Annotated in this window: 109 protein-coding genes, 2 tRNA genes, 1 other RNA gene, 1 pseudogene and 1 CRISPR repeat array (1 of these 114 cut by a window edge); of the genes and pseudogenes, 53 read left to right on the forward strand and 60 right to left on the reverse strand. The window is 62.0% G+C overall.

Translation table 11 applies throughout. The features are described from left to right. From EDC35_RS11940 to EDC35_RS11975, 8 genes are all read left to right on the forward strand, one after another. On the forward strand, positions 1-184 hold a 184-nt coding region (locus EDC35_RS11940; protein WP_132977492.1), incomplete at its 5' end, for a hypothetical protein. A gap of 21 nt (positions 185-205) precedes the next feature. Continuing rightward, positions 206-751, forward strand: coding sequence for a chemotaxis protein CheW (locus EDC35_RS11945; RefSeq protein WP_132977493.1), 546 nt, complete (start codon positions 206-208; stop codon positions 749-751). Positions 752-1,101: 350 nt separating this feature from the next. Then, positions 1,102-3,297, forward strand: a complete 2,196-nt coding sequence (locus tag EDC35_RS11950) for a HAMP domain-containing methyl-accepting chemotaxis protein (RefSeq protein WP_132977494.1) — start codon at positions 1,102-1,104, stop codon at positions 3,295-3,297. A 12-nt stretch (positions 3,298-3,309) separates the two neighbouring features. After that, positions 3,310-3,879 (forward strand): chemotaxis protein CheW, encoded by a 570-nt coding sequence (locus EDC35_RS11955; protein WP_132977495.1) that lies wholly within the window; start codon positions 3,310-3,312, stop codon positions 3,877-3,879. 41 nt (positions 3,880-3,920) lie between these two features. After that, positions 3,921-4,721, forward strand: a complete 801-nt coding sequence (locus tag EDC35_RS11960; RefSeq protein WP_132977496.1) for a CheR family methyltransferase — start codon at positions 3,921-3,923, stop codon at positions 4,719-4,721. Between the two features lie 13 nt (positions 4,722-4,734). Continuing rightward, entirely contained in the window at positions 4,735-5,244 is a 510-nt protein-coding gene (locus EDC35_RS11965) for a chemotaxis protein CheD (RefSeq protein WP_132977497.1), read from the forward strand. After that, entirely contained in the window at positions 5,241-6,314 is a 1,074-nt protein-coding gene (locus tag EDC35_RS11970; RefSeq protein WP_132977498.1) for a protein-glutamate methylesterase/protein-glutamine glutaminase, read from the forward strand. Before EDC35_RS11965 ends, EDC35_RS11970 begins: the two co-directional genes overlap by 4 nt. Positions 6,315-6,414: 100 nt before the next feature. Beyond that, positions 6,415-8,154 carry a putative bifunctional diguanylate cyclase/phosphodiesterase gene (locus EDC35_RS11975; RefSeq protein ID WP_132977499.1) on the forward strand — a complete coding sequence of 580 codons (1,740 nt, stop codon included), beginning with the start codon at positions 6,415-6,417 and terminating at the stop codon, positions 8,152-8,154. On the opposite strand, the gene EDC35_RS11980 is transcribed toward EDC35_RS11975, so the two are convergent. After that, complete coding sequence (locus EDC35_RS11980) at positions 8,130-9,206, reverse strand: glycosyltransferase (RefSeq protein WP_132977710.1); 1,077 nt, start codon at positions 9,204-9,206, stop codon at positions 8,130-8,132. The genes EDC35_RS11975 and EDC35_RS11980 overlap by 25 nt on opposite strands. Before the next feature lie 327 nt (positions 9,207-9,533). On the opposite strand from EDC35_RS11980, the gene EDC35_RS11985 reads away from it, so the two are divergent. After that, a complete protein-coding gene (locus EDC35_RS11985) occupies positions 9,534-10,919 on the forward strand; it encodes an AMP-binding protein (RefSeq protein ID WP_132977500.1) in 1,386 nt (461 codons plus the stop codon). A 315-nt stretch (positions 10,920-11,234) separates the two neighbouring features. Here EDC35_RS11985 and EDC35_RS11990 read toward each other — a convergent pair whose 3' ends face one another. The 8 genes from EDC35_RS11990 to EDC35_RS12025 all read right to left on the reverse strand — a co-directional run bounded on the left by EDC35_RS11990 (position 11,235) and on the right by EDC35_RS12025 (position 20,225). Continuing rightward, the gene (locus EDC35_RS11990; protein WP_132977501.1) at positions 11,235-12,104 is read right to left on the reverse strand and encodes a DUF4412 domain-containing protein; all 870 of its coding nucleotides are present in this window, start codon (positions 12,102-12,104) and stop codon (positions 11,235-11,237) included. 40 nt (positions 12,105-12,144) lie between these two features. After that, positions 12,145-13,446, reverse strand: a complete 1,302-nt coding sequence (locus EDC35_RS11995; RefSeq protein ID WP_132977502.1) for a phenylacetate--CoA ligase family protein — start codon at positions 13,444-13,446, stop codon at positions 12,145-12,147. Positions 13,447-13,489: 43 nt separating this feature from the next. Further along, positions 13,490-13,927, reverse strand: coding sequence for an ACT domain-containing protein (locus EDC35_RS12000; protein WP_132977503.1), 438 nt, complete (start codon positions 13,925-13,927; stop codon positions 13,490-13,492). A gap of 115 nt (positions 13,928-14,042) precedes the next feature. Then, positions 14,043-15,380, reverse strand: coding sequence for a phenylacetate--CoA ligase family protein (locus EDC35_RS12005; RefSeq protein ID WP_132977504.1), 1,338 nt, complete (start codon positions 15,378-15,380; stop codon positions 14,043-14,045). Positions 15,381-15,447: 67 nt separating this feature from the next. Then, on the reverse strand, positions 15,448-16,338 hold the full coding sequence (locus EDC35_RS12010) for a DUF4351 domain-containing protein (RefSeq protein WP_132977505.1): 891 nt from the start codon (positions 16,336-16,338) through the stop codon (positions 15,448-15,450). Between the two features lie 21 nt (positions 16,339-16,359). Beyond that, complete coding sequence (locus tag EDC35_RS12015) at positions 16,360-16,842, reverse strand: indolepyruvate oxidoreductase subunit beta (RefSeq protein ID WP_132977506.1); 483 nt, start codon at positions 16,840-16,842, stop codon at positions 16,360-16,362. A gap of 167 nt (positions 16,843-17,009) precedes the next feature. Further along, positions 17,010-18,635 (reverse strand): thiamine pyrophosphate-dependent enzyme, encoded by a 1,626-nt coding sequence (locus tag EDC35_RS12020; RefSeq protein ID WP_132977507.1) that lies wholly within the window; start codon positions 18,633-18,635, stop codon positions 17,010-17,012. A 102-nt stretch (positions 18,636-18,737) separates the two neighbouring features. Next, on the reverse strand, positions 18,738-20,225 hold the full coding sequence (locus EDC35_RS12025) for a phosphomannomutase (protein ID WP_132977711.1): 1,488 nt from the start codon (positions 20,223-20,225) through the stop codon (positions 18,738-18,740). A 249-nt stretch (positions 20,226-20,474) separates the two neighbouring features. Between EDC35_RS12025 and EDC35_RS12030 the strand changes: the two genes are divergently transcribed. After that, the gene (locus EDC35_RS12030) at positions 20,475-21,194 is read left to right on the forward strand and encodes a hypothetical protein (protein ID WP_132977508.1); all 720 of its coding nucleotides are present in this window, start codon (positions 20,475-20,477) and stop codon (positions 21,192-21,194) included. A gap of 61 nt (positions 21,195-21,255) precedes the next feature. On the opposite strand, the gene yihA is transcribed toward EDC35_RS12030, so the two are convergent. The 3 genes from yihA to ppa form a co-directional block, all read right to left on the reverse strand. Continuing rightward, positions 21,256-21,921: a ribosome biogenesis GTP-binding protein YihA/YsxC gene (yihA, locus tag EDC35_RS12035; protein WP_132977509.1), complete on the reverse strand. Its 666-nt coding sequence runs from the start codon at positions 21,919-21,921 to the stop codon at positions 21,256-21,258. A 121-nt stretch (positions 21,922-22,042) separates the two neighbouring features. Further along, the gene (gene moaC, locus EDC35_RS12040; RefSeq protein ID WP_424565295.1) at positions 22,043-22,528 is read right to left on the reverse strand and encodes a cyclic pyranopterin monophosphate synthase MoaC; all 486 of its coding nucleotides are present in this window, start codon (positions 22,526-22,528) and stop codon (positions 22,043-22,045) included. After that, positions 22,528-23,076, reverse strand: coding sequence for an inorganic diphosphatase (ppa, locus tag EDC35_RS12045; protein WP_132977510.1), 549 nt, complete (start codon positions 23,074-23,076; stop codon positions 22,528-22,530). The genes moaC and ppa overlap by 1 nt, the downstream gene beginning before the upstream one ends. Positions 23,077-23,387: 311 nt before the next feature. Here ppa and EDC35_RS12050 point away from each other — a divergent pair, with 311 nt between their 5' ends. Together EDC35_RS12050 and EDC35_RS12055 are read left to right on the forward strand one after the other, a co-directional pair. Beyond that, positions 23,388-23,630 (forward strand): hypothetical protein, encoded by a 243-nt coding sequence (locus EDC35_RS12050; RefSeq protein ID WP_132977511.1) that lies wholly within the window; start codon positions 23,388-23,390, stop codon positions 23,628-23,630. Between the two features lie 169 nt (positions 23,631-23,799). After that, positions 23,800-24,447 (forward strand): MlaA family lipoprotein, encoded by a 648-nt coding sequence (locus tag EDC35_RS12055; protein WP_165903421.1) that lies wholly within the window; start codon positions 23,800-23,802, stop codon positions 24,445-24,447. 25 nt (positions 24,448-24,472) lie between these two features. Here the strand turns inward: EDC35_RS12055 and EDC35_RS19045 are convergent. From EDC35_RS19045 to EDC35_RS12100, 9 genes and pseudogenes are all read right to left on the reverse strand, one after another. Further along, positions 24,473-24,544 (reverse strand): annotated as a pseudogene (locus tag EDC35_RS19045) (inorganic diphosphatase); the annotation flags it as partial. A gap of 69 nt (positions 24,545-24,613) precedes the next feature. After that, a complete protein-coding gene (locus EDC35_RS12065; protein ID WP_132977513.1) occupies positions 24,614-25,372 on the reverse strand; it encodes a hypothetical protein in 759 nt (252 codons plus the stop codon). A gap of 27 nt (positions 25,373-25,399) precedes the next feature. After that, positions 25,400-26,653, reverse strand: a complete 1,254-nt coding sequence (locus tag EDC35_RS12070; RefSeq protein ID WP_132977514.1) for a 6-phosphofructokinase — start codon at positions 26,651-26,653, stop codon at positions 25,400-25,402. A 295-nt stretch (positions 26,654-26,948) separates the two neighbouring features. Then, positions 26,949-28,166, reverse strand: a complete 1,218-nt coding sequence (locus EDC35_RS12075) for a UbiH/UbiF/VisC/COQ6 family ubiquinone biosynthesis hydroxylase (protein ID WP_132977515.1) — start codon at positions 28,164-28,166, stop codon at positions 26,949-26,951. Then, the gene (gene ubiH / locus EDC35_RS12080) at positions 28,163-29,383 is read right to left on the reverse strand and encodes a 2-octaprenyl-6-methoxyphenyl hydroxylase (protein WP_132977516.1); all 1,221 of its coding nucleotides are present in this window, start codon (positions 29,381-29,383) and stop codon (positions 28,163-28,165) included. The genes EDC35_RS12075 and ubiH overlap by 4 nt, the downstream gene beginning before the upstream one ends. Positions 29,384-29,539: 156 nt before the next feature. Beyond that, entirely contained in the window at positions 29,540-29,941 is a 402-nt protein-coding gene (locus EDC35_RS12085) for a PIN domain-containing protein (RefSeq protein ID WP_132977517.1), read from the reverse strand. Next, positions 29,941-30,192 (reverse strand): hypothetical protein, encoded by a 252-nt coding sequence (locus EDC35_RS12090; protein ID WP_132977518.1) that lies wholly within the window; start codon positions 30,190-30,192, stop codon positions 29,941-29,943. Before EDC35_RS12090 ends, EDC35_RS12085 begins: the two co-directional genes overlap by 1 nt. A gap of 109 nt (positions 30,193-30,301) precedes the next feature. Further along, on the reverse strand, positions 30,302-31,606 hold the full coding sequence (gene pepP / locus EDC35_RS12095) for a Xaa-Pro aminopeptidase (RefSeq protein ID WP_132977519.1): 1,305 nt from the start codon (positions 31,604-31,606) through the stop codon (positions 30,302-30,304). After that, on the reverse strand, positions 31,603-32,151 hold the full coding sequence (locus tag EDC35_RS12100; protein WP_243651631.1) for a UPF0149 family protein: 549 nt from the start codon (positions 32,149-32,151) through the stop codon (positions 31,603-31,605). Before EDC35_RS12100 ends, pepP begins: the two co-directional genes overlap by 4 nt. A gap of 130 nt (positions 32,152-32,281) precedes the next feature. Between EDC35_RS12100 and EDC35_RS12105 the strand changes: the two genes are divergently transcribed. The 5 genes from EDC35_RS12105 to rpiA all read left to right on the forward strand — a co-directional run bounded on the left by EDC35_RS12105 (position 32,282) and on the right by rpiA (position 34,513). Then, on the forward strand, positions 32,282-32,491 hold the full coding sequence (locus EDC35_RS12105) for a TIGR02449 family protein (RefSeq protein WP_243651632.1): 210 nt from the start codon (positions 32,282-32,284) through the stop codon (positions 32,489-32,491). Then, positions 32,488-32,829, forward strand: coding sequence for a cell division protein ZapA (locus EDC35_RS12110; RefSeq protein ID WP_132977520.1), 342 nt, complete (start codon positions 32,488-32,490; stop codon positions 32,827-32,829). The genes EDC35_RS12105 and EDC35_RS12110 overlap by 4 nt, the downstream gene beginning before the upstream one ends. A gap of 14 nt (positions 32,830-32,843) precedes the next feature. Next, positions 32,844-33,027, forward strand: a non-coding RNA gene (ssrS, locus tag EDC35_RS12115) — 6S RNA. 17 nt (positions 33,028-33,044) lie between these two features. Next, positions 33,045-33,704, forward strand: a complete 660-nt coding sequence (locus tag EDC35_RS12120) for a 5-formyltetrahydrofolate cyclo-ligase (RefSeq protein ID WP_132977715.1) — start codon at positions 33,045-33,047, stop codon at positions 33,702-33,704. Between the two features lie 152 nt (positions 33,705-33,856). Beyond that, on the forward strand, positions 33,857-34,513 hold the full coding sequence (gene rpiA / locus EDC35_RS12125; RefSeq protein ID WP_132977521.1) for a ribose-5-phosphate isomerase RpiA: 657 nt from the start codon (positions 33,857-33,859) through the stop codon (positions 34,511-34,513). 253 nt (positions 34,514-34,766) lie between these two features. Here rpiA and EDC35_RS12130 read toward each other — a convergent pair whose 3' ends face one another. The 7 genes from EDC35_RS12130 to EDC35_RS18575 form a co-directional block, all read right to left on the reverse strand. Beyond that, positions 34,767-36,134 carry a porin gene (locus EDC35_RS12130; RefSeq protein ID WP_132977522.1) on the reverse strand — a complete coding sequence of 456 codons (1,368 nt, stop codon included), beginning with the start codon at positions 36,132-36,134 and terminating at the stop codon, positions 34,767-34,769. A 280-nt stretch (positions 36,135-36,414) separates the two neighbouring features. Further along, positions 36,415-37,275 (reverse strand): nitrogen fixation protein NifM, encoded by an 861-nt coding sequence (gene nifM, locus EDC35_RS12135; RefSeq protein WP_132977523.1) that lies wholly within the window; start codon positions 37,273-37,275, stop codon positions 36,415-36,417. A 34-nt stretch (positions 37,276-37,309) separates the two neighbouring features. After that, the gene (locus tag EDC35_RS12140; protein WP_132977524.1) at positions 37,310-37,759 is read right to left on the reverse strand and encodes a nitrogen fixation protein NifZ; all 450 of its coding nucleotides are present in this window, start codon (positions 37,757-37,759) and stop codon (positions 37,310-37,312) included. Next, positions 37,743-38,087: a nitrogenase-stabilizing/protective protein NifW gene (nifW, locus tag EDC35_RS12145; protein WP_132977525.1), complete on the reverse strand. Its 345-nt coding sequence runs from the start codon at positions 38,085-38,087 to the stop codon at positions 37,743-37,745. The genes EDC35_RS12140 and nifW overlap by 17 nt, the downstream gene beginning before the upstream one ends. A 128-nt stretch (positions 38,088-38,215) precedes the next feature. Then, positions 38,216-38,758, reverse strand: a complete 543-nt coding sequence (locus EDC35_RS12150; protein WP_132977526.1) for a hypothetical protein — start codon at positions 38,756-38,758, stop codon at positions 38,216-38,218. A 9-nt stretch (positions 38,759-38,767) separates the two neighbouring features. Continuing rightward, complete coding sequence (gene nifV / locus EDC35_RS12155; RefSeq protein WP_132977527.1) at positions 38,768-39,922, reverse strand: homocitrate synthase; 1,155 nt, start codon at positions 39,920-39,922, stop codon at positions 38,768-38,770. A gap of 182 nt (positions 39,923-40,104) precedes the next feature. Further along, positions 40,105-40,314 (reverse strand): hypothetical protein, encoded by a 210-nt coding sequence (locus EDC35_RS18575; protein WP_165903422.1) that lies wholly within the window; start codon positions 40,312-40,314, stop codon positions 40,105-40,107. A gap of 37 nt (positions 40,315-40,351) precedes the next feature. On the opposite strand from EDC35_RS18575, the gene EDC35_RS12160 reads away from it, so the two are divergent. After that, a complete protein-coding gene (locus EDC35_RS12160) occupies positions 40,352-41,590 on the forward strand; it encodes a DUF1015 domain-containing protein (RefSeq protein ID WP_132977528.1) in 1,239 nt (412 codons plus the stop codon). Between the two features lie 224 nt (positions 41,591-41,814). Beyond that, a complete protein-coding gene (locus tag EDC35_RS12165; protein WP_132977529.1) occupies positions 41,815-44,028 on the forward strand; it encodes a RelA/SpoT family protein in 2,214 nt (737 codons plus the stop codon). Between the two features lie 153 nt (positions 44,029-44,181). On the opposite strand, the gene sthA is transcribed toward EDC35_RS12165, so the two are convergent. Together sthA and nth are read right to left on the reverse strand one after the other, a co-directional pair. Beyond that, positions 44,182-45,579 (reverse strand): Si-specific NAD(P)(+) transhydrogenase, encoded by a 1,398-nt coding sequence (gene sthA, locus EDC35_RS12170; RefSeq protein ID WP_132977530.1) that lies wholly within the window; start codon positions 45,577-45,579, stop codon positions 44,182-44,184. 274 nt (positions 45,580-45,853) lie between these two features. Then, the gene (gene nth, locus EDC35_RS12175) at positions 45,854-46,489 is read right to left on the reverse strand and encodes an endonuclease III (RefSeq protein WP_132977531.1); all 636 of its coding nucleotides are present in this window, start codon (positions 46,487-46,489) and stop codon (positions 45,854-45,856) included. A 173-nt stretch (positions 46,490-46,662) separates the two neighbouring features. On the opposite strand from nth, the gene EDC35_RS12180 reads away from it, so the two are divergent. The 5 genes from EDC35_RS12180 (at position 46,663) to EDC35_RS12200 (ending at position 49,227) form a co-directional block, all read left to right on the forward strand. Then, positions 46,663-47,409, forward strand: a complete 747-nt coding sequence (locus EDC35_RS12180) for a lytic transglycosylase domain-containing protein (protein WP_243651633.1) — start codon at positions 46,663-46,665, stop codon at positions 47,407-47,409. A gap of 19 nt (positions 47,410-47,428) precedes the next feature. Further along, the gene (locus tag EDC35_RS12185; protein ID WP_132977533.1) at positions 47,429-47,875 is read left to right on the forward strand and encodes a hypothetical protein; all 447 of its coding nucleotides are present in this window, start codon (positions 47,429-47,431) and stop codon (positions 47,873-47,875) included. Positions 47,876-47,887: 12 nt separating this feature from the next. Further along, positions 47,888-48,568 carry a hypothetical protein gene (locus tag EDC35_RS12190; RefSeq protein ID WP_132977534.1) on the forward strand — a complete coding sequence of 227 codons (681 nt, stop codon included), beginning with the start codon at positions 47,888-47,890 and terminating at the stop codon, positions 48,566-48,568. Between the two features lie 111 nt (positions 48,569-48,679). Then, the gene (locus EDC35_RS12195; RefSeq protein ID WP_132977535.1) at positions 48,680-48,904 is read left to right on the forward strand and encodes an antitoxin MazE family protein; all 225 of its coding nucleotides are present in this window, start codon (positions 48,680-48,682) and stop codon (positions 48,902-48,904) included. Continuing rightward, positions 48,904-49,227, forward strand: coding sequence for a type II toxin-antitoxin system PemK/MazF family toxin (locus tag EDC35_RS12200; protein ID WP_132977716.1), 324 nt, complete (start codon positions 48,904-48,906; stop codon positions 49,225-49,227). Before EDC35_RS12195 ends, EDC35_RS12200 begins: the two co-directional genes overlap by 1 nt. A gap of 15 nt (positions 49,228-49,242) precedes the next feature. Here EDC35_RS12200 and mnmE read toward each other — a convergent pair whose 3' ends face one another. The 7 genes from mnmE to EDC35_RS12235 all read right to left on the reverse strand — a co-directional run bounded on the left by mnmE (position 49,243) and on the right by EDC35_RS12235 (position 53,579). After that, positions 49,243-50,580, reverse strand: coding sequence for a tRNA uridine-5-carboxymethylaminomethyl(34) synthesis GTPase MnmE (mnmE, locus tag EDC35_RS12205; protein WP_132977536.1), 1,338 nt, complete (start codon positions 50,578-50,580; stop codon positions 49,243-49,245). Between the two features lie 214 nt (positions 50,581-50,794). After that, on the reverse strand, positions 50,795-52,465 hold the full coding sequence (yidC, locus tag EDC35_RS12210; RefSeq protein ID WP_132977537.1) for a membrane protein insertase YidC: 1,671 nt from the start codon (positions 52,463-52,465) through the stop codon (positions 50,795-50,797). Further along, positions 52,458-52,694, reverse strand: a complete 237-nt coding sequence (gene yidD / locus EDC35_RS12215) for a membrane protein insertion efficiency factor YidD (protein ID WP_132977538.1) — start codon at positions 52,692-52,694, stop codon at positions 52,458-52,460. The genes yidC and yidD overlap by 8 nt, the downstream gene beginning before the upstream one ends. Continuing rightward, the gene (gene rnpA / locus EDC35_RS12220) at positions 52,679-53,107 is read right to left on the reverse strand and encodes a ribonuclease P protein component (RefSeq protein ID WP_279387997.1); all 429 of its coding nucleotides are present in this window, start codon (positions 53,105-53,107) and stop codon (positions 52,679-52,681) included. Before rnpA ends, yidD begins: the two co-directional genes overlap by 16 nt. Further along, positions 53,062-53,196 carry a 50S ribosomal protein L34 gene (rpmH, locus tag EDC35_RS12225; protein ID WP_132977539.1) on the reverse strand — a complete coding sequence of 45 codons (135 nt, stop codon included), beginning with the start codon at positions 53,194-53,196 and terminating at the stop codon, positions 53,062-53,064. Before rpmH ends, rnpA begins: the two co-directional genes overlap by 46 nt. A gap of 176 nt (positions 53,197-53,372) precedes the next feature. Beyond that, positions 53,373-53,448 (reverse strand) — tRNA-Glu (locus tag EDC35_RS12230). A 55-nt stretch (positions 53,449-53,503) separates the two neighbouring features. Then, positions 53,504-53,579: transfer RNA gene (locus tag EDC35_RS12235), tRNA-Ala, on the reverse strand. Positions 53,580-53,782: 203 nt separating this feature from the next. Here EDC35_RS12235 and htpX point away from each other — a divergent pair. After that, a complete protein-coding gene (htpX, locus tag EDC35_RS12240; protein WP_132977540.1) occupies positions 53,783-54,670 on the forward strand; it encodes a protease HtpX in 888 nt (295 codons plus the stop codon). A gap of 92 nt (positions 54,671-54,762) precedes the next feature. Here the strand turns inward: htpX and EDC35_RS12245 are convergent, their stop codons facing one another. After that, positions 54,763-55,191, reverse strand: coding sequence for a phasin family protein (locus EDC35_RS12245; protein ID WP_132977541.1), 429 nt, complete (start codon positions 55,189-55,191; stop codon positions 54,763-54,765). Between the two features lie 244 nt (positions 55,192-55,435). On the opposite strand from EDC35_RS12245, the gene bktB reads away from it, so the two are divergent. After that, positions 55,436-56,620 carry a beta-ketothiolase BktB gene (bktB, locus tag EDC35_RS12250; RefSeq protein WP_132977542.1) on the forward strand — a complete coding sequence of 395 codons (1,185 nt, stop codon included), beginning with the start codon at positions 55,436-55,438 and terminating at the stop codon, positions 56,618-56,620. A 199-nt stretch (positions 56,621-56,819) separates the two neighbouring features. On the opposite strand, the gene alaC is transcribed toward bktB, so the two are convergent. Beyond that, the gene (gene alaC, locus EDC35_RS12255) at positions 56,820-58,022 is read right to left on the reverse strand and encodes an alanine transaminase (protein ID WP_132977543.1); all 1,203 of its coding nucleotides are present in this window, start codon (positions 58,020-58,022) and stop codon (positions 56,820-56,822) included. A gap of 174 nt (positions 58,023-58,196) precedes the next feature. Here alaC and EDC35_RS12260 point away from each other — a divergent pair, with 174 nt between their 5' ends. Continuing rightward, a complete protein-coding gene (locus EDC35_RS12260; protein WP_132977544.1) occupies positions 58,197-58,514 on the forward strand; it encodes a DUF4342 domain-containing protein in 318 nt (105 codons plus the stop codon). Between the two features lie 41 nt (positions 58,515-58,555). Further along, positions 58,556-58,753: a hypothetical protein gene (locus tag EDC35_RS12265; protein ID WP_132977545.1), complete on the forward strand. Its 198-nt coding sequence runs from the start codon at positions 58,556-58,558 to the stop codon at positions 58,751-58,753. Between the two features lie 142 nt (positions 58,754-58,895). Here the strand turns inward: EDC35_RS12265 and gorA are convergent, their stop codons facing one another. The 4 genes from gorA to EDC35_RS12285 form a co-directional block, all read right to left on the reverse strand. Next, the gene (gene gorA, locus EDC35_RS12270) at positions 58,896-60,272 is read right to left on the reverse strand and encodes a glutathione-disulfide reductase (RefSeq protein WP_132977546.1); all 1,377 of its coding nucleotides are present in this window, start codon (positions 60,270-60,272) and stop codon (positions 58,896-58,898) included. A 94-nt stretch (positions 60,273-60,366) separates the two neighbouring features. After that, positions 60,367-60,846 (reverse strand): GNAT family N-acetyltransferase, encoded by a 480-nt coding sequence (locus EDC35_RS12275; protein WP_132977547.1) that lies wholly within the window; start codon positions 60,844-60,846, stop codon positions 60,367-60,369. A gap of 74 nt (positions 60,847-60,920) precedes the next feature. Beyond that, complete coding sequence (locus EDC35_RS12280) at positions 60,921-61,658, reverse strand: glutathione peroxidase (RefSeq protein ID WP_132977548.1); 738 nt, start codon at positions 61,656-61,658, stop codon at positions 60,921-60,923. Between the two features lie 223 nt (positions 61,659-61,881). After that, positions 61,882-62,238 carry a hydrogenase maturation nickel metallochaperone HypA/HybF gene (locus tag EDC35_RS12285; RefSeq protein ID WP_132977549.1) on the reverse strand — a complete coding sequence of 119 codons (357 nt, stop codon included), beginning with the start codon at positions 62,236-62,238 and terminating at the stop codon, positions 61,882-61,884. Between the two features lie 137 nt (positions 62,239-62,375). On the opposite strand from EDC35_RS12285, the gene EDC35_RS12290 reads away from it, so the two are divergent. The 5 genes from EDC35_RS12290 to EDC35_RS12310 all read left to right on the forward strand — a co-directional run bounded on the left by EDC35_RS12290 (position 62,376) and on the right by EDC35_RS12310 (position 67,558). Continuing rightward, a complete protein-coding gene (locus EDC35_RS12290) occupies positions 62,376-63,149 on the forward strand; it encodes a M15 family metallopeptidase (protein WP_207896202.1) in 774 nt (257 codons plus the stop codon). Positions 63,150-63,189: 40 nt separating this feature from the next. Further along, positions 63,190-64,149, forward strand: coding sequence for a hydrolase (locus tag EDC35_RS12295; protein ID WP_132977550.1), 960 nt, complete (start codon positions 63,190-63,192; stop codon positions 64,147-64,149). Between the two features lie 192 nt (positions 64,150-64,341). Further along, positions 64,342-65,286, forward strand: coding sequence for a cobyrinic acid a,c-diamide synthase (locus tag EDC35_RS12300; RefSeq protein WP_132977551.1), 945 nt, complete (start codon positions 64,342-64,344; stop codon positions 65,284-65,286). A 308-nt stretch (positions 65,287-65,594) separates the two neighbouring features. After that, positions 65,595-66,797 (forward strand): toxic anion resistance protein, encoded by a 1,203-nt coding sequence (locus EDC35_RS12305; RefSeq protein WP_132977552.1) that lies wholly within the window; start codon positions 65,595-65,597, stop codon positions 66,795-66,797. A 101-nt stretch (positions 66,798-66,898) separates the two neighbouring features. After that, positions 66,899-67,558, forward strand: coding sequence for a class I SAM-dependent methyltransferase (locus tag EDC35_RS12310; protein WP_132977553.1), 660 nt, complete (start codon positions 66,899-66,901; stop codon positions 67,556-67,558). Here EDC35_RS12310 and EDC35_RS12315 read toward each other — a convergent pair. Continuing rightward, positions 67,528-68,373 carry a GNAT family N-acetyltransferase gene (locus EDC35_RS12315; RefSeq protein WP_243651635.1) on the reverse strand — a complete coding sequence of 282 codons (846 nt, stop codon included), beginning with the start codon at positions 68,371-68,373 and terminating at the stop codon, positions 67,528-67,530. The genes EDC35_RS12310 and EDC35_RS12315 overlap by 31 nt on opposite strands. A 126-nt stretch (positions 68,374-68,499) precedes the next feature. On the opposite strand from EDC35_RS12315, the gene EDC35_RS12320 reads away from it, so the two are divergent. From EDC35_RS12320 to EDC35_RS12330, 3 genes are all read left to right on the forward strand, one after another. After that, entirely contained in the window at positions 68,500-68,808 is a 309-nt protein-coding gene (locus EDC35_RS12320) for a YebG family protein (RefSeq protein ID WP_132977720.1), read from the forward strand. A gap of 34 nt (positions 68,809-68,842) precedes the next feature. Next, the gene (locus EDC35_RS12325) at positions 68,843-70,402 is read left to right on the forward strand and encodes a long-chain-fatty-acid--CoA ligase (RefSeq protein WP_132977554.1); all 1,560 of its coding nucleotides are present in this window, start codon (positions 68,843-68,845) and stop codon (positions 70,400-70,402) included. Positions 70,403-70,609: 207 nt separating this feature from the next. Next, positions 70,610-71,458, forward strand: a complete 849-nt coding sequence (locus EDC35_RS12330; protein WP_132977555.1) for a nucleotidyltransferase domain-containing protein — start codon at positions 70,610-70,612, stop codon at positions 71,456-71,458. Between the two features lie 13 nt (positions 71,459-71,471). Here the strand turns inward: EDC35_RS12330 and EDC35_RS12335 are convergent, their stop codons facing one another. Genes EDC35_RS12335 through EDC35_RS12350 form a run of 4 tightly spaced genes read right to left on the reverse strand, consistent with a single transcriptional unit; the run spans position 71,472 to position 73,637 of the window. Further along, the gene (locus EDC35_RS12335; protein ID WP_132977556.1) at positions 71,472-71,921 is read right to left on the reverse strand and encodes a hypothetical protein; all 450 of its coding nucleotides are present in this window, start codon (positions 71,919-71,921) and stop codon (positions 71,472-71,474) included. Between the two features lie 11 nt (positions 71,922-71,932). Next, complete coding sequence (locus tag EDC35_RS12340; RefSeq protein WP_132977557.1) at positions 71,933-72,493, reverse strand: DUF2939 domain-containing protein; 561 nt, start codon at positions 72,491-72,493, stop codon at positions 71,933-71,935. A 16-nt stretch (positions 72,494-72,509) separates the two neighbouring features. Then, positions 72,510-72,992: an aminoacyl-tRNA deacylase gene (locus EDC35_RS12345; RefSeq protein ID WP_132977558.1), complete on the reverse strand. Its 483-nt coding sequence runs from the start codon at positions 72,990-72,992 to the stop codon at positions 72,510-72,512. 9 nt (positions 72,993-73,001) lie between these two features. Continuing rightward, positions 73,002-73,637: a 3'-5' exonuclease gene (locus tag EDC35_RS12350; protein WP_132977559.1), complete on the reverse strand. Its 636-nt coding sequence runs from the start codon at positions 73,635-73,637 to the stop codon at positions 73,002-73,004. Positions 73,638-73,712: 75 nt separating this feature from the next. Here EDC35_RS12350 and cas1f point away from each other — a divergent pair, with 75 nt between their 5' ends. The 8 genes from cas1f to cas6f all read left to right on the forward strand — a co-directional run bounded on the left by cas1f (position 73,713) and on the right by cas6f (position 82,915). Next, positions 73,713-74,690, forward strand: a complete 978-nt coding sequence (cas1f, locus tag EDC35_RS12355) for a type I-F CRISPR-associated endonuclease Cas1f (protein ID WP_132977560.1) — start codon at positions 73,713-73,715, stop codon at positions 74,688-74,690. Further along, a complete protein-coding gene (cas3f, locus tag EDC35_RS12360) occupies positions 74,687-78,070 on the forward strand; it encodes a type I-F CRISPR-associated helicase Cas3f (protein ID WP_132977561.1) in 3,384 nt (1,127 codons plus the stop codon). Before cas1f ends, cas3f begins: the two co-directional genes overlap by 4 nt. A 116-nt stretch (positions 78,071-78,186) precedes the next feature. Continuing rightward, positions 78,187-78,396, forward strand: coding sequence for a hypothetical protein (locus EDC35_RS12365; protein WP_132977562.1), 210 nt, complete (start codon positions 78,187-78,189; stop codon positions 78,394-78,396). Beyond that, complete coding sequence (locus tag EDC35_RS12370; protein WP_165903423.1) at positions 78,386-78,808, forward strand: PIN domain-containing protein; 423 nt, start codon at positions 78,386-78,388, stop codon at positions 78,806-78,808. The genes EDC35_RS12365 and EDC35_RS12370 overlap by 11 nt, the downstream gene beginning before the upstream one ends. A gap of 113 nt (positions 78,809-78,921) precedes the next feature. Beyond that, positions 78,922-80,238, forward strand: a complete 1,317-nt coding sequence (csy1, locus tag EDC35_RS12375; RefSeq protein WP_165903424.1) for a type I-F CRISPR-associated protein Csy1 — start codon at positions 78,922-78,924, stop codon at positions 80,236-80,238. After that, complete coding sequence (gene csy2 / locus EDC35_RS12380) at positions 80,228-81,286, forward strand: type I-F CRISPR-associated protein Csy2 (RefSeq protein WP_207896203.1); 1,059 nt, start codon at positions 80,228-80,230, stop codon at positions 81,284-81,286. Before csy1 ends, csy2 begins: the two co-directional genes overlap by 11 nt. Positions 81,287-81,304: 18 nt before the next feature. Continuing rightward, complete coding sequence (gene csy3 / locus EDC35_RS12385) at positions 81,305-82,345, forward strand: type I-F CRISPR-associated protein Csy3 (protein ID WP_132977565.1); 1,041 nt, start codon at positions 81,305-81,307, stop codon at positions 82,343-82,345. A gap of 3 nt (positions 82,346-82,348) precedes the next feature. Then, complete coding sequence (gene cas6f / locus EDC35_RS12390) at positions 82,349-82,915, forward strand: type I-F CRISPR-associated endoribonuclease Cas6/Csy4 (RefSeq protein ID WP_132977566.1); 567 nt, start codon at positions 82,349-82,351, stop codon at positions 82,913-82,915. 167 nt (positions 82,916-83,082) lie between these two features. Then, a CRISPR array of direct repeats spans positions 83,083-88,572; the repeat unit is 28 nt; unit sequence GTTCACTGCCGAATAGGCAGCTCAGAAA. A gap of 117 nt (positions 88,573-88,689) precedes the next feature. Here the strand turns inward: cas6f and EDC35_RS12395 are convergent. After that, positions 88,690-89,256 (reverse strand): tetratricopeptide repeat protein, encoded by a 567-nt coding sequence (locus EDC35_RS12395; RefSeq protein ID WP_132977567.1) that lies wholly within the window; start codon positions 89,254-89,256, stop codon positions 88,690-88,692. Between the two features lie 131 nt (positions 89,257-89,387). Between EDC35_RS12395 and EDC35_RS12400 the strand changes: the two genes are divergently transcribed. From EDC35_RS12400 to speE, 3 genes are all read left to right on the forward strand, one after another. Further along, positions 89,388-91,463: a methyl-accepting chemotaxis protein gene (locus EDC35_RS12400; RefSeq protein WP_207896204.1), complete on the forward strand. Its 2,076-nt coding sequence runs from the start codon at positions 89,388-89,390 to the stop codon at positions 91,461-91,463. A gap of 60 nt (positions 91,464-91,523) precedes the next feature. Next, positions 91,524-91,988 carry a peroxiredoxin gene (locus EDC35_RS12405; RefSeq protein WP_132977568.1) on the forward strand — a complete coding sequence of 155 codons (465 nt, stop codon included), beginning with the start codon at positions 91,524-91,526 and terminating at the stop codon, positions 91,986-91,988. A gap of 120 nt (positions 91,989-92,108) precedes the next feature. Then, positions 92,109-92,969: a polyamine aminopropyltransferase gene (gene speE, locus EDC35_RS12410; protein WP_132977569.1), complete on the forward strand. Its 861-nt coding sequence runs from the start codon at positions 92,109-92,111 to the stop codon at positions 92,967-92,969. 116 nt (positions 92,970-93,085) lie between these two features. Here the strand turns inward: speE and EDC35_RS12415 are convergent, their stop codons facing one another. The 3 genes from EDC35_RS12415 to EDC35_RS12425 are packed head-to-tail and all read right to left on the reverse strand — an operon-like array spanning position 93,086 to position 95,635. Then, positions 93,086-94,423, reverse strand: a complete 1,338-nt coding sequence (locus EDC35_RS12415) for an ammonium transporter (protein WP_207896206.1) — start codon at positions 94,421-94,423, stop codon at positions 93,086-93,088. 21 nt (positions 94,424-94,444) lie between these two features. After that, positions 94,445-94,783, reverse strand: coding sequence for a P-II family nitrogen regulator (locus EDC35_RS12420; protein ID WP_132977570.1), 339 nt, complete (start codon positions 94,781-94,783; stop codon positions 94,445-94,447). Between the two features lie 48 nt (positions 94,784-94,831). Beyond that, positions 94,832-95,635: a TorF family putative porin gene (locus EDC35_RS12425; protein WP_132977571.1), complete on the reverse strand. Its 804-nt coding sequence runs from the start codon at positions 95,633-95,635 to the stop codon at positions 94,832-94,834. A gap of 439 nt (positions 95,636-96,074) precedes the next feature. Here EDC35_RS12425 and ubiK point away from each other — a divergent pair, with 439 nt between their 5' ends. From ubiK to EDC35_RS12455, 6 genes are all read left to right on the forward strand, one after another. Beyond that, positions 96,075-96,341 (forward strand): ubiquinone biosynthesis accessory factor UbiK, encoded by a 267-nt coding sequence (ubiK, locus tag EDC35_RS12430; RefSeq protein ID WP_132977572.1) that lies wholly within the window; start codon positions 96,075-96,077, stop codon positions 96,339-96,341. 16 nt (positions 96,342-96,357) lie between these two features. Continuing rightward, a complete protein-coding gene (locus EDC35_RS12435; protein ID WP_132977573.1) occupies positions 96,358-97,881 on the forward strand; it encodes a YifB family Mg chelatase-like AAA ATPase in 1,524 nt (507 codons plus the stop codon). A 301-nt stretch (positions 97,882-98,182) separates the two neighbouring features. Next, complete coding sequence (locus tag EDC35_RS12440; RefSeq protein WP_132977574.1) at positions 98,183-100,081, forward strand: ATP-binding cassette domain-containing protein; 1,899 nt, start codon at positions 98,183-98,185, stop codon at positions 100,079-100,081. A gap of 13 nt (positions 100,082-100,094) precedes the next feature. After that, positions 100,095-100,631: a DUF2939 domain-containing protein gene (locus tag EDC35_RS12445; protein WP_132977575.1), complete on the forward strand. Its 537-nt coding sequence runs from the start codon at positions 100,095-100,097 to the stop codon at positions 100,629-100,631. A 37-nt stretch (positions 100,632-100,668) separates the two neighbouring features. After that, the gene (locus tag EDC35_RS12450; protein WP_132977576.1) at positions 100,669-100,962 is read left to right on the forward strand and encodes a hypothetical protein; all 294 of its coding nucleotides are present in this window, start codon (positions 100,669-100,671) and stop codon (positions 100,960-100,962) included. Between the two features lie 104 nt (positions 100,963-101,066). After that, complete coding sequence (locus EDC35_RS12455) at positions 101,067-103,571, forward strand: glycogen/starch/alpha-glucan phosphorylase (protein WP_132977577.1); 2,505 nt, start codon at positions 101,067-101,069, stop codon at positions 103,569-103,571. Positions 103,572-103,640: 69 nt separating this feature from the next. On the opposite strand, the gene gspE is transcribed toward EDC35_RS12455, so the two are convergent. The 8 genes from gspE to EDC35_RS12495 all read right to left on the reverse strand — a co-directional run. Beyond that, complete coding sequence (gspE, locus tag EDC35_RS12460; protein ID WP_207896208.1) at positions 103,641-105,536, reverse strand: type II secretion system ATPase GspE; 1,896 nt, start codon at positions 105,534-105,536, stop codon at positions 103,641-103,643. A gap of 53 nt (positions 105,537-105,589) precedes the next feature. After that, on the reverse strand, positions 105,590-106,000 hold the full coding sequence (locus EDC35_RS12465) for a PIN domain-containing protein (RefSeq protein WP_132977578.1): 411 nt from the start codon (positions 105,998-106,000) through the stop codon (positions 105,590-105,592). Next, positions 105,987-106,220, reverse strand: a complete 234-nt coding sequence (locus EDC35_RS12470) for an AbrB/MazE/SpoVT family DNA-binding domain-containing protein (protein ID WP_132977579.1) — start codon at positions 106,218-106,220, stop codon at positions 105,987-105,989. Before EDC35_RS12470 ends, EDC35_RS12465 begins: the two co-directional genes overlap by 14 nt. A gap of 247 nt (positions 106,221-106,467) precedes the next feature. Then, positions 106,468-108,348 (reverse strand): polysaccharide biosynthesis protein, encoded by a 1,881-nt coding sequence (locus tag EDC35_RS12475; protein ID WP_132977580.1) that lies wholly within the window; start codon positions 108,346-108,348, stop codon positions 106,468-106,470. After that, positions 108,345-109,415, reverse strand: a complete 1,071-nt coding sequence (locus EDC35_RS12480; RefSeq protein WP_132977581.1) for an MraY family glycosyltransferase — start codon at positions 109,413-109,415, stop codon at positions 108,345-108,347. Before EDC35_RS12480 ends, EDC35_RS12475 begins: the two co-directional genes overlap by 4 nt. A 155-nt stretch (positions 109,416-109,570) precedes the next feature. After that, positions 109,571-110,125: a DJ-1 family glyoxalase III gene (locus EDC35_RS12485; protein ID WP_132977582.1), complete on the reverse strand. Its 555-nt coding sequence runs from the start codon at positions 110,123-110,125 to the stop codon at positions 109,571-109,573. A 101-nt stretch (positions 110,126-110,226) separates the two neighbouring features. Then, the gene (locus EDC35_RS12490; RefSeq protein ID WP_132977583.1) at positions 110,227-111,567 is read right to left on the reverse strand and encodes a S41 family peptidase; all 1,341 of its coding nucleotides are present in this window, start codon (positions 111,565-111,567) and stop codon (positions 110,227-110,229) included. Positions 111,568-111,824: 257 nt separating this feature from the next. Next, positions 111,825-112,873, reverse strand: the 3' portion of a protein-coding gene (locus EDC35_RS12495; RefSeq protein ID WP_132977584.1) for a murein hydrolase activator EnvC family protein. 205 nt of this gene lie beyond the right edge of the window; only the last 1,049 of its 1,254 coding nucleotides appear in the window; its start codon lies off the right edge, out of view — the gene reads right to left on this strand; the stop codon is at positions 111,825-111,827.

The raw sequence follows: 112,873 nt of genomic DNA on the forward strand, positions 1-112,873 counted from the left end.
GGCCGCCACGGCTGAGGAAATGAGCGGTCAGGCCGGGCAGCTTCAGCAGATGATGAGTTTCTTCAAGACCGGTGGCGAATCGGCCCGGCGGCAGGCACGCCCCGACAGCAAGACCATCTCCACATCCGGCGTCAAGGCATTGACCGCCAGTCCGTCGCTGACGCCTGAATTCATCCGTTTCTGAGGTTTCTGTCGAGAGGCGATCATGGCAACCAACCCATCCGACACAACGCCCTCTGCCGTGACCACAACGGTCGATGAGGGAACGAGCCAGTATCTGACCTTCAGCGTGGCAGGTCAGGTGTTCGGGATCGGCATCCTGGCGATCAAGGAGATCATTCAGCACGGCGCCGTCTCCCATGTCCCCATGATGCCCGACTTCATTCGCGGCGTGATCAACCTGCGCGGGGCCGTGGTGCCGGTCGTCGATCTCGCGGCCCGCTTCCATGGCCGTCAGGCTGAGGCTGGCCGCCGCAGTTGCATCGTCATCGTTGAAATGTGCGAGGACGGCAGCATTCAGGACGTGGGCATCCTGGTCGACAGCGTGTCCGCCGTGCTGGAAATCACGCCAGAGGAGATTGAGCCGCCGCCGGCCTTCGGCGCCGGGATCAAGAGCGATTTCATCCGTGGCATGGGTAAGGTGAACGGACGTTTCGTGATTCTGCTTGATGTCGTGCGCGTCCTCGGCACCGAGGGGCTCATCGATCTGGCGACACCGCTTGCCGCCAGTCCGGCCAGGGCGACGACATGATTTCAGGCGATTTCCAGGAAATCGCCTTGACGGTCCATTTGCAACAGTGCGTGGACAATGGATCAATGAGGGTGGGCCAGTCGTGAACAGGAGGTCTTTTCGACGGTAGCGGGCATATCAGACCTGGATTCGCCGAGTATCCGCACGAAAGCGTGTCCAGAGTAAGAGGCTGTGTTGAGAGTGCATTCGGCGTTTGGTTCATTCATGACCCCTGGCGGGGACGCGGTTTAAATATTTATATTTTCAAAACCTTAAACCGCGCCCGCTCCGATGATCGTCGATGCCGCCAGGATCAATCCAATCTAAAAATATCGCATACCGTGTTGGGCGCGGTTTAACAGGAGATTCCGATGAAAGTCACCCTTTCCAGCAAAATGACCGTCGCCCGCAAAATGGGCCTCCTCGTCGGTGCCGCACTGCTCGGTATCGGTCTGCTCGCCTTCTTCAACCACCAGCAGATGGGCAAGGTCTTCGAGGCCGCCAACTACAGTACCGTCAATTCAGTGCCCAGTCTGGTTGCGCTCGATGATCTGCGCGCGCATTTCTCGACGCTGCGGATCCGCGTCCTGCGTCACATCATCAATACCGACCCGGCCAAAATGGAAGCGGTCGAACAGACCATCGCCGAGAGCCGGGCCAAGACCGAGGAGGCGATACGGGCCTACGAGGCCATGATCTCGGACGAGGCCGACGGCGCTCTGCTTCGCCAGGATCAGGAGCTGTTCGCCAAATATCTCGCTTCACTTGAACCCCTGTTGGTCCAGTCGCGCGCCAACAACACCGAGAGGGCGCTCGAACTGATGGAGGAAAACAGCCGTATTGCCAGAGATCTCGGCGCTAAACTCGACGAGCATTTCGCCTACAACGTCGATCTGGCCAATAAGGCCGCCGATCTGGCGCTCAAGACCCGCCGCGACGCCGCCAACCTGGCGCTGATCATTCTCGCCCTGACCCTGGTCACAGTTACCTTCATCGGCGTCGCCATCACCCGCAACCTGCTCCAACAACTGGGCGGTGAGCCCGATTTTGCCGCCGAGGTCGCCAACAAGATCGCGGTTGGCGATCTCAGTTCGCGGATCGACCTCAAGTCCGGCGACAGCAGCAGTCTGATGGCGGCGATGAAGACGATGTCGGCGACCATCCAGCAGATCATCAAGGAGATGAGCCACATGTCCGCCGAGCACGACAGAGGCGACATCGACGTGCGGATCAACGAAGAACGATTCAAAGGCGACTTCCAGGTCATGGCGGCGGGCGTCAACGGCATGGTCTTCGGCCATATCGCGGTGAAGAAAAAGGCCATGGCCTGCATCAAGGAATTCGGCGAGGGCAATATGGATGCCGAGCTGGAACCGTTCCCCGGCAAGAAAGCCTTCATCAACGAGACCATCGAACAGGTGCGCGGCAACATCAAGGCGCTCATCGCCGATACCCGGACCCTGTCCGATGGCGCGCTCAAGGGTCAGCTCGATATCCGCGCCGACGCCAGCCGGCATCGGGGCGATTTCCGGCTGATCATCGAGGGGATCAACGGCATGCTGGACGCCGTGGTCAGCCCGCTCAACGAGGTGATACGAATTCTGACGCTGATGGAAGACGGACAGTTGTCGGAGACGATCAAGACGAGCTATCAGGGACAACTGGAGGAACTGCGCAACACACTCAACAACACGGTCGAGAAGCTGGCGCAGACCATGCGCGATGTGCGCGCCACCGCCAACGACCTGACCTCAGCCGCCGATCAGGTCAGCATGACCGCTCAGACGCTCTCGCAGGGGGCGACCGAGCAGGCCGCCAGCGTGGAAGAAACCTCCGCCTCCATGGAACAGATGTCCGCCTCGGTCGCGCAGAACACCGAGAATGCCTCCGTCACCGACGGCATGGCAGCCAAGGCCGCCAAAGAGGCCGCCGAGGGCGGCGTGGCGGTGCGCGAGACGGTCACGGCGATGAAACAGATCGCGCAGAAGATCGGCATCATCGACGACATCGCCTATCAGACCAACCTGCTGGCGCTCAACGCCGCCATCGAGGCCGCCCGCGCCGGTGAACACGGCAAGGGCTTCGCGGTGGTCGCCGCCGAGGTCCGCAAGCTGGCCGAGCGCAGTCAGGTCGCGGCACAGGAGATCGGCGAGGTCGCCGGTTCCAGCGTCGAACTGGCTGAGAAGGCGGGGCGTCTGCTCGACGCCATCGTGCCCGCCATCGCCAAAACCTCCGATCTGGTGCAGGAGATCGCCGCCGCCTCCAGCGAGCAGTCGACCGGCGTGAACCAGATCAACAGCGCCATGGATCAGCTCAACCAGACCACTCAGCAGAATGCGTCCGCATCGGAAGAGCTGGCCGCCACGGCTGAGGAAATGAGCGGTCAGGCCGAGCAGCTCCAGCAGATGATGAGTTTCTTCAAGATTGGAGGCGCATCGGCCCCGGCACGTCTCGCCGCCTCACCGGCCCGTCCACCCATTGGCAACGCCAGGATCCTGGTCAGCCCGACCGGCAGGAAGCCGTCCGTTGGCCGGCCGCTTCCCGATTCCGAATTCGTGAGCTTTTGAGAGGAAACGGCCATGGGACAGATCCGACAATCCGATGCCGGCGCCGCCGGATTCGGACAGGGGAAGGATGCCGACGCCAATCAGTACCTGACCTTCACCGTGTCCGGCCAGATGTACGGAATCGGCATCCTGGCGATCAAGGAGATCATCCAGTACGGCGCGGTATCCGGCGTACCGATGATGCCCGACTTCATCCGTGGGGTGATCAATCTGCGCGGCGCAGTGGTGCCGGTCGTCGATCTCGCGGCCCGCTTCCATGGCCGGCTGGCCGAGGTGGGCCGGCGCAGTTGCATCATCATCGTTGAGATCGGCGAACAGGCCGCCATCCAGGACGTGGGCATCCTGGTTGACAGCGTGTCCGCCGTGCTGGAGATCGACGCCGACGAGATCGAGCCCGCGCCGGCCTTCGGTGCCGGGGTCAGGACCGATTTCATCCGTGGCATGGGCAAGGTCAACGGCGGCTTCGTGATTCTGATCGATGTCGCGCGCGTCCTCGGCACCGACGGACTCATGCTTCTGGCCGACCCAGCCGAGACACTGGCAAAGGCGGTGGCGCTGTCTGCACCGGATCCTTCTGAATAGAGAAGATGGCAGGGCGCGTCCCTGCCAGGAGTCAAGAGGCGATGCGAGAGACGACCTTGAGCGATCAGGAATTCGCTCATTTCCAGCGATTCATCCACGGCATCGCGGGAATCAATCTGGCGCCGATCAAGAAGTCCCTGGTGGCCGGGCGGCTGGCGAAACGCCTCAGGCACCACGGGCTCTCCAGCTTCGGCGATTATTATCGCCTGCTCTCCAGTGAGCAGGAGGAACGCCAGATCGCCGTGGATCTGCTGACCACGAATGAAACCCACTTTTTTCGCGAACCGCGACATTTCGAGCTGTTGCGCAACCACATCCTGCCCTTCCACCCCCGGAGTCGCCCGTTCAGGGTCTGGAGCGCCGCCTGTTCCAGCGGCGAAGAGGTCTATACCCTGGCCATGGTGCTGGCGGACACCCTGAGGGAGGCGCCCTGGGAGGTGCAGGGTTCAGACATCAGCACCCGCATGCTGGCGCAGGCCGAGTCTGCCCTCTACCCCATGGAGCGGGCGGCGGAGCTGTCCGAAGACCTGTTGCGGCGTTTCTGTCTGAAGGGCATCGGCAGTCAGGAGGGACGTTTTCTCATCTCGCCCCAGCTCCGCGCCAGGGTCCAGTTCGCCTACATCAACCTCACCGCACCCCTGCCATCGACCGGGATATTCGACGCCATCTTTCTGCGCAATGTCATGATCTATTTCCAGCCCGAGACCAAGCGTCAGGTGGTGGAGCGGCTGCTCAGCCGACTGCGTCCCGGCGGCTGGCTGTTCGTCGGCCATTCGGAGAGTCTCAATGGGCTGGCGGACGGCGTCGAAGGCGTTGCCCCTGCCGTCTACAAAAAAATCTGACCGGACACTGACCATGCAAGATATCTATGTACATCCCTGCGAGATCTGGTTCGGCGGCGGCCCGACCCGTCTGCGCACCACCCTCGGCTCCTGTGTCGCCATCACCCTCTGGCACCCGACCCTGAAAATCGGCGGTCTGTGTCACTTCATGATCTCCCGCTCGCCGGTTGCCAGACGTGCGGGTCGCGAAGGCTGTTACGCGGACTCGGCCATGGTCCTGCTGCAACAGAAGATCGCGGCGACCGGCCATCGGCCCGAGGAATTCGAGGCCAAACTCTTCGGTGGCGGAATGATGTTCGCCTGTCCGGACACGCCCAAGCAGTGTCTTTCGCATCGGGTCCAGATATTCAACATCGCCGCTGGCCGCGCATTGGCACAGCAGTACGGACATCCGCTGGTCGCAGAGCACCTGGGCGGACGGGGTCATCGGCAGCTCATCTTCGACATCGAGAGCGGGCTGGCCTGGCTCAAACATACACCTACCAGTTGCGACGGTTGCGCTCTGAAGGAGCAAGCCGCATGACCGAGCGGGTGAAGGTCATGATCGTGGACGATTCCGCCACCGTCCGGCAGGTACTTTCCACCCTGCTGTCGGCGGAACCGGATCTGGAGGTCATCGGCACCGCTGCCGACCCGCTGTTTGCCCTGGAGAAAATGAATCGCAACTGGCCGGATGTCATCGTGCTGGACGTGGAGATGCCGCGCATGGATGGCATCACCTTCATGAAAAAGCTGATGGCCGAGCACCCGACGCCAGTGGTGATCTGCTCCTCACTGACCGAAAAGGGCGCCCAGACCACGATCCAGGCGCTGGCGGCCGGTGCCATGGACGTGATCACCAAACCGCATGTGGGACTGAGAGACTTTCTGACGACCGCCGCCAAGGAGGTGGCAGGTGCGGTGCGGGCGGCCGCCAAGGCCAAGATGAAACGGCTGACGCCGATGCCGGTCGTGCAACCCAAATATTCCGCCGATGCCGTGCTCTCCGCCGTCCCGGATCAGGCCATGCACCAGACGACGGAGAAGATCGTCGCCATCGGCACCTCGACCGGCGGCACGCAGGCGCTGGAAATTCTGCTGACCTGCCTCCCGCGCACCGCACCCGGTCTGGTCGTGGTCCAGCACATGCCCGAGCGGTTCACCACGGCCTTTGCCCAACGTCTCGACGGTCTCTGCGAGATCGAGGTGCGCGAGGCGGCGCAGGGTGATCGGGTGATCCAGGGACGCGCACTGATTGCCCCAGGCGGACATCATCTGGCGCTCAGACGCAATGGCGCTCAATATCAGGTCAATGTGCTGGACGGCCCCCCGGTGAGCCGTCACCGTCCATCGGTCGATGTCCTCTTTCGCTCCGCCGCACGGAGCGCCGGACGCAACGCCATGGGGATCATCATGACCGGCATGGGCGACGATGGCGCACGCGGACTCAAGGAGATGCACGATGCGGGGGCCGCATCGATCGCTCAGGACGAGGCCACCTGCGTGGTCTACGGCATGCCCAAGGAGGCGGTGAAGCTCGGTGCCGTGGAACGGTCATTGCCATTGCATGAAATCGCCGGAGCCATCCTGGCATTCGGGAACGGTCGGCACTAAACCGCTTCTCTACTGAGGTTGGTGACATCCCCAGAGTTAAACACAGGCTGAAATAACGTATATTGCACTGGACGCGGTTTAGTGATCGAGACGATCTGTTATGTATCAGAGCACGCGGAGCCTCAATCCATTCCTCTTATCCAACGGAGCGGATCTGCCGTCGGATCTGATCGAGCAGGCTCCAGAGGGCGTTCTCGTCATGGATCCGGCAGGATCCATCCTCTACGCCAACCGACACTTCAGCCTCATGACGGGCTATCCGGGCGAGACGCTGGTTTCGCACCGGCTCGGCGACCTGATCCCGGATGAGCCGTCCCGAGAGAGTTTGAGCCGCCTGTTCGCCTCCCTCGTCGATGATGTCTGTGCGGAAACGCATCAGGTTTTGTTGAGTGCTCTAGAGTGTCGCGATGGCGCGGAGATTACGGTCGAGATCAAACTGAGCCGGCTTGGCGCCGGCAAGCCGCCTTTCGTCATGGCCTTCGTTCAGGACGTGACCGAGCAGAAACGACAGCAATACCTGCTGTACGTCCTGGCGAGGCACGACGATCTGACCGGATTGCCCAACCGCATGCAGTTGTCCGAACTCCTGGCGACCCGATTCCCGGTATCCGCTCAGGGCGCTTTGCTGCTGCTTGATCTGGACCATTTCAGGCAGGTCAATGAAAGTCTGGGACACGAATTCGGCGATCTGCTCCTGGTTGCCGTCTGTGCCCGTCTGGTCGAATGCCTTCCGGCCGATAGCGTGCTGGTGCGCTTCAGCGGCGATGTGCTGGTCGTTCTGCTCGGAGACGCAGATCGGACGCGCGTCATCGACGTTGCGGAAAGCGTCCTTGCGGCCATGAAGAAACCGATCCTCATCAACGACTGGAAATATCGCCAGAGTCTGAGTCTGGGCATTGCCCTGATACCCGCCGATGGCCAGGATGTGAGTCAGTTGGTCAAAAAAGCCGATCTGGCTCTGGGATGGGCGAAGGCGGCTGGCGGTGCCACCTATTCCTTCTACGATGGCCCCGTGGCGCAGCGCGTGCAGCGCCGGCACAGACTGAATGTTCTGCTGCGTCAGGCACTGGAAAGAGGAGAATTCCATCTTCATTATCAGCCGCGCCTGGACATCAGGACGGGCCATGTGACCGGCTGGGAGGCGCTGCTGCGCTGGAATCAGCCGACGGAAGGGAACATCAGCCCGGCAGAGTTCATTCCCGTTGCGGAAGAGTCCGGTCTCATCCTGGAGATCGGCGACTGGGTGCTGCGGCAGGCCGTGGCCCAGCAGGCAAGCTGGATCGGTCAGGGATTATGCCCCGGCACCATGGCGGTCAATCTGTCTCCACGTCAATTCCGCATGCCGAATCTATCCCGGCAGATCGCGGAAATCCTGGCGCTGCATGCCGTCGAGCCCGAGTCGCTCGAACTTGAGATCACCGAAACGGCCTTGATGGAGGACGTGTCGTCAGCGCGCGAGATTTTGTCTGAAATCAGTCGCATGGGTGTGAAACTGGCAATCGACGATTTCGGAACCGGCCATTCATCGCTGAATTATCTGCGCGATTTTCCCTTTGACCGCCTGAAAATCGACCGCTCATTCGTCATCTGTCTGGGGCATGACAGCCAGCAGGAGGCCATTGCGCAGGCCATCATCGTCCTGGCGCATGCGCTCAATCTGTCGGTCGTCGCCGAAGGTGTCGAAACCGAGTCACAGCTCCAATATCTCGGCGCGAATCAATGCGATGAGATCCAGGGCTTTCTGTTCAGCCGCCCGCTGCCGCCCGCCGAGTGCGAGCGTCTTCTGCGCGACAGACAGGATATCGCGACCATGCCTCACACCCGGGCAAGCTGCCGATAGAGTTCGAGATACTGGTCCATGATCGTCGTCGCGCTGAAATCCTGCGCGACTCTCTCGGCGCCCCGTGCGACCAGGGCCTTCATCAAGGACTCATCGCTCAACAGGTGAGCGATCCCCTGCGCCAGCGCCCTGTCATCTTCACAGGGCACGCACCAGGCATCCTCGCCGTGACGGGCGATCTCGCGTGCGCCGCGAAAGCGGGTCGTGACCAGCGGTCTGCCCCAGGACCAGGCTTCGAGGATGACGTTGCCGAGGGTCTCGGCGTCCAGTGAAGGAAAGACAACCAGATCGGCCATCTGAAAATAGGGAGCCGGATCGATCTGCCAGCCGGCCCAGACGATACGTCGCTCCTGATCGCTCTGCCGCGCCTGTTGTCGCAGCCTCTCGGCCAATGGACCATCGCCGGCCATGACGAGACGCAATGGGCGACCGGCGATGGTCTCGGGCAACCGGCTCAGGGCATCGATCAGGTGGGAGAGACCTTTCACCGGCACAAACCGCCCGAGCGTCATGAGAACCCAGGCATCGTCCGGGATACCATGCAAGGCGCGCCGCGCGGCGACTGCCTCAGACGCAACCGGACGCGCCGGCTCGGCGAAGTTGTAGATATGATGGACACGCTCCGCCGACAGCCCTTGCCGGATCATCCAGTCGCACAGTCCTTTGGTATTGCCGATCCAGCCGTGGGCATGACGGTAAGGGCCAGGTTCGTAATAACCGCCGAGCCGGGCCAGATGGATCGCGCCGCTGCGTTCAGGCAGATGCGTCAGACGGGTGGCGCGCCCCATATAGGTCTGGACGATGGCCGGACGCAGGCGCCGGATCAGACGTGCGACGGCCAGCCGCGAAAAGGGATCCCAGGTGGTGCGAAACGGCAGACGATGGACCGGCAGCGAGCCGAGATCCAGTCCATCGAGCCCGCTGGCGCGCCGGATCGCCAGCTCGGCGGGCGCTCCCTGCGCGGCCAGCGCCCGGCTGAAGCGGATGAACCAGCGTTCGGCGCCGCCCAGCTCGCGGCTGGCGATGATCTGGAGGCTGAGTGGGTTACGGATCACAACCCAGTCATCAAGTTGAGCCGACTCAGCGGACGGCAGCGACAGTCATTGCTCCTGTTGGTATCAGGTTCCGTGAGAGTGGTGCGGACGTTGTGGTGCACGCTCAGATTCATGGTCAGGCATCCCGTCAGGTCGGTGAAGGCATCGTCGGCGGTGGGCTGGCGCGTCGTCAGTTCAGCGCGCCGCGTTCACCGTGTCTCACGGGCCAAGAATAGCGCATGGATGCGGCCTATTACACAAGCACACGGGCCTTGACAGGGGCGGGCATCCCCCTGATTGTGGCATTACCAATGTTGAATCCTGTCTGTTTCACGTTTTGGCGGCATGTCGTCTCCTGTTCCTGATTTTACCGATGCGCCCTGGCGCGATGGCCCGGATCCGGCGCTGATTCAGGGCGCGCACGTCTGGAGCAATGCCGAACTTCGCGACCGTGTCATCGAACGGGTCGCGCGGCTGTGCGCTCAGTCTGTCAGACCGGGTCAAGTGGTCATGGCCCCGGATGTGCCTGGATCGGACCTGATTCTGATGGTGCATGCGCTCGCGAGGATCGGTGCTGCGCTGCTTCCTTATCGGGCGGGACTGGCGTCTGACGAGCGGCAGGCCTTGGCTGCGATGACGGGGAGTGAATGGCAGTGGCATCCCGAGTCAGGCCAACTGGCGCCAACCGGGTTCGGCGCTGACAAACCCGACCGCTCAGACCCACCCATCGCGCTCCTGATCAAGACCAGCGGCAGCAGCGGCGCACCAAAGGTGGTGATGCTGACATCGACCAATCTCCTGGCCTCTGCGACCAGCGCCAATGAACGGCTTGGCCTGAAGACCGGAGACATCTGGCTGGCCTGTCTGCGTTTGAGCCATGTCGGCGGCGTCTCCATCGCCTATCGCTGCGCCCTGGCCGGTGCAACCCTGCTGCTTCACGATGGATTCGACGCGCTGGCGGTGAGTCATGATCTGCGTCACCGGCCAGTCACCCATCTCTCGCTGGTGCCGCCCATGCTGGCGCGGCTCCTGGATCTGGATGCGACACCGCCGCCCCGACTGCGGGTGCTGCTGGTGGGCGGGCAGGCGCTCAGTCGCCCGCTGGCCCAGCGTGCACTGGATGCCGGCTGGCCGCTGCACCTGACCTATGGCATGACCGAAACGGCTTCGCATCTCGCCACCACGTCGCGTCTGGCTGGCATGGCGCCGGAGCCCGGCCGCGTCGGTCGTCCGCTTGCCGGCATGGAATTCGATTGTGCCGGCAGCGAGTCGGCTCCCGCGCGACTGCGGTTCCGTGGCCCGGTGGTGATGGCGGGCTACGCGAATCCGCAGCGGATTCCGGGGCAGGGGCTCGATGACGGCTGGTTCGAGGCCGCCGATCTCGGCTGTCTGACGGATGAGGGTGAATTGAAGCTGCTGGGGCGTGCCGATGACATCCTGGTGATCGGCGGCAATAATGTCTCGCGTGTTCGCGTCGAAGCAATCCTGCAACAGGCGGCGGGGGTCACGGATCTCGTCGTCGTTGGTCTGCCGGATCCGGTCTGGGGGCAGCGTCTGCTGGCTGTTTATTGCGGGGAGATCGATGAAGCCGGCCTTGAGGACTGGTGTCAAACGCGGCTGACCGGCCCCGAACGCCCGCGCGGCTGGCTGCGTCTGCCACGACTGCCGCTGCTCGACTCCGGCAAATATGATCGCGCTCAGATCGCCGCGCTTGCCAATAGACAGGATTAAACCGCGCCCGGTGCGGTATGTGTATAGTTGAGGATTGAGTCGGCTTTGGCAGAATCGACGACCGTTAGAGTGGGCACGGTTTAAGGTATTAAAAATATGAAGTTTTAAAGCGTGTCTCCACTGATGTCGATGACATCTCCAAAGCTAAACAGACTGAAAATTACGCCTATCGCGCTGGACGCGGTTTAAAACGATTTTCCAGGATGAGCAGGATGGAACTGGTGACGAAGCTCCGGCCTCGTCACCCGCGAGACGAAGGTTTTTGACTCCTTCGCGTTCTTTGTGTCCTTTGCGGTTCAAGCGCGCTTTTGGGATTTATTTGTCCTTGTTGGCAGGCGCTGGCTCAGGAGTCGTCTCGCTCATCCCGGCCGGGGCGCCCACTTCTTTCGCCGGCTCAGGAGCCGCTTCGTTCATCCCGGCTGGGGCGGTTGGAGCGGCCATCTCTTTCTGCTGATAGCCCTCGGGGATCTCGAACAGACTCAACGGCATGGCTTCCTGGCGGATGACCTTGACCTCGCTCTCGCTCTCCATCGTGGTTCCCATCATCTGCATCCGGGTTTTGGTGAGGATGGGATAGCCCTTGATCTTGGCCATCTCGGCGCGCTGCGCCGCAGCGGCGGGTGAATCGCCAAGCAGACCGTCAGGCCCGGACAGGCTCATCATTTCAGTGAAGCGATTGACGTCCACCGCCACATCCTCCGTGGCGCAGATCTCCTGATCGATACCCATCATGCCCGTTTTGGTGACCTTGTACTCGTGACAGGTCCAGTCGCCGATCTTTTTGGTCTGTCCGGTTTCCGTGACACTGATCCGGGTCTCTTCCATCATGGCGCGCATCTGTTCCATGCCCGGCTGAGACATGCCGGCCATCATGTCCTTGACATTGATCTGGTAATACTCCTTGGCGCCATGGTTCAGGAAGGTCATGGTCCCATTGGCCGGATCCAGGATCATGTCGGTCCCCTGCGGATCGGAACCCACCACTTTCATCCGGTCGTGCGCCAGATAGGTTTTGCTCAATTCTTCGGTCGGCGCTTCGCCGGTCAGACCGGCAGTGCGATTGAGGGTCTCGATATAAGTGCCCTCGTCGCCAGCCATGACGGCTGGCAGATTCAGGGCCGAGGTCAGCAGGACTGCCAGGGTCAGTCGCAACCCCTGAGTGAACGGATGTGAGCGGTGTGTCATCTTGGTTTCTCGTGATTGGTGGGGGATCTGATAGACAGGATTAACAATCGGTCAGGCCGCGTTTGTCGAGCACCCGTTTGGCCTTGCCGACGAAGCGCTCGATGCTGCGCGGCTCGACCAGATCGACATGGGCGCGGATGCCGGCGACGGTGTGGATCTCACGCCCGATACGGTCGCACAGTGCCTGCATGCGGTCCATGCGGTCGGAGAAGATTTCCGGGTGGATCTCGACCTTGACGTGGACCTCGTCGAGCGTACCCGGACGGCTGACCTCGATCAAATAATGCGGCGTGGTGCCTTCGACCCGCAGCAGCGCCTCTTCGATCTGCGAGGGGAAGACGTTGACGCCACGGATGATGAGCATGTCGTCGGTGCGTCCGGCGATGCGGCTCATGCGCATGGTCGTGCGCCCGCAGGTGCAGGGGCTGCGGTCGAGCCGGGCGATGTCGCGGGTGCGATAGCGGATCATGGGCATCGCCTCGCGGGTCAGCGCCGTGATCACCAGCTCGCCCGGCTCGCCCTCGGGAACCGGCTCCAGCGTCTCCGGATCCAGACACTCGACCAGAAAATGATCCTCCTGGATATGCATCCCGCTGCGCGCCGGGCATTCGCCGCTGACGCCCGGCCCGATGACCTCGGACAATCCGTAGTTGTTGAAGGCCTGGATGTCGAGCTGATCCTCGATCTCACGGCGCATGTCCTCGGTCCAGGGCTCGCCGCCGAAGTGACCGAAACGGATCGGCAGGGCGTGGGGATCCATGCCCATCTCGCGCGCGGTGTCGGCGATGGTCAGGGCATAGCTCGGGGTGCAGATCAATACTTCGGGGTCGAGATCGCGCATGATCTCGATCTGACGTCGGGTGTTGCCGGCAGCGACCGGGATCACGGCGGCGCCGACCTTTTCGATCCCGTAATGCAGACCGAAACCGCCGGTAAAGAGCCCGTAGCCGAAGGCGACCTGGGCTGTGTGCTCGGGACGCAGCCCGCCCGCGACCAGGAAACGCGCGCAGAGATCCGACCAGGTGGCAAGATCCTGCGCGGTATAGCCGACGAAGGTTGGTTTGCCGGTCGTGCCAGACGAGCCGTGGATGCGGGCCAGTTCACGACGCGGCACGGCCAGCAGACCGAAGGGGTGCTGGCGGCGCATGTCGTCCTTGGTCGTAAAGGGCAGGCGCCGGATGTCGGCCAGCGAGCGGATGCTGTGGGGACCGATCCCACGGTGGGTGAAGAGGTCGCGATAGAAGGGCACGCGGGCGGCGCGCGCCACCTGTGCGCGCAGCCGTTCCAGTTGCAGTGCTTCGCGCTCGGCGCGCGGCTGGGTCTCGGCGGCCCGGTCCCACATCGGACAGGACGAAGCCGGGTCTGTGTCATTCGATGGCATCATGTCAGGAAACGAACGTCATCAACTCGTCGCCATCGACGACATGGAGTCCCTGGTCGAGCAGCACCTGGATCGCCCGATCCGGATCCTCGAAGCGGAAGATGAGGATGGCCTTGTCATCGCGGCGCAGCGAGAAAGCGTACATGTATTCGACATTGAGATTGGCGTCTTCGAGAATCCGCAGCGCCCCCGCCAGCCCGCCGGGCCGATCCAGCACATCGACCGCGACCACTTCGGTCAGATTCACCACCCAGCCGGCCTGCTCCAGGATGCGCTTGGCCTTCTCCCAATCGCGCACGATCAGACGCAGGATGCCGAACTGGGCCGTATCGGCCAGCGACAGCGTCAGGATATTGATGCCCTCGGCAGCGATGGCCGCCAGCGGCGCCTCCAGCCGTCCGGGACGGTTTTCGAGAAAGAGCGAGAGTTGTTGGAGTTTCATGACGTTAAGCTCTCTTGAGAATTTTTTGAACCGCAAAGGCGCGAAGAACACAAAGATCAATCGTTGAAATCCTTCGTGTCCTTCGCGTCTTTGCGGTTCAAATATTTGTTTGGGTTCAACCTTCGTTGCGCCGGTCAATCACCCGCTTCGCCTTGCCCTCGCTGCGTGCGATGGTGCGCGGTTCGACCAGACGCAGATCGACGCGGATGCCAAGGATGCGTTCAATGGACTGCGCCAGACGGGCGCGGATATCCTCCAGTCCGCGGATCTTGTCGCTGAAGACCTCCGGCGTGACCTCGACTTCGACCGCGATGCGGTCCAGTCCGCCCGCGCGGGTGAGGATGATCTGATAGTGCGGCAGCGTCCCTTCGACCGCCATCAGCGCCGCTTCCACCTGGGATGGGAAGACGTTGACGCCACGGATGATGAACATGTCGTCCGAGCGGCGACCGACGCGGCGCATGCGGCGGATGGTGCGCCCGCAGGAACAGGGCTCGGTGATGAGCCGGGTGATGTCGCGGGTGCGGTAGCGGATCATCGGCATCGCCTTCTTGCTCAGGGTGGTGAGCACCAGCTCGCCCTCCTCGCCGTCCGGGAGCGCCTCGCCGGTGTCGGGGTCGATGATCTCGGGATAAAAGTGATCCTCGAAGACATGCAGACCATCCTGCGCCGAACATTCGCTGGCGACGCCGGGGCCGATGATCTCGGACAGACCATAGATGTCATACGCCTTGATCCCGGCCTCGGCCTCAATGTGGTGGCGCATGCCGTCGGTCCAGGGTTCGGCGCCGAAGATGCCGATGCGCAGTGACAGGTCGCGCAGGTCGATGCCCAGTTCGCGCGCGCGCTCGATCATGTGGGTGAAGTAGCTCGGGGTGCAGCAGAGCGCGGTGACGTTGAAATCACGGATCAGCATGATCTGGCGGTCGGTGTTGCCGCCCGAAATCGGAATCACGGTCGCGCCCAGCGTCTCACCGCCATAGTGCGCGCCCAGACCGCCGGTGAAGAGACCGTAACCGAAGGCGTTCTGCAGGATGTCGCCCCGGTGCAGGCCGCAGGAGGCGAAGGTGCGCGCCATGACCTCGGACCAGACCTCGACATCCTCGCGGGTATAGGCGACCACGATCGGCTTGCCGGTGGTGCCGGAGGAGGCGTGGAGCCGTACCACATCGCTCATGGGGCTGGCAAAGAGCCCGAAGGGATAGGTGTCGCGCAGGTCGGTCTTGACGGTGAACGGCAGATGCTGGATGTCCTGGAGCGACTGGATCGACGCGGGCGTCAGGCCGCGTTCATCCATTCTGGAACGAAAGAGTTCGACATTCTGGTAGGCCCGCGCCACCACCGCGCGCAGCCGTCGTAACTGGACCTCTTGCAGCGCCGTCCGGGGCAGGAAATCCGGTGCGCTGGCGGGGTGGAAACCACCCTCGGCGTCGTTCCAAAGCTCTGTCAGCATGCGGGCCTCTGTAAATCGTTTTCAGTTGTCAGGGGACAGGGGTCATTCCATGAGGACAACGGGATTCTCAATGGATGACTTCGTCGAGCGTGCGGGCCGTCAGGATGCGGTCGGACCATTGCAGCAGGGTTTCGGCATCGGCGGTTTCGATGACCTGTCGCGTGTTATCCGGTATGGCGCCGAAGCGCTGCGCAATCTGCCTCAACAAGATACGCGCCTCGCCCTGCTGAACGCCTTGTTGAATGCCCTGCTGAACGCCTTGTTGAATGAACCGCTCCGCGAATGCGCTCATGGTCTTGGCCTCCTCGGCATAGTCGCGTTGATAGATCAATCGCTCGTTTTCATCGAGCTGGGCATAGATGTCGATAAAGTCGATATATTTCAGTCGGCGCTCTGTGTCTGGCTCCAGGGTGAGCAGACCGCGCACGGCCTGGGCATAGGTTTCGACTCTGTCGGCTGGCGCATGGGCCATGTTGGGCAGGTTGAGCCGCGCGACCAGATTGGGACTGTCGTAATGATCCCTTGCATTGGCTTGAAACAGTGGGTAAGCCAGATAACGAAAGTCCAGATAGCTCTGGGTATCGCCACCCAACCGCAGCTCAGTCGCAAATCGCCCCTGACGCAGAAAGATCACTATCGGAACGACCCGCACGGTGGCGAGCAATTCAGACAGATCCAGACAATAATGCGCGAGCCGATGGATCGAGAAACGGTGCGGGTCCGTTTCCTCCTCCAGCACGAACAGCAGAGCTGCGCGCCGCCCGTCGGGCCATTCGACGAGCAATGGCACATCCAGTTCGCGAAAACGTTCGCCGAGTCGTTCCTGCAACTGTTCCTGACGCACCGGCAGGATACGGACGGCGTCATCCAGCGCGGACGCCTCGGCTGCGGCGAAGAAGGCGATGGCCTCGCGCGGGTAGTCGAGGATCAGATTTTTGAAGTTCTGATCGTGACTCATGCGGCGGGCATTGCCATGCAATTACGACCGCGCGCGCGCTGCATCACGTCCGATCTCGAATGCCTGCTCGTTGAGCGCGTGGAGCTTTTCGGCCAGATTGGCATGCATGGCAGCCATCCAGTGTTCGTCCGGGATGTCCAGCACCGTGGAGATCGCGCCGAGCAACGCGACATTGAGGCTCTTTTTGTTCTTGAGCGCATCGGGCGCAATCGCATCGGGACCGATCAGGATGCCATCCGCGCGCAGCGTCGGACGGTTGATCTCGACCTGGGTCGGTTCCAGCACCACCAGCACATCCGCCTCGCCCGGCGGGACCATGGGGCTCAAAACGCACTCGCCATAGCGCACGTCGCTGCTCACCGAGCCGCCGCGCTGGCTCATGCCATGCAGTTCGCTCTTCTTGACATCGAACCCGGCGCGAAAGGCCGCATCGGCGAGAATGTCGGACGCCTTGAGCACGCCCTGACCGCCGAGACCGGCGATGACGATATTTTTGACCTTCATCACTCTCCAACCGTACTCAATCATGAATGAATGTTGAACCGCAAAGGCGCGAAGATCGCGAAGGGCTTTCATGAGACTGTGCGATGTCAAACAGCGTGTGACGCCGCCAATCGATGATGCCCTTCGTGTCCTTTGCGCCTTTGCGGTGCGAAAGATTTTCGCGGCGATCAGTCCACGACATCCGCCGCGCAGGTCTCGGTTGCCCGTTGCTCGGCGTTGGCCTTCTCGTAGAAGCGGATCTTGGGCGCCGCCAGCACGCAGGGCTGACGGGTGACGACCAGCGAGGTCTCGTTGCGCGCCAGGAGGTCGATGACCAGCTCGCGCAGTGTCTCAATCTTCTGCGAATCGACCACATGGACGTTCTGTACGCCCATCGACTCGGCCAGCGCCTCGAAGCTGATCTTGCCGGTCGGGGAATGATCGAGCAGACGCCCGGTGCCCGGATGCTCCTGCTGGCCGGTCATGGCGGTGGTGCCATTGTCGAGAATGAGCACGACATGGCCGGTCGGCGGCGGGTTGTAGACCATCTCGGCAAGACCGGTGATGCCGGAATGCACGAAGGTCGAATCACCGATGACGCTGACCACGCGCCGTGCCTGCTCCTCCGGCAGCACATGCCGCATGCCCAGCCCGACACCGATGCTGGCTCCCATGCAGACGCAGGTGTCCATCGCCGAGAAAGGCGGCAGCACGCCGAGGGTGTAGCAGCCGATATCGCCGGAGACGATGCAGTTGAGGTCGCGCAGGGTCTCGAAGACGCCGCGATGCGAGCAGCCCTGGCAGAGTTCGGGCGGCTTGCCCTTGGGCGGAACCGCCTCGGGGCTGGTGTCGCTGGCGAGGATACGGCGCACCCGTGCGACGTTGAGTTCACCGAAGCGATACATCTCTGGCTTGCCTTCAGCCGGGATGCCAGCGGCGCGCAGCGACTCGACCAGCACCGGGTCGCCTTCCTCGATGACCACCAGACGCTCGACGCCTTCAGCAAAGGCACGGATGCGCTCCAGCGGCAGCGGATAGGTCAGACCGACGGTCAGTTGACTGGCCTCGGGCGCGGCCTCGCGGGCGTGCACGGCAGCGATGCCGGTGGCGACGATGCCGAGCCTGGCATCGCCCGCCGTCAACTGATGCGGTCCTTCGGTTTCGTTCCAGGCGGTGATCTCGGCCAGCTTCTGGCGCAGCCGGAGATGCGCGGGCTTGGCATAGGCCGGAATCATGACGCGCGCCGGCACGTCGCGCCTGAAACCCGGTTCGGGCGGGGTCTGGAGCGCCGGGCGCGGACGCACCACGGTCTTGGCGTGACAGACGCGCGTGGTCAGACGCAGAATGACCGGAATCTTCCAACGCTCGGAGATCTCGAAGCCGAGCCAGGTGAAATCGTAGGCCTGTTGCGAATCGGTCGGTTCGAGCATGGGCAGTGCCGCCGCTCGCGCGTAATGGCGGTTGTCCTGCTCGTTCTGGCTGGAGGCCATGCCGGGGTCATCCGCCGAGACCACGATCAGACCGCCCACGAGGTCGGTGTAAGCGGCGGTGAACAGCGGGTCGGCGGCGACGTTGAGCCCGACGTGCTTCATGGTGACGATGGTGCGCGCACCGGCGAAGGCAGATCCCAGTCCGACCTCCAGCGCGACCTTTTCGTTCGGCGACCACTGGGCGTGACCGCCAAGCTGGTCGAAGGTTTCGAGGATTTCAGTGGAGGGCGTGCCCGGATAGCCGGTGCCCAATCGCACTCCCGCATGGAGTGCCGCCAGTGCGACCGCATCGTCGCCGCTCAGTAAAAGCCGTTCGCCAGTCATCGTGTTGGATTGCTCGCTCTCTGGATGTCGCGGGGCGCATTATCAGCCCCTTCGCCGAGCGGCGGCAACCGGAGAAGGGGCCGCTGCCGGATGACGATTCGTTCATTTTCGCCATGCACTCAGAATCGCCATGCAGATCCGGTTCATCGTTTCTGCACGCTCGGGGGTGTCGGCCTCGGTATAGGCGCGCAATTCAGGGGCATTGCCCGATGGCCGCAGATGGGCGATCTCGCCGCTGGCAAAGGTGATCCGCAGACCGTCGGTGACATCGAGCGCGGCGACCGTGCCGAACACCTCGCCGAAGATCGCCTCAATGGCGGCCTGGTCCCGCACGAAATCGCCGCTGTGGAGCGCGGCGATGCGGGTCTGACTGATGTGGGTCGGAAAATTCTTGAGACGGTCGCTGTGGGTCGAGCGGCGCGGCAGATCGCCCGCCAGGGTCGAGACGGGTTTCCTCTGTTCGGCTGCGGCCTGGAGGATGGTCAGCGCCACCAGGATGGCGTCGCGTGTCGGCAGTGCGGGAAGGAGGCGTCCGTCGTATTCGATGTCGGTGCCGAGCAGAAAACCGCCATTGGCTTCGTAGCCGACGACTGGGTTCAGACCTTCATCGATCAGTTGCTGCATGCCCTCGATGACGAAGGGCGAGCCGATCCGGGTGCGTCTGACGGCGGAGAAGGCGCCGCAGCGTTCAACTGCCGTGTTGCTGCTCACCGGCGTGACCACGCCACGGGCGCCGAGCTGGCGCGCGCAGAGGATCCCGGCGATGTCGCCGCGCAGCCAGTTTCCCTGCTCATCGCCGATCAGCGGACGATCACCATCGCCATCCGCCGAGACCAGCGCATCGAACTGGCCGCTCGCCGCCCAGTCGCGGGCCAGGACCACGTCCTCGGGGCGGATCGCCTCAGTATCGACCGGCATGAAACGGGCCGAATAGCCCAGGCGTGTCACGTCGGCGCCCAGCCCGGCCAGCACCTCGGCGTAAGCCTCGCGCGCCACGCTCGAATGTTCATAGACGCCGACGCGCAGACCGGCCAGACAGCCAGCGGGAAAGAAGCGCAGATAACGCTCGACATAATCACGATAAGCGGCGGGATCAGGCGCGGGCAGGGCATCGGTCTGGTCTGCGATAAACTGGCCGGCGTCATCGAAGAGACCGGCGGGACGTTCGACCGCCTGGACACGGATGCCGTCCTCGTCGCGTTTGAGGATCTCGCCGGTTGGCAGATTGAACTTGATCCCGTTGCGATCATCCGGAATATGGCTGCCGGTGACCATGAGTGTTGGGATGCGCCTCGCGATGCCACAGGCGGCAAGCGCCGGGCTCGGGATGAAGCCGGCATTGTGGGGTGAATAGCCCAGATCAAGCACGGCGCGCGCGCAGGCCGCCATGATGCGCGGCGAGCTGGGACGCAGATCGCCAGCGATGCCAACGGTTTGCCCCGGCTTGATCAGACCGGCTGACTGGAGATAGCGCAGAAAGCCGAGGGTATAGGCGTAACAGACCCAGTCGGTCATGTCAGCGGCCAGACCACGGGCGCCGCTGGTGCCGAATTGGACGCCGCTTTCAGTCATCAGATCGCCAATACGCATCATGTTCCTCGCTATGAGTGGTGGCTAACAGACAGGCGATGGACAGATGCACATTCTAAACGCAGGAAACCGGAGGACCGTCGAGTGATCATTTGAACCTTGTGAAACATCAGGGTCGTTCGTATCTGAACGACACGGCGCAGGACGTGCCGGTGCGATGCAGACTCTGGAGTGGGCGGACCGAAACCACTCACATCATGCTGAACGCGATCTTTCCGCAACGATTTTCAATCTGACCGAGGAGCACACATGCCTGACATGCGATCCATTCCTTTTGCTTCGGTTGCTGTTCTGACGCTGGTTCTGGGTCAGGCGGCGCTCATGAACGCCGCCCTTGCGACCGAGCCCCAGGCGGCTGGCGCTGCCGCCGCGCCAACTGCGGCGGTTACAGCGCAACCGCCAGCCGCTGCCACGCCGGATAGGGCAGGGGAGAGCCAGGCGTCCGCGCTGGCGGAGCGTCGGCAGCGTTACGATGCATTGCGCGCCAGCGCCGCTGAAATCGGCGTTGCCTTGCCGGAAAACCCACCGTGGGAGACGGGACGCTTCGGTAGGCCCGATCCGTCGGAGCGGATGCGCGGCATGTCGCCTGAAGAACGTCAGGCCATGCGCGAGACGCGCTGGCAGCAGATGCGTGCGGAGGCGGCTGAACGTGGCATCGAGATGCCGGAGACGCCACCCTGGGTAGAGGCCGAAAAGCGCCGCCAGGAGATGCAGGAGCGTTTCACGCAGTATCGCAAGACCATTGAACAGATGAGCGATGAGCAGCGCGAAGCGGCGCGTGCATTCTTTGGTGCGCCGTCAGAAATGCCCTATACGTATCCGCCATTTCCACCATCCGACGCTTATCCGTCCTGGCATCCGCCCTGTCACCACGAACCGCGTGGCATGGCCTATCCGCCGATGATGCCCGGTTATCCTGCGCCAAACGGGGGTCAGTATCCGCTTGCGCCCTCTGAGTCGCACCCTTGACATGCAAAAGGGTGATCAGCATCCAGTCTTTTGCAGTGGCTTGATGCTGATTGCTCGTTGATCATCCTGAGAATCCTGCCGATTCTTCGGTCACCTGTGGCGGCAGCGGCGATGGGCTGTCTGTGTCTCGATGTACCTCAAGCCAGCGATCCAGCCATCCCTGCACGGCTTCGACGCCCTGTCGTTCCGGTGCGGAGAACAACTGCACCGTAACGCGATCCGCATGGCTCGACACCGCCCGTTCCACCGCCAGTCGCGCCGCCTGCGCCGGACCCTTTTTCAGCTTGTCCGCCTTGGTCAGCAGCAGGAGCAGTGACATGTCACCCTTGAGTCCCCAGGCCAGCATCTGCCGGTCGTAATCCGTCAGCGGATGACGGATGTCCATGACGATCACCAGTCCCATCAGCGAGCGGCGGGCTTCCAGATAATGCGCCAGATGCTGCTGCCATTGCAGTTTGACCGCTTCCGACACCTTGGCATAGCCATAGCCCGGCAGATCGACCAGACGACGCTCGGCGTCCAGCTCGAAGAAGATGAGCTGCTGGGTGCGTCCCGGCGTCTTGCTGGTGCGCGCCAGCGCCTTCTGATGGCAGATGGCGTTGATGGCGCTCGACTTGCCCGCATTCGAACGACCGGCAAAAGCGACCTCGCGACCGCTATCGGCGGGAGCCTGATGGAGCTGGGTCGCGGCGGTGAGAAAATGGGCGCGCTGGTAGAAAGAGTTCATGGGTCGCCGTCTGAATGGACAGGATTAACAGGATTCTGACGATTAACAGGATCCTGTGAAATCCTGTTAATCCTGTCTATTTTCGCTTGTTCAACATGATGAGCCGCAGGCTGAATGCGGTTTAGGAGGTGGCCGGATCACGCCGCCAGTGCCCGGACTGTCCACCGGACTTTTCCAGCAGACGCACGCGCTCAATCGTCATCCCGCGATCAACCGCCTTGCACATGTCGTAAATGGTCAGCAGGCTGACCTGCACCGCGCAGAGCGCCTCCATCTCGACCCCGGTCTGGCCTCGGGTTTCGACTGTCGCGCAACAGCGAACCGCCGCATCCTGGGTCTGGACACTGAGATCGATAGCCACGCGGGTCAGGCTCAGGGGATGGCACAGCGGCACCAGATCGGCGGTGCGCTTGGCTCCCATGATGCCAGCGATGCGCGCGATGCCGAGCACATCACCTTTGCGATGACCGCCCTGCGCGATGAGCGCGAGGGTCTCCGGCTCCATCCGGATCCAGCCCTCGGCCACCGCGCGACGCCGTGTCACCGCCTTGTCACCCACATCCACCATGTGGGCCTCGCCGGCCTCGGTGAAGTGGGTCAGCGACATCAGAACGCCGGCTTCTCGGGGGCGTCCTCGAACATCTTGACGCTCGACATGATCTCCGCGCAGGCCTCCTCGCGTCCGCCCCAGCCACCAACGCGCGCCCATTTGCCTTCGTCGAGATCCTTGTAGTGCTGGAAGAAGTGCGCGATCTGGTCCAGCAGATGCTGCGGCATGTCGCGGAAGCTCTCGACGTTGCGATAGCCCTTGAACAGCTTGTCGATCGGGATCGCCAGCACCTTGGCGTCGTCGCCGGATTCATCGGTCATGGTGAGGACGCCGATGGGGCGGCACTTGATGACCGAGCCGGGAATCAGCGGATAGGGTGTGACCACGATCACGTCCACCGGGTCGCCGTCCGAAGACAGCGTATGCGGCACATAGCCGTAATTGCAGGGATAGTGCATGGCGGTGGACATGAAGCGATCGACGAACATGGCGCCGGTCTCCTTGTCCATCTCGTACTTCACCGGATCCGAATGGGACGGGATTTCGATGATGACGTTGATGACATGGGGGATGTTATCGCCGCGTGAAACCTTACTGAGATCCATGAATCAGCCTCTGTCTATTGCATGAAGGAGGGTCGCCCCGTCAAGCCGTCCGGCTCAACGAAAAAAGGCCCTGACGGGCCTTGCGCGACGTTTGGCGCCTAATTGTAATCCATGACGTGCGCGAAAATCCCGATCCCTGGAATTTTCGCGTACTGTGTCGATGGTGGACGGGGCCGGTCATGATGCCGGTGAGTTGATCATTCGCTGACAAAGTCATCCAGGGTTCCGTCAGCCGTCGCCGGTTAAGCTGTGCCTCAGTCGCGATGACACGCGGCGACAGATTAACCACATTGCCACGGGGGCACAGAACCATGTTGACACATTCATCCCGCACGCGGCTGGGCACGAAACCGGGCCGCTTTCCGGCAGCCTTCCGACGCCAGGCCGGTTTCGTCCGGTTCCCATTCAGCGCGCCCAGCCGGTTTGTGTGGCGTCGGTCCGTTTGCAATGAAAGCGACCTGCACGCCATCATCGAACCGGTTGTCGATATTGAGGAGGCCATTCGCTCCTTCGCCGATTCACAGCCCGCCCAGCTCTACCGTGGCGGTGCCTGAGCGAACGACATCGGTCGCGACACATCACAGGGCATGACGGGCCAGACAGATCGGCACGGCGGATTTTTGATCAGAGCACGAGGAATCAGGCATGCTGAAGCGCGCGTTTGTGGGGCTGATCCTGTTGATGGTGCAGTGTAGCTTGACGATGGCGGAAATATCCCCTGTCTTGCCCGACACCGCCGCATCCCCGGTCATGTCGGTGGTTGCTGACGATCCCTACGAGACCTTCAACCGTCAGGTGTTCAACTTCAACGCCTGGCTGGTGCGCGAGGTGGTGAATCCGACCGCCGATTGGCTGGGATGGCTCCTGCCGCTGCCGATTCAGCAGGCCGGTTATAACGTCTACAACAACCTGACCGAGCCGGAATTCATCGTCACCAATCTGTTCGACGGCAATTCAGAGGGGGCCATTCGTTCCGGACAGCGTTTTGCGATCAATTCGACGCTTGGCATTGCGGGGATCTGGGATGCCGCATCCTGGATGGGATACGAACGCCGCGAAGTGGAATTCATCGAATCGCTCTGTGCGGCGGGATGGGATCCGGGTGCCTTCATCGTGCTCCCGGCCATCGGCCCGGCCAGCGTCTACCCGGCGGTGATGGTCACCGGCTTCTTTGCGGTCGAATGGTATGCACTGTCCTTGATCTCATCGACCCTGGCCACGGCCGATCTGGTGGTGGATCTCAGCGCCTCAGCTGCCAGTCTGCGCCATGCGCGGGAGGTGCCGGATGAGCAGAATTCGGATCCTTATGTGGTCCAGCGCGAGGAATTCAGGCGCTATCTGGAGACCCGCTGTCTGCATCGCTCGCTTTGAACAGGCGTAGAATTTCAATGGAGCGGACGAGCATGGCGCCGGTGTCCTTGTTCATTTCGTGCTTCACCGGGTCCGAATGGGACGGGATCTCAATGATGACATTGAGTTGAAGTTACCCCACGCCAAGATTGGACCCCATGCAACGAAGCTCAGCTTGCAGTACGAACTAACGCGCCGTCCGCACACATACGCCCAGGCTCTGTAAGTAGTCGTTGGTATCGTCATTTTTTTCCATGTAACGGATGGTCATAACGTCGCCATTGAGGCTGATCCAGCCTTCGCTGGTAGCGGCGGCATCGCCAAGAAATTTGACATAGCCTTGAGCTGAAACCGAATAGTTGACTGTGCCATCGTCTTTCCAGGTTTCAACGTCCTCTTGGGTGCCGAGAAAGTTGAATTGCCCCGACTTGTTCCAATCGACCCACCATGACCGCCCGGTATCTGTTGCCGATCCCTTAAACTGTACGCTCCCAGCACCGTTGGCCTTGACGACCGTGACTTTGCTCGTGTGGTTTATGTACGCAAACGATTTTCCGGGTGTGTTGTTTCCGCCGTTTTCTGTCGACTGCTCAATGCATTGGTAAGTCCCCTTGAATGTAGCTTTACTATAAGAACCGCCCTCCAACGCTGCAAGACGCGATTCCAGCCTGCTCAACTGGGTGCGTAGAGCCGCATTGAGATCAGCAGCACTCACCGAACCATTTTTAATTTTGCTGCCGGTCACGGAATTCGTCGCAAGATCCGATGCTTGGACGCACTCGGTGCAGACCAGATCGGTTGCCGGTGCTGCATCAGCGGCACCGACGGACACAAAAGCGAGTGCGTAAAAAATGGCAGGGCTGAAGGGAACGTGTGCAGTTTTTGGCCGCCTTAGCAACATCATTGCAATCCTCAGATTTGTTGGTGTGACCGAAAGACCGATCACACCGTGTATCTTATGATCGGTGTTGTGTCAAATTGTGAAAGGCTTGAGTTTGCATTCTACCGCAACATTTTTGAGCGTCACATACTTGGGCAGTCCGTGCTCGAAGGGCGGGTAATCCTCGCCCTGAATCAGCGGGATCAGATACTCCTTGCAGATCGGGGTGATGCCGAAGCCGTCCTCGGTGATGAAGTCGCGCGGCATGAATTTCTCGACGTTCGCGACTTCGGACAGGGGTGCCTCACCCACTTCCCAGGCATAGGGATTACTGCTCAGACGTTTGACGGTTGGCATCACGGCATTGTGTCCGGCCAGCGCGAATTCGACCCCGGCGCGGCCCATCGCATAGGCCTGCTCGACATCGGTTTTGGAGGCCAGATGACGCGCGGCGCGCTGGAGATAATCGGCGACCGCCCAATGGAATTTGTAGCCCGTGGCGTCCTTGACCATGTTGGCGACGACCGGCGCGGCTCCGCCAAGCTGGGCGTGACCGAAGGCGTCGCGGGTACCCTGCTCGGCCAGGAAACGGCCATCGGGATATTTGGCTCCTTCCGAGACGATGACGGTGCAGAAATCGAAACGCTCGACCTTTTCCTTGACGGTGGCGAGAAAGCGCGCCTGATCGAAGTCGATTTCAGGAAAGAGGATCATGACCGGGATGTCGTGGTCCTCGATCAGACCGCCCGCTGCGGCGATCCAGCCGGCATGACGCCCCATGACCTCCAGCACGAAGACCTTGGTTGAGGTCTTGGACATGGAGCGCACGTCGAACGATGCCTCCAGCGCGGAGGTGGCGATGTATTTGGCGACCGAGCCGAAACCGGGGCAGTTGTCGGTGATGGGCAGATCGTTATCGACCGTCTTGGGGACATGGATCGCCTGCACCGGATAGCCCAGCGCCTCGGAGAGTTGCGAGACCTTGTAACAGGTGTCGGCCGAATCGCCGCCGCCGTTGTAGAAAAAATAACCGATGTCGTGGGCCTTGAAGACCTCGATCAGACGTTCGTACTCGCGCCGGTTGGCCTCCAGGCTCTTGAGCTTGTAGCGGCAGGAGCCGAAGGCGCCGGAGGGCGTATAGCGCAGCGCGGCGATATCCGCATCCGATTCCTGGCTGGTATCGATCAGATCCTCGGTGAGTGCGCCGATGATGCCGTTGCGCCCGGCATAAACATTGGCGATCTGGTCTTTGTGACGGCGCGCGGTCTCGATCACCCCGCAGGCCGAGGCGTTGATGACGGCGGTCACACCGCCGGACTGGGCATAGAAGGCATTTTTGGCAGACATGTTTTTTACTCTTGTGTGGATGTCAGTCGGAGTGTCTATAAGTCGATTTTCTGAAGGTCTGATACAGCGCTGTGTATTTTGACAGGATTAACAGGATTAACAGGATTAAGGTGATTTCCGGAAAGGACGTACCACCTGTAGGGACGATTTAAATCGCCCTACAAGACTTGCAGCCAGACGAAGTCGGGATGCTCAGACCGGAAATCGACTAAAAACAGAATATTAAAAAATCCTGTCAATCCTGTTAATCCCGTCGAAAAACTCGGTCATGGGTACGAGCTTTCCTGAAAATCAGCTAAGGCCGCGCTAAGGGTGGCAGATCCTGGCTCAGACCCAGCGCGCGGTCCATGAAAAGACGCTTGAGCGGCGGCAGTCGGTCGGTTGCCGACAGCCCCAGGCTGCGCAGGCTGGCCAGGGGTTGCTGGTCGTTGCTGAACAGCCGCTTCAAGGCATCCATGGCGCCGAGCATCAACTGATTGTCGCCGCGCCGCGCGCGCTCGTAATGACGCAGGGTCCAGAGTCCGCCGATCTCGCGGCGATGCGCCAGGGCCAGATCCAGCGCCGCTGCGAGTTCGGCGGCATCGAGGAAACCGAGATTGACCCCCTGACCGGCCAGCGGATGGATGGCGTGCGCGGCGTCGCCGATCAGCGCCAGTCCGGGTTGCACATAGTGTTTGGCGTGCTGCAAACGTAGCGGGACAGCGGCGCGCGGGCCATCGAGCGTCAGCCGACCAAGACAGGACTCGCTGGCCTGCGTCAACTCCTCGGAAAAGGCCAGATCGTCCATCGCCAGCAGTTGTGCCGCGCGTTCGTCGGTGGCGGACCAGACGATGGAGCAGCGCCCGTCGGCCAGCGGCAGCAGCGCCAGCGGGCCGGTGGGCAGAAAACGCTGCCAGGCAGTCTCCTGATGCCAGTCGGTCGGGTGGATTGTCGCGACGATGGCGCGCTGGCCATAGTCCCGGCCTTCGGTCTCGATACCGGCCAGCTCGCGGATCAGCGAATCGCGCCCGTCCGCGCCGACCAGCAGGCGGGCATCGAGCCGTCGACCATCGGTGAAAAGCAGGTTGGTGCCCTGCGTGTGACGCTCCATGTCCACAATGCCTGCCGGACAGATCAGGCTGACATCCGGGGCCGACTCCAGCCGTTCCCACAATGCCAACTGGACGACACGATTCTCGACGATATGACCCAGATCCGGTTCGCCCAGATCTGCGCTGTCGAAATGAATCCGCCCGCCACCGACTGCGTCCCAGACGCGCATCTGGCGATAAGGGCTGGCGCCGAGTTCGGCGATGCGCTCCCAGGCGCCTAAACGGGTCAGGAGACGCTGACTCGCCCGGCTCAGGGCGGACACCCGCAGATCCACCTCGCCTGCCGGCCAGTCGCGCACCGGCTCGCGCGCCTCGATCAGGGCGATTGAAAGACCCTTGCCGGATGCCGCGCACGCAAAGGCAGCGCCGACCATGCCGCCGCCCGCCACCACGACATCAAAAGATTGCCCGCTGTCCGTCATCGCGAAACCTCCAGTGGCAGTCCACGGGCCAGACGCGGCAGACGTCCGCCCAATCCCATGAAACGTCTCGCCAGCAGATGGCGCGCGCCCGGCAGCAGATCAAGACCCAGCAGACCGGCCCCGCGCGCCAGTTTCAAGGGTGTCCAGGCCGGTACGAAGAGCCGCGCCAGGGCATCGGTCAGATTGGCGGTGTCGAGCTGATCACGACCGCGCCAGCGCTGGTAAGCGGCCAGCGTCGTCGCCGTGCCGGGATCGCTGCCTGCCTGCGCCACGACCTCGGCCAGGGCGGCGACATCGCGTAGCCCCAGATTGAAGCCCTGACCCGCGACTGGATGCAGGGTATGCGCCGCATTGCCGATCAGCACCAGACGCTCGCGGATCGGATCGCGGGTCAGCAGGAGCTTGAGCGGATAGGCGCGGCGGGGCGCGGTCTGGGTCAGGCGACCGAGCCGATAGCCGAAGCGTTCCTGCAAACGGTCCAGAAACTCATCATCCGTGCACGCGAGCAGCTCGGCGGTTGCGTGGCGACGGCTGGTCCAGACCACCGAATAACGCCCGCCGGTCATGGGCAGCAGCGCCAGCGGGCCGGTGTCGGTGAATCGCTCGAAGGCGACTCCGGTCTGAGGCCGGTCGGCTGTGACGGTCGTGATGATGGCGTCATGCGCATAGTCATGCTCACGGATCTGGAAATCGAGCCGCTGACGGATAGCCGAGTCGCCGCCATCGGCGGCCACCAGCAGCCGGGCGCGCAGAAACCGGCTCTCGCCATTCGTCCGCGTCTCCAGCTCCATCCAGTCGCCCATCACACGCTGCGCGACGAGCTGCGCCGGACAGAAGAAATCGATGTTGGCGGCATCCTTCAGTCTGGCGCGGATGGCCAGACCCATGGCTCGCGCTGGCGTCACATAACCAAGCGCCTCGACACCTTCCTCGGTCTGATCGAGTCGGGTGAAACAGCCCCGTCCGCGCTCCGAGACATGGACCCTGCGGATGGGTTCGGCCTCGGGCGCGATGTCCGGCCAGAGTCCGATGGCGCCGAAGATCTGCCGACTGCCCAGCGACAGGGCAATGACCCGCTCGTCATAGCTCGGCTGACGCGCGGCGATAACCGGCACCGCCTCGATCACCGCGACCCTGAGCCGCGTGCCGGCCAGGGCGCAGGCCAGACTGCCGCCCACCAGACCGCCGCCGATAATCACCAGGTCGTAGTCGTTCATTGATTACCTTTATCTTCAAGTTGGCAGTTCTTCGGGGCGAATTCATTCGCCCAGCAGCAGTTGGCAGAAAATTGTGTGGCGCCGTTTAACGCTCGACTCTGACGACTGACGACTCTCGCCGGACTGGGTTATGTGGCCTCGCCCTGCCTGCGTCCCTCACGCCAGGCTCCAATCTTCGAGGTCCAACCCGAGTCCATCGAAGTGGGCGGTATTGTTCGTGACCAGCATCGCACGCTGTCTCAGCGCCGTTACCGCGATCAGCAAATCGGCATCCGCGATGGGCTTGCCGCCCCGGTGACGTTCAGCCCAAAGGCGAATGGCGTGTTCCCAATGCGCATCATCAAAGACGGGGGTCAGCCACTTCAGCGTGAGAGACTGGTACTGAGCCAGATTGCGGGTCGCACCCTTGAGGAGCAGATAGCGGCGGATCTCATAGTCAACGACAGGACTCAGGACGAACGCATCGTCCGCGGATCGCCTGACCCTCTCGAAGCGTGCGCGTACCCCTGGATGACCCCGCATCAGGTAACTGAGGATATTGGTGTCGAGCAGATACATCAGGGGGTGATGTCCAGTGTATTTAGGATGACCGGATGCCGGGTGCGAAAGGCTGGTAGTTCCTCCCAGATCTTCTGTTCATCGTCGTTCAAGGACCAGGTGAGTGGATCCGCTTCAGGTTTTACCTGATCGGAAGCCTGAAGATCGTCGAGCAAGGTCACCAGCACGGCGATTGGCCGGGTGATCTGCAGCTCTTCGTCGAAGATGATCTGACCGGATGGAGAGAGCGTTGCTTTCAAAGTATGCAGCATCGGTGTGTCCTCGCAGGATATGTCATTCCTTCAGCGTCCTGAAGCCGGCAGTTGGCATTTTGAAAATCATGCGCCTAACTGACGACTGACGGTGCGAATGAATTCGCACCTACGATCCCATAACTGCTTCGATCTCATCGGGCTCTTTGGGTGCCGCCGCTGACAGGATCTCGTTGCCGTCTTCAGTGATCAGCACATCGTCTTCGATGCGGATGCCGATGCCGCGATAAGGTTCCGGCACGGTGTCGGTCGCGGGCAGATACAGCCCCGGTTCGACCGTCAGCACCATGCCCGACTCAAGCAAACGCCACTCGCCGTCACGCTTGTAGGCGCCGACATCATGCACGTCCATGCCGAGCCAGTGGCCGGTGCGGTGCATGTAATGGGGCTTGTACGCCTCATCCTTGATGAGTTTGCCGACCTTGCCTGTGAGGATACCGAGCTGGATCAAACCCTTGGTCAGCACCCGCACGGCGGCCTCATGCGGCTCATTCCAGTGGCAGCCGGGGCGCGCGCTGGCGATGGCGGCCTGCTGGGCGGCCAGCACCAGATCATAGACCTCGCGCTGGGCGGGACTGAAACGGCCATTGACCGGGAAGGTGCGGGTGATGTCGGAGGCATAGCCGTCCAGTTCGCAGCCGGCATCGATCAGCACCAGATCGCCGTCGCGCAACGGGGCGTCATTCGCAGTGTAATGCAGGGTGCAGGCGTTGGTCCCGCCGCCGACGATGGACGGATAGGCCAGAAAACGGGCGCCGGCTGTAGCGCAGGCGTGTTGAAATTCGGCCTCCAGATCCCGCTCATTGAGTCCGGGCCTGCACGCCTGCATCAGCCGGCGATGGGCCTTGGCGGAGATGCGGGCGGCGTGGCGCATCAGCGTCAGTTCGGACTGATGCTTGATGAGTCGCTGCTCATGCAGGACCGATTCAATGTTTACGAAGGTATCCGGCGCGACCGCGCCGGTGCGCGTCTTGGCCCGTACCTGCCGCACCCAGCCCATGATCCGCGCATCAAGTGCGTCCTCGGTGCCGATCGGGTAGTAAAGGCTGGTTCGCCCCTCGATCAGGGTTGGCAGAATGGCGTCCAGTTCGTCCAGCGGATGAGCCTCGGCGGCGCCAAAACGGGCGATGGCGCCCTCGACGCCGATCCGCGTTCCGTCCCACTGTTCGCGTTCGGGGTCGCGCGGGCGACAGAAGAGGATGAATTCGCCTTCCTTGCGCTTCGGCGCGAAGACGGCGAAGGCGTCGGGCTCGGGAAAGCCGGTGAGATAGCTGAAGTCGCTGCTCTGGCGGAAGGGGTAATGCACGTCGCGGTTACGGATCGTTTCACGTGCCGCTGGCAGAATCGCCAGTCCATTGGGGCTCATGGATTTGAGCAGTGCGCGCCGTCGGCGTTTGAATTCGGCGCCGGTCATGACTGACTGGACTCGTCGCGTGCGCCGGCCCGCTCGGCATGGACCAGCAGCGCCGCCGCCCACACGAATTCGGTCACGTCGGTCAGGGCCGACTCGTTTTCTTCGCTGTCTTCCAGGTCGTCGAGATCCATGCGTGTCAGATCGGTAAAATCGCGTAACACTTCCTGGGTTTGCGCAGAGAAATCGCGTTCCGAGACCCCGAGCAGGCCCAGGGCATAGAGAAAACCGCGCACCCAGTCATAGAGCGCGGTCGCGCGTTCAGCCAGCGGGCGGGACTCGTCCGGTAGCAACAGACTGAAACCCAGATCAGGTGAGACGATGTCGGCTTGTGTCTGCGTGACGAGGGAGCGCAGTCTGTCGCGGGCGGCATCCAGCGGTGGAGCGTTTGCATCCGTTTTGGGCAGGAGCTGATCGATCCAGGTCTGTTCCGGGGTCGCGTCACCGCCGCAGATGACGCCGCACAGCATGCCATGCGCTTCGCTCGGGGTCGGAGACAGGGCGCTGGCTTCCAGCAAGCGGCTCATCTCTTCGCAGTCGATATCCATGGCAACCTCCATGACGCCGGCCAGGCGCCAAATACTGAATCGGCTCCGGATCATAGCATGCCCGCCTGCCCGATTGACCGCTCACCATACCCCTTCTATAGTGCACAGAATTTCAATGGAGTCGCGGACTTTGGCACACTTCGACCTCGATCAACTGGAGCAGCAGGTGAGCGCTTTGATTCACCTCAATCAACAGCTCCGAGACGACAATGCGTCGCTGCGCACCCATCAGGAGGCGCTGCTTGCGGAGCGCGGCGAATTGATTGAAAAAACCGAACAGGCGCGCAGCCGTGTCGAGGCCATGCTGTCCCGATTGCGCGCCATGGAGGAAAATTTGTGAGCGATGAGCCGTTGCAGGTCAGTATCAGGATTCTGGACAAGGATTATCGCATCGCCTGCTCCCCGCAGGAGCAGGAGGATCTGCGCGCATCAGCCCGCCTCCTTGATGAGCGCATGCGCGAGATTCGTCAAACCGGGCGCGTGATTGGCTCGGATCGGATCGCCGTGATGGCGGCGCTGAACATCGCGCACGAACTCATCCAGCTTCAGCGGATACGGCCTGTGACGAAAGACGAGACGGATCGACGTCTGAGTCAGATCCAGGAACGGATCTCGACCGCGCTGGCTGCCGAGCCGCCCGTTGAACCGCCGCTGGACGCATCGGCTGAAAAGGTATAGCCTTCATCCCAAGACATCCCCTGTAGTGTTCGAGAGTGGCCGGGTATTTTCTTGAGCCTAATCGCTGCCCTGGGGGCATGACCACAAAGCTGTTGCGCAAGTCCGTCACCGAGCGGAAAGCCTGAAGCGGCGTCGATTGTCCCCACTTGAACCTTCCGGTTCAAGAACAAAGGTCGCAACGGCACCAATGGGGGATGTCCCTTCTTTTACCCGGCATGCATCCGCGAAAAGCCCTCCGTCGTGAGCTCCGTGCCGCACGTCGATCCCTCACTCTTCAGCAACAACGCCGACATGCCGCCAGTGTGGCGAAAAGACTTGCCCGTGCGCGCGTTTTTCTGCGCGCCCGCCGGATTGCCTTTTACTGGCCCGCCGATGGCGAACTCGATCCCCGTCCATTGCTGGAGCAGGCACACCGGCGCGGCAAGACCGGCTATCTCCCGGTCCTGAGACCACGTCTCAACGGGCGGCGCGGTGACAGGCTCTGGTTTGCGCCCTATGTCCCTGGCGCGCCGCTGTGCCCCAATCGTTTCGGCATTCCGGAACCACGGTCACGCCGGGGGCTCAGGCTTGCCTGGAATCTGGATCTGCTCATGATGCCGCTGGTGGGCTTCGATGCCGATTGCAACCGTCTTGGCATGGGCGGCGGCTTCTATGACCGCACTCTGGCCTATCTCCGTCGGCATCGGGCCTGGAATCGTCCGCGACTGATCGGCCTCGCCCACGCCTGCCAGCAGGTTGCACGCATTGAACCGCAGCCCTGGGATATTCCGTTGGAAGCCGTCGTCACCGAATGTGTAATCCAAGTTCGGTCATTTGCACCGCAAAGGCGCAAAGGACGCGAAGAAAACGGGACGCTTGCCAGGTATGACGCCTGACGCATTGGCTGCGGCTCACGGTCTGGGCTCCCCCGAAATCCTTTGTGCTCTTTGCGTCTTTGCGGTTTAAAAGCAATTTTTCGCTCAAGCTCGGGCGCCGACGGCTCTGCTATGATCGCCCGCCTCACATAACCAAATCAGGAGGACGATGCATGAATGCCGATGCGATGAAAAAACAGGCCGCCGAGGCGGCGCTGGGCTATGTCGAAGGCGGTGTGATCGGTGTTGGCACAGGCTCGACCGTCAATCATTTCATCGACGCGCTGGCAACGATCAGGGGTCGCATTGAGGGGGCGGTATCGAGTTCGGAAGCCTCGACCGCACGGCTCAAACAGCACGGTATCCCAGTGCTGGATCTGAATGGTGTGGGCGAGCTGTCGCTCTATGTGGACGGCGCGGATGAATCCAACGACCGGCTGCAACTCATCAAGGGCGGCGGCGGGGCGCTGACCCGCGAGAAGATCGTCGCAGCGGCAAGCCGTCAATTCGTCTGCATCGCCGACGAGAGCAAGCTGGTGGAGGTGCTCGGGCGTTTTCCGCTGCCGGTGGAGGTCATTCCGATGGCTCGCAGCTATGTGGCGCGCGAACTGGTTCAGTTGGGCGGCACCCCGGTCTGGCGCGATGGCTTTGTCACCGACAATGGCAATCTGATTCTGGATGTGCAGCATCTGGAGATCACCGACCCGCGGCAACTGGAGCAGCAGATCAACATGATCGCGGGCGTGGTCACGGTTGGTCTCTTCGCGCACCGGCCTGCCGATGTCCTGATTCTGGGGACGCCGCATGGAGTCAGAACGCTCGGTCGTTAAACCGCGTCCAGAGTGAAACGCTGAGTTTCGAGTGAGCCGGACGTTTGGCGCATCGACGGCCTTTGGTGGGGATGCGGTTTAATATTTTATATTTTTCAGCTTCTTAAGCCGCGCCAGCTCCGGCGCCAGTCGATGCTGCCAAAGCCCGTCCAAACCGAAGGCATCGACATATCTCACTGGGCGCTGTTTAAGAAGGCACAAAGAAACGGGGCCAGATGGCCCCGTTTTTCATCTCGCAAATCCTAAGTTGAACTTAGAAGTTGTGGATCATGCCCAGCGAGAAGCCGCTCCACTCGGAGCCGGCAGTCCAGTCGGCACGGTCGTCAGACACGTCGGTGTAAAGCGCGTAAGCCTTGGTGCGCTTGCTGAAGTTCTGCTCGAAGCCGATGCCCCAAGTGTCACGATTGCCTTCGTACACATCGTTCAGACGCTGTGCAGCCAGGGGCGACAGACCAAGCTGGGGCACCAGATCGTCAGAGCTGAACTCAGCCTGACCGTACATGGCCTTGATCATGCTGTTGCCGAACGAATAAGCGGCCTGAACCTGCCACAGATCGGCCTTCTGAGGGCCGCCCGGCAGATACCAGGTCACACCGTCGTACGAGCCAGAGGTGTAGGCATCGGAACCGGCGATATTGTCGTGATTCTCGTAGATACCAGTCAGGCTGAAGCCGTTCCAATTCAGCAGACCGAGACCGACGCGCCACTTGGTCCAGTCGGTGTCGGAGGTCGTGCAACTGGCGGCATTGACGGCGCAGCCGAAGTTGTTGGCATTGGTGTTGAACAGTTCGTAGCCCAGGCTTTCGTAGGCCAGCGATCCGTAGAAGGGACCGTTGCTGTAGACGGCGGCAAGCGACCAGCCAGCATTGATGCTGTCGGCTTCAGTGTTCTGGCTGCCCAGGACGTTCGAGCCGCCAGCCGGAACCACGGCGGCAGAGAAATTGAAGCCGCTGAAGCTCGGCGAGATGTAGGCGACGACATTGTCGGCACGGATGTCGTTGAAGCCGACGGTGGTGTTGTTATCAGCCAGGCTGTCCGCGAAGAGGTCGAGCTTGCCGGTGGACATCTTCAGCGGGGTGTCATGACGACCGACCAGGAAGGAACCCCAGTCGCCGCCCAGGCCGACGAAGGTGTTACGCATGGTGATGGCGTCGGCGTTGTTGTCCAGATCGTTGTTGGAGTCGGTCGGGTTGATGCCGAACTCGATCTGATAGATCGCCTTGAGACCGTTGCCCAAGTCTTCGTTGCCCTTCACGCCCAGACGGCTGGCGCGACCGCCACCGGCGCCGGTGACAGGGGCGTTACGCGGGATGTAGCCGTTGGTCATGCCCCAGCCGGTGAAGTCCGAGCCGCCACCGACCTGCTGCGGCGCGACAGCCACAGCGCCGACAGGACCAGCCACGCCGGGAACGACGACGCCAAGATTCTCGCCGTTGCGTGCCCAGTAGGACGGGTTGCCCTGGTTGGCAGGCAGGTAGTTGGCAACCGGCGCGATGGCGTTGGTCACGTCAACATAATCGATGGAAACATGCAGCCGGCCATACATGATGGCTTCAGCCGATGCGATAGCGGGCGTGGCGAGTGCGGCGGCGACCGCCAGGGTAAGAAGTTTCTTGTTCATGCTGTTCTCCGCTGTTGTGAATTTGTCAGGTAGACTGCTGAAACCGAATGCAATCATGCTTTGCGCTGTGGACTATAGATGACGGCAGGACGTTTTGCAACAGATTAGGCAAAAAAAGACACACTGCAACGGCGTGTCGCTTTTTTGCATCGCCCGGAACCGTTGGTTTACGTCAGGGATGGACAGCTAACCGCAAGAGGCTATGGACCAGCGTCTTGGTCATGCAAACTGTTGCGAATAAAACACAAAAATAAACCGGATTTCGCTCGGATGCAACTGTTCAGGGCTGGCGGAGACTGGCGATCCAGGCTTTCTGATCATCCCGCTGACGCCTGGTCTCAATGATTGTGCGGATTTTCGTCCTGGCCTGATCAAAGGTGATGGATGTGGCGGCTTCGATGCGTTCGCACAGCAACAGATGAAATCCCAGATCGGATTCCAGGACGCCGCTGACGCGGCCCTCGTCCAGTGCGAAGAGCGCCGCATCCAGTTCGGGGAAAAGCTGGCCGCGCGGGACGGTGCCGAGACGCCCCTCATCCATCGCAGTCGGGCATTCGGAATGGGCGCGGGCGAGCTGGCCGAAGCGTTCGGCCCGTCCGTTCAGTTGCGTCGCAATCCGCTCGATGCGCGCTCGCGCCACGTCGCGCCGGTTGTCGGCGAACTCATCGTTGATGGTGATGAGCAGATGGCGCGCGGTGCGCCGCTCCGGGGTCGTGAAGCGATCACGATGGAGTTCATAAAAGAGTTGTTCATCGACCTCGGTGACCGGCGCGGCGCGTGCGCCGACTCGTTGCATGACGGCATCGAAGATGAGTTCGCGTTGCAGCGCCTGACGCAGCGTCGATTCATCGAGACCGCTTTGCGCCAGATCGGCCAGAAAGGTTTCTTCATCCGGGTAACGCTGGCGGATGAGGTTCACGGATTCGTCGAGACGCGCGTCAGGAATCATGGTGTCGCGCGCCTCGGGCGAGGCGAGCACCAGCGTCTCCAACGCGAAGGTCTGGCTGGCCTGACGCTCGGCCTGGGCCAACTGTTCCACATTCAAGGCGCCGGGAGCGGTCTGGAACCGCTCGCTGGCGGCGCGCAGCAGATGGTAGCGGTACTCGGGGCGCGCTGGATCGGATGATGCGGGGATGTTCATAGCGTTCTGGAAAATCCTGTCAATCCTGTCTATTTCAGGCGTCGTGCTCGGCCTCGATCAATGCCGTCTCAGGCACCAGCAGGGTGTTGCGGTCGTTGAAATGGACATGATAGGCGACCCCGCCCGGCTGATCGCGCACCACACGGATCACCTCGCCGATCTCGCCTGCCTGCACCAGCACCCGGCCCTGGATCGCCAGCGGCAGACGGCTTGCGACCCGGTCACGGAACTCGAAGCGGCTCGGAATCCAGGGCGCGTCTGCCGGTTGCAGTTCTTCCTCGCGACAGCCCACCACCCGGTCGCTGTCGAGAAAATGCACCGTATAGATGATCTGATCCTGCAGAAAGGTGCCGACATCGCGCACGAAGCCGGTGCTGCCGCGACGGATCAGGAGGGCCCCGGTGGCCTCGCCCGGATAGGTGCCGTCGTTGCGCACATTGCGCAGGACACGCACCTCGTCACCGAATTCATAGGCGGGGCGCATGGGACACCTGCTCCATCAGATCGCTGAGGGGCACCGCGACGGTGCGGGGTTCGTGCATCCGAAAGACCCGGAAGACCTTTTCGGTGGCGGCGTCCGAGGTCAGGAAATCCTGATAGGCCGTCTTCAGCCGATCAGCGTAGAGCGCCCAGCGCGCCTGGGTCGAATCGGGCATCTCATCGACCTGCTCCAGATAATCATGAAAGCGTTGCAGGATGTGCAGACGATTGACCTGCACCACGGACGGCACAAAGGCGATGCCGAAATAGTCGAGAAAATCCTCGGCGCTGGAGAGTTCGCTCAGGTCAAGCTCGAATTCGTCGTCGGTCATGGTGGGCTCCAGATTCAGTTGGATTTTTAATTTAGACAGGATTAACAGGATTTAAAACAGTGGTTTAAGAGATCCTGTCAATCCTGTCAAAAAATGTTGTCAGAGGGACGGGCTTTCCTGGAAATCATCTATGTTTTCAGGTAATGCACCTTGTCACCAGCCTGTGCAGCGGCGGCTTCTGCCACGGCGGCGCGGGCCATCGTCAGTAATTCGTTGATGCCGAGCCGGTCACTGGTATCGACCTCGGCGACCTTCTCAAAGCGTGCCAGCGCCGCTTCAGGTTCGTTCAACCGCATCAGCAGATAAGCCGATCCCTTGAGCGCCAGCAGCAGGAAGCGGGTCAGGGTCATGGAGTGCTGGGTCGCCGCGCTCAGATTGGACTCCGACAGATCCTCCCAGCGTGGCGGTAATTCAAGCCGCTCGGCGACGATGGCAATCGCCCGCTCCGCCGTGATCAGCGCCTCGCGATAACGCTGGCGGTAATAGAAATAGCGATAGAGCGCGACCAGCACCGTCAGATGCTGAGGTTCGAGGAAATAGGCCCGCATCAGGCTCAATTCAGCCGATTCTTCGCCGTAGCGTTGGGAGGCGTCGGTCAGCAGCGCCTCAACGTCCGGCGCAAGCGGCTCGTTGAAGTACATCTCTTCGCCAGTGAAGTCGAGGAAATCCATGATCGTGACCTACTGGAGCCGCGCCGCCTGCGGATGCCCTATTTCGGCCAGAAAGCCGCGCAGCTCAAGGGTTTCCGGGGATCGCTTGGTCTGGGTGACGAAACGGCGCACCAGCGGCAGCACGCGCTCGGCCTGATCCGGATCGAGATCGAAGCGCAGCAGATCGGCATAGACCTGCTGCACCGCGCGCTTGCCCGAATGCTTGCCGAGCACCATACGATGACGGCGGCCCAGCTCGGCGGGATCGATGCCCTGATAATTGAGCGGATCCTTGAGCAGTCCATCGACATGGATGCCCGCCTCATGGGTGAAGGCGCCGGCGCCGACCAGGCTCTTGTGCCAGGCGACCGGTTTGCCGGACGCCTTGGCGACCAGCCGTGAGAGTCCTTCGAAATGCGGCAGATCGACCCCGCAGTCGATGCCGTGGACATGCTTCAGCCCCATGACCACCTCTTCGAGTGCGGCGTTACCGGCGCGCTCGCCGAGTCCGTGGACCGTGGTGTTGACATGCGTGGCACCGCCGCGCACCGCTGCCAGGGTGTTGGCGGTCGCCAACCCCAGGTCGTCGTGCGCGTGCATCTCGATCTCCAGATCAACACTGGCGCGTAGCGCGCGGATGCGCTCGAAGACGCCGAATGGATCCAGCAGACCGACCGTATCGGCGAAGCGGAAGCGTCGCGCGCCAGCCTGCTGCGCCGTCTCGGCGGCCAGCCGCAGGAAATCGGGATCGGCGCGCGAGGCGTCCTCGGCGCCGACGCAGACCTCCAGCCCCATCTCCAGCGCCACGCGCACCTGACGCCGGATCTGGTCGAGTGCCCAGTCACGGTCGCGCCCCAGCTTGCGGGCGATCTGCTGATCGGAGACCGGGATCGAGAGATCGATCAGATCGACGCCCAGATCCGCGCACTGTGCGATGTCGTCCGGGAGCATCCGCGTCCAGACCATGAGCCGGGCGGAGAGACCCAGCGCAGCGACGGCGCGGATCGACTCGCGCTCTTCCTCGCCCATCGCCGGGATGCCGATTTCCAGCTCCGGCACCCCGAGCGCATCCAGCCCGCGCGCGATGGCCAGCTTTTCGTCCAGCGAAAAAGCGACCCCGGCGGACTGCTCGCCGTCGCGCAGGGTGGTGTCGTTGATCGTGACCGGAATCGGCGTCTCTGTCATGGCTTGCTCCTGAATCGTTACAGATGGGCCAAGCAAAGGGTGTGCCGATAAAAATAATGCTTTGTTTCAATGCTCTAGTGATTCGAAAACTCGTCTGTTGGCGGGTTTGCGACAAAGCGGGGCCAGTCGTCAGATCAGGTTAGCGCCCTGATTCATCGGATGGAAAGATTTTTTAGACAGGATTAAAAAACCAATGTGTTAAAAATCCTGTTAATCCTGTCAAAAAGACTGTTCTTCGGTGGTGCACCAGCATTGAGTTTGACAGGGTGAAATGGATGCACACCATATTTTACTGCCAACTGCCAACTGCCAACTGCCAACTGCCAACTGCCAACTGCCAACTGCCAACTGCCAACTGCCGTTTCCCCGCGCGGCGAGCTTGCTGCTACCATCCTGTCAATCCTGTCGAAAGCGATAAGCGAGACCCCCATGTCACTGATCAAACCCGTCGCCGGTCTGCGTCCGGCTCCCGGTCGCGCCGCCGAGGTGGCTGCCCCGCCCTATGACGTGATGAATGCCGCCGAGGCGCGACGGATGGTCGTCGGGCGTCCCTGGAGCTTTCTGCACATCTCGCGCCCCGAGGTGGATCTGCCCGAGGGTATCGATCCCTATGACCCGACGGTCTATGCCAGGGCCCGCGAAAATCTGGACCGGATGCTCGCCGAGGGCGTGCTGATCCGCGACCCGTCACCCGGTTATCAGGCATACCGTCTGACCATGGGTGCCCATACCCAGATCGGGCTGGTCGCCAGCGCATCGGTGGCGGCTTATGACGCCGGGCGCATCAAAAAGCATGAGTTCACCCGTCCGGTGAAAGAGGATGACCGGGTGCGCCAGATCGAGGCGCTGAACGCCCAGACCGGCCCGGTGTTTCTGGTCTATCGCGCCACGCCGGCCATTGATGCCGTGCTCGCCGCCGTCAGCGCCGCGCCGGCTGAGGTTGACATCACCGCCGCCGATGGCGTGCGTCATGAAATCTGGACCATCGCCGAGCCGGATCTCATCGCCTGCCTGACGACCGCATTCGATGCGCTCGACGCGCTCTATGTCGCCGACGGGCACCATCGCTCTGCGGCGGCCTCACGGGTCGCCGCCGCGCGTCGCGCCGCCAATCCGCAGCACAGCGGGGACGAGCCCTGCAACGGCTTTCTCGCCGTCATTTTTCCGCACGACCAGATGCAGATCCTCGATTACAACCGGGTGGTCAGAGACCTGAATGGTCATGACGCCGCGTCTTTTCTGCATCGTCTGCACGACGCCTTTCGAGTCGAGCCGAGCACGACGCCGGTCAAGCCGGCACAACCGGCTGAATTCGGACTCTATCTGGAGGGTCGCTGGTATCGGCTGACGCTGGATCCGGCACTGATCCCGGATGATCCGGTCGAACGGCTCGACGTGAGCCTGCTGCAGAACCACCTGATCGGCCCCATTCTGGGTATCCAAGACCCCCGGCGCGACGAGCGGATTGATTTCGTCGGCGGCATTCGCGGGCTGGATGGACTGGTCAAGCGGGTGGATTCAGGCGAGATGGCGGTCGCTTTCGCACTCTATCCGACCCAGATGCAGGATCTCATGGCGGTCGCCGACGCCGGTGAGGTGATGCCGCCCAAATCCACCTGGTTTGAGCCCAAGCTGGCGGATGGGTTGGTCAGCCACGTTCTGGATTAACCCCTCGTCGCAACCGCAAGCGGGTAGTGCCCCAATTCGCAGGATGGAAGGACTTGAATTCAGACAGGATTTACAGGATTAGCATGATTTAAAAAAGTTTATTAGGAATCCTGTTAATCCTGTCGAAAAACATGCGCAACAGGGGACTGCCCGCAAGTGATCCGTCGCCCCGCCCCGTGATGCCTTGCTGGTCCCTGGAGGCTGGCTGCTGGAGGCTTTTCTGCATGTCCAAACCACTCTACAACCTCCCCGAGCAGGACAGTGACGACGAGAGCGCGATCCGTCACTGGCTCGACAGTCTCGCCACCCATTACCCGGAGGAGGAACTCAGGCAGATTGCCGGCGCCTGCGTCGCCCTGACCCGTTACCGTGGCGACCGCCGCATCGAGACCGGCGAGACCCATGTGCGTCATGTGCTCTCCACGGCAGATATCCTGGCGCGTCTGCGGATGGACTCCGAGACCCTGATCGCGGCCCTGCTCAATGGCTGTCTGGAGCAGAATGAACTCACCGACGCTGAACTGACTGCGCGCTTCGGTCCCGGTATCGCGCGCATGGTCGGCGATCTGGCGCGCATCGGTCAGATCGCCAACGTCAATGCCATCATCGCCGCCAAGGATCAGCCCGAGCACGAGGAAAATCTGCGCCGGCTGCTGCTCGGTATCGCCGAGGATGTGCGGGTGGTGCTGGTGGTGCTCGCCGAGCGGGTGCATCTGATGCGCAGCATCAGGGATCTCGACCCCGAGCGCCGCACCAAGATCGCCCGCGACACCCAGCGTGTCTATGCCCCGCTCGCCAACCGGCTCGGCATCTGGCAGGTCAAGTGGGAACTGGAAGACCTGAGTCTGCGCTATCTGCAACCCGAGGATTACCAGCGTCTCGCCAGACTGCTGGCCGAGCGGCGCGGCGAACGCGAGCAGTACATCGCCGATGTCATTGCCACCCTGCACGACCTCTTCGACGAGGCGGGCATCGAGGCCGAGATCAGCGGGCGTCCCAAGCACCTCTACAGCATCTGGAAAAAGATGCAGCGCAAGAGCGTGGACATCACCGAGATCTTCGACCTGCGCGCGGTGCGCATCCTGGTGCAGACGGTCGCGGACTGCTATGCCGCGTTGGGTCTGGTTCACGGGCGCTGGAAGCATATCCCCAAGGAGTTCGACGACTATATCGCCACCCCCAAGGGCAATTTCTATCAGTCGCTGCACACGGCGGTCGTGGGACCGGGCGACAAATCGCTGGAGGTGCAGATCCGCACCCACGACATGCACCGTCATGCCGAATTCGGCGTTGCGGCGCATTGGGCCTATAAAGAGGCCAAGGGTCATGACGCCGCCTTTCAGCGGCGCGTGGTCTGGATGCGCAACTGGCTGGAGTCCAAGAGCGACGGTGAGGACAGCGGCGATGCCGTGTCGCGCTTCAAGAGCGAATTCGAGCCGACGCACATCTATGTGCTGACGCCGCAATCCAAGGTCATCGAGTTGCCCAAGGGCGCCACGCCGCTGGATTTCGCCTATGCCATCCATTCCGAGATCGGCAACCGCTGCCGGGGCGCGCGGGTCAATGGACGCATCGTGCCGCTGACCCAGCCGCTCCACAGCGGTGACAGCGTCGAGATCCTGACCCAGAAAAACGCCGCGCCCAGCCGCGACTGGCTGAGTCCGCATCACGGCTATCTCATCACCGCGCGGGCGCGCAACCGGGTGCGTCAGTGGTTCAAGCAGCAGGATTTCGATCAGCATCTGCACGAAGGCCGCACGCTCCTCGATCGCGAGCTGTCGCGCCTGGGCATCATCGACAAGGCCCATCTGGATGAGATCGCGCTCAAGTTCAATTACCGGCGCGGCGAAGATCTGCTGGCGGCCATCGGTCGCGGCGATCTCGCGGTCGGGCAGGTCGCCCGTCAGGTCGGCGAGCCCAGGGTCGAGGAGCCGCGCGAGACCGAGCCCCGTCCCCGCCCGAGCCACCGGCACAAACCGACGGGGGCGGGCGATGTGATCGTCGAAGGCGTCGATGATCTCATGACCCAGATGGCTCAATGCTGCAAGCCGGTGCCCTCTGACGACATCGTCGGCTTCGTCACGCGCGGACGCGGCATCACCATCCACCGCAAGAGCTGCGGCAATGTGCGCCATCTCCCGCCCGCCGAGGCCGCGCGTCTGATCCGCGTGCGCTGGGCCGATCAGCCCGCCCAGTCCGTCTATCCGGTCGATATCCTGGTGATCGCCGCCGACCGCAAAGGTCTGCTGCGGGATGTTTCATCGATCTTTTCCGATGAGGATGTCGATGTGCTGGGGGTCAACAGCCATTCCGAAAAGAGCACCGACACCGCGTCCATGCGCTTCACCGCCGAGGTCAAGGATATGGATCAGTTGGAGCGTCTGATCAGCAAGATCCAGCAGATTCCCGATGTGCTGGAGGTGCGGCGGTCTTATTGACACGACATCGACATGGTTCTATCCGTCGTCCCTGTCGGCGGGTGAGGACTGTTGTGCGGATTCTGTCTGCCTAAACCGCGTCCAGCGCGATATGCGTAGTTTTCAGTTTGTGTTTGATTTTGGAGATGTCATCTCCACCAGTGGAGACGCGGTTTAAAACAGCCGGTTCAGCCCATTGAGCGCAGCGACGCGGTAGGCTTCGGCCATCGTCGGATAATTAAAGGTGGTCTCGGTGAAATAGCGGATGCTGTTGGCCGCGCCGCGCTGGGCCATGATCGCCTGACCGATATGCACGATCTCGGCGGCCTGTTCGCCGAAACAGTGGATACCGAGGATCTCCAGGGTCTCGCGGTGAAACAGCATCTTGAGCATGCCGACGGTGTGTCCGGTGATCTGGGCGCGGGCGATGCTCTTGAAGTCGGCCTGGGCGACCTCGTAGGGGATCTGGCTGGCGGTCAGTTCGCGTTCGGTGCGGCCGATCGAACTGATCTCCGGCACGGTGTAGATGCCGGTCGGAAATTCCTCGATCAGCGACCAGTCGCAGGCGCCATCGGCGATATGGCCACCGACGAAACGACCCTGATCGTAGCTGGCGCTGGCCAGTGCGGGTGAGCCAACGACATCGCCCACGGCATAGATGTGGGGGAGGGCGGTCTGATAGCTGCTGTTGACATCCAACTGGCCCCGTTGATTGGGCGTCAGACCGATGTCTTCGAGTCCCATGTCGTGCGTGTTGCCGGTGCGGCCATTGGCCCAGAGCAGGATGTCGGTCTTGAATTTCTTCCCTGACTGACAGTGCAGCACGACGCCGTCCGCGCCGGCCTCGACGCGCTCATAGGCTTCATTGTGACGGATCAGGACACCCTGCTGACGCAGGTGATAGCCGAGCGCGTCGGTGATCTCGTCGTCGAGAAACGACAGCAGCCGATCGCGGGTATCGACCAGATTCACCTTGACATCGAGCGCGCTCATGATCGAGGCATATTCGCAGCCGATGACGCCGGCCCCATAGATGGTGATGGAGCGCGGGGTGTGCTGGAGCGCCAGCACCGAGTCGCTGTCACGGATGCGCGGGTGGTTGAAATCGATGTCGGGCGGATGATAGGGACGCGAACCGGTGGCGATGACGATATGCCGGGCGCGCAGCTTGACGGTCAGGCCGCCGGGTCGCTGCACCTCCACCAGATCCGGTTCCAGAAAGCGCGCACGCCCGAAAACGATCTCGACCCGGTTGCGCTGATAATAGCGATAGCGGGTGCGGACCTGATCGTGGATGACACCGTCCGCCGCCCGCAGCAGATCCGGAAACTCGATTTCGAGCTGATATTTCGTGTGCTGAAAGAGCGGATTGCGCCGGTAGTCCGCCAGCATCTGAATCGAATGGCGGAGCGCCTTGCTGGGGATCGTGCCCCAATGGGTGCAGCCGCCGCCGACCGCATCGTGGGCCTCAATGGCGGCAATCCGCTGGCCGGACTTGGCGAGCTTCATCGCCGCGCCTTCGCCGGCTGGACCGGTACCGATGACAAGGGTGTCGAATTCGCGTGTGGTCATCCGTCCGGGCTCCCTTAGCCGGTTTGAGTGATGGCTTAAATCGCGCCCAGTGCAGTATGCGATGTTTTTGGATGGGTCAAGCCTTGGCGGCATCGACGACTGCTGGAGTTGGCGCGATTTAAGATATTAAAAAATATAAAATTTTAAACCGCGTCCTCACCAGGATCCGTGAATGCGCCAAACGTCGAACTGATCCGAAACTGAGCCTCTCGCTCTGGACGCGGTTTAGGTTAGCACAGCAAGTGTCTTGACCAGCGGTTCGGGCGTCATCCGGTCAGGCTGGCGCCTTGTCCGGAAATTCGCACAGATCGGCGATCTGGCATTGCGGACAGCGTGGCTTGCGGGCGATACAGATATAGCGTCCGTGGAGGATCAGCCAGTGATGGGCGTGCTGCCGGAATGCCTTGGGAACATGCCGCAGCAATCGTTGTTCAACGGCCAGCGGAGTTTTTCCCGGCGCGATCCCGGTGCGGTTGGCGACCCGGAAGATATGCGTATCCACCGCGATGGTAGGCTCGCCAAAGGCCGTGTTCAGGATCACATTCGCGGTCTTGCGCCCGACGCCCGGCAGGGCTTCCAGCGACGCGCGGTCGCGCGGCACCTCGCCGCCGTGCTCGGCGAGCAGGATGGTGCAGGTCTTGATCAGATTGCGCGCCTTGCTGTTGAAAAGTCCGATGGTGCGGATGTGCGCCTTGAGCCCCTCTTCGCCGAGCGCCAGCATGGTGGCCGGCGTATTGGCGACCGGGAACAGGGTCGCGGTAGCCCGGTTGACGCTGATGTCGGTGGCCTGGGCCGAGAGGACGACCGCGACCAGCAGCTCGAAGGGGGTGCGGTAGACCAGTTCGGTGGTCGGTGCAGGGTTGGCGTCGCGCAGGCGTGTGAAGATCAGGTGCCGTTTTTCGCTGTTCATGACTTGAATTGTTGTGCAGAGTATCGTGAGATGAGGATCACATTCCTTGTTCATCGTGTTCCGGTCGGGATCCGCACCCTTATTCAGCAGAGAGGTTCGTCGAACGGATGATCAAATCGCCTGTGCTTCGTCCATTGCGGTCCTGGTGGTTACTCCTTTTGCTGTGTCTGCCGGTGGCAGGCTGGAGTGCGTCGGACGAGTCCGCTGCCGCCAGGGCGGAGACAGCGGCTGTTGAAGACGCCACCCCTGCCACATCCGCACCAGTCAGACCCGCCCAGGCTGCTCCACCAAGCCAGCCGCGTCCGAGCCGCGCCCAGGTCAAGGCCATGATTCCGGACGTCGCCAGGCGCTATGGTGTCGAAGAATCGCTGGTGCATGCCGTAGTGGCGGCTGAATCCAACTATAACGCCCACGCGGTTTCCCATGCTGGTGCTGTTGGTCTGATGCAGGTGATGCCTGCGACCGCTGCGGATTACGGCGTTTCGTCGGCGGATGCGCTCTTTGATCCCGAAACCAATCTGCGCACGGGCACCCGACACCTCAAGCGTCTTCTGAATAAATACAAAAACGATTACGGGCGGGTCATCATGGCGTACAACGCCGGTGAGGGGGTCGTGGATCGTACCAACAGTCAGGTGACTTATCTGGAAACGCTCAACTACACCGAGGCGGTGATCAATAACTATCGCCGTCAGGGAGGCACGGCTCCCACCCAGACCGCACTCAAGCAGGTCCGGGCACTGCGCGGCGTGCGCAATCCTGGTCAGGCGCGGCGGTTGATGAAAAAATATCTGGATCCGTCGTTACTGTCGCTCAAGGTCAAGCCCACGCTTGATGTTCGCCTGCTGAATCCGGCGCTGCATGACGTAGGACCGGAAAGCCGGCCCATGTTTGAATTGGATGCGCGGGCCAGCCGTTGAGAAGGTTTCCAGAGAATCAATGAATCAAACGCTGAAAAAATTACGCGAACTGGCTCAGGAAAGCGTTCTGAGTACAGAGGACTCCGTCTTCCAGGAACGGCAGTTACATGCCACGCGCGCCCAACTGGCGGCCCCGCTGATCCGCGCCTTCAGGGATGTGGAGAACGAATTCGTGCGTATTGCCATGATGCAGCAGATCTGGCCGCACGATTATGACCGCCGGGATGACCGCGTCGCCGGGCTGTTGATCACCTGCTTCGGGCCAGAGCAGGCGCCTTATGGCTTGAAGCTGGCTGTGCCCAACGGTTCGCTGAGCTTTGAGGTCTCCTTCAGGTCCGATGGCTCGCCGGTGTTCACCTGTATTCGGGATACCGACGGACAACGCCCGCTGCCGATGGATTTTCCCAACGGCAACGACTGGCTGACCTATTTCTACAAGATCATCGCGGACATGATCGAGCTCTGAACGCGCCCACCCATGCTTGAGTTTCCACTCAGTCTGGCGCTTTACAATGTCGTTCCGGTCATCCTGACTGGTGTCGCACTCTGGTTTCTCATCCGCTTCGTGCGCGATCAGCATGCGCCTCATCATGGTCTCGCGCTGCCTGGTGGCGCGCTCATCCTGGCGGGCGGGACAGCGAAAGTAACCTGGAAGCTGATCGCCGCAACGACCGGGGCAGACATTGAGTGGCTGGCCAATGCGCTCTTTCCGCTGATGGCCCCCGGCTTTGCCCTGCTGGCGGTCGCCATCTGGGGCGCGACGCGCCGGTTGCGCGGTCAGCAACCGCTCGTCGGCTGGCGTGTCGTCCTGCTGGCCGTGCTGCTCGCCTTTGCCATTGCCGCCGTCCGTCAGTGGATCCTGGAGATGCCGCGCGGCTGGTTCCTGCCGCTCCTGGCGCTCGCCAGTCTCGGCAATCTGGGCGCGAGCATCCTGCTGATTCGCGCCGCCCTGGGTTTACACCGCTGGCGGATCGCGCTGCTGTTTGCGATCAACCTCGCCATGATTTTCGCCTTGCAACCCATTGCGATGGCCTCTCCCAAGACCCTCGCGCTGCACTGGATTGAGCAGTCGCTGACGGTGTTCGGAACCGGCTGTTTCGCGCTCGCGGCTTATCTGCTGTGGCGAGCGGCCAATGCTGAGGGTACCTGCGGCAGATAGATTTCAGTGTTGACGAACGCCTCACGTCGGGGAACCTGAGTGACGGCATGTGTTGCATGCAACATGGTTGTGGCCTATTGTGTTGCATGCAACAAGATAAAGGAGATTCGCATGGCAACCACGCACGTTAATGCACGTGTTCAAAAGCACCGCGACGCGCTGCGCAGGTCAGGTCTTCGCCCGGTGCAGATTTGGGTGCCCGATACGCGACGGCCAGACTTTGCGGAAGAATGCCGCCGCCAGTCTCGCCTTGTCGCTCAAGCGGACATGGCCGACACGGATATGCAGCAGTTCATGGATGATGCCTTGGCTGACCTGGACGGCTGGACCGAATGATGCGCGGTGACTTGGTGACTGTCGCCATGCAAGGCGATTTCGGCAAGCCGCGACCCGCTTTAGTGATCCAGGCTGACCCGTTCAACGAGCACGCCACTGTGACCGTACTGCCACTGACCGGCACGCTGGTTGCCGCACCGCTGTTGCGCATCACCCTTCAGCCCGGTGCAGAAAATGGCTTGCAAAAGCCATCGCAGGTGATGGTGGACAAGACCATGACGGTGAAACGCGACAAGGTCGGCCCGGTCTTTGGGCGCATTGATGCCAATGCGATGGTGGAGGTTGAGCGTTGCCTGGCGGTGTTCTTGGGAATCGCAAAATGAGCGAATGAAGGCTCGCTATTTGCCGATGCAAAAACTCGAAAAAATCCGTCCCAGCAGGTCATCAGGTGTGAACTGGCCGGTAATCTCGCCAAAGACATTCTGCGCCTGAAAGAGTTCGTCGGCGACGAGTTCGGCGCCAGCGCCATGCGCCAGATTGTGTTGGGCGGCTTGCAGATGCCGCCAGCCACGGTTTAGTGCGTCGAGATGACGGCGGCGGGCGATGAAGGCGCCCTCAGGGGTTGCACCCAGTCCGGCGCGGGTCTTCAGATGGGCCCGCAGCAGATCCAGGCCCGCGCCGGTGGCGGCGGACAGGGCGATTTCGGTTCCCGCATCGGTTTCGCTGCACTGCGGCGTCAGTCCCAGCAGATCGATTTTGTTCCGCACGCGAATGATGGGGCAATCGGCTGGCAGATCGTTGCGGATCGATTCGTCTGGCCCTTCGGCGGTTTCATCGATCCAGAGCACCAGATCGGCCTCGACCAACTGCGCACGCGCGCGGCGGACGCCTTCCTGTTCGACCGGATCCTCGCTGTGACGGATGCCGGCGGTATCGATGATGCGGATCGGCAGTCCGTCGATCTGGATGTCGAGCTTCAAAAGGTCGCGAGTGGTGCCGGGAATCGGCGTGACGATGGCGGCATCGGTGCCGGACAGTGCATTGAGCAGGGTTGATTTGCCCGCATTGGGCGGACCCGCGATGACGACCGCAAGCCCTTCGCGAATGACCTGTCCCTGATGTGCCTCAGCCATGATCTGGCGCGTCATCTCGATGATCTGGCGCAGATCCTCAGTCACGGCGGATGCCGAAGCGTCATCGATATCCTCGTCCGGGAAATCGAGCGTGGCCTCGATATACATCCGTAATTGGATCAGATGCTCGATCAGGGTCTCGATCCGGCGCGAAAAGACGCCCTGCAGGCTGCGTCCGGCGAGACGCACGGCCAGCGCGGTCGAGCTTTCGATGAGATCGGCGACGGCCTCAGCCTGCGCCAGATCGAGCTTGCCGTTGAGATAGGCGCGCTCGGTGAATTCGCCGGGACGTGCCGGGCGTGCCCCGAGTTCGAGACAGCGGCGCAGCAGCAGATCCATGACGACCGGGCCGCCATGACCCTGGAGTTCGAGCACGTCCTCGCCAGTGAAGGATCTGGGTGCCGGGAAAAGGAGCGCGATGCCTTCGTCGATGAAATCGCCATCGGCCTCGCGAAAGACACCAAAGCTGGCCTGACGCGGGGCGATGGATCGACCCAGGATGGCGAGTCCGATCTGTGGCACAAGCGGGCCGCTGACCCGCACGATGCCCACTCCGCCCACGCCGGGCGGGGTGGCGACGGCAACGATGGTATCGGCGGTCATATAGTTTTTGACAGGATTAACAGGATTTCCCAGGATGGACAGGATTTTTCAGGCCATTGTTTAAATCTTTTTAATCCTGAATCATCCTGTTAATCCTGTCTAAATCGAAACGTCCGATCCCGCCAGAAGGTTCTCGGATGCGGCTCCTTCTCCCCAACCCCTCTCCCGCAAGGGGGGAGGGGCTCAGATGGACCGGTTGTGATTGAGCGGTGACTCAGCGTTTTTGTCTGGCAGCCGCCTTTTCGATGTTGCGGGTGATATGCCATTGCTGGGCAATCGACAGGAGGTTGTTGACCGTCCAGTAGAGCACCAGTCCCGAGGGGAAGAAGGCGAAGAACACCGTGAACACGAAGGGCAGGCTCATCATGATCTTGGCCTGCATCGGATCCGGCGGTGCCGGATTCAGCTTCTGCTGCACATACATGGAGACGCCCATGATCAGCGGCAGCACGAAATAGGGATCCGGTGCGGACAGATTGTTCAGCCAGAAGATAAAGGGCGCGTGACGCATCTCGACGCTTCCGAGCAGCACCCAGTAGAGCGCGATGAAGACCGGGATCTGGATCAGGATCGGCAGACAGCCGCCGAGCGGATTGATCTTTTCGGTCTTGTACAGCTCCATCATGGCCTGATTCAGACGCTGCTTGTCGTCGCCATAACGATCCTTGATCGCCTGGAGCCGTGGCGTCAACTGGCGCATGTTCGCCATGGAGACGTAGCTGGTCTCGGAGAGCTTGTAAAAGGCGAGTTTGATGAGAATGGTCAGGATGATGATCGACCAGCCCCAGTTGCCGACGACGGCATGGATCCAACTGAGCAGCCAGTGAATCGGCTGGGCGATGACGGTCAGCCAGCCGTAATCGACCGCCAGTTCCAGGCCGGGCGCGGTGTCGGCAAGGCTGTTCTGGAGCTTGGGACCGATGAACAGACGATTTTCAAAGGTGTGGCTGGCGCCCGGTGCAATACTGACGGCTGGTGAATACTTGCCGATGATATAGCGCGTGTTTTCAAGCACCTTGGTATAGAAGGTTTCCTGAACGCCAGACGGTGGAATCCAGGCCGCCAGGAAGTAATGCTGCATCATCGCGATCCAGCCATCGCTGACGTTCTGTTCCAGCTTGCTCTTGGTCATGTCCTCGAAGGAGACCTTCTTGTATTTCTCCTCGGGGCTGTAGAGGGCGCCGCCGGCGTAGTTGCTGACGAATCTGGATTCGTTGGGATCCTTGAACTCGGAGCGCTGGAGCTGGTTGTAATCGCGGGCGATGAGCGGCGCACCGGTGCCGTTGGTCACGACCTGCCGGGTGTTCACGACATAACTGCCGCGCGTGAAGGTGTAGATCTTTTTGACCTCCACGCCCTGATCGCTGCGCCAGATCAGCTCCACATCCAGTCGATCCTGATCGGGTTCGAGCCGATAGCTCGGTTGGGCACTCTGAAACAGCGCCTCATGGGTCGGCAGCAGCGATGACTGCTCGCCGAGCAGTCCCGACTGGGCGATGAACATGTTGGGCGGGGCGGGCTTCAGGAGCTGGAACTTGTCCTCCGGGCGCTCCGGCATCACGGCATAGTCAAGCAGCCAGGCGCTGCTGACTGACCCGCCCTGCGGCGAGATTTCGATCTTGAACAGATCGGTCTCGACCTGAATCGGAGCCACGCCCGCCGTCATTGCCGCTTCCGTGGCAGCGCCCGGGCTGACGGCATCCGGTGTCGTCGCGACAGCCGGGATGTCTGCCGGTGTCGAGGCGGAAACGGTGGGGGTCGTCTGGCTCTGCTGTTGCACGACCTGCGGCTGGGCGGCACGGCCATAGTCCTGCATCCATGACTCGTAGATCAGGAACAGCACTGCTGCCAGTGCGAAAAACAGGATCAATCGCTGGTTATCCATGAATCTTAGTCTGCCTTTCGTGAGGAACTGGATCGAGGCCGCCCGCATGCCAGGGATGACAGCGGGACAGGCGGCGTATGGCCAGATAACTGCCATACGCGATGCCGTGGCGCTCGATGGCCTCCACGGCATACTGCGAACAGGAGGGATAAAACCGGCAATGGGGTCCGAGAAGCGGACTGATCAGATATTGATAGACCTTGATCGGGCCAGTCAGGATTCGACGCATGGTTCATGTCCGATGGTGGCCCAGGCGCGCGCTAACTGGTCGAAGAGACGCTGATTGGAAAGTGCCGGTGCCCCGCGCGCGCAGAGCACAACGACATCGACTCCCGGCAGTAAATGGACGTGCGCCCGAAAACTCTCGCGAACGAGGCGTTTGAGCCGATTGCGGTCAACTGCGCGGCGCGCGCACTTTTTCGCAATAGCGAGACCAAGTCTTGCGTCGCTGAGGCCGTTCGATCGATAGAGCACGATGAAGCCGGTCTTTCCTGTCCGCACTGGCTCGGCAAAGACGCGCCGAAACTGAGGAGCGCCGGTCAGTCGCCGTGCGCGCGGGAAACCCCGGTCGATGCGACCGGTCAGTTCATCGGGGTTCAGGGGATGAGGCGTGCGCGGCCTTTGGCGCGGCGGGCGCTCAATACCTTGCGCCCATTGCGCGTGGCGCTGCGGGCACGAAAGCCGTGAGTACGAGCCCGCTTCAGGCGGCTGGGTTGAAAAGTGCGCTTCATGAACGGTACTCCAAAATGTGGTATCCGGGATCCAATGGAATCCCGCCCGGAAAAGGGCCGGAAATGTAAGCAATTTTCAGCGTGAAGTCAATGCCGCGAAGGGCGGCGGAGATCGTCGCGATATTCCGCAGGCAAAGAAAAAGGGCTTACGTTTTTGCGTAAGCCCTTGTTCTAATTGGCGTCCCCACGGGGGTTCGAACCCCGGTTACCGCCGTGAAAGGGCGATGTCCTAGGCCACTAGACGATGGGGACTAAACTTTTTCAATCTATTCGACGTGTGGCCAACCCGTCGAACTGTACTTGAAATTGGTGGAGCCAGGCGGGATCGAACCGCCGACCTCAACACTGCCAGTGTTGCGCTCTCCCAGCTGAGCTATGGCCCCGGTGAAACATCATCCTGAAGTTCCGAGACGCGAAATACTAATGGCGATTGGCGGGTTTGTCCAGCCCTGATTCCATTATTTTTTGCGGTGGTGCTGTTCCGGCCAGGCGGGACGTTCATGGCGACCATCAAAATGGGCTTGTGTCCCAACCGCGCCAGGTGCATGGTAACGCCTTTTCATCCGCCTTTCAGGGGTTTTGTTCCATGATGCGTATCATCCTGTTTCTCATGACCAATCTTGCGGTTCTGTTCGTCATCAGCATCGTCTTCCGGGTGCTTGGCCTGGATGCTGCCATGCAGGCGGACGGCGGAATGGACATGGGCGCGCTGCTGCTGATGGCAGCCATCATCGGTTTCAGCGGCTCGCTGATCTCGCTGTTTATGTCGAAGACGATGGCCAAACGCGGGATGGGGGTGCAGATCATCACGCAGCCCGCGACTCCGTTCGAGCACTGGCTGATGCAGACCGTCGCCCGTCAGTCCGAACAGGCCGGCATCCAGATGCCGGAAGTCGGTATCTTCAACTCGCCCGACCCCAACGCCTTTGCGACCGGCTGGAATCGCAATGCGGCGCTGGTGGCGGTCAGTACCGGGCTGCTTCAGCAGATGACTCAGGATGAAGTGGAAGCGGTGGTGGGCCACGAGATCAGTCATGTCGCCAATGGCGACATGGTCACGCTGGCCCTGATTCAGGGCGTGGTCAATACCTTCGTGGTGTTTCTGTCGCGCATTATCGGCCGGGTGGTGGATCAGGTCATTTTCAAGAATGATCGCGGTCCCGGCGTCGGCTATTTCGTGGTCTCGATGATCGCCCAGATCCTGCTGTCGGTGCTGGCGACCATGATCGTGATGTGGTTCTCGCGTTATCGCGAATATCATGCGGATGCGGGTGGGGCGAGCCTGACCAGCCGGACGCAGATGGCAAGCGCGCTGCGGGCCTTGCAACGCACCCATGAGCCGCAGGATCTGCCGGCACGGGAGTTTGCGGCTTTCGGGATCTCGGGCCGGATTGGCGACGGTTTCAAGGGGCTCTTCCGCAGCCATCCGCCGCTGGAAAAACGCATCGCCGCACTGGAGCAGCGTCTGTTCTGAGGCGTCCATTCGCGTTTTGCGAAGGCGCATGGAATCGGAGAAGGCTTCCTCAAACGGGTCAGGCGGGCGTGCCCGGCCTGACCCCTGCGGACTCAGTTTTTGATGGTTTTGTTCATCATGTCCTGAAGCTCGGTCAGGCCCGTGTTCATTCGCGCCTGGATGATCTTGAGCGAGTCGGCGTTGGATTTGGTCATCATTTCAGCCAGTTCTTTCATGTTGGCTGAAGCCTTCTCGAATGCCTGCCGGGCGATTTCGGCCTGCCGGTCAGTGAGTTCCTTGGAGTCTTTGGCGGAGGACAGTTCGGCGGTCGCGACGCGCATCTGCTCCAGTGAGTCCTTGATGATTTCGGCCTGACGCCGGATCAATGCCTGCATTCCCTCATTGACCGCCTGCGTTGCGGCGGCCACGGCCTCCACATTCTTGCGATAGGCCGCCATCATGGCGTCCATGTCCAGACCGGGAATCTGCATCTGCTTGAACAGCGAATCGAAATCGGCGAAGGGGGTTTTGTTGTCGCTCATCGTTATGATGCTCCTTGAAAATGATTGTTTGACGCGCCGCAAACCATCTCGACGCTCGCGGACTGTATGTGAACGACGGGATCAGGGTCAAATCGCAACCGATAAGCTGGCGGCGAGGGAGCGGCGTCAGGAGGCTTGGCGATTGAGGCTCATGGCCTTAGGATCGCGGGTGGGCGGACCAGAATGGCCGGCTCTGACTTGAGTTTCAGCATAACAAGAATCATCAGACGAGGAGTTACGCATCATGAATCAACCTGAAATCGTTCTGCTCTCCGGCGTGCGTACTGCCATCGGCGACTACGGCGGCGCACTCAAGGACGTGCCGCCGACCCGGCTCGCCGCACTTGTGGTGCGTGAGTCCATCGCCCGTGCCGGACTGCCTGCCGCCGACATCGGCGCCTGCGTCTTCGGCAACGTGATTCACACCGAGGCGCGCGATATGTATCTGTCGCGGGTGGCGGCGGTGGAGGGCGGGCTGTCCCATTCCAGTCAGGCCTTCACCCTCAACCGGCTGTGCGGTTCCGGTCTTCAGGCGATCATCTGCGCGGCGCAGCAGATCCTGCTCGGGGATGTGCAGGCAGCCGTGGCCGGCGGTGCGGAGAATATGTCGCGTGGACTCTATGCCCTGCCCGCCGCGCGCTGGGGGCAGCGTATGGGCGATGGGGCCATGATGGATATGATGGTCGGGGCGCTGACCGATCCCTTCGACAGCATCCACATGGGTGTCACCGCCGAGAACGTCGCGGCGGAATATGGCGTCTCCCGCGCCGATCAGGATGCGCTCGCCGTGGAATCGCACCGCCGTGCCGCCGCTGCCCAGGCTGCCGGGCGCTTTGCTGACCAGATCGTGCCGGTGGAGCTGAAGGGTCGCAAGGGTGTCACCCTGTTCGATACTGATGAGCATGTGCGGGCGGAAACCAGCCTGGAGAGCCTGGCGAAATTACGCACGGTCTTCAGGGAGGACGGCAGTGTGACGGCGGGCAATGCCTCCGGCATCAATGACGCGGCGGCTGCCGTGGTGCTGATGGACGGCGCCGCTGCAAGGGCGCGCGGTCTGACGCCGATGGCGCGTCTGGTGGGCTATGCCCTGGCCGGGGTCGATCCCAAACAGATGGGGATCGGTCCGGTGCCGGCCGTCAGACAGGTCATGCAGCGGACCGGATTATCCGTTACCGACATGGACGTGATCGAGCTGAACGAGGCCTTTGCCGCACAGGCGCTGGCCTGCGTCCGCGAGCTGGAACTCGATCCGGATCGCGTCAATCCCAATGGTTCCGGCATCTCGCTCGGTCACCCCATCGGTGCGACCGGCGCCATTCTCGTCGTCAAGGCGATGTACGAACTCCAGCGCAGCGGGGGACGTTATGCGCTGATTTCGATGTGCATCGGCGGCGGGCAGGGCATCGCCGCCATCATTGAGCGTTGCTAAACCGCGTTAAACCGCGCCCTGTGCGGTATGCGATGTTTTAGGATTGGATCAACCTTGGCAGAATCAACGAATGCTGGAGTCGGCGCGGTTTAAAGTCTTAAATAATAAGAAATTTAAACCGCGCCACACTGAAGTCGTTGACATCCGCAGAGCTAAACACAAGTCGAAAAGCATGCATGTCGCGCTGAACGCGGTTTAATCAGGATCCGGCGCGCGAGTCGCGCCGGAACATTTCCTTGATGCCGCGCACGGCCTGACGGGTGCGGTGCTCGTTCTCGATCAGACCGAAACGCACATGCCCGTCGCCATATTCGCCGAAGCCGATTCCCGGTGAGACCGCGACCTTGGCCTCGCGCAGCAGTTTTTTGGAGAACTCCAGCGAACCCAGGTGGCGGTAGGGTTCGGGAATCGGCGCCCAGGCGAACATGGTGGCCTTGGGCGGCTCGATGGTCCAGCCGGCGGCATCGAGTCCGCCACAGAGCACATCGCGCCGGCTCTGGTACATGTCGCTGATCTCGCGCACGCACTCCTGCGGACCTTCCAGCGCGGCAATGGCCGCAATCTGGATCGGGGTGAAGGTGCCATAGTCCAGATACGACTTGATGCGAGCCAGCGCCGAAACCAGGGTCTTGTTGCCGCACATGAAACCGACGCGCCAGCCGGGCATGTTGTAGCTCTTGGACATGGAGAAGAACTCCACCGCGATGTCCTTGGCGCCAGGGATCTGAAGGATCGAGGGAGCCTTGTAGCCGTCGAAAACGATGTCGGCATAGGCGATGTCATGCACCACCCAGATGCCATGCTCGCGGGCAATGTCGATCACCTTCTGGAAGAAATCCAGCTCGACGCACTGCGTGGTCGGATTGCCGGGGAAGTTCAGCACCAGCATCTTGGGCTTGGGCCAGGATTCCTGGATTGCCTTCTGCAATTCCTCGAAAAAATCCACGTCCGGAGTCAGGCGCACATGCCGCACGTCGGCACCGGCGATGATGAAACCGTAGGGATGGATCGGATAGGCCGGATTGGGCACCAGCACGGTGTCGCCCGCGCTCATGGTGGCCAGCGCCAGATGCGCCAGACCTTCCTTGGAGCCGATGGTGACGATGGCTTCGGTCTCGGGATCCAGATGCACGTCGAAGCGATCACGATACCAGTGACAGATGGCGCGGCGCAGACGGGGAATGCCGCGCGAGACCGAGTAGCGATGCGTATCGCGGCGGGCCGACGCCTCGACCAGCTTATCGACGATATGCTGGGGCGTGCCCTGATCCGGGTTGCCCATGCCGAAGTCGATGATGTCCTCGCCCCGGGCTCGCGCCTCGGCCTTCAACTCATTGACGATATTGAAGACATAGGGCGGCAACCGCTTGATGCGGTGGAATTCTGACTCGGGGGCGACCACGGGGAACCTCTTGCGATTGGAGTGGGGAAAACATGAGAGTCTACCGCCGCTCCGGCGAGATTCAAATACATGCGTCCGTCGAACATCACGTCATGAGTGACGGGCCGACGCAAAACCAGTTAAAGTTCGCGACCGAGTCCGGTCAGGCCGGTCTGGTCGCCATGAGAGGTTGAAATGAGACAAGACAATGGACGCCACCTGATTGAAGAGATCACGGTCACGGGCGGCGCGCTGCTGGACAAGGTCAAGGATCTGATCCAGCAGGGCAACGTCCGGCGCCTCATCGTGCGGCGCCCAAGCGGCAAGGTGCTGGCGGATATTCCGCTGACGGCGGGCGTCGGCATCGCTGGCGTGCTGACCCTGCTGGCCCCGGTGTTGACCGCGATGGCGGCGATTGGTGCCCTGTTCGCTCAGGTTCGCATTGAAATCCAGCGCGATCCCGATCTGTTTATCAAGCGGGCGGATGCAGACCGTGACGACTATCGCCGTTAATGGCGCCAACCCCAAACCTTAAACCACAGAACGAGAGTGACATGCAGCAGATCAAGAAGACCGCCGAATACACCATTCTTCAGAAAAAATCGGGACGTTATGCGGTCAAAAACCGTAAGACCAGGAAGCTGGTGAACGGCGAAGAAAAGCAGGCGATCCTGGTCGCCGAGGCGCTTGTCACGCTGCCCACACCGAAAGCCGCGCCCGCCGAGCCGGAAGCTGAAGCCGCAGCGGAATAAGGCCGTATCCTGCAAAGATGCGGGAATGACTGAGACAGGATTAACAGGATGACTCAGGATTAACAGGATTTGAAACAATGGTTTGAAAAATCCTGTCCATCCTGTTAATCCTGTTAATCCTGTCTCAATGCATTGAAAGCGTCTAACCGCCCTGCCCCGGACGGCGTACCGGTATCTTGAGCGTGACCAGTTCTTCCGCGCTACAGGGATGGATGGCGACCGTCGCGTCCAGATCCGCCTTGGTGGCGCCCATCTTCACCGCTACCGCAAACCCCTGCAACATTTCATCGACGCCATCGCCGATCAGATGGATGCCGACAACCCGCTCTTCCGGGCCGGCGCAGATCAGCTTCATCGCCGTTTTGGGACCGTGCGCGTTGAGCGAGTAGCGCATCGGCGTAAAGCTGGTCTCATAGATGGTCAGGGTATCGCCGAAGCGTTCGCGTGCCTCGGGCTCGGTCAGGCCGACCTTGCCGAGCGGCGGGTGGGTAAAGACCACGGTCGGGACGTTCTCGTAATCCAGCTTGAGATCGGGTTTGTCGTTGAACAGCCGCTCGGCCAGACGACGCCCGGCGGCGACGGCAACCGGCGTCAGCGGCTCGCGTCCGGCCACGTCGCCGATGGCATGGATGCCGGGCACATTGGTGTTCTGGAAGGCGTCGGTCGGAATGATGCCGTTGGGCTGAACCGTCACGCCCGCCGCCTCCAGGCTGAGTTCGCGCGTGTTCGGGGTGCGTCCGACGGCCCAGATGATCTGGTCGAAGCCGGTCAGACGCTCGCCGTTGCGAGCCGCCAGAACCAGCCCATCCGCATCACGCTCCAGTGCGGCGACCTCGAATTCAAGCCGGGTCTGGATGCCGTGTGCCTCCATGTTCTCGCGCAGGGTCGCGCTGATGAGCGGATCGAAGAGCCACAGCAACCGGTCTTCGAGAGCCACGACCGTCACCTCGGTGCCGAAGGCAGTTAGAACACCTGCCAGCTCGACCCCGACATAGCCGCCGCCAACGATGGCGACGCGCTTCGGCTGCGTCTCCAGCCTGAAAAAACCGTCCGAATCGATCCCCAGCTCGGCGCCCGGCATGCGCGGCACGATGGGGCGACCGCCGGTGGCGATGACGAGATGATCGGCACTGTAATGTTGATCACCGACCGCGATGGTGCGGGCATCGACGAAGCGGGCCTGTCCCGTGATGCGGGTGATGCCGGTGCGCTCGGCATAGCCATCCCAATAATCGTTGATATTGGCGACATAGCGATTACGTCCCGCGACCAGCTTCTGCCAATCGAGACCGTCCGACTGGGCGCGTACTCCGAAGTCAGGCGCATCCGATACCGCCTCGGCGAGCTGGGCCGCATACCACATCACTTTTTTGGGCACGCAACCCTGATTGACACAGGTTCCGCCCAGCCTCCCCGTCTCGACCAGGGCGACGCGCCGTCCCAGTTGGGCGGCCTTTTCCGCGACCGCCAGACCGCCGCTACCGCCGCCGATGGCGATCAGGTCGAAATGCTGACTCATGCCGATCTCCTTCCATCTGTTTAAATAAACGACCTGCACGGCGTTTCGCAAAGGCCTTGTGGGTCAACTTGTGGGTCAATAAGTGGGTCGCCGTTCACAGGGAGACCTTGAGTTTGCGTCCACCACTCACGGCAAAGCCCTCGCGCTCATAAAACGCAAGGGTTCTATCGAACTGCGGCAGCGGAGGCGTCGTCACTTCCAAACGTGTCCAGCCACGCGATGCACCGAAAGACCTTGCCTGAGAGACGAGACGCAGACCCAGACCTTCTGCACGAAAATCCGGGCGCACGTACAGTTCGGCGATGGTGCCGAAAGCGCCCTCGGCGTAAAGGGCATAGCTTTCATAAAGGGTAATAAACCCGACTGCGTCGCCATGCCTGCCGCGCGCGACAAAGACATCGTATTTATCGCGATTGAGGAAGTCTTTTAGCCTGGATGTCGTTGCGGCAAGATCAAAATTGAACGCCTGAGTACCAATGGCATTCATGATTTCAGTCAGCAACTCACCGACCATCACGGCGACCTCTTGCGCGTTGTCAGCAGCCGCTTTGTGAAGCGTGAACTCTGCGGTCATGTCATCAGGCTCAACCATTCATTGGATGCAGTGCAAGCCGCCAGTCGCGCTGGCGGCTTGGTCGCAGCGAGGAGTTAGGACTGCGTTTTCAGCCAGGCGATGGTGTCATCCGAGCCGCCGATCAGCTTGCCGTTGACGAACACCTGGGGCACCGTCTTGGCACCGGCGACCGCACGCAGGGTCTGCTCGGTGTAATCCCGGTTCAGGACCAGTTCCTCGAAGGCGATGCCAGCATTGCGCAGCGCCTCTTTGGCCTTGACGCAGAAGGGGCATCCATCGCGACTGAAGACCGTCACGTCATGCGGTTTGGGCGCGTTCGGCGCGAGGTAAGCCAGCATGGTATCGGCGTCCGAGACCTCGTAGGGGTCGCCTTCGACCTCCGGCTCGATGAACATCTTTTCAATCACGCCATCGCGCACCAGCATGGAATAACGCCAGGAACGCTTGCCGAAGCCCAGGCCGTCCTTATCGACCAGCAGGCCCATGCCCTCGGTGAATTCGCCGTTGCCATCAGGCAGGAAGGTCAGGCTCTCGGCATGCTGCGACTTCTGCCATTCGTTCATGACAAAGGTGTCATTGACCGAGAGGCAGACCACGGTATCCACGCCATGCTCTTTGAAGGCCGGAACCAACTGGTTGTAACGCGGCACATGGGACGAGGAGCAGGTCGGGGTGAAGGCGCCGGGCAGCGAGAACACCACCACCGTCTTGCCGGCAAAGATGTCGTCGGTCGTCACATCGACCCATTCGTGGCCATGACGGGTATGAAAGGTGACGCTGGGGACACGGCTTCCGGTACGATCTTGGAACATGGTCGATTCTCCGTTAGGTGTTGATTGGTCTGTCGCGTGGGTTACAGTCTTGCTGGCTGGCTGATAAGCCGCTGACGGGTCAAACAATAATCCAAACAGGTTTATTCGGGAAATCGATTGTAAAAATCGCCGCGATTGGTTGAGGCGATCGGGTTGGCTTCGGCACGATCCTGCGGTGTTCATTTGCCGCGTCCCTGATGATAAACCTTACGGCTGATCGGGTTCAGTCCGGGTCGGGAATCGTCAGCTCCAGATTGGCCAGCAGCAGTTCATCGCCGCTGATGAGCCGGGTGTGGAAGCCGCCGCACGCGCCACACAGCAGCCGGTTGGGCGTGGCGTCGGTGTCGGCGTCGCACTGGTTGCAGTGAACCCGCACCGCTGCGGGTTCGATCACCAGCTCGGCGTGTTCGGCAAGCGTGCCAATGGCGACCAGCGGATAGGCATGCTTGAGCAACGACCCCTCGACACCGGAGAGCGGGCCGACCTTCAGCAGGATCCGATCAACCCGGCTGGCGCCGTGCTCGCGGGCGATCTGCTCGACCTGATCAAGCAGCGCCTGACAGAGTGAGAGTTCATGCATCCATCGCGCTCCGCTCAGGTGCCGAGACAGGCCGGCCGTACAGCCCCGCCTTGTTGATGCCGGAAACGGCGCAGAGGTTGGTGCAGCCTTGGATGGCGTGGTCCATGAGAGTTTATATCCTGACCAGGAGTTTCCCAATGTCGTTTGCTGTTGTGCGTGCTGTGTGGCTGGCGACCCTGATGGCCGTCCCTTCTGTTGCCGCTGTGGCCGAGCCGTTGCCGGATGGCTTTGTCCATCTGCATGCGCTTGCCCCGGAGATCGTGCAGGATATGCGCTATCACGGTTCCTACAACTTCATCGGGCGCCCCATTGATGGCTATCTGGCCCCGTCGTGCATCCTGACCCGTCCGGCGGCGGAGGCGCTCAAGGCCGTGCAGACGGAGGTGGGGCAGGCGGGGCTGCGGGTCAAGGTCTTCGACTGCTATCGTCCGACCCGTGCGGTCGCGCACTTCGTGCGCTGGAGCCAGGATGTCGCCGACCAGAAAATGAAGACCGCCTTCTACCCGCGCATCGACAAGGCGGACTTCTTCCGGCTGGGCTATGTGGCGGAACGCTCGGGTCATTCGCGCGGGAGCACGGTGGATCTGGTGCTGGAGCCGATCCAGGCCGAAACCGACTCATCCGTGGCGGTTGACGCGCACACCCTGGTCGATTGCGCGGCCCCGCACGCCGAACGCCACCCGGACAGTCCGCTTGACTTCGGAACCGGCTTCGACTGCATGGATCCGCTCTCGCATCCCGACAGCACGGCGGTTCCCGCTGCGGCCCAGGCCAACCGCGCCCGGCTCGCCGAGGCGATGGTCCGCCATGGCTTCCGTCCCCTGCCCGAGGAGTGGTGGCATTTCACGCTTGAGGCGGAGCCCTTCCCCGACACCTATTTCGACTTTCCGGTGACGGCGCCCGGCGGGTGAGGCGATGTCGCTATCAAAGATATTGGAGACACATTCAATCATGCACGGTCGAATCACGACAAGCCGCTTTCGCCCCGCCTGGTGGCTGCCCGGCCCCCATCTCCAGACGCTCTGGCCCAGCCTGACGCGACCTCGTCCACGTCTGGATCTGGAGCGACGACGCATCGAACTCGCCGATGGCGATTTCATCGATCTTGCGCAGGCGCCCGTGTCCGGCCCGCGAGTGCTGGTGATCCACGGCCTCGAAGGGAATCTGGAGTCGCACTACGCCGGCAACCTCATGCTGGCTCTGGCGCGCGGAGGCTTCCGACCGGTTTTCATGTCCCTGCGCGGCTGCTCCGGGGAACCGAACCGGCTCGACCGCGCCTACCATTCGGGTGCGAGCGACGATCTGGTGGCGGTGCTGGAGACGCTGAGCGAGGATCCGGAGGGACCGCCCCTGGCGGCGGTCGGCTTCTCGCTGGGGGCCAATCTGCTGCTCAGGTATCTGGGCGAGACCCCGTCCCCGCTTCTGGACAGGGCGGTGGCGGTATCCGTCCCCTTCGTTCTGCGCGATGCCATGCTCCGGCTGGATCTCGGGGTGTCGCGCCTCTACCGGCGCCATCTCCTGGATAAACTCAAGGCCAGCATCCGGCGCAAATTCGCTGATCGACCCTTCCCGCTCCAGGTGGATCTGGACCGGATCCACGACTTCAACCAGTTCGATGAGCGGATCACCGCCCCGCTCAACGGCTTCGCGGGCGTGTTCGATTATTACGAACGCGCCAGTTGTCGCGCCGTCCTGTCCCAGATCCGCACCCCCACACTCATCATCCAGGCCGCCGACGACCCCTTTATGTTCCCCACCACCTGCCCCTGGGAGCACGAACTTGGATCCGGTGTGACGCTTGAACTCGCCGCCGGGGGCGGGCATGTCGGATTCATCGCTGGCAACCGGCCCTGGCGACCCCATTACTGGCTGGAAACCCGCGTCCTGGAATACCTGGAAAACGGCGCCTGAATCTCGCCGCAGACCGCAGATGACCCCTTGACCGCGTTGGTCTGGCCTTGAGTCAAATGTGATACCTTCGATCTGGACGGGATCTCGTGGACATGTTTCTGATGCATGACAGTCGTGAAGAGGTGTGCAGCGTCTGATGAGGCGCCTGACCGCTTCTCAAAACCTTAAACCTGCCAGCGATGTACTGAATCCATGTTTGGCTTCCTCCAGGGTCTGGCCTACGGGCTTTTTGTCTCCTGCCTGCCGTGGTTGATCATCGGCCTGATCAATCCACGCATGGCCCTGCCAGGCGAACCCTTCACGCGGCTGCGGGTGCTGATTCGCTATTGGCTCATCGTGCCCTTCATCGCCCTGCTCATCTGGCTTACCTCGCTGTGGGGCGGCTTCGGCCCGACCCTGGGCGGATGGCTGACCGGTCTGGCGGCGATTGCGGTGGCGATCCCGGCGGAGCGGGCGTGGCGCCGCTGGCGTCTGACCCTGGCCGAGCGTCAGCGCGCGGCCCAGCAGGTGGCGCTGGCGATGCAGGCGCGGGCCGCGCTGGAGCGGGAGGCCCGTGAGCAGGGGATCGCCGTGCTGGATCCGGCCCGCCCGCCGGTGGAGAGCGATGCGGTGATCCTCGCGCTCTGGGAGGCCAAAAAGCGTCTGCTGGCGGCGGAGCGTCCCGATCTGGCCATCCAGTCTGATCGGCTCTATACCCGCTATGCCCATGTGGACGGGATGCTCCGTAGCAAATTCGACCCAAGCGAACTGACCCTCGAACGCTCCCGGGGGCTGGTGGGCGAGGTCGCCCGGACGGCGGTGGATAACCTGAACACCATGGCCTCGATCGCCCATGGCGTGGCCGAGGTGGACGCGGACTATGTGCGCCGCCGTCTGTCTCAGGAGCCGGCCCGGATGCCGGACGCAGAGCGGCTGGCCCTGACCCGGCGACTCGATCTGGTCGCGGAGACCGAGCAGCGTCTGCGTGAGCTGAGCGCGCGGAACGAGGCCGCCATCACCGCCCTGGACGACGCGGCGGTAGCCGTGGCGGCGGTGGAGACCGACCGACCCCAGGCATCGGTGGCGGCGGATCAGGCCCTGGCCGATCTGCGCCGCTTCGCGGAGAAGGCGCATCACTACGGGCGCGATGCTTGGTAGTGCCTCGATTCGCAGGATGAACAGATCTAAATTCAGACAGGATTAACAGGATTAAAAAAAATGATTTAAAAATCCTGTTAAACCGCGTTCAGTGCGATATGCGTAATTTTCAATTTGTGTCTAGCTCTGGGGAAGTCAACGACATCAGTGGAGACGCGGTTTAAAATTTTATATTTTTTAATATCTTAAACCGCGCCAGCTCCGATAATCCTTGAGTCTGCCAGGGCCGATTTGATCCACAAAGATCGCATACCGTGCTGGGCGCGGTTTAATCCTGTCAAAAACATGCGCATCGTAGGAACCCCATCATGAGCACACCCAAGACCCTGCAAACGACCGACGATTCCCGCTTCAATCTGTCGCTGCCCCCGGCGGCGGAGATCGAGGCGCGGGTGAAACAGGAGACCGACCCCGAGACCACGCTGGACGATCCCGCGCTGCTCGCCATGGCCGATGCCTTCGTCGCCGAGGTGCTCAAGACGACGGACCAGGATGGGATCGACCGCCGTCAGCGTCAGGCGGTGGACGAGATGGGCCTGGAGGTGCAGCGTCAGGCGGCCCATCGCAGCCAGATGCTCCAGGCGCCGATCCGCAAACTGGCCCACCAGGGCGACGAGGGCGGACCGGTGGCGCGCTCACTGGTGGATCTGCGTATCCGTATGCAGGAGCTGGATCCCCAGCGTTACGACCTGAGCCGGGCGGGTCTGACGCGGTTTCTGGCCCTGATCCCCGGCATCGGCACGCCGCTGCAACGCTATTTCCAGAAGTTCGAGACTGCGCAGGAGGCGCTCGACGGCATCATCAAGGATCTGGAGTCCGGCAAGCAGATGCTGCATCGGGACAATCTGACCCTGAGCGACGATCAGCAGTCACTGCGCGACAGCCTGGATCAGTTGCGCCGCCAGATCGGACTGGGCCGGATCATCGACCGGCGTCTGGAAGAAAAGGCGCTGGAGCTGCCCCCGGACGATCCCAAGCGGCGCTTCCTGGACGAGGAGCTGCTGCTTCCGCTGCGCCAGCGCATCCTGGATCTGCAACAGCAGTTGGCGGTCAGTCAGCAGGGCATCATGGCCCTCGAAGTGGTGATCAGGAACAACCGGGAGCTGATGCGCGGCGTGGATCGGGCCATCAATGTGACGGTCTCGGCCCTGAATGTCGCGGTCACCGTGGCGCTCGCTCTCGCCAATCAGCGTCTGGTGCTGGATCGGGTGGAAGCCCTGAACACCACTACCTCGAACCTGATCGCCGGCACCGCCAAGGCGCTGCGCACCCAGGGTGTCGAGATCCAGAATCGCGCCGCGTCCACGGTGCTCGACATGAAACAGTTGGAACAGGCCTTCACGGATGTGATCGGCGCGATTGATGAGGTCTCGCGTTACCGGCGCGAGGCCCTGCCCCGGCTCGATGCCCAGATCGACCGTCTTGAGGTGCTGGCGAACCAGGGGGATGCCGCCATCCAGCGCATGGACAAGGGCGATGCCGCCCAGTTGGAGCAGGTGATTGCGCAGTAGAGCCTGGCCGATGTCGCGCCGGGTGAACGCGCCGAGTCAGGATGACCCCGGACTGATCGCGCCCTGGCAGATGATGGTTTGAGACGAATGGAGGCTTTCTGATGCAGGACAGTCGTGAAGACGTGTGCCGCGCCTACGAGGCGTTCGCGGTGACCTATGATCGTCAGCGCGGGCAATTTGACCTTGACGCGCTGCTGAACGAATTTCTTGCCCTGTTACCGGGGCGGGGCGCGCTGCTCGATCTCGGCTGCGGTGCGGGTGAGCCGGTCGCGCGGACCTTCATTGAGCGCGGCTGGACCGTGACCGGCGTGGACTTCAGCGGCGCCATGCTGGAGCTGGCGGCGCAGACCTGTCCCGCGATGCAGCGGATCCAGGCCGACATGCGGGCGGTCGAATTCCCGCCCGGTCACTTCGATGCCATCAGCCTCGTTTACAGCCTCTTCCATCTGCCCTGGCGCGAACATCCCGCACTCTTCGCCCGTTTGCGTCACTGGCTCAAGCCATCGGGACGGCTGCTCTTCACCTATGCCACCGCCGACTACACCGGACAGGAGCAGTTCGAGGGCGACAAGCTGTTCATGGGCCAGCGTCTCTTCTACAGCCACACCACCGAAGCGGAACTCACGGCGCAGCTTGCAGCGGCGGGACTGGTCATCGAGCAGGCCGACCGGCGCGAGATCGGCGGCGAACGCTTCCTCTGGGTGATGGCACGGCGCGCCGAGGCGGTCATTCACCCCAACTCGAAACTGGTCACGCCATAGATCCGGGTCAGCTCCAGAGCCGGCGCCGGACCCGCATACATGCGTGCGGTCTCGAACATCGGCTGCCAGCCGAGGCGTGCGACGAGTGCAACCGCCGCCGGGTTGCAGGCCGGCAGGTCGAGAAACAGGGGGTCCGTCGCTAAAACGTCGGCACCGAGCGCGGCGAGAAGCCGCTCGGCCCCGGCGGGCGTCTCGGCCAGGAGCGGGCCGATCTTGAAGCCCTGCCGACAGGCACGCCGCACGCCATAGCCGACGAGTCGCCCCTGTTCGCGCAACCCGAGTGCGCGGGTCTGAGGTTGTACGATCCAGGCGCGCAGAAAGGCATCGCGGGCGGTCGGAAAGCCGGCGCGGTCGCAGGCGGTGAGGTCGGCAAACGGCTGCTGACACAGATCCACCAGCGCGGGGTCGGCAGACGGGTTCCCGGCGTGACCGTGGCCCTGATAGCGCACCTGCCGGTAGGCCAGCGCGAAGCCCGAGCGACGATAGTTGTCCTGCTGCGCCACCACCCCATCGAGACCGACAGTGCGACCGGTGAGACGCGCCATCGCCGCCTGCCAGAGCGCCCAGCCGTGGCCCTGTCCGCGCCATTCCGGGTGCACGATATAGAGGCCGATGAAGCCAAAGTCCGCGCCGTAGCGCACCGCCGAGATGACCGCCACCGGGGTGTCGTCGATCAGACCGATCAGAAAGCCCTCGGGATCGGCGGCGCGGAAAGGAACCGCATCGGACAGTCCCGGATTCCAGCCCTCAGCGGCGGCCCAATCGAGCGCCAGATCGATCTCGTCGGGCTGCATGGCGCGAATCTGTAAACGCATGTGGATTTCCTCGGATTGCCGGGCAACTGCCGCTGGCAGGTGACTGAAGCGTTGGGGAGCGCGACAGGGCATGACGGGGCTGCGGGTTATACTCGCGCTTCAGACCTGCAGGTAGACATGCCCACCATGATCGAGATCGAATACATCGTCAAAGACCGCCGGGGAGTCGAGCGTTTGCGCACTGCCGATAAGAAGGCTGCCGATGCCTATGACCGCATTCTGGAGAACGCCGAGCGTCTGGCGCAGTGGCTGCGCGCCGATCAGGTGTTGCCCAATCTGCCTGAAACGGATCTGGAGAACCTGACGATCTATCTGGCGCGCCACGCCCGCGAGGTCGAGCAGATCCTCAAAGGCAGGCCGGTGGAGCGGGAGCCGGATGCCGGGCAGGCGTCCGCGCCCGAGAGCCTGCCTGAGAAGATCGCACAAATCCGCTGACCCCCGTTATTGGCACAGAAATCGACTCGCGACCATGACATCATCCCGCACGCTTCCCCAGCTCTTCCGTCACACGGCCAAATGCTTCGCCGGGACGCCGGCCATTCTCACTCAGGAACGCACCTGGACCTATGCGGACCTCGACGACGCCAGCGACGGCATGGCCGCCGGACTGATCGCGCGCGGTATCGCGCCCGGCGAGCGGGTTGGGCTCTACTGCCCGAACGGCGCGGAGTTCGTCTGCTGCTATCTGGGTATCCTCAAGGCCGGTGCCTGTGTGGTGCCGATCAATCTGCTGCTGCCGCCAACGGCCATCGCGTTCGTGCTGAACGATGCCGGTGCCAGGGCGATCTGCTTTCATGCCGCCTTTGCCGAACAGACGGCGGCGGCGCTGGCTGAGACGCCGGGCGTGACGGTGCGGGTCGGGATCGGCCCGGTCGCCCCCGAGATGGTCGATTGCCGGCTCGACGATCTCACTATGGCGGCGGCCCCGCCCGCGCCGCGCATCGATCCCGACCAGGATCCGGCCGTGATCCTCTACACGTCCGGCACCACGGGCCGACCCAAGGGCGCCGTGCTCACGCATGCCAACCTGGCCGCCAATGCCACGGCGGTGGCGGAGGTGCTGGCGGTTCGCCCCGGTGCTGACGGCGACCGCTTGCTGGTCGTGCTGCCGATGTTCCACGCCTTTGCCGCCACCGTGGGCATCCTGACGCCCCTGCTCGTCGGCGCGGCGCTGGTTCCGGTGGCGCGCTTCGACTCAGATCTGATCGCCGAGGCCATCGGCACGCATCGCGCGACCATCTTCCTCGGTGTCCCGAGCCTGTACGCCGTGCTCCTGCGACTCGACGACACCCAGGTCGCCCGTTGGGGCTCGGTGCGTCTGTGCGTCTCCGGCGGCGCGGCCATGCCCGAGGCGGTCATGCAGGCGTTCGAGACACGTTTCGCCGTGCCGGTCCTGGAGGGTGACGGCCCCACCGAATGCGGGCCAGTGACCTGTGTGAATCGACCCGCCGGGCCGCGCAAGCCGCGCTCAGTGGGGCCGGCGCTGCCGGGGGTGGAGATGCGCATCGCCGATTCCAATGGGCATTGGCTGCCCGACGGCGAGCATGGCGAGGTCTGCGTGCGTGGCCCGAGTGTCATGCGCGGTTACTGGAACCTCCCCGACGAGACCCAGGCCAGCTTCTATGGTGACTGGTTCCGTACCGGCGATCTCGGTTGGCGCGATCCGGACGGCTGGTTCTATCTGGTTGATCGGATCAAGGATCTGATCATCACCAACGGCATGAACGTCTATCCCCGGATCATTGAGGAGGTGCTGATCCGCCATCCCGACGTGGCTGAGGTGGCTGTCGTGGGCGAGCCGCACCCCTTGCACGGTGAGATCCCCGTCGCCTATGTCACCGCTGCGCCGGGTCATGACGACCTCGACCTGCGCGCACTCAAGGCGTGGTGCCGCTCCCGACTCGGCCGCCACGAGCTGCCCCGTCGCATCGAGCGCATTGACGCCCTGCCGAAGAACGCCGCCGGCAAGATCCTCAAGCGCGAGCTGCGCCGCGCGGGCGAGCACGAGCGCGGGGTCAGGGTGCCATAGCGGGTGGCTGACGAACGGTGCCGGTGCCGGGGCCGATCAAAAGGTCGTGTTGTTCCAGTCGAACAGATGCGGAAGTGGAGCGGAAAACCCGATGTAGAGCCGCTCGGCTGGGACGGCCAGCGTTTCGGCCAGCAGACCACAGAGCACACGCGAGCACTCGGGCAGATTCAGGTTCTTGAGTTCCAGACGAACAGATCGAGGCGGTCAATGACGAGCAGCGTGCGCTCCGATTCTGAGTCCGACGTTCTCAGTGCAACGGCGATTGAACCAGTCATCCACACCGAGATCCTTGCCCGTCTGGCAGGCATCGAGGCCGCCCAAGGGGTACGGATCCTCTACGCCTGTGAATCGGGCAGCCGTGCCTGGGGCTTTGCCTCGCCGGACAGCGACTACGACGTGCGCTTTCTCTACGTCCATCCGCTGGCGTGGTATCTGCGCGTCCATCCCGCGCGCGATGTGATCGAGCAACCGATTGCGGATGACCTGGACATCAACGGCTGGGAGCTGCGCAAGGCGCTGGGGTTGCTGCACAAGGGCAACGCCACCCTGATCGAATGGCTGGACTCGCCGATCATCTACCGTGCCGATCCGGTGTTTCTGGCGTCGCTGCGGGACGTGGCCCGACGGCTGCACCGGCCCGAACGGTCGTTTTATCATTACCTCCACATGGCACGCGGCAATGCCCGCGCCTACCTGTCCGGCGAGCGGGTGCGGCTCAAGAAATATCTCTATGTGCTGCGCCCGCTGCTGGCGACGCGCTGGATCGAACAGGGACGCGGTCCGGCGCCGATGCGCTTCGAGACCCTGGTCGAAACGCTGGTGGAGGATCCGGCGCTGCGTGCCGCCATCGATGCCCTGCTGATCCACAAGCGCACGGCTGGCGAGGCCGAGCAGGGCGTGCCCAGTCCCGTTCTCAATGACTTCATCGCGCGCGAGCTGGACCGGCTGGAGGCGGTGACGCTGACCGCGACGCCACCGCTTGCCACCACGGAACTGGATCGGCTGTTGTGCGAGACGGTCTGCCGGTGCGCAGAGCCGGCGGCGCTGACCGTCTGACCGGGCGGTCGCCTCAGCGATAGAACAGCGACACGATGGTGAATCCCGCCTGCCCATCCGCTCCCGGTGCGTAATGGAGCGAAGCCGTCCGATACGCGGCCCATTCCCAGCCATAGACGGCGTGTTTGGGATCGCTGGCCTGGGGCGACCCGAGCACCCGCGCGACGGCGGGCAGGATCTGGCGGGTTTGATCCGGGCCGGGGATCTGGAGCAGGAGCGAGGCCACGCGGGAACTGTTCGGATGCGTTTCGACCGTGATGCGGATGCCCCGGTACTCGCCCTCGAAATAGGCGCAATCGGCGTTGATCGACGCAACCCGGCGCAAATCGTCCCGCTGCGGCACCGGCTCATCCTGACGGATGTCGCGCAGGATCTGTTCGACATCGGCGGCGGGATCAGCCATGGCAGCCAGGGGCGCGAGGCAGCACAGAGCCAGCATGAGCAGAATGTGGCGTGCGGTCATGGCGGCTGGTTTCATGGTGCAGCGGGCTTCGTCTCATCGAGCGGCAGGATCACGTTGACCAGTTTCCAGGACAGTCCATCGCGTTGCAGCACGAAGCGCGTCTCCTGGCCGTCATCGCCCGGCACCCACACCGAAAACCGACTCAGTGAATCGTAGCGGTAGCGGGCATCCTGGAAGAGATCCCGTTGCGGCTCCTGTTCCGGTTGCGGGCGGGACTTCGCGCGCGGCGGGGAGCCGATGGACGGGCGTTCACCTTCCATCAGGCTCGCCAGACCGGCGGGCGTGATGAAGGAATCCACCAGGCCATCGACCAGGGTGGACGCCAGACCCGCCGCCAGTGCCCCGAAGGGATTCTCGTCCAGTTCCTCGGCGGCGCTCTTGACGATCCTGACCTTGATCTGATCCTTGAGATTTTGACGCAGGGTCGGGAAATCGACCCGCTCGGCGAGCCGTTCCGAATCCTTGTTCTCGATCCCCTGTCTGATGTCGGCCACCGCGAGATAGGGTCCGGCACCGACCCAGGCGGTCAGCAGCAGGGCCGCGAGACCGATCATCCATCCGACTGTTTTCATGTGGTGCTCCTGAAGTTCAGACGGCCATGCTCACCAGCGCTGGCTGGAGCACGCGCAGCAGATCCGCCGTCGCCATTGAAATGATGTAGCCACGCTTGCCGCCGTTGATGTAGAGACGCGGTAACTCAGCAATGCCCTGTTCACAATAGACCGGCATGGTGCGGCGCGTGCCGAAGGGCGAGGTGCCCCCGACCTGATAGCCCGAATGCCGGTCGGCGACCTTGGGATCGCAGGGCGCGATCCGCTTGGCACCGATGGCACGGGCGAGCGCCTGGGTCGAGACCTGACGATCACCGTGCATGAGCACCAGCATGGGTTGCCGCTGCTCGTCCTCCATCACGAGGGTTTTGATCACCAGATGCTCATCGACCCCGATCTCACGCGCGAACTGGGCCGTGCCGCCGCCCGCGACATAGGTATAGGGATGGCCCGCGAAGGCCACGCCAGCGGCGCGCAGCACGCGCACGGCCTGAGTGACGGGTTCTTTGGCTGGTTTCATGCCGGCATTCTATACCTTGATCATGCCCATTTTTCGCTCTCTCAGGTGCCGCTCCACACACCCCTGAAGTCCGCCTGCGGACGCCCGCTGAATCCGCCCCAGCAGCTCATGCGTCACCGAGTCCAGCCCGAAGCGGCGCATCAGTTCGCGCTCCAGATGCAGCGTCAGATGTGCGGCCATTTCAGCATCGGCCAGGGCGCGGTGAGCCCGCGCAGCGGTCGGCAATCCCGCCATCGCGACCAGATTCCCCAGCTTGTAACTCGCCGCCTGTGGCATCAGGCGCTTGGCAACCAGCATCGAACAGACGAAGGACTGGTGGCGCTGGCGACCGATCCGGCGCAACTCCGCATCCCAGAAACGGCTGTCGAAGGCGGCATTGTGGGCCACCAGCGGGATGGTGCCGACAAAATCGGCGACCTCGGCCATGACCCGTTCGGCGGGTGGCGCCTGACGCACCATCGACGTGCTGATGCCGGTCAGTTGGGTGATGAAGGGCGGAATCGAGAGTCCGGCGTTCATCAGGCTTTGATAGCGATCCACGATCTGACCATCACGGAGCAGGACGGCGGCAATCTCGGTCGCGCGGTCGCCGCGTGCGGGGGAGAGCCCGGTGGTCTCGAAATCAATGACGGCGATGGTGTTCACGTTTCGCTGGCTGTTGCTTTATGTGTAATTTATATTCCGATAACAGACTGTTATCAACCTTTGCCGGGAACGGACATGGACGATTTTTCTCCCTCAGACCTCAAGACCATTCTTCACTCCAAGCGGGCCAACCTCTATTACCTGGAACACTGCCGTGTTCTGGTCAATGGCGGACGGGTTGAATATGTGACCGATGAAGGGAAGCGTTCGCTCTATTGGAACATCCCCATCGCCAACACGACCTGTCTGCTGCTTGGAACCGGAACCTCAATCACCCAGGCCGCCATGCGTGAGCTGGCGAAGGCTGGTGTTCTGGTCGGCTTCAGCGGTGGCGGGGGCACGCCCTTGTTCGCGGCGACCGAGCGTGATACCGATATTCTTTGGTTTTCACCTCAAAGTGAATACCGTCCCACCGAATATCTGCAAGCCTGGGTGCGGTTCTGGTTCGAGGATGCCAGACGCCTCGACGCCGCAAAAAGGATTCAGCGTCTGCGACTTGGCTTCGTCCGTGAGCAGTGGCTGAAAGCGCGCATCCTGACCGAGCGTGGCTTCACGATCGATCACAGCCATTTGGACGCCCTGCTCCAGCAGTCGCTTGAAGGGGTGGACGCGGCGGCTGATGTCAATGCCCTGCTGACCGCAGAGGCGCGCTTGACCAAGCAACTCTTCAAGCTGGCCGCCCAGGCGGTGAGTTACGGCGACTTCGTGCGCGCCAAGCGGGGATCGGGGACGGATCCCGCCAATCGCTTTCTCGACCACGGAAACTATCTCGCCTATGGTCTGGCGGCGACAGCGACCTGGGTGCTCGGCCTCCCGCACGGATTGGCGGTTCTCCACGGCAAGACCCGCCGCGGCGGTCTGGTGTTCGATACGGCGGATCTGGTCAAGGACGCGCTGATTCTGCCCCAGGCATTCCTGTCCGCCATGCAGGGAGATGATGAACAGACCTTCCGTCAATCCTGCATCGAATCGCTGACGCGCGCCGAAGCGCTCGATTTCATGATCGATTCGCTCAAAGCCATTGCGCATGATCTGGGGAGCGAGACGGCATGAATATCCTGCTGGTCTCGCAATGCACCAAGAACGCACTCACCGAAACCCGCCGTATCCTCGATCAGTTCGCCGAGCGACGCGGCGACCGGGTCTGGCAGACGCCCATCACTCAGCAGGGTCTGGATACCCTGTATCGCCTGCTACGCAAGACCGCCCGCAAGAATACGGCGGTCGCCTGCCACTGGATTCGCGGCAAGGATCACAGCGAGCTGATGTGGATCGTCGGCGATGCGCGGCGTTTCAATGCGCAGGGGGCCACGCCGACCAATAGCACTGAGCGCGATGTTTTGCGCAGTGAAGACGAGAACGACTGGCATACCGGCGAGCTGATCCGTGTGTTGGTTGATTTGGCTGGATTGCTGCACGACCTCGGCAAAGCAATCGATGCCTTTCAGATGCGACTGGATGGCCGGTTGGCCGGGCGTAACCGGATTCGGCATGAGTGGGTGTCGGCACGTCTGTTCGAGGCGTTTGTGGGCGATGACGATGACGCCGCCTGGCTGGCCCGTCTGGCGGCGCCGACCGAGGCCGACAACGCCCGCTGGCTGAGGCAACTGCGCAAGGATGGGCTGGACGGCTCGTTTGATTCGCCGTTCAAGACCCTGAGCCGGGCGCCGCTCGCGCAGGCGCTGGTCTGGCTCGTCGTGACACACCACCGCCTCCCCGAGCTTCCGCGCGAGGCGGTCTTTCAGATGTCGTCGCTATCCGGTCTCCTGACGCAGATCCAGCCAGCCTGGAATGAACGCGCCTTTGACGCATCGGATCGTGAGGCGTTGCGTCCGTACTGGCGCTTTTCGCACGGTCTGCCTGTCGCCACCGATGCCTGGCGTCAACGCGCCAGCCGGATGGCGCGCCGCCTGCTGCCTTTCGCGTCTTCGGGCGCGGGCGCAACCTCCGTACTGGACAACCCCTTTGTGATGCACTTGGCTCGGTTGAGCCTGATGCTCGCGGATCATCACTATTCCAGCCTTGAGGGCGCGCACGCTGAACGGGTCAAGGTCACGCCTGGCAGTCCACTGCTGGCGAATACTTGTCGCAAGGGTGGCGAACCCAATCAATCATTGGACGAGCACCTGATTGGCGTCGCCCAACACGGCGCTGAGATCGCTCGCTTCCTGCCCCGCTTTGAACAGCATCTGCCGCGTCTCGGTCGGCGCAAACGCCTGATTCAGCGCGTTCGGCACGAGCGCTTTCGCTGGCAGGACAGGTCATCCGATCTGGCTGTCGGGATGCGCGAACGCTCACGCGAGCATGGCGCATTCATCGTCAATATGGCCTCGACCGGCTGCGGCAAGACGCTCGGCAACGCCCGCATCATGTACGCGCTGGCCGATCCCGCTCAGGGCATGCGCTGCGCCTTCGCCATGGGATTGCGCACCTTGACGCTGCAAACCGGCAGGGCTTTTCGTGACAGGCTGGGTCTGAATGATGACGACCTCGCCATCCGCGTCGGGGGCTCGGCCAGCCGGGCGCTTTTCGAGCACTATGAAGCCCAAGCCGAGGCGACCGGCTCTGCCTCGCGGCAGGCGTTGTTGGACGAAGATACCCATGTACTCTACGAAGGCCAGATCGATCAGCATCCTCTGTTACGCCGCGCAGTGGCTGATCCGAACGTGCGCAAGCTGCTGCTCGCGCCGCTGCTGGTTTGCACCATCGACCATCTGACCCCGGCCACCGAGAGCCAGCGCGGCGGTCGGCAGATCGCGCCGATGCTGCGCCTGATGAGCGGCGATCTCGTTTTGGACGAGCCTGACGATTTCGATCTGGCCGATCTGCCTGCGCTGACTCGCCTTGTACATTGGGCTGGGTTGCTCGGGGCGCGCGTGCTGATCTCATCGGCCACCTTGCCGCCCGCCCTGGTGCAGGGTCTGTTCGAGGCGTACCGCAACGGCCGCCAACACTTTCAACGCAACCGTGCCGCGCGTCCTTCTGGCGCCGAGACGCCACCCGCGATCTGCTGCGCCTGGGTGGATGAGTTCCATCAACAGGTCCAGGATTGTCCGGACGCCGCCAATTTTGCGCAGACTCACGAGCAATTCGCACGGCGTCGTCACGGCGATCTCGCCCACTTGGCGACCGAGCCCCGCCGCCGTGCGGCGGTGCGGCCCGTGCAGGGATTGCAGGGTATCCGCTCCATACCGCTGCTGGCTCAAGCCTTCGCGCCTCAGGTGTTATCAGCCGCAATCAGTCTGCATCGCGACCATCACAGCGTGGATCCACAAACCCGGAAGCGCGTCAGCTTCGGTCTGGTGCGCATCGCGAATATCGAGCCCTTATACGAAGTCGCCCTGGCGCTGTTTCAGCAGACCCCGCCTGATGGCATGCGCATTCATCTGTGCGTCTACCACGCACGCCATCCATTGCTGATCCGCTCGGCGATTGAGGCGCAACTGGACCAGGCACTTCAACGCCACGAACCCGATGCGGTGTTTTTGCTTCCAGACATCCGCCAGCGACTGGACGCTTCGCCCGAGACCGACCATCTGTTCATCGTGCTCGGATCGCCTGTTACCGAGGTCGGTCGCGATCACGATTACGACTGGGCGGTGGTGGAGCCGTCCTCAATGCGCTCGCTGATTCAACTGGCTGGGCGAGTGCGCCGTCACCGGGCGGGGCCGGTCACTTCGCCCAACATCCTGGTCTTCAGCCACAACCTCCGCCATTTCCGCCAGCCCGGCCAGGCTGCGTTCTGTAAACCCGGCTTTGAAACGGACGACGGCGCCTTTCATCTGTCGTCGCACGATTTGCGAGCGTTAATGGCCGCTGAGGAGATCGAGGTCATCGACGCCCGACCACGCATCGTCTCGTCTGAACCATCCGCGCTTTGCCCGCGAGAGCGATTGGTCGATCTGGAGCATGCGCGCATGCTCGACACGATGCTGCCCCAGCAGCAGGCATCCGCCTCGAAACCCTTGGGTAGCCGCGCCCGTGCTGCGGCGGCGACAGCGGCTGCCAAGCCCACGCTGAACGCTAGCACCTGGTGGCATCAGGCTCCACGCGACGCCTTGCTGACCGCCGTGCTGCAACAGAAACAGCCGTTCCGCAAGGAACCCTTTCCGCGCGACGTGACGCTGATCCTGCTGCCGGATGAGGACGAGGAAAACGCCTTGTTACATAGAGTGGTAGACGAAAAAATCCGGCTAAGGACACTCTACGAACCGAATGAAATGCGATGTGAGCACCTGCCCGACACACTGGTCCAGGGTGATCGTATCGAGCCATGGGGGATAACCGACTACATGGCAGCACTGTCGGCCTTGGCATCTGAACTGGACATGCCGCTTGCCACCTGCGCGGAGCGGTTCGGCACTGTGACCGTGCGACCGAATGACAACGGCTGGCGTTATCATCCGGCCTTGGGGTTTGCACAAAAGAGGTGAACGCAATGTTTCAATCCGCGCCCGACCAGGCCGGGCGAAACCGCACGGAAAAGGTTACGCCTTTCCCGTGCGCCATTATCTCCCTCAAGGGGGAGGTTTCAACCAGGGAATTTTCGATGAATGCCATCCGCCAGATCTTCGACGATGCCTCCGAGCAGTTGCGAATCGACCTTCCCCCTGAGCTTCACCATCGCCGCGTGGAGGTCATCATCCTGCCGCTCGACGAGCCTATCGCGCCGCGCAAGGAAACGGGAGGTCCGCGCTATCGGACCTTCAGGGTCGATGAGCGGGTGATCCTTGACCGGGATGCACTGCATGAGCGGTGAGCCATTCATCGATACCAACATCTGGGTCTACGCGCATCTGGAGACGTCCCAGGATCCCAAGGGTGATTTGGCGCGGGCGTTGGTCGAGTCCGACCATCGTTTCGTGGTAAGCACCCAGGTGTTGAACGAATACTACGCGGCGATGCTGAAGAATCGGGCCTCGGATCTGGCGATCCAGAGCAACCTGGAAGCCATGATCCAGCACTGCGAGGTAGTCCTGGTCTCGGTGCCGATCATTCGCCAGGCCCACGTCATCAGGAACCGCTATGGCTTTTCGCTGTGGGATTCGCTGGTCGTCAGTAGCGCGCTGGATGCGGGATGTCCCGTGCTGTATTCCGAGGATCTTCAGCATGACCAGCGGATTGAGGGGCGTTTGCTCGTGTGCAATCCGTTTCGAGCGACATCCAACTGATGCGTAAGGATTTCAGTCGCTGACGCCTGCACTCAGCGTCATAAACCCCACGGCTCAACCGGGGGCTTCTCGCGCATCGGTCAATTGTTCAATCAACTGTCATGGAGAACAGCATGTCATCGCCTGATCCGCAACGATCTTCCGCCATCCGCGCCGCGCTTCATGACCATCTCGCGAGGCGATTGAATGAGGCGCTGTTCAAGATCCGTGGCACTGATTCCAAGGCCGTCAGCGAGCGCAAGAAGCAGCAGGAGTTTTATCAATTGCAACCGCTCCTGCAAAGCGGAGCCGACTGCGTCAGCCAGATTCAAATGGCGACCCACATCGTCAAGGGAATTCACCCAGACCCTAAAGTCAAAGAGGCGACCAACCTCAATGTTGACCCATCGGCTCTGCCTGATTTGCCGCTGGCAGGCTCTCATGTCTTGCGCTCTGGCATCGATATCGATGCAACGGGCAATGGCGCATTCAACAAGAAGATCTACGAGGTCTTCCTGTTGTTACAGGCCAAATTCGACGGCGAATGCGTCTTGGATCTGTTGAAAAGAGGCGACGGCGATGCGCTGGCAGCACTCGGCGACAATGTTGAGGAAGCTGCGGCGATTGCTGACAGGTTGACTGAAATCGATGCCGCCCGCTGTGCGCGGCTTGCATCCCACACCCAAGCCAAGCAGATCTACTGGCCCATCGGGGCCGACCCGCACGACGATGCGGGCTATCACCTCCTGGCGCCGCTGTATCCCACCTCGCTGGTGCATCGGGTCTACCAGACGCTTCAGGATGATCGTTTCAGTGAGGACGCCAAGGCGGCGCGCAAGGCCCGTAAAGCGGGCGAGTGGCACGAACGAACAGTGCACGAATACCAAAACCTCGCGGTGCAGAAACTGGGCGGGACCAAGCCCCAGAATATCAGTCAACTGAACAGCGAGCGCCGTGGAGACAATTACCTGCTCGCATCGCTGCCGCCGGTGTGGCGGTCACTGACGGTGCGACCGCTGTTCGGCGTGGACTCGCTGTTCAACGTCTATTGCTGGCGGCGCGAGGTGCGTGCTCTGGCGAAAGACCTGCGCCGTTTTCTGGAAAGCGATCCGGCTCGCAACAAGGAGACCCGCCAACGTCGGGACGAACTGGTGGACGGGTTGCTCGACGAGCTGATCCAGTTCGCCGCCGAGATCCAGACGCTCGAACCCGGCTGGAGCAAGGATCCGCAATGCGAACTTCCACCCGCGCACTGTGCCTGGTTGGATCCGGATGCAGCGAATCCGCACCCGGACGACGTCATTGAGCGCCTGGCCAGTGACTTCGCCAACTGGCTGAATGCCCAATTACGCGATCCGCTGCCGATGGGCGACCCGGAATATCTGTACTGGCGCAAGCTGGCCCGCGAGCAGATCGAAGAATACGCAGGGGAGACTCGGCATGAGCAGTGAAGCAAAGGTGCCTGAACATCAGGCCGTGCTGGTCCTGCCGCATATCCGTGTGCAGAACGCCAACGCCATCTCCAGCCCTCTGACCTGGGGCTTCCCGGCGATCACCGCCTTCACCGGCCTGATGACGGCGCTGGAACGTCGCCTGGGACGCGATGCCGGTATCGCCTTGTATGGCGTTGGCGTGGTGTGTCATGGCTTCGAGGCGCAGGTGACGACGGCAGGCTATACACGGGCGTTTCGTTTGACACGCAACCCGGTGCTGGCTGATGGCAGTAGTGCCGCCATCGTCGAAGAAGGCCGCGCGCATCTGGATGTAACCCTGGTTTTCGATGTACGGCTCGCGGATGAGCACCGGGGCGAGGCGGAACGTCTCACCTTGGCCGAGCGCGTGGCGCACGAGCTGGCTGGCATGCGGCTGGCCGGGGGCAGTGTGATGCCCGCGCTGCCCGGTCCCGCGCGGCGTCCGATCCGTCCCATGCTGGAACTGGTGCCCGACGAAGGATCCTCCGACGAACAGCGCAAGGCTTATCGAACGTGGTTCCGCCGTGTGGCGCGGCGCTGCCTGCCGGGCTTTGCCCTGGTGTCGCGCGATGATCTGCTACAGGCACGGCTGGCCGAGCTGCGCGCCGATGATCCGACGGCCAGCGCCTTGGATGTCTGGCTGGATCTGTCGCGCTGGAACGCCCGCGCCGTTGCGCGACCCGCGAAGGAAGGCAGCGATCAGCCGTCCGCTGTGGAATGGATCACCGATCCGCGCCCCGGCTGGATCGTGCCGATCCCGGTCGGTTTCGCCGCCCTGTCTGATCTCCAGGCACCGGGCGCAGTCAAGGGGGCGAGAGATACCAGCACCCCGTTTCGCTTTGTCGAAACGGTCTGGTCTATGGGCCAGTGGATCAGCCCGCACCGTCTCAAGAACCTGGACGATCTGGTCTGGTTCACTGACCACGATCCCGAGCATCCCACTGAGCACGCGCTATACCGTTGCCGCAACGCCTACCGCCCGCCAACGCCCGTGCCATCCGATCTGACGAACGACATCCAACACTGAGCACTCACGGAGAGATTCATGGCCGCTAAAGACACCACCCTCAAAACCGCTTCCGTCCTCGCCTTTGAGCGCAAGCTCGATCCGTCCGACGGGTTGCTCTTCGCTGGCGATTGGAACCAACGCGACAGCTCCGCCTGGTCGCCGATCACCCTTCGCGAGAAATCGGTGCGCGGCACGATCTCGAACCGCCTGAAGACCAAGGACCAGGATCCGGCCAAACTCGATGCCGCCATCGAAAATCCCAATTTACAGACGGTGGATGTCGCGACCCTGCCCGCCGATGCCGACACGCTGAAGGTGAGCTTTACCCTGCGCGTGTTGGGCGGTACGGGCACGCCGTCAGCCTGCAACAACGCCGACTATCAGACGAAGCTGTTGAGCACGGTCAAGGGCTATGCGGACACCAACGGCTTTGACGAGCTGGCCCGCCGTTATGCCCATAATCTGGCGAATGCCCGTTTTCTGTGGCGCAACCGACTTGGCGCCGAACAGATCGAAACCCGCATCCAGCACCTCTCGCAGGGTCAGGCGGTCACGACCTGGACCTTCGACAGCCTCAAATGGTCGCTGCGCGATTTCAACGCAACGCCGGAGGCCCAAAACGATTTTCAGGCGATGGCCGATCTGATCGCCCAGGGTTTGGCCGGCAAAAGCCATGTATTGCTTCAGGTGACCGCTTATGCCCGCGTGGGCGCGGGGCAGGAAGTGTATCCATCCCAGGAATTGATCCTCGACAAGGCCAGCAGCAAGAAAAGCAAAACCCTCTATGACGTGCAGGGCGTGGCCGGCATTCACTCGCAGAAAATCGGCAACGCCCTGCGCACCATCGACACCTGGTATCCAAATGAGGGTGAAAACCTCGGCCCCATCGCCGTCGAACCCTACGGCTCCGTGACCTCGCAAGGCAAGGCGTATCGCCAGCCCAAACAGAAGGCCGATTTCTATACGTTGCTCGACCGCTGGGTGTTGAAGAACGAGGCACCGGCGCTTGAGCAACAGCACTTCGTCATGGCGAATCTGATTCGGGGTGGCGTCTTCGGCGATTCCGAGAAGGATTGAGTCATGGATCACTATCTGGAGATAACACTCCTGCCCGACCCGGAGTTTGCGCCCACGGTCCTCATGAACGCGCTCTTTGCCAAACTGCATCGCGGGCTTGTCGATCTGAGCAGTACGCGCATCGGTGTTAGCTTTCCCGGCATGCGCAAGGAACCAAAGAGCCGCAGCCTTGGTGAGCGTCTGCGAATTCATGGATCGCTCGCGGATTTGCGCGGGCTGATGGACCTGCCGTGGCTAACCGGGATGCGGGATCACATCCTGTTTCAGGGACCGGAGCCAATCCCGGATCAGGTCAGCGATTGCAGGGTTCGGCGCGTGCAGGCGAAAAGCAGTCCGGAGCGGCTGCGTCGTCGTCTCATGCGTCGGCGGGGGATTGGCGAGGAAGCCGCGCGACAGTGCATTCCGGACGCTCTGGAAGTGCGTTTGGATCTGCCATTTGTCACGCTGAAGAGCCGAAGCACGGGGCAAACCTTTCGACTCTTCATCGAGCAGCAGGCGGTCAGTCAGAGCATCGCGGGCGAATTTAACAATTACGGGTTGAGTCTGACAGCAACTGTGCCCTGGTTTTGACGTTCACTGCCGAATGGGCAGATCAGAGAGTGGTTTTGCCCCTTTTTTTCATGGTCACGAACGAATTTTGAAAATCAGTCGGTTAGAAGCGGCCCGAAAAATGGGTGAAATCGGCTGTTTTCAGGAATGTTCTTTAAAAAATAAGGGCTTGAAATGATGTGCATCTAGTTCACTGCCGAATAGGCAGCTCAGAAACCCTTCGGCGAGCGCTGGCCTGATCTGGCGGAGTTCACTGCCGAATAGGCAGCTCAGAAATTCCCGGAAGCGGGCGACATACCCGGTCAGCCGTTCACTGCCGAATAGGCAGCTCAGAAATGATGAAAGTCGCCATCGGCGCGCTGTCGGGCGTTCACTGCCGAATAGGCAGCTCAGAAATGGGGCAACGTCACCGCCCGTCAGCGCGGGTAGTTCACTGCCGAATAGGCAGCTCAGAAATCGTGCTGTTCGTTGGCCTGCTCGATCTGCGCGTTCACTGCCGAATAGGCAGCTCAGAAATTGCCGCCGAACAGCATCGTCCCGAGCAGCGAGTTCACTGCCGAATAGGCAGCTCAGAAATCAGTCCCGAATAGACACTCACCGATAGCCGTGTTCACTGCCGAATAGGCAGCTCAGAAATGGAGCGCGGCGAGCTGCGCCTTAAGCGCGTCGTTCACTGCCGAATAGGCAGCTCAGAAAGTTCGGGAACATGACCCTGATTGAGCGCGGCTGTTCACTGCCGAATAGGCAGCTCAGAAAGTCGGCATCACGCGCGCATTCACCGGACCTGGGTTCACTGCCGAATAGGCAGCTCAGAAATCAGCCAGCGCGAGCTGGACGCGCGCGGGCTCGTTCACTGCCGAATAGGCAGCTCAGAAAAACACGTCCAGGCCTGTTTCAGCAATGAACGGGTTCACTGCCGAATAGGCAGCTCAGAAATATCAGGACGAGCGACGCCAGAAATTTTCTGCGTTCACTGCCGAATAGGCAGCTCAGAAAAAAGGGCGACCGCTCGTTCTCGAACGCGTCCTGTTCACTGCCGAATAGGCAGCTCAGAAATCGATGCGGCTTGGCCGGATGCGCTGGAGGTGGTTCACTGCCGAATAGGCAGCTCAGAAATGATGGGCGCAGCAATACCCAGGTCGGTTATCGTTCACTGCCGAATAGGCAGCTCAGAAATGGCGCTGCGCCAGGTCGCCAAACAATCCGAGTTCACTGCCGAATAGGCAGCTCAGAAATGAAACATTGGGCGCCGCGCCCGACCCGGCGCGTTCACTGCCGAATAGGCAGCTCAGAAAATGGAAAAATTGTTGCTGCTTTGGTTCCATAGGTTCACTGCCAAATAGGCAGCTCAGAAATGGGTGCGCGGCATCGAATCCGGGATTGAGAGGTTCACTGCCGAATAGGCAGCTCAGAAATCTCCACGTCAATGCATTCGCTGGTGATGGGAGTTCACTGCCGAATAGGCAGCTCAGAAAATTAAAGATTCGGGCCAAGTACAAGAAACACAGTTCACTGCCGAATAGGCAGCTCAGAAAACCAGCAGCACGAATGGCGATCCGACGTCGTCGTTCACTGCCGAATAGGCAGCTCAGAAATAACCGCGCCGGCGAAAGCCTCGCCGCAGCAAGTTCACTGCCGAATAGGCAGCTCAGAAATGGTAGAACCTCCTCGGCAGCGCCTCTTTGCAGTTCACTGCCGAATAGGCAGCTCAGAAAGCTCCGCGCTGCGCCCGACTCAACATCGCCACGTTCACTGCCGAATAGGCAGCTCAGAAAATCAGGCAGCAGGATGCGGACTGGATTCAGCCGTTCACTGCCGAATAGGCAGCTCAGAAAAACTGCTACATCCTGCCCGTCAACCGTGACGAGTTCACTGCCGAATAGGCAGCTCAGAAAGCATCCTCCGCGCACCGCGTCTGCGAAAACGTGTTCACTGCCGAATAGGCAGCTCAGAAAGCGCCCAGCAATTCAGTTGCCACCGTCTCCACGTTCACTGCCGAATAGGCAGCTCAGAAAGCGTATCTAAGGGGACTGACCATGCTCATCAAGTTCACTGCCGAATAGGCAGCTCAGAAAGCGCACGGACCCGTCACGACGTGCCGATTAACGTTCACTGCCGAATAGGCAGCTCAGAAAGAACTGCTGGCGCAGTTGCGCGCCAGCCATCCGTTCACTGCCGAATAGGCAGCTCAGAAAAACCCCTACCGGATCGGCGGCGCGCAGGCGATGTTCACTGCCGAATAGGCAGCTCAGAAAGTCACCAAGGCCGGGGCGGATGCGACCTACTCCGTTCACTGCCGAATAGGCAGCTCAGAAAAGCTCACGGCTGCGCCGGGCGATCCGGCAGACGTTCACTGCCGAATAGGCAGCTCAGAAAACAATACTGACCCAGGCCGCGACGGGGATAACGTTCACTGCCGAATAGGCAGCTCAGAAATTCGCTATCTGGAGTGCGATCCGCGCGTTGCGGTTCACTGCCGAATAGGCAGCTCAGAAATTGCAGCGGCAGCGCGAGAGCGGGCGCGGGGAGTTCACTGCCGAATAGGCAGCTCAGAAATCCAAGACCTTCCCGGATCATCTTGCGGACAAGTTCACTGCCGAATAGGCAGCTCAGAAAGTGATACTGTTTTCGAGCGCCTTCACGCTCTCGTTCACTGCCGAATAGGCAGCTCAGAAATGCAACACGACGGCGGGCGGATGCGCGCCGCAGTTCACTGCCGAATAGGCAGCTCAGAAAATCACCCGCATGGGCGAGGCGCTGTGCGACAAGTTCACTGCCGAATAGGCAGCTCAGAAATCAGTACGGCATCTGCGTGCATTCGACATCACGTTCACTGCCGAATAGGCAGCTCAGAAAAGCGCGAGAGGTGAGTGCCATTGCCGCCATGGGTTCACTGCCGAATAGGCAGCTCAGAAAAACGCCGCCTGTTATCTGCGCAGCAGCAAAGAGTTCACTGCCGAATAGGCAGCTCAGAAAATTGACCCGGACCACATGATGCACTTCGTCGAGTTCACTGCCGAATAGGCAGCTCAGAAAATCGATGAGCCCGGCCTGGCGCAGACGACGGGGTTCACTGCCGAATAGGCAGCTTAGAAAGTCATGATCGATCCCGCCGCCGGACCCTGGGAGTTCACTGCCGAATAGGCAGCTCAGAAATCGCGCTCGACACCAGCCGCATCGCCCGCCGTGTTCACTGCCGAATAGGCAGCTCAGAAATGGTTCGGCGTCGGCAAAAAGGGCTCTCGCGCGTTCACTGCCGAATAGGCAGCTCAGAAATGATGCGGTTTGAGCGCGGCGATCAGCGGGGCGTTCACTGCCGAATAGGCAGCTCAGAAAGAGGGCTGGATGGGTGCGCCCGGCAACGGGCGGTTCACTGCCGAATAGGCAGCTCAGAAAATTGACCCGGACCACATGATGCACTTCGTCGAGTTCACTGCCGAATAGGCAGCTCAGAAATTATGGTCGGCGAACACCCGGCTCGTTTCTGCGTTCACTGCCGAATAGGCAGCTCAGAAATGTTGGGCGCGGGGATCGGGCAATACAGAGCGGTTCACTGCCGAATAGGCAGCTCAGAAACTGGGCGTTGGATGGATCAATCTGGTTTCAGGAGTTCACTGCCGAATAGGCAGCTCAGAAACTGGCGGACGGATTTCGGGCGGGCTCCTGGTCGTTCACTGCCGAATAGGCAGCTCAGAAATGATCGAGCCCGACGATGCGCAGCTTGATCACGTTCACTGCCGAATAGGCAGCTCAGAAAGACCAAGGGCATCGGGTCAGCGCGAGCAAGGGCGTTCACTGCCGAATAGGCAGCTCAGAAAAGCGGACAGCACCAGGGCGCCCTGCTCGTCGAGTTCACTGCCGAATAGGCAGCTCAGAAAGATCCGCTGTGGTACGAGCGGGCGCGGCAGGTGTTCACTGCCGAATAGGCAGCTCAGAAACTGCATCGGCACAATCAGCCGGGTCCATTTCGGTTCACTGCCGAATAGGCAGCTCAGAAAGCTTCTGCCGGCATGCGCAGATCATCAATCACGTTCACTGCCGAATAGGCAGCTCAGAAAAGACGCGATTGACGCCAGCGCGCCGCGCCGTCGTTCACTGCCGAATAGGCAGCTCAGAAATGATCCGGTCAATCCATTCGATGTCGCCCTGCGTTCACTGCCGAATAGGCAGCTCAGAAAGTGCGCGGATCGGGCGCATAGGAATCGAGCACGTTCACTGCCGAATAGGCAGCTCAGAAAATGCCGATGCTGATGGTACGCCGGCCCCGTTCGTTCACTGCCGAATAGGCAGCTCAGAAAATCGCCAGGGCGATAAACGGATCGCTTTTCCCGTTCACTGCCGAATAGGCAGCTCAGAAATTCAGCCCGCGCGCCCGCAATCCGTCATCCAGGTTCACTGCCGAATAGGCAGCTCAGAAACTAGCGCTTGAAGCTGCAATGGATGGGCAGTTGTTCACTGCCGAATAGGCAGCTCAGAAAAGGAAGCACTCGATGTTTTTCGGGTCGCGCAAGTTCACTGCCGAATAGGCAGCTCAGAAAAGCCGCCTTGCGCACGGCCCAGCGCAGCGCCTGTTCACTGCCGAATAGGCAGCTCAGAAATTTTGGATGGCCGCCAACGTCTCGGCATCGGGGTTCACTGCCGAATAGGCAGCTCAGAAAGGCTGGCCGGGGCGGGGATTGCAGAGCATCAGGTTCACTGCCGAATAGGCAGCTCAGAAAACCTGCACCCCAGCCGCCCGCGCCCACTCCGCGTTCACTGCCGAATAGGCAGCTCAGAAATGCTATCGCACGATGGTGCGGGTGCTGATGTCGTTCACTGCCGAATAGGCAGCTCAGAAAGTTCGCGGAGAGCCGCGTCTGCGCTGACGAACGTTCACTGCCGAATAGGCAGCTCAGAAAATGTTCGCGCACGCTGGATAAACGCCTTTTCGGTTCACTGCCGAATAGGCAGCTCAGAAAATCTGGCGTGGCTCGACGAACAGGGCGCCCTGGTTCACTGCCGAATAGGCAGCTCAGAAATTGAGCTGGACGTCCCCGCTCAGTCCCGATTCGTTCACTGCCGAATAGGCAGCTCAGAAAGATGGCCGACGCCGAGGCGACCAGCACATCGTGTTCACTGCCGAATAGGCAGCTCAGAAATGACGGACGAGATGCTGGAAGCCGCCAAGGATGTTCACTGCCGAATAGGCAGCTCAGAAAGAGTTGAGCGAGGAACTGATCGCGGCTTATGAGTTCACTGCCGAATAGGCAGCTCAGAAAGACCAGCAGAGCCGATTATTTCGCTCGCGTCGGTTCACTGCCGAATAGGCAGCTCAGAAAGTCGTGAGCCAATCACTCATGATCGCCTCCCTGTTCACTGCCGAATAGGCAGCTCAGAAAGCATCGTACCAGGCGCAATGGGTCGCGGCGGTGTTCACTGCCGAATAGGCAGCTCAGAAAGCATCGGCGCAGAACAGTCGCCGCGCTATGCGGTTCACTGCCGAATAGGCAGCTCAGAAAGTTAAGCGGGCTGGGCCGCACCATTGCGCCTGGTTCACTGCCGAATAGGCAGCTCAGAAATGATTCAGCAACCGGACGCGCCACCCGCGTTCGTTCACTGCCGAATAGGCAGCTCAGAAAATTTCGGACGACCGGGTCGAGCGGCTGGATTTGTTCACTGCCGAATAGGCAGATCAGAAAGGGATGGCATCCACGCGCTCATCGAAGTGATGCCGACACGAACGATGATCTCGCCAAGTCGATCAGCCCAGTGATGCTGTATCAGACCCTGTTGAACTGGCTGCCGACGGCATGACCTCAGCGTTTGGCGAGCACCTCCAGCAGCCGCGTTGCCTCTTTGCCGATGTCGCTGGCGGGATCCAGGTCGCGGGCCTTTTCCAGTGCGGATCTGGCCTCGTCCGGATTCCCCGACTGGAGATTGATGAAACCGAGCGTCAGCCAGGGGCGTTGCAGCGCCGGCCCCTTGGCGACGGCGTTCTTCAAGCTCGCGATGGCCCCGGCGTTATCGCCGCTGTAATGCAGCGCCAGTCCCAGATTGTTGTGCACCTCGGCGTCGTCGGGGTTCAGCTCGATCAGTCGCCGATAGATCTGCGCCGCTTCGGCGTAACGCTGCTGCTGAAAGAGATCATCGGCGCGCTGGTGCAGCAGTTCCGGATTGGTTTCGACGATGGTGTCCGGGATGACGCTGGTATCGATGGGGGAGGGCGCGCGCTGGGGCGCTGCGCCCTGGCTGACGCTCGGGGCCGTCACAGGCTGCGCCGGATGACGCAGATAATAATCGCGGGTCAGCGCAAAGACGGTGAAGCCGTAGAAAAACAGAAAGGCGGCAAGCGCGAGCCAGTGCAGCAGTGAGAGTCGGGGCATGATGAAAGCGAATCGATGGATGGGAGACAGGTCGGGCGATCCTAGAAATCCAATCCGCTCCTGTCAAACCTTGACGCCGGGCCGCGATTTGGGTTGACTGGGTCATGAACACATCTGAAGGCTGAACTCCCATGCGCTCGTTCTGGCATCGCTCGTCGCTCCGTTGGCGTCTGTTCGTTTCGTTCGGTGTGCTGCTGGCCGGAACCATGCTTGTCTCACTCTCGCTGCAATCGGGTTTTTACTCCCAAAGCCGGGTAGAGGATCTGTTGCAGCAGGAGTTGCCCACCCAACTGGAGCGTCTGCGCGCGGAGATCGCCCTGCGTCTGGCGCCGAGCATTCAGGCATCGCGCAGCCTGGCCGCCAGCCCCTTCATCGAACGCTGGATCCAGGCCGGGATGCCGGAAGCGGATCTGCCGCTGATCGAGGCCGAAATGTCCAGGGTGCATGCCCTGTTGAATGCCGGCAGCGTCTTTCTGGCCGCGAGCGACGGACAGCGGATGGTTTATCACCATTACCTGGACGGCGTTCTGAAGCATCGTTTGATGGACCGCGACCATGCGGATGACGCCTGGTATTTCAATTATCTGGCGACCGGTGCGCCCTATGAACTGAATCTGGATACCGATAGTTTCAGCGACGCGCTGCAAGTCTATGTGAACTACAGCAGCCCGATACGCAACGCGGCGGGTACGCCCTTCAGCGTCGCCGGGGTCGGACTGGACATGCGTTATCTGGCCGAGATGATCGGCGCCTACCGTCTGGGCGACACCGGGCGGGCGTCGCTGGCGAATCGGGAGGGGCTGCTTGAGGTGCGCGGCGGGGAGGTGCTGATTCAGGATCTGGGCGCCACGCCCGAATTACGCGCGCTCCTGGATCGCGACCAGGTGCGCGTGGGCGAGATCCGGCATGCCGGTCAGGATCTCCTGGTCGGTGTGATCTGGATCGCCGATTTGCAGCGTTATCTGGTGGTGGAGGTGCCGCGTGCGGAGTTTCTGGATCCCATCGCGCGGCAGCTTGGTCAGTCGCTCCTGATTGGCGTCCTGCTGCTGGCGCTGAGTCTGCTGCTGCTCTATCCGCTGACGGTTTCGCTGAGTCGTCCGCTCGTGCGCTTTCAGCAGCAGCTCAAACACATCACCCAGACCCTGGATCTGTCGCAGCGTCTGCACACCAACGATCAGTCCGAACTGGGCGATCTGGCGCAACAGACCAATCGTCTGCTGGAGCGTTTGTCAAGCACCATCCAGGAGATTGTCAGCGGTTCCGAACGGCTCGCCGAATCGGCCAGCCGTCTGGCGCAGACCGCCGGTCTGGTCAGTCGCCGCCAGCTTCTGTCTCCGTCGTCCAACTACTCGATGGCGGCGGCGGTGGAGCAGATGTCGGCTGCCGTGGTCGAGATCACGACGACCATGGAGGAGCTTTCGGGCGCGTCCAGTCAGATTGCCGAGCATTCCCAGTCGGTGGCGGATGCGGCCAGTCTGACGCTGAATCATGGTCAAAAGGGTGAAGCGGCCATGCAGCAGCTTCTACAGGGCATGGCCGAGATTCATCGGGATACGGCGCAGAATCTCCAGGACATCTCTGAATTGAGCGCCAGATCCCAGCAGATCGGCAAGGTGATGGATTTCATCCAAACCCTCGCCGATCAGACCAGACTGATCGCCTTCAATGCCGCGCTGGAGGCTGCCAGCGCCGGTGAATTCGGGCGGCGATTTTCGGTGGTCGCCGACGAGATCCGGCGTCTGGCCGACAGCGTCACGACCTCCGCCCGTGAAATCGAGGACCGCATTCAGGATATTCAGGAGACCGTCGGGCGTCTGGTGACGACCTCCGAGAAGGGGGCAAACGCGATTCAGGCGAGCATGCAGGTCAGTTCGCTGACGGCTGATGATCTGCATGCGCTGGTGGGTGCCGCCAGCCAGACCAGCACCGCCGCCCGGCAGATTTCGCTCTCGACCCGCCAGCAGCAGACGGCCAGCGGTCAGGTGGTGGCCGCGCTGCGCGATATTTCCCAGGCCAGCGCCCAAAACGCCCGGTCGGTGCGCGAGATTACTGACATCAGCGAGGAAATGATCGATCTGTCCGACTCGCTGAACGCGCTGACCCAGGAGTTTCGGGCGCAGGAGCGGCCTGGATCACCCGGCATGACGGATCATGGCCCGGATGCCGGTGCCGACACCCCTGACCCCTCGATCGGGCAGGCCAGTTGACGACCCGATCAGCGGCGCCTACATTCGTGCTCGACACCCCCACCATCGGAGCATTCCGCAATGCTGCAATCAGGCGATCCGGCCCCGCTTTTTTCGCTCCCCAATGCGGACATGGAGCGGGTCAGTCTTGCGGATCTGATTGGCCGCCGTCATGCGGTCATCTATTTCTATCCCAAGGACGATACCCCTGGCTGCACCCTGGAGGCGCTGGAGTTCACGGATCTGCAGGGTGAGTTCGACGCCGCTGAGACCGAGGTCATCGGTATCAGCCGCGATACCTGCATCAGCCACGGCGCCTTCCGTGACAAATACGGTCTGACCATGCATCTGCTGGCGGATATCGATGGTGAGGCGTGCGAGGCCTATCGGGTCTGGCGTGAAAAAGAGGCCCACGGCGAAAAGCGCATGGGGATGGTGCGCGCCACCTTCATCATCGATAAAGAGGGCGTGATCCGTCACGCGCTCTATGATGTCAAACCCAAAGGTCACGCGACCCAGGTTCTGGATCTGGTGCGGGCCTTGTAGTGCGGCGGCGGCAGGCCGCGAAACGGCGCGCCGCTCTCCTTCACGAATCCGTCACTTGTGACCCGCGCGTTCGACTCCCCATAATGGCGGCCCAAATTCTTTACGTAAGGATGATCCGCCATGCTCGACCCCAATCTCTGGTTCTCCGAAGTCGTCGCAAGTGACGGCAGCGCCTTTTCGCTGAAAATCCGCGAAAGGCTCCATGCGGAGCAGACGCCTTTTCAGTTCATCGAGCTCTATGCCACTGAGGGTTTCGGCAATCTCATGGTGATCGATGGCTGCACCATGCTTTCGACCCGCGATAACTTTCTCTATCACGAAATGATGTCGCATCCGGCGCTCTTTACCCACGCCGCGCCGCGTCGGGTCTGCATCATCGGCGGCGGCGATTGCGGCACCCTGCGCGAGGTGCTCAAGCATCCCGGCGTCGAGTCTGCGGTGCAGATCGATATCGACGAGCGCGTCACCCGGCTCGCCGAGCAGTATTTCCCCGAACTCACTGCCTCCAACGACGATCCGCGTGCGCAACTGCTGTTTGAGGACGGTGTGCGCTGGATCCAGGAGACCGCTCCCGGCACGCTGGATCTCATCATCGTTGACAGCACTGACCCGGTGGGACCGGCGGTCGGGCTCTTCACCAGCGCCTTCTATGCCGACTGCTGGCGTGCGCTGGGGGACGGCGGAATCCTGATCCAGCAGAGCGAATCGCCCCTCTATCACATGCAGATTCTGCGTGAGATGCACGAAGCCATGCGTTGCGCTGATTTCACCGATACCCGCACGCTCTGCTTTCCGCAGCCCATCTATCCGTCCGGCTGGTGGAGCGCAACCATGGCCGGCAAAGGCGTGGCGCTTGCGGATTTCCGGGCCGGTGACGCCGAGTGCAAACCCTTCGAGACTCAGTATTACAACGCCGGAATCCACCGTGCCGCCCTGGCGCAGCCCGAGTTCGTCCGGCGCGGTCTGGCGGTGGAAAACTGAATTCATTTGCATGGCGCCTGGGACGGCGCGGATTGGCGGGGCAAAAAAAAAGCGGACCCGGTGAGGGGTCCGCTCAAAAATAACGATCAGGAAACCCTGATCGTGTCAGCGGGTGATCAGATGATGTAGCCGCGTTCGTCGTGCTGCGAGAGGTCGAGACCTTCGGTCTCCTGCTCTTCGGTCACACGCAGACCGATGGTCATATCGACCAGCTTGAGGATGATGAAGCTCATCACGCCGGTGTAGACGATCGTGACCAGCACGCCCTTGGTCTGCACCCAGAACTGGCCGGGGATGGTCATGCCTTCAGCCAGACCGGCGCCGCCCAGGCTGGCAGCAGCGAAGATGCCGGTCAGCAGTGCGCCGACGATGCCGCCCACCGCATGGACGCCGAAGACATCCAGCGAGTCGTCATAACGCAAGGCGCGCTTGAGCTTGGTCGAAGCAAGGAAGCAGATGATGCCCGAGGCCGCGCCGATCGCCAGCGCACCGAGCGGACCGGCGGTTCCGGAGGCCGGGGTGATGGCGACCAGACCGGCCACAGCGCCCGAGGCGATGCCCAGCACGCTCGGTTTGCCGTGCGTCAGCCATTCCGAGAACATCCAGGCCAGCGCCGCCGTAGCGGTCGCGATCTGCGTCACCAGCATCGCCATACCCGCGCTCTCGTTGGCCGCGACGGCGCTACCGGCGTTGAAACCGAACCAGCCGACCCACAGCATGGAGGCGCCGATGACGGTATAGCCCAGGTTGTGCGGCGGCATGGCGGTGGTCGGATAGCCTTTGCGCTTGCCGAGCACCAGCGCCGCGACCAGACCCGCGATACCGGCGTTGATATGCACCACGGTGCCGCCAGCGAAGTCGAGCACACCCCAATCCCACATCAGTGCGCCGTCGCCGCTCCAGACCATGTGTGCGATTGGCGCATAGACCACCGTGAACCAGATCGCCATGAACCACAGCATGGCCGAGAACTTCATGCGCTCGGCGAAGGCACCGACGATGAGCGCCGGGGTGATGATGGCAAAGGTCATCTGGAAGGTGGCGAAGACCGTTTCGGGGATCGCCGCCGTCAGGCTCTCGCGGGTCACGCCGCCGAACAGAACCTTGTCGAGTCCGCCGATGAAGGAGTTGAGATTGATTGCGCCCTGCTCCATGCCGCTGGTCGAGAAGGCCAGACTGTAGCCATAGAGCACCCACAGCACGCTCATCAGGGCGGTGATGGCGAAACACTGCATCAACACCGACAGTACGTTCTTGGAACGCACCATGCCGCCATAGAACAGCGCCAGACCGGGGATGGTCATGAAGAGCACCAGCGCGGTGGCGGTCAGCATCCAGGCCGTATCGCCGCTATTCAGGGTCGGTGTCTCTTCGGCCAGCGCCAGGGCGGGCGCCAGCGCCAGCAGCCCGGTCAGGGCCGGGATGGCAAGCCGTTTGGGATCCAGTTTCATCATGATGGTCTCCTGGAGCGGCGGTCAGAGCGCATCCGGCCCGGTCTCGCCGGTCCGAATGCGGGTGACATGATTGAGTTCGTAGACAAAGATCTTGCCGTCGCCGATCTTGCCGGTGCGGGCGGCGGCGCTGATGGCCTCGATCACCTTCTCGACGAGTTCATCATCGACTGCGATCTCGACCTTGATCTTGGGCAGAAAATCCACGACGTATTCGGCGCCGCGATAGAGTTCGGTATGGCCTTTCTGGCGTCCGAAGCCTTTGACCTCGGTGACGGTGATGCCGGAGACGCCGATGTCTCCCAATGCTTCGCGCACGTCGTCGAGCTTGAAGGGTTTGATGACGGCTGCAACCAATTTCATGGCGTATAAGCTCCCGATGATGGCCAGTCGCGTGGCCGTGATGGTGGATTAGAAGGTTTTTTTCCAGCCGGCCCAGAAGATGGGATCGGTCTCGTAGACCGAGTCGTTGCCGCCGTTCTGGTCGTAGTTGAAGCTCACCGTGCCATAGTCGCCGATGGCGCGGCTGACGGTTGCGCCCCAGTTGCCGTAGCTGTCGCCGTTGCTGTTGGTGAAGCTGTAATAGCCGCCGTGGACATTGAAGGCGAATTCATAGGGCAGGCTGAAATCGAGCGCACCGAAGTAATAGAGGTCGCCGTTGTCGTACAAACCCTCGTCGTTTTCGCCATAGACGGTGTAGGCCAGGCCGGCGGTCAACCATTTGTAGGTCAGTTTGCCGCCGATTTCGGCGAAGTTGGAATCGCGGCCATCGGGGTAGGCGTAGTAAATGGCGTTCAGATCCCATTTCAGATCGTCGTTGATCTTGCCGCCGAAGCCGGTGTAGAGATCCAGCTCATAGGTAGGCGAATTCGGATTGCTGGAGCCGCCGGTATAGCCGATCCAGTTGCCGTTGGCGTCGGTGGCGGGCAGGCCGGTCGCCGGATCGAGCGGAATGATGACTTCCTGGCTGGCGCCTTCGTTGTTGAGATCGATGTTGGAGGCCCAGGTTCCGGCGTAGAAACCGCTGGCATGCGAGTAATCCAGTCCGCCCTGCACCGCCGGGCCATCCTGAGTCTGAGAGACGCCACGCCACATGTAATTGCTGACCGCGCCGATATTGGCGCTGAAGGAATGCGGACTCTCGGCGCTGGCGGTCTGGAGCATACCCAGGGTCAGGGCGCTCAGGGCGAGCGTGGCGATACGTGGTGCTGTCATGGCGTTTATGCCTCTATAGGGATGACTGTCCAGGCTTCGTTGAGTGCGATGCACGCGGAGCCAACCGGCGCCTGGAGAATGCCGGTTAACGAGCGCGATGTACGGTGGCTTTAAGCAGGCAACATGCCAGAATTGATCAATAGCGGAAAACAGACGTTTTTCGGCGTCATGTGCCAAATACACAACAGTGCATTGCGTCAAGTTGGTGCGTTGGCGGCCTTTGTCTCGCCCGCCCGCACCAAAAGAGGTCGCTCGACAACGCAGACGCCGCAACCCGGCATCCCTATAATGTCGCTTCACCCTCAATCCGGCAGTTTGAACCGCTCTTTTCAGGGTTTAGCGTCGCTTTCGCCGTGCCCGGATCGTCAGGGCGTGCAGACGGAGACGGATTGGTTCAGCCACGGGTCGCCCACGACCCCGCACACGGAGATATTCACCCATGTTGGATCCCAAACAATTCGACGATCTGGTTCAGCGGCTGTCATCGGCGATGCCAAAAGGCATCCAGGTGTTGCAGGAAGACATCAACCGCAATCTTCGCGCCTCGCTCGAAGCAGGTCTGGGTCGGCTGGACCTGGTGACCCGCGAGGAATTCGATGTCCAGTCCGCTGTGCTGGCGCGCACCCGCGAGAAAGTCGCCGCGCTGGAGAAGCAGGTGAGCGCCCTGGAGCAGGCGCTCGCCATCGCCCGCTCACCGGCTGACTGAGCGCGCGGCGGCTGACTTGACACTCTGCATTCTTCACAGCCGCGCCCGCGTCGGCATTCATGCCCCGGCGGTGACGGTCGAGGTCCATCTGTCCGGCGGACTGCCGGCGCTTTCGATGGTCGGTCTGCCGGAACTGGCGGTGAAGGAAAGCAAGGACCGGGTGCGCGGCGCCCTGCTCAATGGCCGCTTTCGTTTTCCCGATGGCCGTCTCACCATCAATCTGGCCCCGGCTGATCTGCCGAAGGAGGGCGGGCGTTTCGATCTGCCCATCGCGCTCGGGATTCTCGGCGCCTCGGGACAGATTCCCGCTGAGACGCTCGGACGCTATGAATTCATTGGCGAGCTGGCGCTGTCCGGCGAACTGCGCCCGGTCACGGGTGTGCTCCCGGCCGCTGTCGCCGCACGCGATGCGGAGCGTGAACTCATCCTGCCGCATGAGAACGCCGCCGAAGCGGCCCTGGTCAGCGGTCTGTCGCTGCGACCGGCAGGGCATCTGCTGGAGGTCTGCGAGCATCTGAATGGAACCAGTCTACTGTCCGGCTTCATAGCGGCTGATTCCATCCGGATCGAGCCCGATTATCCCGATCTGGCCGAGGTGCGCGGTCAGGAGCACGCCAAGCGGGCGCTGGAGATTGCCGCCAGCGGCGGGCATTCGCTGCTCCTGCTCGGCCCGCCCGGCACCGGCAAGTCGATGCTGGCCAACCGGCTGCCCGGACTGCTGCCAGCCATGACCGAAGACGAGGCGCTGGAGACGGCGGCGATCCGTTCGGTCAGCGACCGCGCCGCCTTCGATCCCGCCCGCTGGCGCGAGCGGCCCTTTCGCGCCCCGCATCACACCGCCTCAGCCGTGGCGCTGGTCGGCGGCGGCAGCAATCCGCGACCGGGTGAGATCTCGCTGGCGCATCAGGGCGTGCTCTTTCTCGACGAACTGCCCGAGTTTGACCGCAAGGTGCTTGAAGTCCTGCGCGAACCGCTGGAGTCAGGTCATATCGATATTTCACGCGCGGCACGACAGGCGCGCTTTCCGGCGCGTTTTCAGTTGATTGCCGCGATGAATCCCTGTCCCTGCGGTTATCTTGGGGACAGCAGCGGACGCTGTCGCTGCACCATTGAACAGATCGGACGCTATCGGGGGCGCATCTCCGGCCCGCTGCTCGACCGCATCGACATGCATGTGGAAGTGCCGCGACTGGATGTCTCGCAGCTCGGCGGCCCGCTGCCAATGGGGACCGAGACCACCGCCAGCGTGCGCGCACGAGTCATCGCCGCGCGCAACAGACAACTGACCCGCGCCGGCAAGCCGAACCATGCCCTGACCCCAAGCGAGATCGACCGCGACTGCGTCCTGGATCACGCCGGTCGGCAACTGATGGAGCAGGCGCTGACCCGGCTTGCGCTCTCCGCACGCGCCTACCATCGCATCCTCAAGGTCGCCCGCACCATTGCCGATCTACAGGGCGCGGACGCCATCGACACCGCCCATCTGAGCGAGGCCATCGGGTATCGGCGGCTGGATCGGGGGGCGGCGGGGGCAAAATGATCGGGGAATCATCCATGTGTATCTTTTCGACAGGATTAAACCCCGCCCAGAGTGGTATGCGATGTTTCTGGATTGGATCAACCTTGGCAGCACCCACGATTGTCGGAGTCTGCGCGGTTTAAAATATTAAGAAATATGAAATTTTAAACCGCACACCCACTGAGGTCGGTGAAATCCCCAGGCTCAAACACAAATTGAAAATTACGCATGTCGCACTGGGCGCGGTTTAACAGGATTCTTTAACCGCTTGTTTTAAATCCTGTCAATCCTGCCTGAATTCAAATCCTTATATCGAGTTCACATGCTGCAACTGAAAGACCTGAGTTTCCGCCGTGGTCCCAACCTCCTGCTGGAGGGGGCCACGCTCACCGTTTATCCGGGCCAGAAGGCGGGGCTGGTCGGTGCCAATGGCTGCGGCAAATCGAGCCTCTTTGCGCTGCTGCTCGGCGATCTGCACGCGGACGCAGGCGAGGTCGCGATCCCGGTCGGCTGGGAGATTGCGCATGTCGCCCAGCACACCCCGGATACCGACCGCGCAGCCATTGAATTCGTGCTGGATGGCGACCGCGAGCTGCGCCAGATCCAGGCCGAGCTGGCCGAGGCCGATGCAGCGGGTGACGGTCTGCGTCACGGCGAGCTGCTGGGTCGCTTCGAGTCCATCGGCGGCTACGATGCTGAGAGCCGCGCCGCGCGTCTGCTGCATGGCCTGGGCTTCGCGCCGGGCGACGAGCGGCGCGCGGTCAACAGCTATTCGGGCGGCTGGCGGATGCGTCTGGCGCTGGCGCGCACCCTCATGTGCCGCTCGGATCTGCTGCTGCTCGACGAGCCGACGAACCATCTGGATCTGGACGCGGTCATCTGGCTCGAAGGCTGGCTCAAGTCCTATCCGGGAACCCTGGTGCTGATCTCGCACGACCGCGATTTTCTGGATGCGGTGGCGACGCATATCCTGCATCTGGAGCATCAGCATCTCACGCTCTACGCGGGCAATTATTCCGGCTTCGAGCGCCAGCGCGCCGAGCGTCTGGCCCAGCAGCAGTCGGCCTTTGTCCGTCAGCAGCGCGAGATCGCGCACATGCACAGCTTCGTCGAGCGTTTCCGGGCCAAGGCCAGCAAGGCGCGGCAGGCGCAGAGCCGGCTCAAGGCGCTGGAGCGCATGGAGCTGATCGCCCCGGCCCATGTCGATTCACCGTTCCGTTTCGGCTTCGAGTCGGCGGAGAATCTGCCTCATCCGCTGCTGCGTCTGGACGAAGCGGCGGCGGGCTATGGCGAGCGGCCCATTCTCAGCGGGGTCAGACTCAGCCTGGATCCGGGCGACCGCATCGGTCTCCTGGGACGCAACGGCGCCGGTAAATCGACCCTGATCAAGGTGCTGGCGGGCGATCTGTCGCTCCTGTCCGGGCGCTGCGAACGCGCTCAGGATCTGCGCGTGGGCTATTTCGCCCAACATCAACTGGATCAGCTCCACCGCGACGACACCCCGCTCGGTCATCTGCGCCGGGTCGATCCGGGCGCGACCGAGCAGACCCTGCGCAGTTATCTGGGCGGCTTCGGCTTTGCCGGCGACCGCGCGCTCGATCCGGTCGCGCCGCTGTCGGGCGGCGAAAAGGCGCGTCTGGTGCTCGCGCTGCTCATCCGCCAGCGGCCCAATCTGCTGCTGCTCGACGAGCCGACCAACCATCTGGATCTGGAGATGCGTCACGCACTCAGCGAGGCGTTGCAGGGTTTCGACGGGGCGCTGGTGCTGGTCTCGCATGACCGCCATCTGCTGCGCGTCACCAGCGATACCCTGCTGCTGGTCGATGGCGGCGGGGTGCGGCCCTTCGACGGCGATCTGGACGATTACCCGGCCTGGCTGGCGGCCAGCGAGCGCGAGTCGCGCCAGACGAACGAGGGCGACACGGCGCGCGAGAGCGGCGACCGCAGACAGCAGCGCCGTCAGGCCGCCGAATCGCGCAAGGCGTTACAGCCACTGCGCAACCGCGAAAAACAACTGGAACAACGGATGGAGACGCTCACTGCACGACGCGCGGCGCTCGAAGAGGCGCTGGCCGCACCCGATCTCTATGAGCCGGACGGCAAGACCCGGCTGCTCGCGCTGCTGGCCGAACAGCGTCAGGTCGGCGCGGATCTGACCGCGACCGAAGACGCCTGGATCGAGGTCAGCGAGGCCATCGAGCAATTCCAGAGCGATGTCTGATGAGTAACCGGCCATGATACGGATCTCTTCACGCCTGCGGCGTCAGGCGCGGATCGTCATGGCTCAGGGCGAACGGCGTCTGCCCGTGAAACGGCTGCTCGTCTCGCTGATCGTGCTGCTCCTGCTGTATGGGCTGTCACCTTTTGTCACGCTCTGGAGTCTGAACCGGGCGCTGATCCGCAATGATCAGGCGGCGCTCGCGACCCTGGTGGATCTGGATGCCATCCGCGACGAGATCGCGCGCCGGCTCAACAAGGATCAGGACAGCGCCATCGACGCACTCTCCGACCCCTTCATCCAGTGGCTCGAAACGGGGATTCGTCAGCACGGCACCAGGGCGCTCGATACCCTGGTCACGCTCGACTGGGTGCGTGCACAGATGCGCCCTCAACTGACGGTCGGACAGGATCTGCGGTCGGTGCTGTCGCGCGGTTTTTTTGTCGGCCCACGCGACTTTCGCCTCCACATCGGGGCACCCGATGCGCCGCCCGTGATGGCGCGTCTGCATCTGAGCGTGAGTGGCTGGCGTCTGAACATGCTCTATTATTGATCCCGGCCTGAAACGCCTGCCGCAGACGACGATCCGCATGCCTGATAAAAAGCTGCTTCCATCCAACCGGGCGCGCCAAGTGGTCGGCCCGCTTCTCGGGCCGAGCGATAGTCCATTCAAGGACTATCTCCGCGCAACCGACTATTGCACGGCGGTCATGACCTATACCGATCTTGAACATGACCGTGAATACCTGGCCCAGTGGCGCGCCGCCTTCGCGGCGCTGATGGTCGCCAGCGACACTGAACGCGAACGTCTGCTGACCCGGCTGCGCGGCGACCACAGGGACGACCGCTCGCCTTTGCCGGCTCTGCTCGCAAGCCGTCATTGACGATGCGGGCTGGTCGCGGCGGCTGGCTGCATTCGCTCGCGCAGCCACTTGCAGCTACTATAACGAGCAATGCTCACACGCTCCCAATACAGGATCCCACAGCCATGTCCCCTTTGAACGATCGCATCAAGAGTCGCCCGAACGATAAATTTTTCGATCTGCCGCCCCTGCCGCTGGACGCCGAGGGTCTGGCGAAGGATTTTCGGCACTATTACGCCTATACCTTCGGCCGGGATCGGGATTCTCTATCGGTCTATTATCCTTACAAGGCGCTGGCGACGGCCGTGCGTGACCGTCTCATGGAGCGTTGGAAACGCACCCGGCGCGCCTATGACGAAACGGACTGCAAACGTACCTATTATCTCTCGCTCGAATTCCTGATGGGGCGCACGTTATCCAATGCGATGCTCAATCTGGGGATCGAAGACGCGGCGACTCAGGGGCTCTATGACCTGGGCATCGATCTGGAGGAGATCACCAGCAACGAACCCGATGCCGGGCTGGGCAACGGCGGTCTGGGTCGGCTTGCCGCCTGCTTTCTCGATTCCTGCGCCACCCTGCAACTCCCGGTCAGGGGTTATGGGCTGCGCTATGAATACGGCATGTTCCGCCAGTTGATCGAAAATGGCGAACAGATGGAAGAACCGGATCACTGGCTGCGCAACGGCAATCCCTGGGAGCTGGAGCGCCCCAAATTCACCCAGCGCATCCCCTTCGGCGGTTACACCGAGACCTATCACGATCATGCCGGACGACCGAAGACACGCTGGGTGGGTACCCACGATGTCCTGGCTGTCCCTTACGATATTCCCATCCCCGGTTATCGCAACGACACCGTCAATACGCTGCGTCTGTGGAAGGCCGCCGCGACGGACGAGTTCAATCTCGGTGAGTTCAACGCCGGCAGCTATCCTGAATCAGTCGCGCAGAAGAATGCCGCCGAGCACATCACCATGGTGCTCTATCCCAATGACGCCAGCGAGAACGGTAAGGAACTGCGGCTGCGGCAGCAGTTCTTTCTCGCCAGTGCCAGCATCAAAGACGTGCTGCGCGACTGGATCCGACTGCATGGCGCCGATTTCAGCCGCTTCGGCGAACGCAACTGTTTCCAGCTCAACGATACCCATCCGGCGGTTTCGGTCGCCGAACTGATGCGTCAACTGATGGACGAGCATGGTCTGGAATGGGACGCGGCCTGGGCCATCACCCGCCAGACCATGGCCTACACCAATCACACGCTCCTGCCCGAGGCGTTGGAGCGATGGCCGGTGCGGCTCTTCCGTCAACTGCTGCCGCGTATCCTGGAGATCATCTTCGAGATCAACGCCCGTTTCCTGGCCGAGGTCGCGACCCGCTGGCCCGGCGACACGAATCGCCAGCGGCGCATGTCGCTGATCGAAGAAGGCGACGATCCGCAGGTGCGGATGGCCTGGCTGGCCATCGTCGGCAGTTTTTCGGTCAACGGCGTGGCGGCGCTGCACTCAGAGCTGCTGATCGACGGTCTGTTCCGCGATTTCCATGACCTCTGGCCTAACAAGTTCAACAACAAGACCAATGGCGTCACACCCCGTCGCTGGCTGGCGATGTGCAATCCGGGGCTGCGCGACCTGCTCGACGAGACCATCGGCACCGACTGGGTCAAGGATCTCAGTCAGCTCGAACGACTTGTGCCCTTTGCTGAGGATGCCGCCTTCCGCGACCGCTGGCACGCCATCAAGCAGGACAACAAGCGCCGCCTGGCCGAGCAGATCAGCCAGATCTGCCAGGTCGAGTTTCCGCTGGACGCCATTTTTGATGTGCAGGTCAAGCGCATCCATGAATACAAGCGCCAGTTGCTCAACATCCTGCATGTCATCCATCTCTACAACCGCATCAAGCACGGTGATACGGCGAACTGGACCCCGCGTGCGGTGCTGATCGGTGGCAAGGCCGCGCCCGGCTATGTCATGGCCAAGCAGATCATCCGGCTCATCAACAAGGTGGCGCAGGTGGTCAACGCCGATCCGGCAACCGAGGGGCTGTTGCGGGTCGCCTTCGTGCCGGATTATCGGGTCTCGCTGATGGAGGTCATCGCTCCCGGCACCGATCTCTCCGAGCAGATCTCGACCGCCGGCAAGGAGGCTTCGGGCACCGGCAACATGAAGTTCATGATGAACGGTGCGGTCACCATCGGCACGCTCGACGGTGCCAACATCGAGATCCGCGAGCAGGTGGGCGAGGACCATTTCTTCCTCTTCGGCCTGACCGCCGCCGGGGTCGAGTCGCTGCGTCAGCACTATGATCCGAACAGCCTCATCGCCAATGATCCGGCGCTGCGGGAGGTCATGAATCTGCTGGAATCGGGTCACTTCAACCAGTTCGAGGGCGGCATCTTCGATCAGGTCATCTTCTCGATCCGCAACCCGCATGATCCCTGGATGACCGCCGCCGATTTCCGGGGCTATATCGAGGCCCAAGAGCGGGCCGCCGCTGCGTATCGCGACCGCCATCACTGGCTGCGGATGAGCGTCCTCAACACCGCTCGCAGCGGACATTTCTCATCGGATCGCACCATCTCTGAGTACAACCGCGACATCTGGCGACTGACCCCGACCAAACCGCAGGATTGAGGCAATCCTCAACCTGACGGGTCTGCTCCCGCGCCGGGATGGCGCGGGAGCAGACGGTGACAGCCGCCATCAATTCGCCTCAGCGACACGCAGCACTTCCTCAATCGTCGTGCGGCCATCCAGCGCCTTGCGCAGTCCGTCCTGATACATGGTTTCCATCCCCTCGGTGACGGCGATCCGACGAATCTCGGTCGCGGTGGCGTGGGCAAGCACGGCCTGACGGATGGAGTCCGTCATCAGCAGCACCTCGGTAATGACCAGACGCCCGCGATAGCCGGTGCCGTTGCACTCGTCGCAGCCGACCGCGCGATGCAGATCGATCTGTGTCGAACCGCCCGCCATGCTGGCAAAACGCTCGGCCAGTTCGGGCAGGGCGTGATAGGACTCGCGGCAATGGGGACAGAGCCGGCGTACCAGACGCTGGGCGAGGATGCCGTTGATGGTGGAGGTCAGCAGATAATCCTCGACCCCCATGTCCAGCAGACGGGTCACGCCGCTGGCGGCGTCGTTGGTATGCAGGGTGGAGAGCACGACATGGCCGGTCAGCGCCGACTGCACCGCGATGCGGGCGGTCTCCAGGTCACGCATCTCGCCGACCATGATGATGTCCGGGTCCTGGCGGACGATGGCACGCAATGCGCCGGCGAAGGTCATGCCGATGGCTGACTTGACCTGGATCTGGTTGATGCCGGGGAGCTGGTACTCGACCGGATCCTCGACCGTGATGATCTTGCGTTCTTCAGTGTTGAGCCGGCTGAGTGCGGTATAGAGCGTGGTGCTCTTGCCCGAACCGGTCGGCCCGGTTACCAGCAGGATGCCGTAGGGCTGCTCCAGGATGATCCGCAGCCGTTCGCGCGGCGTACCGTCGAAGCCGAGCGCATCGAGATCGAAGCGCACGCTTTCCTTGTCGAGCAGACGCATGACCACGCTCTCGCCGAACATGGTGGGCACGGTCGAGACACGCAGATCCAGTTCCTTGCCCTGGATGCGGATCGGGATACGCCCGTCCTGCGGCAGACGGCGTTCGGCGATATTGAGCTTGGCCATGATCTTGACGCGCGAGATGACGGCGGCGGTGGAGCGCACCGGCGGCGCATCGACCTCTTTCAAAATGCCATCGACCCGATAACGTACCTTGAGCACATCGGCGAAGGGTTCGATATGAATATCCGACGCCCGCGACTCGACCGCCTTCTGGATCAGCAGGTTGACCATGCGGATGACCGGCGCCTCGCTGGCCAGATCCTTGAGATGCTCGATGTCTTCCTCATCGAAGTCGCCGAAATCGGCATCGGTGTCAGTGGGCGCCTCTTCGACCTTTTCGTAGAGCCGCTCAATGGCGGACTCGATCTCGGTCGGCGCCGCGACCGAGGCGCGCACCGCTTTGCCCGCCGCCATCTGCACCGCAGCCAGGACAAAGCTGTCGATTGGATTGGCTAGGGCAACCTGGATTTCCTCATCGTTTTCGGCCAGGGGCAGCACGCGGGCGTCTTTGAGAAAGCGCAGGGTAAAAAGGTCTTCGCCGACCGGCTCGACGGGAAAGGTCGCCGCATCCGCCAGCGGCAGATCCAGGACTTCGGACATGGTGCGCGCCATGTCGCGTTCCGAGATCAGCCCCAGACGCACCAGCATCGGCAGCAAGGGTTCTCCGCCGTCTTCAGCCAGACGCCGGGCGCGGGCGAAATCACCGGGGGTCAGTTTGCCTTCCTGCTGGAGCGAGAGCACCACACGCATTTCGGGCGAGGGTGCCTGGGAGTCAGCCGGTTCTTCGGGCGCGGCGTCTTCCTCTCTGTTCCGGGACAGGGAATCGATCAGCGCAGCGGCGGCGAGTGCGCTCGGGGCGTCTGCGTCCGGCATCGCTTCCAAGCTGTCCTCTGCCTGAGACAGGAAGGGCTCATCCTGGTCATCACGGCGCGCGTGGATGACCGGCGCTTCGTCGAGTGTGGCGTCATCTTGCGCTGGCATTGGATTCGTTCCCCTCGTCGGTTCGTTCGGGCTGTAAGCGTCGGTCATTTCGATCATGCAGGGAGGAAGGGATTGCGGATCACCAGATGGCCGTCGATGATCTGGCCGTCCTGCATGTCTTCCGAATAGAGCGTGTCGCAACCGGCGATCAGTGCGGCGGCAACGATCAGCGAATCGTAGAGCGAAAACCCGTAGCGTTCGGCAACACGGAGTCCGCTGTCATGGGTTTCGATCAACATGGGATCGATCCTGCAAAGCAGGCGGATGGGTTCGAGCACATCGCGAATTTCCAGATACGACAGACCCAGTTTGCGTGAGGCCACCGCCGCAAATTCGTTGAGCACCTGCACACTGATCACGCCGCCGCGAGCGAGCAGAGACTCGGTGCGATCCGCCTTGCCGTGATCCGCCGAGAGCAGATAAAGAAGCACATTGGTATCGAAAAAGACCTTATTCGCGCTCATGCGCGGCGAGCCGGTCAAATTTGAAATCCGCCGGGAGCCGTCCGCGATACTGACGCAACCGGGCCAGCAACTCACTCGCCCCGGGACGTTTTTTGATCTCGAAAACCCGCGCCCCGGCAATGTCGATCTCAATGTCATCGCCTTCCTTGAGATTGAGCGCCTCCACGACGGCAGCCGGCAGCCGCACCGCCAGACTGTTTCCCCACTTTGAAACCTGCATGAGACGCCTCGGAATGCGCTGGATATACTTTTGTAATTGTATATCAGTGGTGTTTGAAAAAGACGAATTTGAATTTAGACAGGATTTACAGGATTTAAAAACAGCATATTAAAAATCCTGTTAATCCTGTCTCAAATATTCTTGGTCGTCGGCGGCCCGTAGCAGGATGTAGGGGCGAATTCATTCGCCACGTTGGTTGCGCGGATGTCGGGGCGAATGAATTCGCCCCTACACGCCGCGCGACATCCTAATCCTGTCCATTCAAAGCATTTGTCGGCTGATCCCTGTCCGGCAGACGGCGCCAGTCCGGCAGCAGGGTCCGCAGGGCGGCGAGCATGCCGCTCTCGTCGGACGACTCGGCGGCCTGCAGCAGATCAGCCAGCCCCGGCTCCATACCGACGCTGTCCTGCCCGTCGCCACGACGCGCGACCCGGATCTTGGGATGCCGGGTCGCGATCAGATCCTCCGAGTCGTAGAACAGCTCTTCATAGAGCTTCTCGCCCGGACGCAGACCGACATAGTCGATGGCGATGTCCTCGCCCGGCTCGTGTCCCGAGAGCCGGATCATCTGTTCGGCCAGATAGCGGATCTTGATCGGCTCGCCCATGTCGAGGACGAAGATCTCGCCGCCGCCGCCGATCACGGCGGCCTGCATGATGAGCTGGCAGGCCTCGGGGATGGTCATGAAAAAGCGTTCGATCTCGGGATGCGTCACCGTCACCGGCCCGCCGCGCGCGATCTGGCGCTGAAAGAGCGGCACCACGCTGCCTGCCGAGCCCAGGACATTGCCAAAGCGCACGGTGATGAAGCGGCAGGGCGATTGACCGTCCAGACCCTGACAGATGCCTTCGGCGAGGCGTTTGGTCGCGCCCATCACATTCGCCGGATGCACCGCCTTGTCGGTCGAGATGAGGACGAAGCGCTCGCAGCCGCAGTCAGCCGCCGCCCCGGCAACGAGGCGGGTGCCGAGCACATTGTTGCGAATGGCCGCGCGCAACTGGTCTTCGAGCAGCGGGACGTGCTTGTAGGCCGCCGCATGGAACACGATCCCCGGACGTTCGGCGCGAAACAGCGCATCGACGGCGCTGGCGTCGGTCACATCCAGCAGATGGCGCGAAAAACGCAGCTCAGGGAAGGTCTCCTGCAATTCCATCTCGATGCGGTAGAGATTGAATTCGCCATGATCGACCAGGATCAGCCGCGCCGGGCCGGCGTTTGCGATCTGGCGCACCAGTTCCGAGCCGATGGAGCCGCCCGCGCCGGTCACGAGAATATCGCGACCGGCCAGCCCGCCGTGGATCCCGCTCCAGTCGAGCGTGATGGGATCGCGACCCAGCAAGTCTTCGATCAGCACCGGCCGGATCTGGCTGATGCTGACCTGACCCGACAGCAGGCTGCGCAACTCGGGGACGGTGCGGAAGGGCCGTCCGGTCGCTTCGCAGAGCTCGACCAGCCGGCGCATTTCGCTGGCGGTCGCGCTGGGGACGGCGAGCATCAGGAGATCGATGTCATCCTCGGCGACGATCTCGGGGATTGACTCGGTCGGACCCAGCACCGGGATGCCGTGGACCTCGCCGCCTTGGCGGCGCAGTTTGTCATCAACGAAGCCGACCGGAAAATAGGCGCGCTGCGGATCGCGGAGCATATCACGGGCGAGCATCTCCCCGGCGCGTCCGGCGCCGATGATGAGCACCCGCTGACCGGACGAGAGATTGAGCCGATGATCCTTGAGCCAGCGATACAGCAGTCTCGGGCCAGCCAGCAGCAGCAGTTGCAGGCCGAGATAGAGGACGGGCACCGAGCGCGGGATGAGTTCGGAGCGGTTGACGATGAAGAGTGCGACCACCACCAGCAGGGTGCCGGCCAGCACCGCCTTGGTGATCCGCACCAGATCGGGCAGCGAGGCAAAGCGCCAGACCCCGCGATAGAGCCCGAACAGCCAGTAGATCACGCCCTGGATCAGCATGACCCAGGGCAGCGAATGCAACGCGCTGGTGAGGAATTCGTGCGGGATCGAATCGAGGTTGAAACGCAGCCAGTAGGCCAGCAGCCAGGCGACCGGGATCGTCAGCAGGTCATGGGCGAAGGCGGCGGTGCGCGAGCGCAGCCGGTCGATCATGGGGTTCATGGACGATCCAGGGCCGAATCGTCGCGATCGGGCGCCGCCGCGCGCTCGACCAGTCCCACCTTGATGTGGATCAGCACATAGATCGCCGCCCAGCCGCCGAGCAGAAACCATTGCTCATGCGCTGGCAGACGCGGCGAGGCGACCGCGCAGGCCGCTGCGGCCATCATCAGCGGATAGGCGCGCTGCAAGACCTGGCGATGACTCCAGCCGGCGAGCACCAGACGCTGATAATGATGCGAGCGGTGCGCCTCCCAGACGCGCTCGCGCCGTGCCAGCCGGGTCAGCAGGGTCCAGGTGGCATCGACGATGAAGGGCGAGAAGGCGAGCCAGGCGGTCCAGAGCGGAAAGAGACCGAGCTGCACGCCCCACAGCGAGAAAGCGGCGGCCAGCAGACCCAGGCTCGACGAGCCGGTATCGCCGAGAAAGATCCGCGCGGGTGGAAAATTGCCGGTCAGAAAGCCGCCAGCCGCCGCCGCGACACAGATCGCGGCAAGGGCAAACAGCGGTTCGCCGCCCGACCAGCCGAGCACCGCCAGCGCCGAGAAACCGCAGATGGTCATGCCGGCGGCGAGGCCATCCATGCCGTCCATGAAGTTATAAAGATTGATCATCCAGACGACATGGAAAAGGGTCAGCACGCCGGCCAGGATGGTCGGCAGCGGCAGCGTCAGGCCCGGCAGATCGACCGCGAACCAGCCCAGACCGCCGGCCAGCAGCAGGATGGCTGCCAGGAGATGGGCCAGCAGACGCATCCAGGCCGGCGCCTCGCCCAGATCGTCAAAAAAGGAGACGCCTGCCACCAATGCCAGGGCCGCCGCCGGCCAGATCAGCGGCGACAGATCGATGCCGGGCACGGCAAGCGTCGGCAGCGACAGTAACAGGCCCAGCAGGACCGCCAGACCGCCGGTACGGGGCACCGGGGTGCTGTGCAGCGAACGGGCATTCGGCAGGTCCATCGGGCCACGTCCAGCCACCCCGTGCGACGCCAGCCAGCGTGTCGCGAGCAGGCTGACGAGCAGTGAGATGATCGGCGCGGCAAGCAGAAGCAGGGTCATCATCGTCAGCATGACATCGCAAGGGGGGCGCTGACGCCTGAATTCGGCAATTTGAACCGGGAAGGCGCCAAGGACGCGAAGAAAATGAAGTTTGTCATGCGAGATAGCCGTTCCAGTTCAAGCATTCACCCCCTCCCCAACCCTCCCCCCGCAAGGGGGGAGTCTGTTCAAACCTCACGAACCAGATCGCTTTCCACCTGTTCGCGCCGTGCGCGGCCCAGCAGCGACTCGATCAACTGGAGGGCGAAATCCATCGCCGTACCCGGTCCGCGACTGGTCACGACCAGTCCATCCACCACCACCGGCGCGCTGACGAAGTTGACCTGCGGATAGTCGGCGGCCTGAATCGCGCCCGGATAACTGGTTGCCGTTTTGCCATCGAGCAGACCGGCGCTGGCAAGCACCTTGGGTGCGGCGCAGATGGCTGCGACGAAACGTCCGGCAGACTGCTGACGTTGCAGCATCGTCCGCAGGCGCGGATCCTCTTCAAGATACTGCGCGCCGGGGAGGCCGCCGGGCAGCACGATCAGATCGAAATCCTGATCCAGCACCGCGTCGAGCGTGGTGTCGGCCAGCAGCACCGTGCCCCGGCTGGCGGTCACGGGCGCATCGGTCAGCGCGGCGGTCACAACCTCGATCTCAGCGCGACGCAGCAGATCGATAATGGTCACGGCTTCCAGTTCCTCGCAGCCCTGGGCAAGCGGGACAAGCACTTTCGGCATGACGATCATCTCCAGATTAAACCGCGCCCAGCGCGGTATGCGATGTTTTTGGATTGGGTCGGCCCCGGGTGTAGGGGCGATTTAAATCGCCCCTACAAGACTCATTGATTGCCGCGCAGACCGAGTCGGTTGAGTCCTTTCAGCATATTCAGCGCCTCGAACAACTGAAAATCCTCGGCAGCCAGCGGCGGTTTTTTGTCCTTTTCGTTCTCCTTGTCTTTCGCTTCCGGCTCCGGCGGTGCGCCTTCGCTGAGATGGCGAACCAGGTTCGCCTCTTTCAGTGCATTCAGATTCTGCTCGGCGAGCGGCTTGAACTCGCCGCGCTCCAGCATGATGTCGGGCGTGATGCCCTGGGCCTGGATCGAGCGGCCAAGCGGGGTGTAATAGCGTGCCGTCGTCAGCTTGAGTGCGCGGGAGTCATCGATCGGCACGATGGTCTGCACCGACCCCTTGCCAAAGGTCTGGCTGCCCATGACGAGCGCACGCTTGTGATCCTGCAGGGCGCCAGCGACGATCTCGGAGGCCGAGGCGCTGCCGCTGTTGACCAGCACCACGATGGGTGCGCCGTTGAGCACGTCGTCGGGACCGGCCTTGAACTGCATTCTGCTGTCCTTGATCCGTCCCTGGGTGTAGACGATGAGTCCATCGGTCAGAAAGGCATCGCTCACGCCCACTGCACCATTGAGGACGCCGCCGGGATTGTTGCGCAGATCGAGTACCAGTCCTTTCAGATTGCCGTCGTTCGCCTTTTTCAGCTCATCAATGGCCTTGAGCATGTCCTCGGCCGTATGAGACTGAAACTGGCTCAGACGCACATAGGCGTAGCCCGGTTCCAGGGTCCGGCTTTTCACGCTCGCCACCTGGATGACGGCGCGTTCGAGCGTGACCTCGAAGGGCGGTTTATCCGTGCCGCGCAGGATGGTGAGCTGGATTTTGGTGCCGGGCTGGCCGCGCATCAATTTGACGGCGTCATCGAGATTCATGCCCTTCACGGGTTTTTCATCGATACGGACGATGGTGTCGCCCGCCTGCAAGCCAGCGCGCTGTGCCGGGGTATCGTCGATGGGTGCGATGACCTTGACGAAACCGTCCTCCTGGCCGACCTCGATCCCCAGTCCGCCGAACTCGCCCTTGGTGCCGACCTGAAGCTCGCGGTATTCCTCGCTGTCGAGATAGGACGAGTGCGGATCGAGCCCCGACAGCATGCCGCGAATCGCGTTCTCGATCAGCGCCTTGTCCTGCACGCCCTCGACATAGTCGGCCTTGATGCGCCCGAAGACCTCGGCAAAGGTTCGCAGATCGTCGAGCGGCAGATCCTGTGCGGGCGGTGGAGTCGGGGTGGTTGCGGGCGGCGCGGCGGTCTCGGCGCCCGCCCGTGCGCCGGTCAGCGCCAGGAGAATGCCGAAGCTGAGAAGCAGACCGGGTTTGATGGGCGTCTTCATGCGCAAATTCTCTGGTTGAAACCTCCCCCTTCAGGGAGAGAGCTTTAAGGTGATTTTTGAAAAACTGATACCTGATACACGCCTTAAATAGACAGGATTAACAGGATGTTCCAGGACGGACAGGATTTTGAAGGCGTTGTTTTGAATCCTGTTAATCCTGAGTCATCCTGTTAATCCTGTCCATTGACGCCGTTTCGGGCGGGTACGGACTGTCCCGGAAATCCCCAGAGACGATGTCCGGGAAGGCATCTGCCGTGCTATCCCTGTCTGCCGGATCCTCCGCACCATTCGACCGGATCCTGAGGGCGTCCATTGTAGCGGATCGCGAAGTAGAGCACCGGTTCCCTGCGCCCGCCGCTGCTGCCGCTGAGCGCAATGGGTTCGCCGGTCGCGACCCATTCGCCGAGTTCGACGATCAGCGCCTCGTTGTGACCGTAGAAGGTCATGAAACCGTCGCCATGATCGAGCACCAGCAGCAGACCAAAACCCCGCAGCCAGTCGGCATAGACGACTCGTCCATCATTGACCGCCCGCACCTCTTCGCCATCCTTTGCGGCCAGCAGGACGCCGTCCCAGCGCAGTTCGGAGTCGTCTTTGGGCGTGCCAAAACCGGCGAGGATGCGGCCTTCCAGGATCGGCCAGACCAGTTTCCCCTTGCGTGCCGGAAATGGCTCACGGTTGATGTTGAGCTCAAGCCGGATCTGCGCCCGCTGGCGCAGATGTTCAACCAGCAGCCGCAGCGACTCGGCGTCTTTCTGCATGGTTTGCAGATTTTCGGACCGGCTTGTGATGAGCGCCTCCAACTGCTTCAGAACCTGGGCGCGTTCCTGTCTGGCCGACTCCAGCCGCAGGCGCGTGGCCTCCTGGTTACGGGCCAGCTCGGCCAGACGCTCGGCCTCCTGTTCGGCGTCGCGCGCCAGGTTGGCCAGACGCTGCGCCAGACTCTGCACGGCCAGGATGCGGCGGATGCGCTCCCGATTGAAATAGGCGAAATAGGACATGATCCGGCTCGCCTGGGTCGGATCCTCCTGATTGAGCAGCAGACGCAGACGATCCGCGCGACCCATGATATAGGCCGTGCGCACCAGATCGGACAGGAGATCAAGCTCCTGCTGCAGGGCGCGGTGCTCATCGTTCTGGCGCGCCCGCAGTTCAGTCGCCACGCGCCGGTGTTCCTTGACCAGACGCTCCAGTTCGCGGCCTGCCAGCGCCAGTTCGGCGACATTGCGCTCGCGCGCCTCCAGTTCTACGACCAGGGCGCGGCGGTCGGCCTGACGCCCGATCAGATCCTTGCCGATGGCCTCAA

It is taken from the genome of Thiobaca trueperi (assembly GCF_004342175.1).
Classification (GTDB): domain Bacteria; phylum Pseudomonadota; class Gammaproteobacteria; order Chromatiales; family Chromatiaceae; genus Thiobaca; species Thiobaca trueperi.

Coding starts and splice junctions, on each gene's coding strand:
- EDC35_RS11945 (WP_132977493.1), top strand. CDS start 206: ATGGCAACCAACCCATCCGACACAACGCCCTCTGCCGTGACCACAACG.
- EDC35_RS11950 (WP_132977494.1), top strand. CDS start 1,102: ATGAAAGTCACCCTTTCCAGCAAAATGACCGTCGCCCGCAAAATGGGC.
- EDC35_RS11955 (WP_132977495.1), top strand. CDS start 3,310: ATGGGACAGATCCGACAATCCGATGCCGGCGCCGCCGGATTCGGACAG.
- EDC35_RS11960 (WP_132977496.1), top strand. CDS start 3,921: ATGCGAGAGACGACCTTGAGCGATCAGGAATTCGCTCATTTCCAGCGA.
- EDC35_RS11965 (WP_132977497.1), top strand. CDS start 4,735: ATGCAAGATATCTATGTACATCCCTGCGAGATCTGGTTCGGCGGCGGC.
- EDC35_RS11970 (WP_132977498.1), top strand. CDS start 5,241: ATGACCGAGCGGGTGAAGGTCATGATCGTGGACGATTCCGCCACCGTC.
- EDC35_RS11975 (WP_132977499.1), top strand. CDS start 6,415: ATGTATCAGAGCACGCGGAGCCTCAATCCATTCCTCTTATCCAACGGA.
- EDC35_RS11985 (WP_132977500.1), top strand. CDS start 9,534: ATGTCGTCTCCTGTTCCTGATTTTACCGATGCGCCCTGGCGCGATGGC.
- EDC35_RS11990 (WP_132977501.1), bottom strand. CDS start 12,104: ATGACACACCGCTCACATCCGTTCACTCAGGGGTTGCGACTGACCCTG.
- EDC35_RS11995 (WP_132977502.1), bottom strand. CDS start 13,446: ATGTGGGACCGGGCCGCCGAGACCCAGCCGCGCGCCGAGCGCGAAGCA.
- EDC35_RS12000 (WP_132977503.1), bottom strand. CDS start 13,927: ATGAAACTCCAACAACTCTCGCTCTTTCTCGAAAACCGTCCCGGACGG.
- EDC35_RS12005 (WP_132977504.1), bottom strand. CDS start 15,380: ATGCTGACAGAGCTTTGGAACGACGCCGAGGGTGGTTTCCACCCCGCC.
- EDC35_RS12010 (WP_132977505.1), bottom strand. CDS start 16,338: ATGAGTCACGATCAGAACTTCAAAAATCTGATCCTCGACTACCCGCGC.
- EDC35_RS12015 (WP_132977506.1), bottom strand. CDS start 16,842: ATGAAGGTCAAAAATATCGTCATCGCCGGTCTCGGCGGTCAGGGCGTG.
- EDC35_RS12020 (WP_132977507.1), bottom strand. CDS start 18,635: ATGACTGGCGAACGGCTTTTACTGAGCGGCGACGATGCGGTCGCACTG.
- EDC35_RS12025 (WP_132977711.1), bottom strand. CDS start 20,225: ATGCGTATTGGCGATCTGATGACTGAAAGCGGCGTCCAATTCGGCACC.
- EDC35_RS12030 (WP_132977508.1), top strand. CDS start 20,475: ATGCCTGACATGCGATCCATTCCTTTTGCTTCGGTTGCTGTTCTGACG.
- yihA (WP_132977509.1), bottom strand. CDS start 21,921: ATGAACTCTTTCTACCAGCGCGCCCATTTTCTCACCGCCGCGACCCAG.
- moaC (WP_424565295.1), bottom strand. CDS start 22,528: ATGTCGCTGACCCACTTCACCGAGGCCGGCGAGGCCCACATGGTGGAT.
- ppa (WP_132977510.1), bottom strand. CDS start 23,076: ATGGATCTCAGTAAGGTTTCACGCGGCGATAACATCCCCCATGTCATC.
- EDC35_RS12050 (WP_132977511.1), top strand. CDS start 23,388: ATGTTGACACATTCATCCCGCACGCGGCTGGGCACGAAACCGGGCCGC.
- EDC35_RS12070 (WP_132977514.1), bottom strand. CDS start 26,653: ATGTCTGCCAAAAATGCCTTCTATGCCCAGTCCGGCGGTGTGACCGCC.
- EDC35_RS12075 (WP_132977515.1), bottom strand. CDS start 28,166: ATGACGGACAGCGGGCAATCTTTTGATGTCGTGGTGGCGGGCGGCGGC.
- ubiH (WP_132977516.1), bottom strand. CDS start 29,383: ATGAACGACTACGACCTGGTGATTATCGGCGGCGGTCTGGTGGGCGGC.
- EDC35_RS12085 (WP_132977517.1), bottom strand. CDS start 29,941: ATGTATCTGCTCGACACCAATATCCTCAGTTACCTGATGCGGGGTCAT.
- EDC35_RS12090 (WP_132977518.1), bottom strand. CDS start 30,192: ATGCTGCATACTTTGAAAGCAACGCTCTCTCCATCCGGTCAGATCATC.
- pepP (WP_132977519.1), bottom strand. CDS start 31,606: ATGACCGGCGCCGAATTCAAACGCCGACGGCGCGCACTGCTCAAATCC.
- EDC35_RS12100 (WP_243651631.1), bottom strand. CDS start 32,151: ATGGATATCGACTGCGAAGAGATGAGCCGCTTGCTGGAAGCCAGCGCC.
- EDC35_RS12120 (WP_132977715.1), top strand. CDS start 33,045: ATGCATCCGCGAAAAGCCCTCCGTCGTGAGCTCCGTGCCGCACGTCGA.
- rpiA (WP_132977521.1), top strand. CDS start 33,857: ATGAATGCCGATGCGATGAAAAAACAGGCCGCCGAGGCGGCGCTGGGC.
- EDC35_RS12130 (WP_132977522.1), bottom strand. CDS start 36,134: ATGAACAAGAAACTTCTTACCCTGGCGGTCGCCGCCGCACTCGCCACG.
- nifM (WP_132977523.1), bottom strand. CDS start 37,275: ATGAACATCCCCGCATCATCCGATCCAGCGCGCCCCGAGTACCGCTAC.
- EDC35_RS12140 (WP_132977524.1), bottom strand. CDS start 37,759: ATGCGCCCCGCCTATGAATTCGGTGACGAGGTGCGTGTCCTGCGCAAT.
- nifW (WP_132977525.1), bottom strand. CDS start 38,087: ATGACCGACGACGAATTCGAGCTTGACCTGAGCGAACTCTCCAGCGCC.
- EDC35_RS12150 (WP_132977526.1), bottom strand. CDS start 38,758: ATGGATTTCCTCGACTTCACTGGCGAAGAGATGTACTTCAACGAGCCG.
- nifV (WP_132977527.1), bottom strand. CDS start 39,922: ATGACAGAGACGCCGATTCCGGTCACGATCAACGACACCACCCTGCGC.
- EDC35_RS18575 (WP_165903422.1), bottom strand. CDS start 40,314: ATGGTAGCAGCAAGCTCGCCGCGCGGGGAAACGGCAGTTGGCAGTTGG.
- EDC35_RS12160 (WP_132977528.1), top strand. CDS start 40,352: ATGTCACTGATCAAACCCGTCGCCGGTCTGCGTCCGGCTCCCGGTCGC.
- EDC35_RS12165 (WP_132977529.1), top strand. CDS start 41,815: ATGTCCAAACCACTCTACAACCTCCCCGAGCAGGACAGTGACGACGAG.
- sthA (WP_132977530.1), bottom strand. CDS start 45,579: ATGACCACACGCGAATTCGACACCCTTGTCATCGGTACCGGTCCAGCC.
- nth (WP_132977531.1), bottom strand. CDS start 46,489: ATGAACAGCGAAAAACGGCACCTGATCTTCACACGCCTGCGCGACGCC.
- EDC35_RS12185 (WP_132977533.1), top strand. CDS start 47,429: ATGAATCAAACGCTGAAAAAATTACGCGAACTGGCTCAGGAAAGCGTT.
- EDC35_RS12190 (WP_132977534.1), top strand. CDS start 47,888: ATGCTTGAGTTTCCACTCAGTCTGGCGCTTTACAATGTCGTTCCGGTC.
- EDC35_RS12195 (WP_132977535.1), top strand. CDS start 48,680: ATGGCAACCACGCACGTTAATGCACGTGTTCAAAAGCACCGCGACGCG.
- EDC35_RS12200 (WP_132977716.1), top strand. CDS start 48,904: ATGCGCGGTGACTTGGTGACTGTCGCCATGCAAGGCGATTTCGGCAAG.
- mnmE (WP_132977536.1), bottom strand. CDS start 50,580: ATGACCGCCGATACCATCGTTGCCGTCGCCACCCCGCCCGGCGTGGGC.
- yidC (WP_132977537.1), bottom strand. CDS start 52,465: ATGGATAACCAGCGATTGATCCTGTTTTTCGCACTGGCAGCAGTGCTG.
- yidD (WP_132977538.1), bottom strand. CDS start 52,694: ATGCGTCGAATCCTGACTGGCCCGATCAAGGTCTATCAATATCTGATC.
- rpmH (WP_132977539.1), bottom strand. CDS start 53,196: ATGAAGCGCACTTTTCAACCCAGCCGCCTGAAGCGGGCTCGTACTCAC.
- htpX (WP_132977540.1), top strand. CDS start 53,783: ATGATGCGTATCATCCTGTTTCTCATGACCAATCTTGCGGTTCTGTTC.
- EDC35_RS12245 (WP_132977541.1), bottom strand. CDS start 55,191: ATGAGCGACAACAAAACCCCCTTCGCCGATTTCGATTCGCTGTTCAAG.
- bktB (WP_132977542.1), top strand. CDS start 55,436: ATGAATCAACCTGAAATCGTTCTGCTCTCCGGCGTGCGTACTGCCATC.
- EDC35_RS12260 (WP_132977544.1), top strand. CDS start 58,197: ATGAGACAAGACAATGGACGCCACCTGATTGAAGAGATCACGGTCACG.
- EDC35_RS12265 (WP_132977545.1), top strand. CDS start 58,556: ATGCAGCAGATCAAGAAGACCGCCGAATACACCATTCTTCAGAAAAAA.
- gorA (WP_132977546.1), bottom strand. CDS start 60,272: ATGAGTCAGCATTTCGACCTGATCGCCATCGGCGGCGGTAGCGGCGGT.
- EDC35_RS12275 (WP_132977547.1), bottom strand. CDS start 60,846: ATGACCGCAGAGTTCACGCTTCACAAAGCGGCTGCTGACAACGCGCAA.
- EDC35_RS12280 (WP_132977548.1), bottom strand. CDS start 61,658: ATGTTCCAAGATCGTACCGGAAGCCGTGTCCCCAGCGTCACCTTTCAT.
- EDC35_RS12285 (WP_132977549.1), bottom strand. CDS start 62,238: ATGCATGAACTCTCACTCTGTCAGGCGCTGCTTGATCAGGTCGAGCAG.
- EDC35_RS12290 (WP_207896202.1), top strand. CDS start 62,376: ATGTCGTTTGCTGTTGTGCGTGCTGTGTGGCTGGCGACCCTGATGGCC.
- EDC35_RS12295 (WP_132977550.1), top strand. CDS start 63,190: ATGCACGGTCGAATCACGACAAGCCGCTTTCGCCCCGCCTGGTGGCTG.
- EDC35_RS12300 (WP_132977551.1), top strand. CDS start 64,342: ATGTTTGGCTTCCTCCAGGGTCTGGCCTACGGGCTTTTTGTCTCCTGC.
- EDC35_RS12305 (WP_132977552.1), top strand. CDS start 65,595: ATGAGCACACCCAAGACCCTGCAAACGACCGACGATTCCCGCTTCAAT.
- EDC35_RS12310 (WP_132977553.1), top strand. CDS start 66,899: ATGCAGGACAGTCGTGAAGACGTGTGCCGCGCCTACGAGGCGTTCGCG.
- EDC35_RS12315 (WP_243651635.1), bottom strand. CDS start 68,373: ATGCGTTTACAGATTCGCGCCATGCAGCCCGACGAGATCGATCTGGCG.
- EDC35_RS12320 (WP_132977720.1), top strand. CDS start 68,500: ATGATCGAGATCGAATACATCGTCAAAGACCGCCGGGGAGTCGAGCGT.
- EDC35_RS12325 (WP_132977554.1), top strand. CDS start 68,843: ATGACATCATCCCGCACGCTTCCCCAGCTCTTCCGTCACACGGCCAAA.
- EDC35_RS12330 (WP_132977555.1), top strand. CDS start 70,610: ATGACGAGCAGCGTGCGCTCCGATTCTGAGTCCGACGTTCTCAGTGCA.
- EDC35_RS12335 (WP_132977556.1), bottom strand. CDS start 71,921: ATGACCGCACGCCACATTCTGCTCATGCTGGCTCTGTGCTGCCTCGCG.
- EDC35_RS12340 (WP_132977557.1), bottom strand. CDS start 72,493: ATGAAAACAGTCGGATGGATGATCGGTCTCGCGGCCCTGCTGCTGACC.
- EDC35_RS12345 (WP_132977558.1), bottom strand. CDS start 72,992: ATGAAACCAGCCAAAGAACCCGTCACTCAGGCCGTGCGCGTGCTGCGC.
- cas1f (WP_132977560.1), top strand. CDS start 73,713: ATGGACGATTTTTCTCCCTCAGACCTCAAGACCATTCTTCACTCCAAG.
- cas3f (WP_132977561.1), top strand. CDS start 74,687: ATGAATATCCTGCTGGTCTCGCAATGCACCAAGAACGCACTCACCGAA.
- EDC35_RS12365 (WP_132977562.1), top strand. CDS start 78,187: ATGAATGCCATCCGCCAGATCTTCGACGATGCCTCCGAGCAGTTGCGA.
- EDC35_RS12370 (WP_165903423.1), top strand. CDS start 78,386: ATGAGCGGTGAGCCATTCATCGATACCAACATCTGGGTCTACGCGCAT.
- csy1 (WP_165903424.1), top strand. CDS start 78,922: ATGTCATCGCCTGATCCGCAACGATCTTCCGCCATCCGCGCCGCGCTT.
- csy2 (WP_207896203.1), top strand. CDS start 80,228: ATGAGCAGTGAAGCAAAGGTGCCTGAACATCAGGCCGTGCTGGTCCTG.
- csy3 (WP_132977565.1), top strand. CDS start 81,305: ATGGCCGCTAAAGACACCACCCTCAAAACCGCTTCCGTCCTCGCCTTT.
- cas6f (WP_132977566.1), top strand. CDS start 82,349: ATGGATCACTATCTGGAGATAACACTCCTGCCCGACCCGGAGTTTGCG.
- EDC35_RS12395 (WP_132977567.1), bottom strand. CDS start 89,256: ATGCCCCGACTCTCACTGCTGCACTGGCTCGCGCTTGCCGCCTTTCTG.
- EDC35_RS12400 (WP_207896204.1), top strand. CDS start 89,388: ATGCGCTCGTTCTGGCATCGCTCGTCGCTCCGTTGGCGTCTGTTCGTT.
- EDC35_RS12405 (WP_132977568.1), top strand. CDS start 91,524: ATGCTGCAATCAGGCGATCCGGCCCCGCTTTTTTCGCTCCCCAATGCG.
- speE (WP_132977569.1), top strand. CDS start 92,109: ATGCTCGACCCCAATCTCTGGTTCTCCGAAGTCGTCGCAAGTGACGGC.
- EDC35_RS12415 (WP_207896206.1), bottom strand. CDS start 94,423: ATGATGAAACTGGATCCCAAACGGCTTGCCATCCCGGCCCTGACCGGG.
- EDC35_RS12420 (WP_132977570.1), bottom strand. CDS start 94,783: ATGAAATTGGTTGCAGCCGTCATCAAACCCTTCAAGCTCGACGACGTG.
- EDC35_RS12425 (WP_132977571.1), bottom strand. CDS start 95,635: ATGACAGCACCACGTATCGCCACGCTCGCCCTGAGCGCCCTGACCCTG.
- ubiK (WP_132977572.1), top strand. CDS start 96,075: ATGTTGGATCCCAAACAATTCGACGATCTGGTTCAGCGGCTGTCATCG.
- EDC35_RS12440 (WP_132977574.1), top strand. CDS start 98,183: ATGCTGCAACTGAAAGACCTGAGTTTCCGCCGTGGTCCCAACCTCCTG.
- EDC35_RS12445 (WP_132977575.1), top strand. CDS start 100,095: ATGATACGGATCTCTTCACGCCTGCGGCGTCAGGCGCGGATCGTCATG.
- EDC35_RS12450 (WP_132977576.1), top strand. CDS start 100,669: ATGCCTGATAAAAAGCTGCTTCCATCCAACCGGGCGCGCCAAGTGGTC.
- EDC35_RS12455 (WP_132977577.1), top strand. CDS start 101,067: ATGTCCCCTTTGAACGATCGCATCAAGAGTCGCCCGAACGATAAATTT.
- gspE (WP_207896208.1), bottom strand. CDS start 105,536: ATGCCAGCGCAAGATGACGCCACACTCGACGAAGCGCCGGTCATCCAC.
- EDC35_RS12465 (WP_132977578.1), bottom strand. CDS start 106,000: ATGAGCGCGAATAAGGTCTTTTTCGATACCAATGTGCTTCTTTATCTG.
- EDC35_RS12470 (WP_132977579.1), bottom strand. CDS start 106,220: ATGCAGGTTTCAAAGTGGGGAAACAGTCTGGCGGTGCGGCTGCCGGCT.
- EDC35_RS12475 (WP_132977580.1), bottom strand. CDS start 108,348: ATGAACCCCATGATCGACCGGCTGCGCTCGCGCACCGCCGCCTTCGCC.
- EDC35_RS12480 (WP_132977581.1), bottom strand. CDS start 109,415: ATGCTGACGATGATGACCCTGCTTCTGCTTGCCGCGCCGATCATCTCA.
- EDC35_RS12485 (WP_132977582.1), bottom strand. CDS start 110,125: ATGCCGAAAGTGCTTGTCCCGCTTGCCCAGGGCTGCGAGGAACTGGAA.
- EDC35_RS12490 (WP_132977583.1), bottom strand. CDS start 111,567: ATGAAGACGCCCATCAAACCCGGTCTGCTTCTCAGCTTCGGCATTCTC.